Source organism: Rhodococcus triatomae, from assembly GCF_014217785.1.
Taxonomy (GTDB): Bacteria; Actinomycetota; Actinomycetes; order Mycobacteriales; family Mycobacteriaceae; genus Rhodococcus_F; species Rhodococcus_F triatomae.
The window spans coordinates 2050763-2166105 of the sequence record NZ_CP048814.1 but is presented as its reverse complement, the minus strand read 5'-3'; the positions used below and the strand labels follow the sequence as shown (position 1 = coordinate 2166105).

General features: G+C 68.4%; 104 protein-coding genes, 3 tRNA genes and 2 pseudogenes (1 of these 109 cut by a window edge). 47 read left to right on the top strand and 62 right to left on the bottom strand.

The window, feature by feature from the left end; genetic code table 11:
* The 6 genes from sigM to G4H71_RS10145 form a co-directional block, all read left to right on the top strand.
* Window positions 1–24: the final stretch of an RNA polymerase sigma factor SigM gene (gene sigM / locus G4H71_RS10170; protein ID WP_072739692.1), read on the top strand. The gene continues 579 nt to the left of window position 1, outside the view; only the last 24 of its 603 coding nucleotides appear in the window; its start codon lies beyond the left edge, outside the window; it ends in the stop codon at window positions 22–24.
* A 75-nt stretch (window positions 25–99) separates the two neighbouring features.
* Window positions 100–885: an RsmA family anti-sigma factor gene (locus G4H71_RS10165; protein ID WP_083343291.1), complete on the top strand. Its 786-nt coding sequence runs from the start codon at window positions 100–102 to the stop codon at window positions 883–885.
* A 33-nt stretch (window positions 886–918) separates the two neighbouring features.
* Window positions 919–1893: an NAD-dependent epimerase/dehydratase family protein gene (locus G4H71_RS10160; protein ID WP_072739693.1), complete on the top strand. Its 975-nt coding sequence runs from the start codon at window positions 919–921 to the stop codon at window positions 1891–1893.
* A 123-nt stretch (window positions 1894–2016) separates the two neighbouring features.
* Entirely contained in the window at window positions 2017–3012 is a 996-nt protein-coding gene (trxB, locus tag G4H71_RS10155) for a thioredoxin-disulfide reductase (protein ID WP_072739694.1), read from the top strand.
* A gap of 32 nt (window positions 3013–3044) precedes the next feature.
* Window positions 3045–3368 (top strand): thioredoxin, encoded by a 324-nt coding sequence (gene trxA / locus G4H71_RS10150; RefSeq protein WP_072739695.1) that lies wholly within the window; start codon window positions 3045–3047, stop codon window positions 3366–3368.
* A gap of 134 nt (window positions 3369–3502) precedes the next feature.
* Window positions 3503–4687 carry an N-acetylmuramoyl-L-alanine amidase gene (locus G4H71_RS10145; protein ID WP_072739696.1) on the top strand — a complete coding sequence of 395 codons (1185 nt, stop codon included), beginning with the start codon at window positions 3503–3505 and terminating at the stop codon, window positions 4685–4687.
* On the opposite strand, the gene G4H71_RS10140 is transcribed toward G4H71_RS10145, so the two are convergent.
* From G4H71_RS10140 to rpmH, 11 genes are all read right to left on the bottom strand, one after another.
* Window positions 4641–5423 (bottom strand): hypothetical protein, encoded by a 783-nt coding sequence (locus tag G4H71_RS10140; RefSeq protein ID WP_072739697.1) that lies wholly within the window; start codon window positions 5421–5423, stop codon window positions 4641–4643. The genes G4H71_RS10145 and G4H71_RS10140 overlap by 47 nt on opposite strands.
* Before the next feature lie 110 nt (window positions 5424–5533).
* Complete coding sequence (locus G4H71_RS10135; RefSeq protein WP_072739698.1) at window positions 5534–6652, bottom strand: ParB/RepB/Spo0J family partition protein; 1119 nt, start codon at window positions 6650–6652, stop codon at window positions 5534–5536.
* A gap of 2 nt (window positions 6653–6654) precedes the next feature.
* Window positions 6655–7659, bottom strand: a complete 1005-nt coding sequence (locus G4H71_RS10130; protein WP_072739699.1) for a ParA family protein — start codon at window positions 7657–7659, stop codon at window positions 6655–6657.
* A 50-nt stretch (window positions 7660–7709) separates the two neighbouring features.
* Window positions 7710–8396, bottom strand: a complete 687-nt coding sequence (rsmG, locus tag G4H71_RS10125) for a 16S rRNA (guanine(527)-N(7))-methyltransferase RsmG (protein WP_083343295.1) — start codon at window positions 8394–8396, stop codon at window positions 7710–7712.
* 879 nt (window positions 8397–9275) lie between these two features.
* A complete protein-coding gene (locus G4H71_RS22895) occupies window positions 9276–9410 on the bottom strand; it encodes a hypothetical protein (protein WP_371842850.1) in 135 nt (44 codons plus the stop codon).
* A gap of 44 nt (window positions 9411–9454) precedes the next feature.
* Window positions 9455–9691, bottom strand: a complete 237-nt coding sequence (locus G4H71_RS10115) for an ATP-binding protein (protein WP_281392604.1) — start codon at window positions 9689–9691, stop codon at window positions 9455–9457.
* Between the two features lie 468 nt (window positions 9692–10159).
* Complete coding sequence (locus G4H71_RS10110; RefSeq protein WP_072739703.1) at window positions 10160–10699, bottom strand: Jag family protein; 540 nt, start codon at window positions 10697–10699, stop codon at window positions 10160–10162.
* A 20-nt stretch (window positions 10700–10719) separates the two neighbouring features.
* Entirely contained in the window at window positions 10720–11856 is a 1137-nt protein-coding gene (yidC, locus tag G4H71_RS10105; RefSeq protein WP_072739704.1) for a membrane protein insertase YidC, read from the bottom strand.
* Window positions 11857–11860: 4 nt separating this feature from the next.
* The gene (yidD, locus tag G4H71_RS10100; RefSeq protein ID WP_072739705.1) at window positions 11861–12250 is read right to left on the bottom strand and encodes a membrane protein insertion efficiency factor YidD; all 390 of its coding nucleotides are present in this window, start codon (window positions 12248–12250) and stop codon (window positions 11861–11863) included.
* Entirely contained in the window at window positions 12247–12660 is a 414-nt protein-coding gene (gene rnpA / locus G4H71_RS10095; RefSeq protein WP_072739706.1) for a ribonuclease P protein component, read from the bottom strand. The genes yidD and rnpA overlap by 4 nt, the downstream gene beginning before the upstream one ends.
* Window positions 12661–12681: 21 nt before the next feature.
* Complete coding sequence (rpmH, locus tag G4H71_RS10090; RefSeq protein WP_072739754.1) at window positions 12682–12825, bottom strand: 50S ribosomal protein L34; 144 nt, start codon at window positions 12823–12825, stop codon at window positions 12682–12684.
* An 803-nt stretch (window positions 12826–13628) separates the two neighbouring features.
* Between rpmH and dnaA the strand changes: the two genes are divergently transcribed.
* The 22 genes and pseudogenes from dnaA (at window position 13629) to G4H71_RS09980 (ending at window position 38693) form a co-directional block, all read left to right on the top strand.
* Entirely contained in the window at window positions 13629–15299 is a 1671-nt protein-coding gene (gene dnaA / locus G4H71_RS10085; protein ID WP_072739707.1) for a chromosomal replication initiator protein DnaA, read from the top strand.
* Between the two features lie 873 nt (window positions 15300–16172).
* Window positions 16173–17357: a DNA polymerase III subunit beta gene (gene dnaN, locus G4H71_RS10080; protein WP_072739708.1), complete on the top strand. Its 1185-nt coding sequence runs from the start codon at window positions 16173–16175 to the stop codon at window positions 17355–17357.
* A 50-nt stretch (window positions 17358–17407) separates the two neighbouring features.
* Window positions 17408–18325, top strand: a complete 918-nt coding sequence (gene gnd / locus G4H71_RS10075) for a phosphogluconate dehydrogenase (NAD(+)-dependent, decarboxylating) (protein ID WP_072739709.1) — start codon at window positions 17408–17410, stop codon at window positions 18323–18325.
* Window positions 18326–19579, top strand: a complete 1254-nt coding sequence (gene recF, locus G4H71_RS10070) for a DNA replication/repair protein RecF (RefSeq protein ID WP_072739710.1) — start codon at window positions 18326–18328, stop codon at window positions 19577–19579.
* Window positions 19539–20120, top strand: a complete 582-nt coding sequence (locus G4H71_RS10065) for a DUF721 family protein (protein WP_072739711.1) — start codon at window positions 19539–19541, stop codon at window positions 20118–20120. Before recF ends, G4H71_RS10065 begins: the two co-directional genes overlap by 41 nt.
* A gap of 117 nt (window positions 20121–20237) precedes the next feature.
* The gene (locus tag G4H71_RS10060) at window positions 20238–21137 is read left to right on the top strand and encodes a metal-dependent hydrolase (RefSeq protein WP_072739712.1); all 900 of its coding nucleotides are present in this window, start codon (window positions 20238–20240) and stop codon (window positions 21135–21137) included.
* Window positions 21134–22255 carry a PDR/VanB family oxidoreductase gene (locus tag G4H71_RS10055; protein ID WP_072739713.1) on the top strand — a complete coding sequence of 374 codons (1122 nt, stop codon included), beginning with the start codon at window positions 21134–21136 and terminating at the stop codon, window positions 22253–22255. The genes G4H71_RS10060 and G4H71_RS10055 overlap by 4 nt, the downstream gene beginning before the upstream one ends.
* Window positions 22256–22312: 57 nt before the next feature.
* Complete coding sequence (locus G4H71_RS10050; protein WP_072739755.1) at window positions 22313–23275, top strand: alpha/beta fold hydrolase; 963 nt, start codon at window positions 22313–22315, stop codon at window positions 23273–23275.
* 149 nt (window positions 23276–23424) lie between these two features.
* Window positions 23425–25471, top strand: a pseudogene (gyrB, locus tag G4H71_RS10045) (DNA topoisomerase (ATP-hydrolyzing) subunit B).
* A gap of 448 nt (window positions 25472–25919) precedes the next feature.
* On the top strand, window positions 25920–28721 hold the full coding sequence (locus G4H71_RS10040; protein ID WP_072739715.1) for an ATP-binding protein: 2802 nt from the start codon (window positions 25920–25922) through the stop codon (window positions 28719–28721).
* Entirely contained in the window at window positions 28718–29131 is a 414-nt protein-coding gene (locus G4H71_RS10035) for a roadblock/LC7 domain-containing protein (RefSeq protein ID WP_072739716.1), read from the top strand. The genes G4H71_RS10040 and G4H71_RS10035 overlap by 4 nt, the downstream gene beginning before the upstream one ends.
* 8 nt (window positions 29132–29139) lie before the next feature.
* Complete coding sequence (locus G4H71_RS10030) at window positions 29140–29520, top strand: DUF742 domain-containing protein (RefSeq protein ID WP_072739717.1); 381 nt, start codon at window positions 29140–29142, stop codon at window positions 29518–29520.
* On the top strand, window positions 29501–30085 hold the full coding sequence (locus tag G4H71_RS10025) for a GTP-binding protein (RefSeq protein WP_072739718.1): 585 nt from the start codon (window positions 29501–29503) through the stop codon (window positions 30083–30085). The genes G4H71_RS10030 and G4H71_RS10025 overlap by 20 nt, the downstream gene beginning before the upstream one ends.
* Before the next feature lie 8 nt (window positions 30086–30093).
* Complete coding sequence (locus G4H71_RS10020; protein WP_072739719.1) at window positions 30094–30945, top strand: MHYT domain-containing protein; 852 nt, start codon at window positions 30094–30096, stop codon at window positions 30943–30945.
* A 154-nt stretch (window positions 30946–31099) separates the two neighbouring features.
* Window positions 31100–33613 (top strand): DNA gyrase subunit A, encoded by a 2514-nt coding sequence (gene gyrA, locus G4H71_RS10015; protein ID WP_072739720.1) that lies wholly within the window; start codon window positions 31100–31102, stop codon window positions 33611–33613.
* Window positions 33614–34909 carry a DUF3566 domain-containing protein gene (locus tag G4H71_RS10010; protein ID WP_072739721.1) on the top strand — a complete coding sequence of 432 codons (1296 nt, stop codon included), beginning with the start codon at window positions 33614–33616 and terminating at the stop codon, window positions 34907–34909.
* A gap of 109 nt (window positions 34910–35018) precedes the next feature.
* Window positions 35019–35092: transfer RNA gene (locus G4H71_RS10005), tRNA-Ile, on the top strand.
* Between the two features lie 117 nt (window positions 35093–35209).
* Window positions 35210–35282 (top strand) — tRNA-Ala (locus G4H71_RS10000).
* 201 nt (window positions 35283–35483) lie between these two features.
* Complete coding sequence (locus tag G4H71_RS09995; RefSeq protein WP_072739722.1) at window positions 35484–35897, top strand: PaaI family thioesterase; 414 nt, start codon at window positions 35484–35486, stop codon at window positions 35895–35897.
* 101 nt (window positions 35898–35998) lie between these two features.
* Window positions 35999–36265 carry a hypothetical protein gene (locus G4H71_RS09990; protein ID WP_246442299.1) on the top strand — a complete coding sequence of 89 codons (267 nt, stop codon included), beginning with the start codon at window positions 35999–36001 and terminating at the stop codon, window positions 36263–36265.
* A complete protein-coding gene (locus G4H71_RS09985) occupies window positions 36250–36615 on the top strand; it encodes a hypothetical protein (protein ID WP_072739723.1) in 366 nt (121 codons plus the stop codon). The genes G4H71_RS09990 and G4H71_RS09985 overlap by 16 nt, the downstream gene beginning before the upstream one ends.
* Before the next feature lie 179 nt (window positions 36616–36794).
* Complete coding sequence (locus G4H71_RS09980) at window positions 36795–38693, top strand: BCCT family transporter (RefSeq protein WP_246442313.1); 1899 nt, start codon at window positions 36795–36797, stop codon at window positions 38691–38693.
* A gap of 103 nt (window positions 38694–38796) precedes the next feature.
* Here G4H71_RS09980 and G4H71_RS09975 read toward each other — a convergent pair whose 3' ends face one another.
* The 18 genes from G4H71_RS09975 to G4H71_RS09890 all read right to left on the bottom strand — a co-directional run bounded on the left by G4H71_RS09975 (window position 38797) and on the right by G4H71_RS09890 (window position 59713).
* A complete protein-coding gene (locus G4H71_RS09975) occupies window positions 38797–39465 on the bottom strand; it encodes a class I SAM-dependent methyltransferase (RefSeq protein WP_072739724.1) in 669 nt (222 codons plus the stop codon).
* A 43-nt stretch (window positions 39466–39508) separates the two neighbouring features.
* Window positions 39509–40246, bottom strand: a complete 738-nt coding sequence (locus G4H71_RS09970; protein ID WP_072739725.1) for a MerR family transcriptional regulator — start codon at window positions 40244–40246, stop codon at window positions 39509–39511.
* Window positions 40247–40365: 119 nt separating this feature from the next.
* Window positions 40366–41859, bottom strand: coding sequence for an NADH-quinone oxidoreductase subunit NuoN (gene nuoN / locus G4H71_RS09965; RefSeq protein ID WP_246442980.1), 1494 nt, complete (start codon window positions 41857–41859; stop codon window positions 40366–40368).
* A 44-nt stretch (window positions 41860–41903) separates the two neighbouring features.
* Window positions 41904–43499, bottom strand: a complete 1596-nt coding sequence (locus G4H71_RS09960; protein ID WP_174561885.1) for an NADH-quinone oxidoreductase subunit M — start codon at window positions 43497–43499, stop codon at window positions 41904–41906.
* Window positions 43496–45385 (bottom strand): NADH-quinone oxidoreductase subunit L, encoded by a 1890-nt coding sequence (gene nuoL / locus G4H71_RS09955; RefSeq protein WP_072739728.1) that lies wholly within the window; start codon window positions 45383–45385, stop codon window positions 43496–43498. The genes G4H71_RS09960 and nuoL overlap by 4 nt, the downstream gene beginning before the upstream one ends.
* A 1-nt stretch (window position 45386) precedes the next feature.
* Complete coding sequence (gene nuoK, locus G4H71_RS09950) at window positions 45387–45686, bottom strand: NADH-quinone oxidoreductase subunit NuoK (protein WP_072739729.1); 300 nt, start codon at window positions 45684–45686, stop codon at window positions 45387–45389.
* Window positions 45683–46477 carry an NADH-quinone oxidoreductase subunit J gene (locus G4H71_RS09945; RefSeq protein WP_083343293.1) on the bottom strand — a complete coding sequence of 265 codons (795 nt, stop codon included), beginning with the start codon at window positions 46475–46477 and terminating at the stop codon, window positions 45683–45685. The genes nuoK and G4H71_RS09945 overlap by 4 nt, the downstream gene beginning before the upstream one ends.
* A gap of 50 nt (window positions 46478–46527) precedes the next feature.
* Entirely contained in the window at window positions 46528–47097 is a 570-nt protein-coding gene (gene nuoI, locus G4H71_RS09940) for an NADH-quinone oxidoreductase subunit NuoI (RefSeq protein ID WP_072739730.1), read from the bottom strand.
* A complete protein-coding gene (nuoH, locus tag G4H71_RS09935; protein WP_083343290.1) occupies window positions 47090–48379 on the bottom strand; it encodes an NADH-quinone oxidoreductase subunit NuoH in 1290 nt (429 codons plus the stop codon). The genes nuoI and nuoH overlap by 8 nt, the downstream gene beginning before the upstream one ends.
* Complete coding sequence (locus G4H71_RS09930; RefSeq protein ID WP_072739760.1) at window positions 48376–50832, bottom strand: NADH-quinone oxidoreductase subunit G; 2457 nt, start codon at window positions 50830–50832, stop codon at window positions 48376–48378. The genes nuoH and G4H71_RS09930 overlap by 4 nt, the downstream gene beginning before the upstream one ends.
* A 2-nt stretch (window positions 50833–50834) precedes the next feature.
* Window positions 50835–52877 (bottom strand): NADH-quinone oxidoreductase subunit NuoF, encoded by a 2043-nt coding sequence (nuoF, locus tag G4H71_RS09925; RefSeq protein ID WP_072739731.1) that lies wholly within the window; start codon window positions 52875–52877, stop codon window positions 50835–50837.
* A complete protein-coding gene (nuoD, locus tag G4H71_RS09920; protein ID WP_072739732.1) occupies window positions 52874–54184 on the bottom strand; it encodes an NADH dehydrogenase (quinone) subunit D in 1311 nt (436 codons plus the stop codon). The genes nuoF and nuoD overlap by 4 nt, the downstream gene beginning before the upstream one ends.
* The gene (locus tag G4H71_RS09915) at window positions 54184–54873 is read right to left on the bottom strand and encodes an NADH-quinone oxidoreductase subunit C (RefSeq protein ID WP_072739733.1); all 690 of its coding nucleotides are present in this window, start codon (window positions 54871–54873) and stop codon (window positions 54184–54186) included. Before G4H71_RS09915 ends, nuoD begins: the two co-directional genes overlap by 1 nt.
* Entirely contained in the window at window positions 54870–55439 is a 570-nt protein-coding gene (locus tag G4H71_RS09910) for a NuoB/complex I 20 kDa subunit family protein (RefSeq protein ID WP_072739734.1), read from the bottom strand. Before G4H71_RS09910 ends, G4H71_RS09915 begins: the two co-directional genes overlap by 4 nt.
* Window positions 55440–55513: 74 nt before the next feature.
* Window positions 55514–55870 carry an NADH-quinone oxidoreductase subunit A gene (locus tag G4H71_RS09905; protein ID WP_072739735.1) on the bottom strand — a complete coding sequence of 119 codons (357 nt, stop codon included), beginning with the start codon at window positions 55868–55870 and terminating at the stop codon, window positions 55514–55516.
* Between the two features lie 110 nt (window positions 55871–55980).
* Window positions 55981–56421, bottom strand: coding sequence for an Rv3143 family two-component system response regulator (locus tag G4H71_RS09900; protein WP_185280458.1), 441 nt, complete (start codon window positions 56419–56421; stop codon window positions 55981–55983).
* A 34-nt stretch (window positions 56422–56455) separates the two neighbouring features.
* Window positions 56456–57682 carry an enhanced intracellular survival protein Eis gene (locus G4H71_RS09895; protein WP_072739736.1) on the bottom strand — a complete coding sequence of 409 codons (1227 nt, stop codon included), beginning with the start codon at window positions 57680–57682 and terminating at the stop codon, window positions 56456–56458.
* A gap of 93 nt (window positions 57683–57775) precedes the next feature.
* A complete protein-coding gene (locus G4H71_RS09890; RefSeq protein ID WP_072739737.1) occupies window positions 57776–59713 on the bottom strand; it encodes an acyl-CoA dehydrogenase family protein in 1938 nt (645 codons plus the stop codon).
* A 130-nt stretch (window positions 59714–59843) separates the two neighbouring features.
* On the opposite strand from G4H71_RS09890, the gene G4H71_RS09885 reads away from it, so the two are divergent.
* Complete coding sequence (locus G4H71_RS09885; RefSeq protein ID WP_083343289.1) at window positions 59844–61544, top strand: alpha/beta hydrolase; 1701 nt, start codon at window positions 59844–59846, stop codon at window positions 61542–61544.
* A 51-nt stretch (window positions 61545–61595) separates the two neighbouring features.
* Here the strand turns inward: G4H71_RS09885 and G4H71_RS09880 are convergent, their stop codons facing one another.
* Window positions 61596–62459 carry a dihydrolipoyllysine-residue succinyltransferase component of 2-oxoglutarate dehydrogenase complex gene (locus G4H71_RS09880; RefSeq protein ID WP_139183337.1) on the bottom strand — a complete coding sequence of 288 codons (864 nt, stop codon included), beginning with the start codon at window positions 62457–62459 and terminating at the stop codon, window positions 61596–61598.
* Between the two features lie 148 nt (window positions 62460–62607).
* On the opposite strand from G4H71_RS09880, the gene G4H71_RS09875 reads away from it, so the two are divergent.
* Window positions 62608–63135, top strand: a complete 528-nt coding sequence (locus G4H71_RS09875; RefSeq protein WP_072739739.1) for a peptidylprolyl isomerase — start codon at window positions 62608–62610, stop codon at window positions 63133–63135.
* A gap of 44 nt (window positions 63136–63179) precedes the next feature.
* The gene (locus G4H71_RS09870) at window positions 63180–64100 is read left to right on the top strand and encodes a rhomboid family intramembrane serine protease (RefSeq protein ID WP_072739740.1); all 921 of its coding nucleotides are present in this window, start codon (window positions 63180–63182) and stop codon (window positions 64098–64100) included.
* 146 nt (window positions 64101–64246) lie between these two features.
* Here the strand turns inward: G4H71_RS09870 and G4H71_RS09865 are convergent, their stop codons facing one another.
* Complete coding sequence (locus tag G4H71_RS09865) at window positions 64247–64723, bottom strand: PH domain-containing protein (RefSeq protein WP_072739741.1); 477 nt, start codon at window positions 64721–64723, stop codon at window positions 64247–64249.
* Between the two features lie 86 nt (window positions 64724–64809).
* A complete protein-coding gene (gene crgA, locus G4H71_RS09860) occupies window positions 64810–65073 on the bottom strand; it encodes a cell division protein CrgA (RefSeq protein WP_072739742.1) in 264 nt (87 codons plus the stop codon).
* Window positions 65074–65259: 186 nt separating this feature from the next.
* On the opposite strand from crgA, the gene G4H71_RS09855 reads away from it, so the two are divergent.
* Together G4H71_RS09855 and G4H71_RS09850 are read left to right on the top strand one after the other, a co-directional pair.
* Window positions 65260–65988, top strand: coding sequence for a DUF881 domain-containing protein (locus tag G4H71_RS09855; protein WP_072739743.1), 729 nt, complete (start codon window positions 65260–65262; stop codon window positions 65986–65988).
* Window positions 65989–66008: 20 nt separating this feature from the next.
* Window positions 66009–66662 (top strand): aminodeoxychorismate/anthranilate synthase component II, encoded by a 654-nt coding sequence (locus G4H71_RS09850; protein WP_072739744.1) that lies wholly within the window; start codon window positions 66009–66011, stop codon window positions 66660–66662.
* A 66-nt stretch (window positions 66663–66728) separates the two neighbouring features.
* Here G4H71_RS09850 and pknB read toward each other — a convergent pair whose 3' ends face one another.
* From pknB to G4H71_RS09815, 7 genes and pseudogenes are all read right to left on the bottom strand, one after another.
* The gene (pknB, locus tag G4H71_RS09845; protein ID WP_072739745.1) at window positions 66729–68642 is read right to left on the bottom strand and encodes a Stk1 family PASTA domain-containing Ser/Thr kinase; all 1914 of its coding nucleotides are present in this window, start codon (window positions 68640–68642) and stop codon (window positions 66729–66731) included.
* A gap of 717 nt (window positions 68643–69359) precedes the next feature.
* Window positions 69360–69923: pseudogene (locus G4H71_RS22890) on the bottom strand (serine/threonine-protein kinase); the annotation flags it as partial.
* A 71-nt stretch (window positions 69924–69994) separates the two neighbouring features.
* Window positions 69995–71482, bottom strand: a complete 1488-nt coding sequence (locus tag G4H71_RS09835; RefSeq protein ID WP_072739747.1) for a peptidoglycan D,D-transpeptidase FtsI family protein — start codon at window positions 71480–71482, stop codon at window positions 69995–69997.
* Window positions 71479–72936, bottom strand: coding sequence for an FtsW/RodA/SpoVE family cell cycle protein (locus G4H71_RS09830; protein ID WP_072739748.1), 1458 nt, complete (start codon window positions 72934–72936; stop codon window positions 71479–71481). The genes G4H71_RS09835 and G4H71_RS09830 overlap by 4 nt, the downstream gene beginning before the upstream one ends.
* Window positions 72936–74402 carry a PP2C family serine/threonine-protein phosphatase gene (locus G4H71_RS09825; RefSeq protein ID WP_072739749.1) on the bottom strand — a complete coding sequence of 489 codons (1467 nt, stop codon included), beginning with the start codon at window positions 74400–74402 and terminating at the stop codon, window positions 72936–72938. The genes G4H71_RS09830 and G4H71_RS09825 overlap by 1 nt, the downstream gene beginning before the upstream one ends.
* Complete coding sequence (locus G4H71_RS09820) at window positions 74399–74872, bottom strand: FHA domain-containing protein FhaB/FipA (protein ID WP_072739750.1); 474 nt, start codon at window positions 74870–74872, stop codon at window positions 74399–74401. Before G4H71_RS09820 ends, G4H71_RS09825 begins: the two co-directional genes overlap by 4 nt.
* 224 nt (window positions 74873–75096) lie before the next feature.
* Window positions 75097–76455, bottom strand: coding sequence for an FHA domain-containing protein (locus G4H71_RS09815; protein ID WP_072739751.1), 1359 nt, complete (start codon window positions 76453–76455; stop codon window positions 75097–75099).
* A 210-nt stretch (window positions 76456–76665) separates the two neighbouring features.
* Here G4H71_RS09815 and G4H71_RS09810 point away from each other — a divergent pair.
* A tRNA-Leu gene (locus G4H71_RS09810) sits at window positions 76666–76751 on the top strand.
* A gap of 731 nt (window positions 76752–77482) precedes the next feature.
* Complete coding sequence (locus tag G4H71_RS09805) at window positions 77483–78712, top strand: IS256 family transposase (RefSeq protein WP_072740403.1); 1230 nt, start codon at window positions 77483–77485, stop codon at window positions 78710–78712.
* A 639-nt stretch (window positions 78713–79351) separates the two neighbouring features.
* Here G4H71_RS09805 and G4H71_RS09800 read toward each other — a convergent pair.
* Window positions 79352–82009: a DEAD/DEAH box helicase gene (locus G4H71_RS09800; RefSeq protein ID WP_246442983.1), complete on the bottom strand. Its 2658-nt coding sequence runs from the start codon at window positions 82007–82009 to the stop codon at window positions 79352–79354.
* Between the two features lie 64 nt (window positions 82010–82073).
* Window positions 82074–82904 (bottom strand): hypothetical protein, encoded by an 831-nt coding sequence (locus G4H71_RS09795; protein ID WP_139183366.1) that lies wholly within the window; start codon window positions 82902–82904, stop codon window positions 82074–82076.
* 418 nt (window positions 82905–83322) lie between these two features.
* Between G4H71_RS09795 and G4H71_RS09790 the strand changes: the two genes are divergently transcribed.
* Complete coding sequence (locus G4H71_RS09790; RefSeq protein WP_072740261.1) at window positions 83323–84516, top strand: macrolide family glycosyltransferase; 1194 nt, start codon at window positions 83323–83325, stop codon at window positions 84514–84516.
* A gap of 27 nt (window positions 84517–84543) precedes the next feature.
* On the opposite strand, the gene G4H71_RS09785 is transcribed toward G4H71_RS09790, so the two are convergent.
* Entirely contained in the window at window positions 84544–85737 is a 1194-nt protein-coding gene (locus G4H71_RS09785) for a DUF418 domain-containing protein (RefSeq protein WP_217631345.1), read from the bottom strand.
* Window positions 85738–85969: 232 nt separating this feature from the next.
* On the opposite strand from G4H71_RS09785, the gene G4H71_RS09780 reads away from it, so the two are divergent.
* Window positions 85970–86962, top strand: coding sequence for a GntR family transcriptional regulator (locus G4H71_RS09780; RefSeq protein ID WP_072740259.1), 993 nt, complete (start codon window positions 85970–85972; stop codon window positions 86960–86962).
* Window positions 86963–87050: 88 nt separating this feature from the next.
* Window positions 87051–87503, top strand: a complete 453-nt coding sequence (locus G4H71_RS09775) for a hypothetical protein (protein WP_072740258.1) — start codon at window positions 87051–87053, stop codon at window positions 87501–87503.
* A 1-nt stretch (window position 87504) separates the two neighbouring features.
* Here G4H71_RS09775 and G4H71_RS09770 read toward each other — a convergent pair whose 3' ends face one another.
* From G4H71_RS09770 to G4H71_RS09755, 4 genes are all read right to left on the bottom strand, one after another.
* Window positions 87505–89289: an ABC transporter ATP-binding protein gene (locus G4H71_RS09770; RefSeq protein WP_072740257.1), complete on the bottom strand. Its 1785-nt coding sequence runs from the start codon at window positions 89287–89289 to the stop codon at window positions 87505–87507.
* A complete protein-coding gene (locus G4H71_RS09765) occupies window positions 89286–91949 on the bottom strand; it encodes an ABC transporter ATP-binding protein/permease (protein ID WP_281392605.1) in 2664 nt (887 codons plus the stop codon). Before G4H71_RS09765 ends, G4H71_RS09770 begins: the two co-directional genes overlap by 4 nt.
* A complete protein-coding gene (locus G4H71_RS09760; RefSeq protein ID WP_072740255.1) occupies window positions 91946–92650 on the bottom strand; it encodes a TetR/AcrR family transcriptional regulator in 705 nt (234 codons plus the stop codon). Before G4H71_RS09760 ends, G4H71_RS09765 begins: the two co-directional genes overlap by 4 nt.
* Window positions 92651–92766: 116 nt before the next feature.
* Window positions 92767–93849: an LLM class flavin-dependent oxidoreductase gene (locus G4H71_RS09755; protein ID WP_072740254.1), complete on the bottom strand. Its 1083-nt coding sequence runs from the start codon at window positions 93847–93849 to the stop codon at window positions 92767–92769.
* Window positions 93850–94003: 154 nt separating this feature from the next.
* Here G4H71_RS09755 and G4H71_RS09750 point away from each other — a divergent pair, with 154 nt between their 5' ends.
* On the top strand, window positions 94004–94690 hold the full coding sequence (locus G4H71_RS09750; RefSeq protein ID WP_072740253.1) for a class I SAM-dependent methyltransferase: 687 nt from the start codon (window positions 94004–94006) through the stop codon (window positions 94688–94690).
* Between the two features lie 43 nt (window positions 94691–94733).
* Here the strand turns inward: G4H71_RS09750 and G4H71_RS09745 are convergent, their stop codons facing one another.
* From G4H71_RS09745 to G4H71_RS09735, 3 genes are all read right to left on the bottom strand, one after another.
* Entirely contained in the window at window positions 94734–95810 is a 1077-nt protein-coding gene (locus tag G4H71_RS09745; protein ID WP_139183368.1) for a PD-(D/E)XK nuclease family protein, read from the bottom strand.
* A gap of 117 nt (window positions 95811–95927) precedes the next feature.
* Window positions 95928–96224, bottom strand: coding sequence for a hypothetical protein (locus G4H71_RS09740; protein ID WP_246442317.1), 297 nt, complete (start codon window positions 96222–96224; stop codon window positions 95928–95930).
* Between the two features lie 53 nt (window positions 96225–96277).
* Window positions 96278–96619, bottom strand: coding sequence for a hypothetical protein (locus G4H71_RS09735; RefSeq protein WP_246442319.1), 342 nt, complete (start codon window positions 96617–96619; stop codon window positions 96278–96280).
* A gap of 301 nt (window positions 96620–96920) precedes the next feature.
* On the opposite strand from G4H71_RS09735, the gene glsA reads away from it, so the two are divergent.
* Window positions 96921–98195: a glutaminase A gene (glsA, locus tag G4H71_RS09730; RefSeq protein ID WP_072740249.1), complete on the top strand. Its 1275-nt coding sequence runs from the start codon at window positions 96921–96923 to the stop codon at window positions 98193–98195.
* A 127-nt stretch (window positions 98196–98322) separates the two neighbouring features.
* Window positions 98323–99336: a hypothetical protein gene (locus tag G4H71_RS09725; protein WP_072740248.1), complete on the top strand. Its 1014-nt coding sequence runs from the start codon at window positions 98323–98325 to the stop codon at window positions 99334–99336.
* A 1-nt stretch (window position 99337) separates the two neighbouring features.
* On the opposite strand, the gene G4H71_RS09720 is transcribed toward G4H71_RS09725, so the two are convergent.
* Window positions 99338–100000 (bottom strand): NAD(P)-dependent oxidoreductase, encoded by a 663-nt coding sequence (locus G4H71_RS09720; protein ID WP_072740247.1) that lies wholly within the window; start codon window positions 99998–100000, stop codon window positions 99338–99340.
* Between the two features lie 139 nt (window positions 100001–100139).
* Between G4H71_RS09720 and G4H71_RS09715 the strand changes: the two genes are divergently transcribed.
* Both G4H71_RS09715 and G4H71_RS09710 read left to right on the top strand, forming a co-directional pair.
* Window positions 100140–100931 (top strand): helix-turn-helix domain-containing protein, encoded by a 792-nt coding sequence (locus G4H71_RS09715; RefSeq protein WP_072740246.1) that lies wholly within the window; start codon window positions 100140–100142, stop codon window positions 100929–100931.
* Window positions 100932–101004: 73 nt separating this feature from the next.
* Window positions 101005–101472: a limonene-1,2-epoxide hydrolase family protein gene (locus tag G4H71_RS09710; RefSeq protein ID WP_072740245.1), complete on the top strand. Its 468-nt coding sequence runs from the start codon at window positions 101005–101007 to the stop codon at window positions 101470–101472.
* On the opposite strand, the gene G4H71_RS09705 is transcribed toward G4H71_RS09710, so the two are convergent.
* Window positions 101447–103609 (bottom strand): heavy metal translocating P-type ATPase, encoded by a 2163-nt coding sequence (locus G4H71_RS09705; protein ID WP_083343343.1) that lies wholly within the window; start codon window positions 103607–103609, stop codon window positions 101447–101449. The two genes, G4H71_RS09710 and G4H71_RS09705, sit on opposite strands and share 26 nt — an antisense overlap.
* A gap of 155 nt (window positions 103610–103764) precedes the next feature.
* Between G4H71_RS09705 and G4H71_RS09700 the strand changes: the two genes are divergently transcribed.
* Window positions 103765–104778 carry an LLM class flavin-dependent oxidoreductase gene (locus tag G4H71_RS09700; protein WP_072740244.1) on the top strand — a complete coding sequence of 338 codons (1014 nt, stop codon included), beginning with the start codon at window positions 103765–103767 and terminating at the stop codon, window positions 104776–104778.
* A 54-nt stretch (window positions 104779–104832) separates the two neighbouring features.
* Here G4H71_RS09700 and G4H71_RS09695 read toward each other — a convergent pair whose 3' ends face one another.
* The 7 genes from G4H71_RS09695 to G4H71_RS09665 form a co-directional block, all read right to left on the bottom strand.
* Complete coding sequence (locus G4H71_RS09695) at window positions 104833–105207, bottom strand: hypothetical protein (protein WP_139183369.1); 375 nt, start codon at window positions 105205–105207, stop codon at window positions 104833–104835.
* Between the two features lie 206 nt (window positions 105208–105413).
* Window positions 105414–106184 (bottom strand): ESX secretion-associated protein EspG, encoded by a 771-nt coding sequence (locus G4H71_RS09690; protein WP_072740242.1) that lies wholly within the window; start codon window positions 106182–106184, stop codon window positions 105414–105416.
* Window positions 106181–106774, bottom strand: coding sequence for a hypothetical protein (locus G4H71_RS09685; RefSeq protein WP_072740241.1), 594 nt, complete (start codon window positions 106772–106774; stop codon window positions 106181–106183). Before G4H71_RS09685 ends, G4H71_RS09690 begins: the two co-directional genes overlap by 4 nt.
* Before the next feature lie 27 nt (window positions 106775–106801).
* Window positions 106802–107146, bottom strand: coding sequence for a hypothetical protein (locus G4H71_RS09680; RefSeq protein ID WP_072740240.1), 345 nt, complete (start codon window positions 107144–107146; stop codon window positions 106802–106804).
* A 124-nt stretch (window positions 107147–107270) separates the two neighbouring features.
* Window positions 107271–108644, bottom strand: coding sequence for a hypothetical protein (locus G4H71_RS22790; protein WP_185280459.1), 1374 nt, complete (start codon window positions 108642–108644; stop codon window positions 107271–107273).
* Between the two features lie 169 nt (window positions 108645–108813).
* Entirely contained in the window at window positions 108814–109413 is a 600-nt protein-coding gene (locus G4H71_RS09670; RefSeq protein WP_169847139.1) for a DUF3558 domain-containing protein, read from the bottom strand.
* Window positions 109410–109799 (bottom strand): hypothetical protein, encoded by a 390-nt coding sequence (locus G4H71_RS09665; protein ID WP_072737531.1) that lies wholly within the window; start codon window positions 109797–109799, stop codon window positions 109410–109412. Before G4H71_RS09665 ends, G4H71_RS09670 begins: the two co-directional genes overlap by 4 nt.
* A 57-nt stretch (window positions 109800–109856) precedes the next feature.
* Here G4H71_RS09665 and G4H71_RS09660 point away from each other — a divergent pair, with 57 nt between their 5' ends.
* Entirely contained in the window at window positions 109857–110534 is a 678-nt protein-coding gene (locus G4H71_RS09660) for a helix-turn-helix domain-containing protein (RefSeq protein ID WP_072737530.1), read from the top strand.
* A gap of 7 nt (window positions 110535–110541) precedes the next feature.
* Here the strand turns inward: G4H71_RS09660 and G4H71_RS09655 are convergent, their stop codons facing one another.
* Complete coding sequence (locus G4H71_RS09655; RefSeq protein WP_072737529.1) at window positions 110542–110937, bottom strand: VOC family protein; 396 nt, start codon at window positions 110935–110937, stop codon at window positions 110542–110544.
* A 133-nt stretch (window positions 110938–111070) separates the two neighbouring features.
* Between G4H71_RS09655 and G4H71_RS09650 the strand changes: the two genes are divergently transcribed.
* Window positions 111071–111706, top strand: a complete 636-nt coding sequence (locus G4H71_RS09650) for a maleylpyruvate isomerase family mycothiol-dependent enzyme (RefSeq protein WP_072737592.1) — start codon at window positions 111071–111073, stop codon at window positions 111704–111706.
* Between the two features lie 25 nt (window positions 111707–111731).
* Here the strand turns inward: G4H71_RS09650 and G4H71_RS09645 are convergent, their stop codons facing one another.
* Entirely contained in the window at window positions 111732–112499 is a 768-nt protein-coding gene (locus G4H71_RS09645) for a CpaE-like family protein (protein WP_072737528.1), read from the bottom strand.
* Window positions 112500–113006, bottom strand: a complete 507-nt coding sequence (locus G4H71_RS09640) for a DUF8176 domain-containing protein (RefSeq protein WP_072737527.1) — start codon at window positions 113004–113006, stop codon at window positions 112500–112502.
* Window positions 113007–113122: 116 nt separating this feature from the next.
* Between G4H71_RS09640 and G4H71_RS09635 the strand changes: the two genes are divergently transcribed.
* Window positions 113123–113428, top strand: coding sequence for a hypothetical protein (locus G4H71_RS09635; protein ID WP_072737526.1), 306 nt, complete (start codon window positions 113123–113125; stop codon window positions 113426–113428).
* 468 nt (window positions 113429–113896) lie between these two features.
* Here the strand turns inward: G4H71_RS09635 and G4H71_RS09630 are convergent, their stop codons facing one another.
* Window positions 113897–114916, bottom strand: coding sequence for an FAD-dependent oxidoreductase (locus tag G4H71_RS09630; RefSeq protein ID WP_072737525.1), 1020 nt, complete (start codon window positions 114914–114916; stop codon window positions 113897–113899).
* Window positions 114917–115343: the final 427 nt, after the last annotated feature.

Genomic DNA, 115343 nt, shown 5'->3' with positions numbered 1-115343 from the left:
CGCGAGGAGGGGAACCGACAGTGACCCTACGACGTCCTATCCAGTTAGGGGTTCGTGTTCCACACGAGCCGGCAACGTGGGGGAGGAGGTGGTGGTGCCGTGCCGACCGAGCATCCTGAACCACCACGCGACGACAGCGGCGCCGCCGACACCCGCTACGAGCCTCCGTTCTCGCCCGACGTCCTGGCGGAGCTCCACGCCGGTGCTCTGCCGGACGATGTCGCGGCCCGCGTCCACGCTCGGCTCGACGAGGACCCGGCTGCCGCCGACATCCTCGCCGCACTGGACCGGGTGTCGGCAGACCTCGGTGCCGTGGGTGCCGACCTGTCCGCCGCGACGCCGATCCCACCGGAGATCGCCGACCGCATCGGGCGGGCACTGGCCCGGGAGACCGCCGGCATGCCGGCAGCGCCACCGGGCCGTACGTCCGAGGTGGTGCCGCTGGACCGCAACCGTCGCCGTCGACTCGTTCTCGGCGGGGGCGTGGTCGCCGCGGCGGCAGCCGCGCTGGTGGCGGTGGTGCTGGTGCTTCCCTTCGGGGAACAGTCGGACGCGCCTACCATGGCGGCGCCGACCGCCACCACACCGACGGGAACACCCGTCGATCTCGGGGCCGGCCTGCAACCGGGCCAGATCATGACCCTGATCGGATCGCGCGAACTCGGACCACTCGTGGCTCCGGACACCCTGGCCGGCTGCCTGGAGGCCAACGGCATCGAGCCGGGCCGTCCGCTGCTGGGCTCGAAGGAAGTTCGTATCGACGGCCGGACCGGCGTGCTGCTGATCCTCGCCGGACCGCAGCCGCCGCAACTCACCGCACTCGTCGTCGGCGAGGGATGTGCGGCAGGAAACGCCGACACGATCGCGACCCGCGACATCGGGTGAACGTGTTCTAGTTCGACCCGCTACGGTGTTCCGATGGACATCACTGTGACGGGCGCCACCGGCTATGTGGGAGCCCACTGCACCGCGGCACTCCTCGAAGCCGGGCACCGGGTCCGCCTGCTCGTCCTCCCCGGCGAATCCACGCACACGCTCGCCACGCACGTCGGCGCCCCGTGGTCGGACGTCGAGATCGTCGCGGGCGACATCCGAGACCCCGCCACCGTCGACGCACTGCTCGACGGCGCCGACGCACTGCTGCACGCGGCCGGCGTCGTGGGCACGGACGACACCCGCGAACAGTTGATGTGGGAGGTCAACACCGAGGCCACGACGACGCTCCTCACCCGCTCCGCGCTCGCCGGCCTCGATCCGATCGTCCACGTCGCCAGCTTCAGCGCCCTGTTCCCCTCCCCGGATCCGGTCATCGGCCCCGACAGTCCCACCGCCCGCGCCCGCAGCGCCTACGGACGCAGCAAGGCTGCCGCAGACCGGGTGGCGCGCGCACTCCAGCAGGCCGGCGCGCCGGTCGTCGTCACCTATCCGTCCAGTGTCGTCGGGCCGGGTGTCGGCGGCACACCCGGCATCACCGAACAGGGCTGGGGCCTCATGGTCGCGAATCGCGTCGCTCCGCGCCTGAACGGGGGGATGCAGATGATCGACGTCCTCGACGTCGCTGCCGTGCACGCCGCGGTGATGACGCCAGGACGTGGCCCGCGGCGCTACGTGTGCGGCGGCGAGCTCATTCCCTTCGACGAACTCGTCGACGTGCTCGAGGCGGCGTCCGGACGACCGATCCGCAGGATCCCGCTCCCGGGCGCGATCTTCCGTTCGATGGGACGTCTCGCCGACGTCGTCGGACGCTTCACTCCGATCAGTGCCGGGCTCAGCTACGAGGCGGCGTGGTTGCTGACCTCGGCGACCCCTACCGACGATTCCCGGACCCGCGACGAGCTGGGGCTGCAGTGGCGGTCACCTCGCGCAGCGATCGCCAGGAGCTTCGCCACCTGACCGCACCGCGACCGAGCGTGTGGCACGCGAGCCGGGGAACAACACCCTTTACCCTGGTGTTGACCATTTCGTATGTGCTCGACCCGCCGGGGTCACGACTGCCCCCACGACCGGAAGGCCCGCATGACCACTCCATCAACGATTCACGACGTCATCATCGTTGGTTCGGGACCTGCCGGGTACACGGCCGCCGTGTACGCGGCGCGCGCCGAACTCTCCCCGCTGCTGTTCGAGGGCACTCAGTTCGGTGGGGCACTGATGACCACCACCGAGGTCGAGAACTTCCCCGGATTCCGCGAGGGCATCATGGGACCGGATCTGATGGACGAGATGCGGGAGCAGGCGAAGCGTTTCGGGGCGGACATCCGCACCGAGGACGTCGAAGCCCTCGACCTCACCGGCCCGGTCAAGAAGGTCGTCGTGAACGGCGAGGAGCACCACGCCTACTCGGTCATCCTCGCGATGGGCGCAGCAGCCCGCTACCTCGACATCCCCGGGGAAGACACCCTCCTCGGCCGTGGGGTCAGCGCCTGCGCCACCTGTGACGGCTTCTTCTTCAAGGACCAGGACATCGCCGTCATCGGCGGAGGCGACTCCGCGATGGAGGAGGCCACCTTCCTCACGCGCTTCGCCCGCAGCGTCACCGTCGTGCACCGGCGTGACGAGTTCCGGGCGTCCCGGATCATGCTCGAGCGCGCCAAGGCCAACGAGAAGATCCGCTTCGTGACCAACGCCGTGCCCGTCCGGGTCCTCGGCGAGAACTCCGTGAGCGGGATCGTCGTCCAGGACACCCGGACGGGGGAGGAGAGCACCCTCGACGTCACCGGGATGTTCGTGGCCATCGGTCACGACCCGCGGAGCGAACTCGTCAAGGGCCAGGTCCAGATCGACGACGAAGGCTACGTCGTGGTCGCCACGCCCACCACGGCCACCTCGATCGACGGTGTCTTCGCCGCCGGCGATCTCGTCGACCATCGCTACCGGCAGGCGATCACCGCCGCCGGCACCGGCTGCTCCGCCGCGATCGATGCCGAGCGCTGGCTCGCCGAGCACGGCGAGATCACGCGGAACACGCTCGCCGCGGCCGGCCATTCGGTCGACGTCCCGGTCCAGGCCTGACCCCGATTCTCACTCCGCCGAGAGGAACACCCGTGACCAACACCGTCACCATCACCGACGACTCCTTCCAGAAGGACGTCCTCGACAGCGACAAGCCCGTCCTCGTCGACTTCTGGGCCACCTGGTGCGCTCCCTGCAAGCTGATCGCCCCGGTCCTCGAGGAGATCGCGGGCGAGTACGCGGACAAGCTGACGATCGCGAAGCTCGACGTCGACGAGAATCCGTCCGCTGCGCGCGACTTCCAGGTCATGTCGATTCCGACGTTGATCCTGTTCAAGGACGGCAAGCCGATCAACAAGGTGGTGGGCACGAAGGGCAAAGCGGCCCTCCTGAAGGAGCTGGCCGAAGTACTGTGATCTGACGCCCAGAATTCCCGAACGACATCGGTCTCTGACACAATCGATCGATGTGCTCGACGTGGTCGGGCACATCGATCGTTGTGGTTCGTGCCCCGAAACGACCCCGTCCGAACATCAGGAAGGTCCGAAGAATGCACCGACTCCGTCACGGTGACCGCGGTCCGGCGGTCGCGGAGATACGGAGCACTCTCACCGATCTCGGCTTCCTGCAGAACGGCAACGGCAGCAGTTCCCACGGTGCCCGGTGGCTGGCGTCGGATGCAGAGTTCGACCACCATCTCGACAGCGCGGTGCGCGCCTTCCAGCAGCAACGCGGCCTTCTCGTCGACGGCGTGGTAGGTCCGGCGACGTACCGCACGCTCAAGGAAGCGTCCTACCGGCTCGGTGCCCGCACGTTGATCTACCAGCTGTCCGCGCCGCTGTTCGGCGACGACGTGGCGACGCTGCAGACCCGGCTGCAGGATCTCGGCTTCTACTTCGGGCGGGTGGACGGCTTCTTCGGTCCTCAGACCCACGAGTCCCTGTCCGGCTTCCAACGCGAGATCGGACTGGCCGCGGACGGCATCTGCGGACCGGCCACACTGCGATCCCTCGAATTGCTCGGCACCCGGGTCACCGGCGGCTCGCCTCACGCGATCAGCGAGGAGGAAGTCGTCCGGCGTTCCGGCCCGCAGCTGAGCGGCAAGCGGATCGTGCTCGACCCCGGTCTCGGCGGCGCCGACCGTGGGCTCGCCGTCCGCAGCGCGCGGGGGGAGACCCTGTACGAGGCGGACATCCTGTGGGATCTGGCCCGGCGGCTCGAGGGCCGGATGGCCGCCACCGGGATGGAGACCTTCCTGTCTCGGCCGCATCACGACAACCCGAGCGATGCCGAGCGAGCGGCGCGGGCCAACACCTTCGACGCCGATCTGACCATCTCGTTGCGCTGCGACTCGAACGCGAGCGAGGCCGCCAACGGAATCGCGAGCTTCCACTTCGGTAACTCCCACGGGTCCACGTCGACCATCGGCCAGATTCTCAGCGGGTTCATCCAGCGGGAGATCGTCGCCCGGACCGCGCTGCTGGATTGCCGCACCCACGGCCGCACCTGGGATCTGCTCCGCCTCACCAACATGCCGACCGTGCAGGTCGATCTCGGCTACCTCACCAATGTCGGTGACGTCGCCGTCCTCACCGACCCGCGGGCGCGCGATGCGATCGCCGAGGGAATCCTCGTCTCGGTGAAGCGCCTGTATCTGCTCGGCCAGGACGATCAGCCGACCGGCACCTTCACCTTCGCCGGGCTGCTCGCGTCCGAGCTGTCGACCGCCGACTGACCGTCCGCCCGGCGGACGTCGCGCTCACCCCGACCGGCGTCCTCGGCTGACTCGTCTCGATCGTCAGCGCTGCCGCTTCCAACAGCTGGAACAGTGCCGCCTCGACATCTTCCTTCCACTCGTGGTCCCGGTGGAGCTCCAGGCGAAATCGGGGATACCGATGATGCGGCGCGATCTCCTCGAAACCGAACTCTTCGAGGAAGTTCGCGTCGATCATGCAGTCCCGGTCCGAGCAGGCCAGTGCCGCTGTTGCCGATGCGACCGGCCCACCCTCCTCGATCTCACCGACCTCGGGTTCCGATGCCGTGCGCCGGTACCCGAATGCCTCGAGTGCACGCACACCTCGTCGAATCAGATCTCCGACGACGGCGTGCACCAGCGCACTTCCGAGGTCCTGCGCGTCGCCGGCCGGATCCACGTGAAGACTCGTCAACAGCACAGCGTCCGCACTCACCGGTGAGGTCGGGAACAGCTGCGCCCGCGGAACCATTCGGGGCGGGGCATAGAGGGCGCTCCCGGCGGGCCGACCGTCCACACTCACGACCTGACCGCACGTGCCCCACTCCAGCATGACCATGGAGAGCCACGCTTCCTTCTCGAACTCGGGATCGTAGAACTCCCGGGAGGAAATCACCGCGGCGGGCTCCATCTCCCAGAACACGCAGCGCCGGACGTGGAGCGACAGTGCATCCAGCCCGTCGAGGACGAGCGGGACGACTCGAGACGATACGGACACCTACCGAATCCGTCCCGAGTGCCACATTCTGCCGCGCCCGCCTGCCGGCGTCGCTCGCGGGGGAGCGGGGGTCGGCGATGCAGAGATCGGCTGCCGTGTGCTCACCACACTCAGCCTTCGACCGTTGCGCCTGGGTTCTGGGTCTCCATCATCCCCACGATCCTCTGCAGGTCCTCGACCGAACCGAACTCGACCACGATCTTGCCCTTGCGCTTGCCCAGACTGACGGTGACCCGGGTATCGAAGGAGTCGGACAGCCGCTCGGCGACATCCTGGAGGCCCGGCATCTGGATGGGCTTGCGCCGGGCAGCAGGCGCCGCGGGGCCGTCGTCGTTCCGGTTCGCCAGAGTCACCGCTTCCTCGGTGGCACGCACCGACATACCCTCTGCCACGATCCGGGCCGCCATGACCTCCTGGGCGTCGGCACCGGCCTCCAGGGACAGCAGGGCTCTGGCGTGACCCGCGGAGAGCACTCCTGCCGCGACCCGCCGCTGCACCGGAATCGGCAGCTTCAGCAAGCGGATCATGTTGGTGATGACGGGGCGGGATCGGCCCAGACGGGTGGCGAGTTCCTCGTGGGTGACCTCGAACTCCTCGAGCAGCTGCTGGTACGCGGCAGCCTCTTCCAGCGGGTTCAGCTGCACCCGGTGGATGTTCTCGAGCAGAGCATCCCGCAGCAGGGCATCGTCCTGCGTCTCGCGGACAATCGCCGGGATGGCGTCGAGCTCGGCTTCCTGGCTGGCTCGCCAGCGGCGCTCACCCATGACGATCTGGTAGCGGTCGTCGCCGAGTGGCCGAACCACGATCGGCTGCATGAGCCCGAACTCACGGATCGAGTGGACGAGCTCCGCGAGCGCTTCCTCGTCGAAGACCTGCCGGGGCTGCTTCGGATTGCGCTCGATCCGATCCGGTGGGATCTCCCGGTAGACAGCGCCGGTGGGGGAGGGGAGGGGCTCCGCGGAATCGGCGGCAGGAGTCGCCGTCGACGTGGATTCGTCGGTCGGCGCCGCGGCGGAGGTCTCCGGCGCGTCCTCGGACGTCGAGAGTTCCGCGTCTTCCGGAGCAATGTTTCCCGTGAAACCACGCTCCTCGGTCTGTGTGCCGCCGGGGCGTTCCGCCCCGATGACCACGTCCGCCGCTGCCGACCCCAAACCCGGTCCGTTGGCCGGCCCCGTCGGAATCAGTGCGGCGAGCCCGCGTCCCAATCCACCCCTGCGTGTCTGGCTCATCTCTACTGCTCCTGCGTCTTCACGGCCCGCGCAGCCAACTCGCGCCCGGCATCCAGATAACTCATTGCCCCCCGGGATCCGGGGTCGTAGTCGAGCACGGTCATTCCGTATCCCGGTGCCTCCGAGACCTTGACGCTGCGGGGGATCACCGACCGGAGAACAGCGTCGCCGAAGTGTGCGCGAACCTCCTCCGCAACCTGATCGGCGAGCTTGGTACGCCCGTCGTACATGGTCAGCAGCACGGTGGACACGTGAAGCTCGGGGTTCAGATGCGCCTGTACGAGTTCGATATTGCGGAGCAGCTGGCCGACGCCTTCGAGCGCGTAGTACTCACATTGGATCGGAATGAGGACCTCTTTCGCGGCCACCAGCGCATTGACCGTGAGGAGCCCGAGTGACGGGGGGCAGTCGATCAGGATGAAGTCCGCATCGATGTCGCCGAGTGCCTGCGCCGTGAGCGCATTCTTCAGTCGGCCTTCCCGCGCGACCATCGACACCAGCTCGATCTCGGCACCCGCCAGATCGATGGTGGCCGGGATGCAGAACAGGCGATCACTGTGCGGGCTCTGCTGGACCGCCTCCCGGGCCTGAACCTCACCGATGAGGACCTCGTAGCTCGAGGGCACGCCGGAATGGTGCGCGACGCCGAGTGCGGTACTGGCGTTGCCCTGTGGGTCGAGGTCGACGACGAGGACTGTGAGCCCCTGGAGGGCAAGCGCGGACGCCATGTTCACGGCGGTCGTCGTCTTGCCGACACCGCCCTTCTGATTGGCGATGGTGAGCACTCGACGCTCGGTGGGCTTCGGGATGGTGAGCGACTTCGGGTGCAGCACCTGACTCGCTCGATGCGCGGCGACCCCGATGGGTGTGTCTTCCGATGGCGCCGAGTAGGGCGTGGCGAAATGATCTCGTTCGGTGAAGGAACCAGCCGACGGATCCGTGGTCGGTTCGGTTTCACGTGAAACGCTCGTTTCACGTGAAACGGCGGATTCAGGCCCACCCGTCATGAAACACTCCTTCGATTTGGAAATCGATCACTACTGCACATGGTTCCCCCTCAGCGCCCGTGCCGCTGGCGACGAGAGAGTCGCTCCGCGCGAACCACCACGGTCGGCACAGGAACCAACCCCTTGCCACATTCGACGATATCGATCTTCCCGGCGCCCAACTTCGCCAACGCCGGACGCGCCCGCTCGATCTCCTCCGCGGCACTCGATCCCTTCAGTGCGAGCATTCTCCCATGCTCGTGCACGAGGGGCATCGACCACTTGGTGAGCTTCTCGAGCGGCGCCACCGCGCGGGAGGTGACGACGTCGGCCCCGCCCGCTTCCTTGATCACGCCCGACTCCTCGGCCCGACCGCGGACCACGAGCACATCCAATCCGTGGGCCTCCACGAACTCAGCCAGATAGACCGACCGCCGGAGCAGCGGCTCGACGAGCGTCACCCTGAGATCGGGTCGCGCGATCGCGAGCGGGATTCCAGGGAGTCCGGCACCGCTACCCACATCCACCACCGACTCACCCTCACCGATGAGTTCGGCGACCACCGCACAGTTGAGGAGATGACGCTCCCACAGCCGGGGCACTTCGCGCGGCCCGATGAGTCCTCGTTCCACACCGTCGCCGGCGAGGGAGTCGTGGTAGTGCTGGGCAATGTGGAACCGATCCCCGAAGATCTGGTGAGCTACTTTCAGCTCGTCCCAGTCGTCGGGTCGAGCACCAACTTGTTCCACGTGAAACATCCTCCCGCGCGCGGCGCTGTGCAAAATGTAGGCCCTCACATTATCGACCCTTACGGCGACAGATGTCCGCTGACCCACGGCACAGCGAGTGGTCGTTCATCACTATTCGTCCGCAACCGCCGAGAAATGAATCATCACCGTGACGAAACTCCCGTGGGTGAATCATCGCAGAGAATTCGAGGGAAATCGGCCGGCGACACCGCTCCTCCGCGACCGCGCCACGCACCGGCCACCCGCCAGGGGAGGGGTCGTGGGCCGTGACCCGAACGAACCGCGTCCGGGCGGCCACCCGGCGATCACGCCAGCCGTAGCGAGAAGGATGCCGAAGACAGCGGTGTCGTTCCGACCGCTCTGCCATTCCACGGTGTCACCTTTCGGGAGAGTGCGACATCGGGGATGGATGATGGGGACCATTGACTCGAACTCCGCCCCGGCCTCTGCCGTAGTCGTCCACCCGACCGGACCAAGATCGCTATCACGGAGCCAGTCCGACGATGCGTTTGTTGCGGTCGGTGGTTCACTGATTCGTACATGCGTGTGTGGGCCCAGCCGTCGGACAGGGTGCGGTGGAAGCGCTCGATCTTCCCGTTTGTCTGGGGTCTGGGTCCGAGTGGATGATCGCTACAGCCGTGTGGCTCTCGCGCCGAGCGTGGGTCCGGTAGGCCGAGCCATTGTCGGACAGAAGTCGCTCGACGGTCACGCCTCGGCCAGCGAAGCAGACGACTGCTCGTTGCCGCACACCAATCGTGGTGGCCTCGTCGTCAGCACAGATCTCGGAGTAAGCGACGCGGGAGCGGTCGCCGATCACGGTGTGCACGAATGCGGTGCCGACCAGACCGTTGCGGTTGGCCGTGACCTCCTTGCTTCGAAGGCCTGCTGTCAATCGACAGGGCGCCAGCCTCCGCCGTCCGAGATGTTGTCGAACGTGGTGACATCGATGTGGATGACGATCCCAGGGTGCTTGATGCGATAGCTCGTACCCTTCAACGCGATCAGATCGGCGTGGTGGGACAATCCGATCGATCATCGCCGGGGCGATGATGGCCTCACCGAACACTTCACTCCACCTCGCGAACAGCAGATTTCGAGGTCGGGATGATCGAGGACTTCTCGTAGCGGCTCGACACCAACTGGAAGAACAGGTTCGCGGCTTCGGTGTCGCACGGGATGTAGCCGACCCCGACGATCGCGACCAGCCCGATCCGAGCGATCTTGCGTGGTTCGATGTCCAACCGCTCCAACCGATGTGCATGCGCCAGCCGGGTGATCCACCCAGTGACCGGCGCGAACGCCACCCGGTGACCGGCGCGCGCGCCCGCGCCCGCCGATACAGTCCCCAGATGTGCTCTCCCGGGTTGGACGCCGAAATCGAAAGTCGGTGACTGTCTTGATCGCCGGGAACCCGGCGCTTTTGATACCCAACCGCGCCCCGGATTCGGCGGCGATCCGCGGAGCCTCGAGCCCCTGACCGACAACAGAGCCCGCCGGCCTCATACCTGCGCTGCACTCGGCGTCACTCCGCGACGAACCACCCCTGCCGACTCCACTCCACCATCGGCTCGGCCGCGATTCCGTGACGGGGAGTCGCGGAGTACGCCGTTTCACGTGAAACACCCACATCGACGCGGGGGAGGGGAGCCGGTTTCACGTGAAACCGCCACGGAGTGCCTGCTTCCGTTTGGTGTCACAAACGACGACGGGCCCGCAGGAACACATCCTGCGGGCCCGTGCGCACCGACTCGACAACGGTCGGTCATCGTCGATCAATCCTTGAGGACGACCACTCGTCGCTGCGGCTCCACGCCTTCACTCTCGCTGGACACCCCGTCGACCGCAGCGACGGCATCGTGCACGATCTTGCGCTCGAACGGAGTCATCGGACGCAGAGACTCACGCTCACCGGTCTCGAGAACGCGGCGTGCGGTCTCGGTTCCGAGCTCGGTCAACTCGTTTCGCAGACCCGCACGCCACCCGGCGACATCCAGCATCAGCCGGCTGCGCTCGCCGGTCGACTGCTGCACCGCCAGACGCGTCAGTTCCTGCAGAGCATCGAGGACTTCGCCCTTGCGGCCCACCAGCTTCTCGAGATCGGATCCTCCATCGATGCTCACGACCGCCCGGTCGCCCTCGACGTCCAGATCGATGTCGCCATCGAAGTCGAGGATGTCGAGGAGCTGTTCGAGGTAGTCGCCGGCGATCTCGCCCTCTTCGACCAGAAGGTCGTCGGACTCGACGTCTTCGTTGGTCTCGACGGCCACGTCCGTTACCTCTTCTTCCACTGCGATATCCGACTCATTGGTCATCGTCGTTCTCTTCTCTCGAATCAGCGTCGCTTGCGCTTCTGGGACTTGCCCCGGTTCGTGTTCGGCCTGTTCTGCGGTTTGGGCTTGGGGCTCTTCTGCGCAGCGCCGCGTCCGGTCGCCTTCGTGGCGCCACCGGATGTGCTCTCGGTCCCGGTCTTCGACTCGGGTTCCTCCGCGGAGGGGGTTTCGGCCTCGTCCGGAACGTCGGCGTCGTCCGCCGCGGTCGACGTGGCAGCACTCTTCTTCTTCTTCGTTCCGGGCTTCGCGCCAGGCTTCGGAGCATTGGCGGCGCGCCGCTCGATGGCGGCCGCCTTCTTCTCTTCCTCTTCCTTGTCGATCCGGCGGAAGACGATGTGCTGCTGTGCGTAGGTCCAGATGTTGTTACTGACCCAGTAGATCAGGATCGCGATCATCAGGAACGGACCACCGACGAGCACGCCGAGGGGGAAGACGTACAGCGCCAGCTTGTTCATGATCGCCGACTGCGGGTTGGCAGCGGCCTCAGGGCTCTGGCGCGCCACGGAAGCGCGTGAGTTGAAGTGCGTCGCGACGCTGGCCACGAGCATCAGCGGAATGGCAACCGCGGCGATGTTGATCGCCGACGGGACTCCACCGAACGGGGCGAACGCTTCGAGAACGCTCTGTGGGCTGGTGATGGCCGCAGAGATGGGGGCGCCGAACAGGCGGGCACTGAGGAAGGACTGGACATCGTCAGGGCTGAACGCGTAGTTGCCGATCGACGCGTTCTCTTCCGGGGTGAGGCCCAGCTGGCCGAACCCGGTACCGGTGCGGTTGAAGGAGCGCAGCACGTGGAACAGGCCGATGAACACCGGAGCCTGCGCGAGGACAGGCAGACACCCCATGAGCGGATTGAAGCCGTGTTCCTTCTGCAGCTTCTGCATCTCCTGCGCCTGCCGCTGGCGATCGCCGGAGTACTTCTTCTGCAGCGCCTTGATCTGCGGCTGCAACTCCTGCATCTGGCGGGTAGTGCGCACCTGCTTGACGAACGGCTTGTAGAGAACCGCACGCAGAGTGAAGACGAGGAAGACCACGGACAGTGCCCAGGCCACGCCGTTGTCCGGGCCGAGGACGGCCCCGAATACCTTGTGCCAGACCCAGAGGATCCAGGACACGGGATAGTAAATGAAGTCGAGCACGGCTCTATGTACTCCTCTGTTCGTCCAAGTTCAGCGGACTGTGGTCGTTCACGTGCGCAGGACGGCGGCCCGACGGCGTGTGACGAGACGCTGTTCGCCGAGATGACGTTCGACGACGTTCGGGGACCGGATCCCACCCTCCGGAGTGCCAGGGACCGCACTTCGCCAGCCGAACCGCGGCAAGTGCCGATCCCTTCCACAAACCGTGGGTGCGCAATGACTCGACAGCGTATTCGCTGCACGTCGGAGTGAACCGGCAGGTCGGCATCCGCAGGGGCGACACATACGTCCGGTACAGCTCGATGCAGAAGATCGCCCCACGAGCGGGCAACTCACGGAGCCGCCGCGTCAGCGGAGCGTCGCGGACTGCGGGCTCTGTCGGGGTATCGATCATGATGGTGAACTCGAGGACGGGGACTCGGTGGCGAGCTCGGGAGAGCTCGTGGACGCGAGTATTCCGAGACGCCGTAGGCCGGCGCGCAACTGCTGTTCCAATTCGGGACTACTGGCCGTGGCCGCACCCGGGAGCGCACGGATCACGATGTCCGTCTGGGCCGGGACACGGGAGGTCAACGGCATACAGATATGACGAAGCCGGCGTGCGACTCGATGTCGAATCACCGCCGGCCCGACAGCTTTACTCACGACGAGCCCGAACCTCGGGCCGCCGAATCGAACCGCCTCGTTCGCTCCGGACACCGATCTGGCATGGACCACGAGATCCCGCCGCCCGATCCGGCGCCCTTGGCGCACGGTGAGCGAGAAGTCGGAGTGACGGCGCAAACGGTTCGGCTCAGGCAACACCCCGAGCTCCTGAACCGAAGATCAGGCGGTCAGCGCAGCGCGGCCCTTACGGCGACGCGACGACACGATTGCCCGACCTGCACGGGTACGCATACGAAGACGGAAGCCGTGAACCCGCGCGCGGCGTCGGTTGTTCGGCTGGAACGTCCGCTTGCCCTTGGCCACGGTCAACACTCCTCGAAGTTCGGTGGCGCCTCCCGGCGCCGCTGGTACGTACTGCTGGAAAATCTGGTGTCTCCACCCGGCCGGTGCGACGATGCGACCTGGCCTCCGGGGCCAGCACGAAATCGTCACCCACCACAGGGCGACTGTTTGAGGGTACTGATCCGCGCCTGCCAGGTCAAACTCGCTCACGCCACCTCGATCCGGTCGCAGCAGCGACCCGGTCACAGTGCGGCGCCCGTCCGATCCTTCGGCGCTTTCCAGCGCTTCGGGAACGGAGAGGACACGCCGAGTTCACCGTGATGGTTGCACCTCTCGACCGAATGTGCCAAACCGCTGTGAGGCTGCCGACACCGCTGCTAGCGTCGGATGCATGGACACGACGACGCCCATGGATGGAGTGCGGACTCCGCACGAGGGTCGTCCCGTCTCGATGTCGTCCCTTCTCCATCCGCTCGCGACCCCGTCTCGCGGCCCGCTGCCGGATTCCCGTCGGCCCCTGTCCGATTCATCCACAGGGCACCGCAGATCCCCACGTGGACGGCCGTGTACCGGGGCTCGCCGGCACCGGACCCGAATGACGACGTAGTCCGGCGAGCTGCCACAACACTGCATATCCGCAGGTCGGGGGGAATTCATCGACCTAGGTCACTGTCACGAACATGCCGGTTCGTGACATCAACGCACGTTGTCCACATCTGTGGATAATTGTGTGGAAACACTGATCAGATGGCATATTCGTAAGCCGGTAGTTGATTGGTACGGCAGCAGTGCCGCCCGACGCAGCACGATAGGGGAGGCACCACGTGGACGAAGATCCCAACGTTCTCGCACGCATCTGGGTGGACGTGGTCGCGGATCTCACGTCGCCGCAGCCGGCAGGCGACCTTCCGCCTCTCACCCGGGCGCAGAAGGCCTGGCTGGCCCTGGTCCGGCCCCTGACCCTCGCCCAGGGCTTCGCATTGTTGTCGGTGCCTTCACCGATTGCCCAGGAGGCGATCGAGCGAGACCTGCGCGAGCCCATCCTCAATGCCCTGGGCCGCCGGCTCGGTGAGCAGGTGGAGGGCTTGGGCGTGCGCATCGCCGCACCCGCCGACGACGTACCGGAATCCGCCGACGCAGTCGCCGAACCGGCCGAGGCAGCGGTCGGGACGGGCGGCAGCTATCGTCGTCGGCTGTTCACCGATCGCAGCGACCACGATCCCTCCGACTCCGAAACCTCGGACTCGTATTCGCGGGAGGACTATCCCCGCGAGAACTATCGCGACCGTGGGACCGGTTACTCGACGGACGGATACGGCCACAACGGGTATGCCGACGGCTCGGACCCGCACACCGACGCCGAGGAAGTCGACGACGACAGCGAGGCGATCGCCAGCGTCCACGCCTCCTGGCCGTCGTACTTCACGAAACCGCCGGCGGGACCGATTCCTGCGGCGACCGGCGGAAACAGCCTCAACGCCAAGTACACCTTCGACACCTTCGTGATCGGCTCGTCCAATCGTTTCGCCCACGCGGCAGCCGTCGCGATCGCCGAGGCCCCGGCACGCGCCTACAACCCGCTGTTCGTGTGGGGCGCCTCAGGTCTCGGAAAGACCCACCTGCTGCACGCGGTCGGCCACTACGCGCAGCGACTGTTCCCCGGTATGCGCGTGAAGTACGTGTCCACCGAGGAGTTCACCAACGACTTCATCAACAGCCTCCGCGACGACCGCAAGGTGGCGTTCAAGCGTCGCTACCGCGAGACCGACATCCTGCTCGTCGACGACATCCAGTTCATCGAGGGCAAGGAAGGTATCCAGGAAGAGTTCTTCCACACCTTCAACACGCTCCACAACGCGAACAAGCAGATCGTCGTCTCCTCCGATCGCCCACCGAAACAATTGGCCACACTCGAGGAACGGCTGCGGACCCGGTTCGAGTGGGGCCTCATCACCGATGTCCAGCCGCCCGAACTCGAGACCCGTATCGCCATCCTGAGCAAGAAGGCCCGGATGGATCGCCTCGAGGTGCCGTACGACGTCCTCGAGTTGATCGCCAGCCGCATCGAACGCAACATTCGCGAGCTCGAGGGTGCCCTGATCCGGGTCACGGCGTTCGCCTCCCTCAACCGGCAGCCACTGGACCTCACTCTCGCCGAGGTGGTTCTGCGGGATCTGATGCCGGATTCGACGGCACTCGAGATCAACGCGGCGACAATCATGGCGGTCACGGCCGAGTACTTCACGATGTCCATCGACGACCTGTGTGGCCCCGGCAAGGCCCGCGCGGTCGCTCAGGCCCGCCAGATCGCCATGTACCTGTGCCGGGAGCTGACCGACCTGTCCCTGCCGAAGATCGGGCAGACGTTCGGCAGGGACCACACCACCGTCATGTATGCCGACAAGAAGATCCGCAAGGAAATGACCGAGCGGCGCAAGGTGTACGACCAGGTCCAGGAGCTCACGGCGAGGATCAAGCAGCGGTCCAAGCGCTGACCTCCAGCTCTCCCTCCCACGCCCGATCTCCGTCTCCCGCGCCCCCGTCTCCTCGAGTCCGCTCTCCTCGGCCCCTCCTGGGTGAAGGGCACCTTCGACCGGTCTGACCTGCTGAAGGTGCCCTTCACCCCTATCCCTTCACCCACTGAGGAGCGGTCAGGAGCGGCTCCACCGGGGCTGCTCACGGGGCCTACGTCGGAGTCGAGGGGAATCAGCGGCTCGAGCGCACCTCGAGGTCCGCTCGAGCCGGGCTCGAGGTGCGCTCGAGGTGGCGTGCCGGAAGCGCTCGAGGTGCCCGCTCGAGGTCGGCTCGAGGCGAGCTCGAGGGGTGGCCTCGAGGGATTCGGGGTGGCGCCGCGGGAGGCCGGATCGCGACACGCCGCACCGACACGCCGTGACTTCTGCCTGCAGCGACGCACTCACACCTGTGGATAACTGTGGGGATGAGGTGGATAGACTGTGGACCGACGGTGGACGAAAGTGAACAACCTCGAGTAGTCCACACGCACCACGAATTTGTCCTCGAGTTGGTCCTCGAGTTCTCCCCATCCGGCAGTGGGCGGAGACCTGCGGTTACCGGCCTCGGTCCACAGATTCCACAGGGCCTAATAGTACTGCTGTTCTTCCCTTCCAAGAACTTCTTTCAAAACAGGGGTTGGGGATCACGCCGGTGCACAGCCGTCCTCGAGTCGATCGTGCCCCTCACGATTCGACTACCGAGCCGGGCCTCGAGGGCATACCGTTGTCGAGCGTCAGCTGTGCAAGACTGTGTGGTCCCGGCACCCGATCGTCGACGAGACGTCAGGTCCGGACCGTGCAGCGGACGGCCGCGCAGAGAATTTTTTGGTGCCTACCGAGAGGAACGACCGGGCGATGGAGCTTGGAAGCCTGAAGTTTCGAGTCTCCCGAGAAGAATTCGCTGATTCGGTTGCCTGGGTGGCCCGAAGTCTGCCCTCCCGGCCGCCCGTCCCGGTTCTCGGTGGAGTCCTCCTCGACGCGTCCGAGCAGGGCCTCACGGTGTCCGGTTTCGACTACGAGGTGTCCGCCCAGGTGCGGGTCGCGGCCGAGGTCGGTGGCGTCGGTCAGGTACTCGTGTCCGGCAAGCTCCTCGCCGACATCACTCGGTCACTACCGAACAAGCCCGTCGACGTCACGCTCGACGGCACCCGGGTTCTCATCGCCTGCGGTAGCGCCAAGTTCTCCCTGCCCACGATGCCGGTCGAGGACTACCCGCAGTTGCCGACGCTCCCGCAGCAGACCGGGACGATCCCGGCGGAGGTCTTCGCCCAGGCGATCAGCCAGGTCGCCGTGGCCGCGGGCAAGGACGACACCCTCCCCATGCTGACCGGTATCCGGCTCGAGATCGAGGGCGACACCATCGTCCTCGCCGCCACCGACCGGTTCCGTCTGGCCGTGCGGGAACTGCAGTGGATCCCCGCGTCCGCGGATACCGGTGCCGCAGTCCTGATCCCTGCCAAGACGTTGTCCGAGGCCGCGAAAACCCTTCCCGGAGACGCCACTTCCCCCGTGGAGCTGGCGCTCGGTGCCGGTGGTGCCGTCGGTGGTGACGGACTGCTCGGCATCGTCGCCGACGGCCGCCGCACCACGACGCGCCTGTTGGACGCGGAGTTCCCGAAGTTCCGTCAGCTCCTGCCCGCCGAGCACACCGCGATGGCGAGCGTCGAGATCGCGCCTCTGGTCGATGCGATCAAGCGCGTGGCCCTCGTCGCGGAACGCGGCGCACAGGTGCGTCTGCAGTTCTCGGACGAGGGGTTGCTGCTCGCGGCCGGTGGTGACGATGCCGGGCGCGCGGAGGAACGGCTCGAGGCCGAGTTCAACGGGGAGGCGTTGACCATTGCGTTCAACCCCGGATACCTCATCGACGGCCTGTCGTCGCTGCACAGCGAGAAGGTCCTGTTCGGATTCACCACGCCGAGCCGGCCCGCCGTGCTCCGGCCGGCCGGCGAGGAGACGATCGAGCCGGACGACTCCGGATCCTTCGCCGCACCGGCCAGCGAGTACACGTACCTGCTGATGCCGGTGCGCCTGCCCGGCTGACACCGGCAGGAACGCCAGCGGACACGAACGGTTCGGAAGAGGAGGTCGCGGTGCGGATCGGCTTGGTGGGGCTCGGGAAGATGGGCTTCAACATGCGGGACCGGCTGCGGTCACGAGGCCACGAGGTGGTCGGATACGATCCGCGGCCCGAGGTCAGCGACGTCGAAACCCTTGCCGGACTTGTCGATACCCTTCCGTCGCCCCGTATCGTCTGGCTCATGGTGCCCGCCGGCGAGGTCACCAGGGTGACCGTGCGCGAGTTGTCCGAGCTGTTGCAGCCGGGTGACCTCGTCATCGACGGCGGCAACTCGAGATTCTCCGACGATGCTCCGCACGCGGAGGTACTCGCCGAACGAGGTATCGGATTTCTCGATTGTGGTGTCTCCGGTGGCATCTGGGGCAGAGACAACGGGTACGGACTGATGGTCGGCGGTTCCGAGCGGGACGTCGAACGCGCCATGCCCGTCTTCGACGCGCTGCGCCCGGAAGGCGAGCGAGCCGACGGATTCGTTCACGCCGGTCCGGTCGGCGCGGGCCACTACGCGAAGATGGTGCACAACGGCATCGAGTACGGGTTGATGCAGGCCTACGCGGAGGGGTACGAACTCCTCGAGGCGCAGGACCTGATCGCCGACGTTCCGGGAGTGCTGCGGGCGTGGACGACGGGTACGGTCGTCCGTTCGTGGCTGCTGGAGCTTCTCGTGAAGGCGCTCGACGAGGATCCGGACCTGGCCGAGATATCCGGTTACACAGAGGATTCCGGTGAGGGTCGATGGACCGTGCAGGAGGCGATCGAGCAGTCGGTTCCGGCTCCGGTGATCTCTGCCGCGCTGTTCGCCAGGTTCGCGTCCCGGCAGCCCGACTCCCCGACGATGAAGGCGGTGTCCGCGTTGCGCGCCCAGTTCGGTGGGCATGCCACGAAAACCTCCGGCACCGAGGGTAACTCGGCGCCGCCGTCCGGTTCGTAGATGTTCGTCCGAGCGATCACGTTGCGGGACTTCCGTTCCTGGGACCGGATGGAGATCACCCTCGATCCGGGGTGCACCGTGTTCGTCGGCCCGAACGGGCACGGCAAGACGAACATTCTCGAGGCACTGGCGTACGTGTCCACGTTGTCCTCGCATCGTGTCGCAGGAGACGGCCCGCTCGTGCGTAGCGGCCTCGCGCAGGCCACGGTGTCCGCGACCGTGGTCAACGCGGGCCGGGAGCTGACCGTCGACGTGGAACTCAACGACGGCAAGGCGAACCGGGCTCGGATCAACACGTCCCCGACGCGTCGTCCCCGCGAGATCCTGGGAATCCTGCAGACGGTGATGTTCGCGCCCGAGGATCTGTCCCTGGTGCGGGGAGACCCGGGGGACCGGCGCCGCTACCTGGACGAACTCGTCACCACCCGGCTGCCGCGGATGGCCGCCGTGCGCTCGGACTACGACCGGGTGCTGCGGCAGCGGTCCGCACTGCTCAAGACCGCGGGAGCGGCGTTGCGCCGTGGTGGCAACTCCGCCGAGGGCGCGTCCGCCCTCACCACGCTGGACGTGTGGGACGGACATCTGGCCGCCCACGGCGCCGAGTTGCTCTGCGCCCGGCTGGCGCTCGTCCACGTACTGGCACCGCACATCGCCGACTCGTACCGCTCCATCGCACCCGAGTCCCGGCCGGCATCGGTGCGCTACCGCTCGAGCCTCGGTGAGATGTTGCCTCCGGAGTTCCTCGATCCCGCCCGAGTGCCGGAACCTGAGGACTCGGCGTTCGTCGAGGAGCAGTTCCTTCGCGCACTGGCGGAGGCCCGGAGCAAGGAGATCGACCGTGGGGTCTCGTTGGTCGGCCCACACCGCGACGATCTGGAACTGGTCCTCGGCGACACCCCGGCCAAGGGATTCGCCAGCCACGGAGAATCCTGGTCGTTCGCGCTGTCACTTCGTCTGGGTTCCTTCGCGCTGCTTCGGACGGACGGCACCGACCCGGTGCTCATGCTCGACGACGTGTTCGCCGAACTGGACCGACGTCGTCGGCGGGCCCTCGCCGACGTCGCTGCCGATGCCGAGCAGGTCCTCGTGACCGCCGCGGTGGCCGGCGACATACCGGCGGAGCTGCGTGCGAGAAGGATCGGGGTCCTGGCGCGCGATACTGACGGCGGCAGGGTCTCCGGGATCACGGACTCGCCGCACGAGGAGGTGGACGATGACGGAGTCGGAATCGACGTCGGAACCGGCGAAGCCTGAGATCACGGACGGCGTGGCCGCGGAGCCGGAGGTGCGGGGTGTCGATCTCGCCCGCCGTGCCCTCGAGGAGGCCCGGGCGGCGGCGAAGGCGCGGGGCAAGGCGGTCGGACAGGGGCGCCGTTCCGGTGGTGTGCGTGCTCTGCGTGCCCGTCGTCGTCGCGGCTGGTCCGGGCCGGGGCCGGACGACCGTGATCCGCAGCCACTCGGATCACTCACCGGTCAGATCGCGAAACAGCGTGGCTGGTCTCCCCACGTGTCCGAGGGCACGGTGCTGGGGCGTTGGGTGCAGGTGGTCGGCGAGGACATCGCCGCGCACGCCACCCCGACGACACTGCGCGAGGGGGTGCTGCACGTCTCGGCGGAATCGACCGCCTGGGCCACCCAGCTGCGGATGATGCAGTCCCAGATCCTGGCGCGGATCGCCACCGCCGTCGGTCATGACGTCGTCCGCACCCTGAAGATCACCGGTCCGTCCGCGCCGAGCTGGCGGAAGGGTGAGCGGCACGTGCGTGGCCGGGGGCCCCGGGACACCTACGGCTGACCGAGCCCTGGCGAGTACCTATAACCGAGTGTTACGGTAACTATTGCGCGAGTGAACTACATCACCGGTCCCGGTGGTGTTCGCCGCGAGGAAACCGCACGGTGAGGGAGTAGTCCGATGTCGTCAGCCGTCACAGAGCACACGGAGCCGGATCACATCGTGCTGCAGGCACGTGACGTCGAGTTCGACTGGTCGACGTTGCCGATGCACTGGATGCCCGGTGATCCGTTCGGTACCCATGTCTTCAACGTCCTGCACATGCTGCTTCCGGCCGGTGAAGAGTGGTTCGTCGAGACGTTCAAGGAAGCACTTCCCCTCATCGAGGACGAGAAGCTGCGCGAGGACGTCATCGGCTTCATCGGCCAGGAGGCCATGCACGCGAACGCGCATTCGGGCGTACTCGAGCACTTGAAGGCGAACGGACTCGACCCGACCCCGTTCACCGACCAGATGCACTGGGCGTTCGGCAAGCTCCTCGGACCCAGGCCACTGACCGGGATGCGGGCGCGCAACCACCTCGTCGAGCGGCTCGCCCTCATCGCCGCGATCGAGCACATCACGGCGTTCCTCGGGGACTGGGTCCTCAACGCGGACGGCCTCGACCGCGCCGAGATGCATCCGACGATGCTCGATCTGCTGCGCTGGCACGGCGCCGAGGAAGTCGAGCACCGGGCCGTCGCCTACGACGTGATGCGCTACTTCGACAAGCGGGAGTCGCGACGCATTCGCACCCAGCTCGTCGTCACCCCGGCCATTGTCTGGCTGTGGGTGCGTGGCACCCGGTTCCTCATGCGCAACGATCCGGAACTGGCGGCCTGGTCTCCCCACCGCCGCAAGCCGCACTGGTCCGACTTCTTCGCCGCGGGCAGGAGAGGCACGCTTCCCACGGCGCCGGACCTGGTCAAGCGGATGTCGGCCTACTTCACCCGTTCCTACGACCCGCGCAACGAGGGATCGACGGCGCAGGCGGTGGAATACCTGGCCTCGTCCCCTGCGGCCCGGGCGGCGGCCCGATGAGCAAGCTGCGCGACATCCGGGCCAGTCTCACCGGGGCGGAGATCGGCCGGTACGAGGCGCCGCGCGATCTGCGCGGCCGATCCCGCGCCGATCGCGCCATGCGGGTCACCCAGAGTGTGGCGCAGGCGTACTTCAAGGTGCTCGGAGCCTACGAGTACGACCCGGTGGTCGCCGGTCACAACCCGGACAGCGCACTGACCCTCACGCTCACCGGTCGCGAGGTCGTCGCGGCCGACGAGAACGTGGTGCGGTTGCGGTTCACCGCGGCGGGCGGCGGGGACCTGCCGGACTGGCAGGCGGGCGAACACCTGGACTTCCACCTCCCGTCGGGTCGCCGGCGCCAGTACTCGCTGTGCGGTGATCCGCGGGACACCACTGCCTACAGCGTCGCGGTGCGGGCGGTTCGAGGCGGTGGCGGTGGATCCCTGGAGATGCACGCGCTCGAGATCGGGACGACGGTGACGGTCCGGGGACCGCGCAACGGATTTCCGTTCGTCGGACGTGGGAGTGCACTCTTCGTCGCCGGGGGGATCGGCATCACGCCGATCCTCGCGATGGTGCGTGCGGCGCGGGCGCGCGGGATGGACTGGCAGTTCGTCTACTCGGGACGTTCCCGGGAATCCATGCCGTTTCTCGAGGAGATCGAGACCTTCGAAGCCGACAGGGTTTTCGTTCGTCCCGACGACGAGTACGGGTTGCCCACCGCAGCCGAGCTCCTCGACCGCGCCCCGGTCGGCGGTGCCATCTATTGTTGTGGTCCCACTCCCATGCTCGACGCGGTACGTGGCGGGTTCGCCGGAACCGGCTCCCGGTCATTGCATTTCGAACGATTCGGGGCGCCGCCGGTCGTCGACGGCTCCGAGTTCGAGGTGCAACTGGTCAGCACCGGAGAGGTGCTGACCGTTCCTGCCGACGAGTCCGCGCTGTCCGTCGTCCGCGAGCGCAAACCCGAGATCGCCTATTCCTGTCAGCAGGGTTTCTGCGGGACCTGCCGGGTCCGGGTACTCGCCGGGGAACCGGAGCACCGGGAGCGACGCCTCACCACCGAGGAACAGGAGAGCGAGATGCTCCTGTGCGTGTCGCGCAGCACCGGAGGGCGTCTCGTCCTCGACGTGTAGGTGCTCGGCGGGTAATCCACTGCAGGACAGATCTTTCTACAGAACGTGAGGATGACGATGGGCGCGACCAATATCGGTGCCGTACGCCGGGTGCAGCGGGGTCCGGTGGAACTCGCGGTGTTCGAGCACGGTCGAGCCGACGGCCCCCCGCTGCTGTTGGTGCACGGGTGGCCGGACACGCACGAACTCTGGCAGCACGTGATCCCGCACCTCGCCGATCGCTTCCGAGTGATCAGTTACGACAGTCGCGGCGCCGGGCAGAGCACGGTCCCCGCGGATGTGGCGAGCTACCGGCTGGCCGAGATGGCGGCGGACCTGTTCGCGGTGATCGACGGCGTCAGCCCGGACGAACCGGTGCACGTGCTCGCGCACGACTGGGGCTCGGTGGAGACGTGGGAGGCGGTGTGCGAGCCGGGGGCGCGGGATCGGATCGCCTCGTTCACCTCCGTGTCCGGGCCCAATCTGGACCATCTGGGGAGCTGGGTTCGCCGGCGACTGCGTGACCGCAGCCCCGGTGGTCCCCTGGCGCAGGCCGTGGCGTCCGCATACACCGTGGTCTTCCAGGTGCCCGGACTCGCGACGCTCCCGCTGCGGTTGTGGTTCTCGAAGCACTGGCCCGCGTTCCTGAAGTTCTTCGACGGGCTCGACCCCGGGACCGTGCACACTGCGCCCACCCTCGCGGACGACATGGTGCACGGGCTGAAGCTGTACCGCGCGAACATCCGCAGACACCTGTTCCGGCCGAGGGAGCGGTACACGCAGGTGCCGGTGCAGTTGCTGCTGAACCGGAGGGACAAGGCGGTGCGTCCGGTCGGGTACGAGGATTCCGAGCGGTGGGTCTCCGACCTGCGGCGAACCACGATCGACTCCGGACACTGGTCGCCGTTCTCCCACCCCGGAGAGGTGGCGCGGGCGACCGGCGCATTCGTCGACGAGGTGATCGCACGGCGCTCCACGAAGGGGTCTGCGGGCGAGGTCCCACCCGCAGACGTCCGAGAAAAGCCGTCTGCGGGCCAATGAGGGGTGTCGTAGACGCCTGCGAAGTTTGACCTACCAGTAAGATGGTCAGGTAACTAGCGGCAATACTCCCGATCCGGTGTGCGGGGCCTCTTCGTGGGTCCGGTCCCCGGTTGTGTCGGGGATGGACGGAGAAGGAGAGCTACCCACCCGTGGCTGCCCAGAAGTCAGACAAGAGCACCGAGAAGGGCTACGGCGCTTCGTCCATCACCGTGCTGGAGGGGCTCGAAGCCGTCCGCAAGCGACCGGGTATGTACATCGGCTCCACCGGCGAACGCGGTCTTCACCACCTGATCTGGGAGGTCGTCGACAACTCCGTCGACGAGGCCATGGCCGGGCACGCCTCCGAGGTGGGGGGTGACGCTGCTGTCCGACGGCGGTGTCGAGGTCGTCGACGACGGTCGCGGCATCCCGGTCGGGATGCATGCGTCGGGCGTTCCGACCGTCGAGGTCGTGCTCACCCAGCTGCACGCGGGCGGCAAGTTCGATTCGGATTCGTACGCGGTGTCCGGTGGTCTGCACGGCGTCGGCATCTCCGTGGTCAACGCGCTGTCGACGAAACTCCAGGTGGAGATCAAGCGCGACGGCTACCACTGGACCCAGACGTACCTGAACTCCGAGCCCGGTGAGCTGATCCAGGGCGAGCCGACCGAGGAGACGGGCACCATCGTCCGCTTCTGGGCGGATCCCGAGGTGTTCGAAACCACCCAGTACAGCTTCGAGACGGTGGCCCGCCGGCTGCAGGAGATGGCGTTCCTCAACAAGGGCCTCACCATTCGTCTCAGCGACGAGCGCGTCACCGACACCGAGGTCACCGAAGAGGTGGTCAGCCAGGTCGCGGACGCTCCCAAGTCCGCCGAGGAGGGTGGCGGCGAGCCGGAGTCCCCCGCGGCCACGCCGAAGATCAAGAACCGCGTCTACCACTACCCGGGTGGACTCGAGGACTACGTGCGCCACATCAACCGCACCAAGCAGCCGATCCACAACTCGGTGGTTGCATTCACCGCGAAGGGCACCGGGCACGAGCTCGAGGTCGCGATGCAGTGGAACTCCGGATACTCGGAGTCGGTGCACACGTTCGCGAACACCATCAACACCCACGAGGGTGGTACGCACGAGGAAGGCTTCCGTTCCGCGCTGACCAACGTCGTCAAGCGGTACGCGAAGGAGAAGAAGCTGGTCAAGGAGAAGGACGCCGAGCTCACCGGTGACGACATCCGTGAGGGTCTCGCCGCGATCATCTCGGTGAAGGTCGGCGAGCCGCAGTTCGAGGGCCAGACCAAGACCAAGCTGGGCAACACCGAGGTCAAGTCGTTCGTGCAGAAGGCGTCCGGCGAGCACCTGGCGCACTGGTTCGAGTCCAACCCGGCCGACGCGAAGACCATCGTGAACAAGGCGGTGTCGTCGGCTCAGGCACGCACCGCCGCCCGCAAGGCGCGCGAGCTGGTTCGCCGCAAGAGCGCGACAGACCTCGGCGGGCTGCCGGGCAAGCTCGCCGACTGCCGGTCCAACGACCCGAGCAAGTCCGAGATCTACATCGTGGAGGGCGATTCCGCAGGCGGTTCGGCCAAGTCCGGTCGCGATTCGATGTACCAGGCGATCCTGCCGCTGCGCGGCAAGATCATCAACGTCGAGAAGGCTCGCATCGACCGCGTCCTCAAGAACAACGAGGTCCAGTCGATCATCACGGCGTTCGGTACGGGCATCCACGACGAGTTCGACATCGCGAAGCTCCGGTACCACAAGATCGTCCTCATGGCCGACGCCGACGTCGACGGTCAGCACATCTCGACCCTGTTGATGACGCTGCTGTTCCGCTTCATGCGTCCGCTGATCGAACACGGGCACGTCTACCTCGCGCAGCCGCCGCTGTACAAGCTCAAGTGGCAGCGCGGATCCGAGCCGGATTTCGCCTACTCCGATCGGGAGCGGGACGGTCTGCTCGAGGCGGGCCTCGCCGCCGGTAAGAAGATCAACAAGGACGACGGCATCCAGCGCTACAAGGGTCTCGGCGAGATGAACGCGAAGGAACTGTGGGAAACCACCATGGATCCGAGTGTCCGCGTGCTGCGGCAGGTCACGCTCGACGATGCCGCGGCGGCGGACGAGCTGTTCAGCGTCCTGATGGGCGAGGACGTCGAGGCACGGCGCAGCTTCATCACCCGTAACGCGAAGGATGTCCGCTTCCTGGACGTGTAGTGCGGTTCGCCGACGAGAGTGCGGTGCACCCGGAACGGGTGCGCCGCACTCGTGCTCGCCGGGTACGGCGCATACACCGGTGACATCGGCGGAGGGATGTCGAGGGCGGATCGGTGAGTAGCCGCCGAGAACGTCCGGCGACAGGTTCGGAGGTTGTTTTCCGACTGCAGGGGAGTGCATTGTGTCGGCTGAACAGTTTTGCGGCTGGTGAGGCGGTAGTTACCCGTAAGTAACGGTTTGGTCTCGAGGTGTGCTACAACTCTCGTTTGACGAGGATGTGGACCGATCACAGTATTCGGCAGCGTCGTTGGTGCGGGTAGTTTCGTGGCGCACCATCGAGAACACCGGGATCGGCTCCGTCGGGGGGTGCAACTCCCGGTGTGGGTCGCGTAGCAGTACGCGGCGCGCATCGGCTGGTGGACAACGACGTGTGGAAGGGGAGCGTGGGATGGACGAGCATTCGCCACCCCGGGCGAAGTTCTGGGATATCGAAGGCTGGGGCCTGCGGTGGAAGGTCACCGCGGTGCTTGCCGTCCCGGTGACGGTCGCCATGATCCTCGGTGGACTGCGCGTCGAGGCCGAACTCAGCGGTGCGGTTCAGTACACCTCGGCGGCCAACCAGGTCAGCGGTATTCCCGACATGGTGGCGCTCGAAGCCGCGATGGGTACGCTCTCCGGTGGTGTCGCCTCCGGCACGGCCCTCGCCGAGGACCGCCAGACCGTCGAGGAACTTCTCGAGCAGGTGTCCGAGGGCGCCCGCAACCCGGAACTCGACCGGGACGTCGCCGCCTCGATCAACAAGTCCGTCGCCGACACCCGTTCGCTGCTCGACCTGATGGATTCCGGGGGAGTCCCGCCGAGCGTGATCGGCGACCGGCAGCGCGCTCTCGCCGAGGACTTCATCGATTCCGCCGAGCTGATCCTGGCCCCGGTCGAGGACCCCGAGGTCATCGACAAGAGCTTCCAGCTCATGACGTCCTGGCAGGCGCAGCGCCGCCTGTTCGACCAGGCGATGGCGATGGTCGACCTGATGAACCTCTACTCCACCGCCGAGGGTCGCGCACTGGCTCGCGCCGGAAACATCCCGATGAACGACATCGTGTTCTCCGCGGGTTCCGAGTCCGGCCTGCTCGATCTCCTCGGCCGCTTCTATCCCGAGGACGACACACAGCTCGCGTCACTACACGAGCAGATCACCACCCGTAACCGGCTCATCGACGACGGCGTCGCGGACGCGGCGCAGGGCGGACTGCTGCCGGTGCTGCAGATCCGCGGGTCGCTCATCTCGAGCAAGGACATCTACCAGGACCTCACCTCCGCGGCGGCGGCCGACATCGCCGACACCGTCACGACGAAGGCGGCGGACGCCCGCTCCGCCGCACTCCGTGACACCGCGGTCGTCATGGGAACCCTGCTCGCGGCGTTGATCCTGGCGCTGCTGGTGTCGCGGTCCCTCGTCGGGCCCATCCGCAAGCTCCGCTACGGGGCGCTCAAGGCGGCCCGCCGCGATCTGCCGCAGGCGATCGAGAAGATCAAGTCCAGTGACGATCCCCGCGACCTGTCGTTCGATCCGGTGCCCGTCGACTCCACCGAAGAGATCGGGCAGCTGGCCCGGGCGGTGGACGACATGCACGGACAGGCCCTCAAGCTCGCCGGCGAGCAGGCGCAGCTGCGCCTGCAGATCAGCGACATGTTCGAGACCCTGGCCCGGCGCAGCAAGTCGCTGGTGGACCAGCAGCTCGGTCTCATCGAGAAGCTCGAGTTCGAGGAGAAGGACCCGAAGCGGCTCGAGAGCCTCTTCCGCCTCGACCACCTGGCGGCGCGTATGCGCCGGAACGGCGAGAACCTCCTCGTCCTCGCCGGTACCCGGGTGCGCCGCAACCAGTCCGCCGCCGTTCCCCTCGGCGACGTCCTGCGCGCCGCGATCTCCGAGGTGGAGGACTACCAGCGTGTGCAGGTCGGTGCCACTCCGGAGGGCGCGCTCAGTGGCTCGGTCGCCACGGACGTGGTCCACCTGCTCGCCGAACTCGTCGACAACGCGCTGCGTGCCTCGCCGCCCGGCTCGCCGGTGACCTTCGGCTTCGCCCGCGCCGTCGACGGCGGCGTGCTGCTCGAGATCGCCGACCGCGGCATCGGTGTCCCGACCGACGAGCTCACCGAGATCAACGAGCGCCTGGCTTCCGGTGGTGAGGTCGGCCCCGAGACGGCACGTCACATGGGCCTGTTCGTGGTCAGCCGGCTGGCTCAGCGGCACGGTCTGACGGTGCGGATGCGCCCGACCTTCGACACCGCCCGCAACCCCGGCGTCACCGTGAGCATCCACCTGCCGACGTCCCTGATCGTCGCCCACAGCAACCGGTTCGACACCGGTCAGCAGGCCGTCGTGGCCGCCCCCGAGCGGCCGGCACTGCCGCCGCGGGACACCACCCGCAGCGAGGAGCGCCCCGCGCTGCCCTCGCGTCGGGAGAGCGCGACCGCACCGGCCGCGCAGCCTCCGCTGCCGGAACGCAACGGCCACGACTCGGCACCCACGGCCTCGCCGCCGGGTTCGGCGTTGCCACGCCGCACGCCGGGAGCGAGCGGGATCACCGGGGACACCGGTGTGCCGTCGGCACCCACACCGGCGCGGGAACCGGAAACTCCGCCCGCCCGTGGTGCGGTCACCCCGCCCCGTCCGCCGCGTGCCGGTGAGCCGCGTCCGGAGCCCGCCGGGCTGGATCCGGTCGTCGACGGCAGCAGCCTGTCCCTCGGTGACGAGGCCGGAGCGCTCGAGCAGGACCAGGTGCCGACCGTGCAACGGCACCGGTACCGGGATCCGGCCAAGACGGCGTCGTTCTTCCGGGCCCGCACCGAGCAACCGGCTCAGCAGCAGCCTCCGCGTCGGCCCGATCCCCTCGAGGACACGGGGACGCCGATCTTCGACCAGATGGTCTCCGAGTGGCTGCGCGATCCCACCAAGAACGACGGCCCGCCGCCGACCACCTGGGAATCGCCCGCCGACGCCGGCTGGTCCGCCGTCGAACGGGTGCGGTCCACGCCCGCAGAGATCGATCCCGATCTGGGCCTGCCGAAACGCCGGCCGGGAGAACGACTGCTCCCGGGGACCGTCGAAGGAGCACAGACCGGGACGCTGCGTCGGGTGCGCGACCCTGAAACAATCCGGGCGAAGCTGAGCAGCCACCAGCGGGGTGTCCGCAGCGGCCGCGCCCGCACGCACACCGACACCCCCAGTACCGAAGGAGAACGATGAATCCAGCGCCCGGTTCCGAGACGCGCCCGCTCGACTGGCTGGTCTCCAACTTCGTCACCGACGTGGCGGGGGTGTCCCATGCGGTCCTGGTGTCCGCGGACGGCCTGCTCATGGCCGCCAGCGCGCACCTGCCGCTGGACCGTGCCGAGCAGCTCGCGGCCGTGACCTCGGGTCTGGCGAGCCTGTCCGCCGGCGTCTCCCGGCTCTTCGAGGGCGGCGGGGTGCTGCAGTCGGTCGTCGAGATGCAGTACGGCTACCTGCTTCTGATGAGCGTCGGTGACGGCTCCTACCTCGCGACACTGACCGACGCCGAATGCGACATCGGCCAGGTCGGCTACGAGATGGCCATTCTCGTCGATCGTGTCGGTGCGTCCGTGCAGGCCACGGCCCGCGCTCCGCAAGGATCCTGACGACCGTCATGAGCGCAGACGACGACTACGCGGGTCCGGGGGACTCGGGCCCGAGCATCGTGCGGCCCTACTCCCTGACGTCGGGGCGTACCCGGCCTGCCGTCGAGCTCGCGCTCGAGGCACTGATCCAGGCGCTGCCCCAGTCCGAGGACCGGCAGTGGGAGCTCGACGACGTGAACGCCGCGATCGTCGCGCTGTGTCAGCACTCGCCCTCGGTGGCCGAGATCGCAGCCCGTATCTCGATGCCGCTCGGCGTCGCACGCGTGTTGGTCGCCGATCTCGTCGAGGCAGGTCACCTGCAGATTCTCGCGACGCTCAAGGAAGACTCCACGGATTCCGAGCGTCGTGAACTGATCGAAAGGGTCCTCAGTGGACTTCGTCAAATCTGATCCCGGGAAGCGCGTCACGTCGGCGAAGATCGTCATCGCCGGCGGATTCGGAGTGGGAAAGACCACGATGGTCGGCGCCGTGTCCGAAATCGTCCCGTTGCGCACCGAGGCACTGGTCACCAACGCCAGCGACGGCGTCGACAACCTGTCGGCGACGCCGGACAAGGAGACCACCACCGTCGCGATGGACTTCGGTCGCATCTCGCTGGCGGAGGACCTGGTCCTGTACCTCTTCGGCACCCCGGGGCAGCACCGGTTCTGGTTCATGTGGGACGACCTGATCCGCGGTGCCATCGGCGCCGTCGTGCTCATCGACACCCGGCGACTCGACGAGTGTTTCGCGGCCGTCGACTTCTTCGAGGCCCGCAGGTTGCCGTTCATCGTGGCGATCAACGAGTTCGACGGTGCGCCCCGCTACCCGTCCGAGGACATCCGGGCCGCGCTGGCCATCTCGCCGGATGTCCCGATCATCCCCATCGATGCCCGGGACCGTGAGTCGGCGAAGGGTGCGTTGGTCACCGTCACCGAGTACGCGTTGTCCAAGCTGCAGTCGACCGTCTACTGAGGATCAGCATGTTCTCCGACCAGTTCACGTTCTTCTCCGCGCACATCGACTACTTCACGATGGGCGTCTGGGTCGTCGCGCTCGCCGCGGGGACGTCTCTTCTCGGCGCCGCCGTGGCGGTCGCGGGCGTGAACAAGGCGGCGAACACGCTGTCCGGGCGGACCCGGGTCACGTGGCTGGCCTGGTCGGCGGTCTCGTTCGGTGGCGTCGCCGCCTGGCTGCCCTACTGTGTGGCGCTGGTCGGGCTGGAGGTGGACGGCAGCCGCATCCGCTTCGACCTGGTCTGGCTGCTGGCGGCCGCGGCGATCGCGGTGATCGGCTCCGGTCTGGCGTTCGTGGTGATCGCACCGACCCGTACCCGTCACCAGAAGCCGTCGACGTCTCCGCAGTGGGGCCGGTTGATTCCGTCGGCGTTGCTGTTGTTCGTGACGCTGGGCGCGATGCATGTCGCCGTGGTGAGCTCGATCCGGATCCAGGGCGAGATCGTCTTCCTCGTACCGATGACCGTGGTGGCGGCAGTGCTGGCCGCCGTGGTCGCGGTGGGCACGGTGACCGCGGCCAGCTTCCTCGACACCCGGGGCCGCCGCTTGTACGCCTCGGTGGGTATCGCGGTGGGCCTGGCCGGCGTGTACTACTTCGGGATCTTCGGTATAGACGCCGAGGTGGATCCGGCAGTGGCCGTGCCCGAAGGTGTCGAGATGTTCGGGATCGCGCTGCCGGTGTTCGTGCTGTCGGTGCTGGTCATGACCATCCCGATCACCGCTCTGCTGATGGCGCCGGACCGGGTGTCCGCCGAGCTCGAGTCCGAGGCGGACCAGCTCGCGGCCGAGTCGCGTCAGCTCGAGAAGGCCGGCGCGTAGGCCGGGTTCGTGGATCGTGGCGGGTCCGTGACGGGTATCCCCGCGTCCTTTGCGCTCTCTGCTGACCTGCACCTATAGACTCGGGTGGTTGCGCGATGTCCTCCCGGACGAGTAGTCCGCGCGAGGCCGTCAAGCCGAGGAGAAGAAGGAGCTCATGACTGACACCACGTTGCCGCCGGAGGGGCCGGGGCACGATCGCGTCGAGCCCGTGGACATTCAGCAGGAGATGCAGAGCAGCTACATCGATTACGCGATGAGCGTGATCGTGGGCCGCGCGCTCCCCGACGTGCGGGACGGCCTCAAGCCGGTGCACCGCCGGGTGCTGTACGCGATGTACGACAACGGGTTCCGGCCGGATCGCGGCTACGTCAAGTCCGCTCGCGCCGTCGCCGAGACGATGGGTAATTACCACCCGCACGGCGACTCCTCCATCTACGACACCCTGGTGCGTCTGGCCCAGCCGTGGTCGATGCGGTACCCACTCGTGGACGGGCAGGGCAACTTCGGGTCACGGGGCAACGACGGCGCGGCCGCGATGCGGTATACCGAGTGCCGCCTCACGCCGCTCGCGATGGAGATGCTGCGCGACATCGACCACGAGACAGTCGATTTCCAGCCGAACTACGACGGCCGTACCCTCGAGCCGACAGTTCTCCCCAGCCGTATCCCCAACCTGTTGATCAATGGTTCCGGCGGTATCGCGGTCGGTATGGCGACGAACATTCCGCCGCACAATCTCCGTGAGGTCGCCGAGGCCACCTACTGGGCGCTGGAGAACTATGAGGCCGACGAGGAGAGCACCCTCGCCGCCGTCATGGAGCGGGTGAAGGGCCCCGACTTCCCGACGCACGGGTTGATCGTCGGCGGCCAGGGCATCCAGGACGCGTACACCACCGGGCGCGGTTCCGTCCGGATGCGTGGCGTCGTGGAGATCGAGGAAGACGCCAAGGGGCGCACCACGATCGTCGTCACCGAGCTGCCGTACCAGGTGAACCCGGACAACCTCATCACCTCGATCGCGGAGCAGGTGCGCGACGGCAAGATCGGCGGCATCTCCGACATCCACGACGAGTCCTCGGACCGCGCGGGTATGCGGATCGTCGTCACCGTCAAGCGTGACGCGATCGCGAAGGTGGTGCTCAACAACCTCTACAAGCACACGCAGCTGCAGACCAGCTTCGGTGCCAACATGCTGTCGATCGTCGACGGCGTTCCGCGCACGCTGCGCCTCGACCAGATGATCCGGTTGTACGTCAACCATCAGATCGAGGTCATCCGCAGGCGCACCGAGTACCTGCTCCGCAAGGCGGAGGAGCGCGCCCACATCCTGCGCGGACTGGTCAAGGCGCTCGATGCGCTCGACGAGGTCATCGCCCTGATCCGGGCGTCGGCAACGGTGGACGTGGCCCGCACCGGCCTGATGGAGCTGCTCGAGGTCGACGAGATCCAGGCGCAGGCCATTCTCGACATGCAGCTGCGCCGGCTCGCGGCACTGGAGCGGCAGAAGATCGTCGACGACCTGGCCGAGATCGAACGTCAGATCGCGGACTACCAGGACATTCTCGCCAAGCCAGAGCGGCAGCGGCAGATCGTCCGGGACGAGCTCGCCGAAATCGTGGAGAAGTACGGCGACGACCGCCGCACCCGCATCATCGCCGCGGACGGCGACGTCAGCGACGAGGACCTCATCGCCCGCGAGGACGTGGTCGTCACGATCACCGAGACCGGGTACGCCAAGCGCACCAAGACCGATCTGTACCGGTCGCAGAAGCGTGGCGGCAAGGGCGTCAAGGGTGCCGACCTCAAGCAGGACGACATCGTCAAGCACTTCTTCGTCACCTCGACGCACGACTGGCTGCTGTTCTTCACCACCAAGGGCCGCGTCTACCGGGCCAAGGCCTACGAGCTGCCCGAGGCCAGCCGTACCGCGCGCGGCCAGCACGTGGCGAACCTGCTCGCCTTCCAGCCGGACGAGCGGATCCAGAGCGTCATCCGGATCAAGACGTACGAGGACGCGCCGTACCTGGTGCTCGCCACCCGCAACGGCCTGGTGAAGAAGTCCAAGCTCACCGACTTCGACTCGAACCGCTCCGGCGGCATCGTCGCGATCAACCTGCGCGGCGAGGACGAGCTGGTCGGCGCCGTCCTGTGCTCGTCGGACGACGATCTGCTGTTGGTCTCGGCGAAGGGCCAGTCGATCCGGTTCTCGGCCACCGACGACGTGCTGCGGCCGATGGGGCGCGCCACGTCCGGGGTGCAGGGCATGCGGTTCAACGAGGACGATCTGCTGCTGTCCCTCAACGTCGTCCGGGAAGGCACGTACCTGCTGGTCGCGACGTCGGGCGGGTATGCCAAGCGCACACCGATCGAGGATTACGCCGCCCAGGGACGTGGCGGAAAGGGCGTGCTCACCATCCAGTACGACCCGAAACGTGGCACCCTGGTCGGAGCTCTCATCGTCGACGACGACGACGAGTTGTACGCGATCACCTCGGGTGGTGGAGTGATCCGGACCGGTGCCAAGCAGGTGCGTCGGGCCGGGCGGCAGACGAAGGGCGTTCGCTTGATGAACCTGGGCGAGGGTGCAACGCTGCTTGCGATCGCGCGCAATGCCGACGAACCCGAAGAGCCCGCCGACGGCGCCGCACCAGGAGCTAAGGAGTCCTAAGTGAGCACTCCCCACCAGCCCGGCAGTGACAAGCAGACCAACGGTTCTGCGAGTTCGACGCCGCCCCAGAAGGCTCCGGCCCAGGGGAACGGGGCTCCGGCTCCCCAGCAGGGGAGCCGGCCCGGGCCGCCGCCGAAACCTCAGCAGGGGCCGGCGCAGCAGGGATCCGCCGGGAACGCGAACCCCAAGGGGCAACCTCCGCAGGGCGGGCGACCGGGTCCGGCGGGGCCGCCCAAGCCGCCCACGACGGCGCCCGACCGTGGTCGCCCGCCCGCCGCGCGGCCTCAGGGAGGCGCTCCGGAGAGTGCCGATCCGTCGGCGACGCGGCCCGCCCAGACCCCGGCTCCAGGGCAGAAGCCCGCCGCCCCGGGGGCCCCGGGTAAGCAGGCCCCGGCTCCGGGTCCCAAGCCCTCGGCTGCGGACAAGCCCGCGCAGCAGAGCCCGCCGCCGCGTCCCGCGGCGTCGGCCCCGGCCGAGGCGAGCACACCGAAGCCGGACGCTCCCACGGAGGCGGCACCCGCCGCGTCTGCCCGGGGAGTCCAGGGGGCACCGGGCAAGCCGGCGGCGGATCGTGGCACACCGCAGCCGCCGTGGCAGCGCGGGGTGCAGCGTGAGCCGCAGACCAACCTCAAGCGCCCGGGTCAGCCGGCCAACGGTCAGCAGGGGCAGCAGCCGAAGGGGCCCGCGGCGCCGCAGGGCGCCAAGGGTCAGGCTCCGCAGCAGGCGAAGCCTGTGGTGACCGGCACCGCCGCTCCCGGGGCGCGGGAGGCGGCCAAGGCGAAGACCGAAGCCATCGACGGGCCGACACGGCACATCAGCCGCAAGTCCCTGCCGACGGATATGCCGGATCTGTCCGAGGCCAAGCATCCCACTCCGGCGGCGGCTCCGGCCCCGGCGAAGGCGGCCGTCGCGGTGGCGCCGCAGCGGATCGCCGAGGGTGAGTCGCTGCGGGCAGCGGTGCAGCTGCGCCGGATCGATCCGTGGTCGATGCTCAAGATCTCGTCGGTCATCTCGGTGTCGCTGTTCTTCGTGTGGATGGTGGCGGTCGGGCTCCTGTACGTCGTCCTCGACGGCATGGGTGTGTGGGAACGCTTGAACAACGCGTTCACCGACATCGTCGCGGACGGCGGCACCGAGGGGTTGGTCACGGCCGGTCAGGTGTTCGGCTACTCGGCGGTGATCGGCCTGATCAACATGGTGCTGTTCACGGCCCTCGCGACCATCGGCTCGTTCATCTACAACCTGTGCGCAGACCTGGTCGGCGGTCTCGAGATCACTCTCGCCGATCGCGACTGACCTGCGAAGATCACGCTGCACCGGGCCCGTTTTGGTATCCGCGGGCCCGGTGCGGTAATCTTCCCACTCGGTTCGGGCAATCATTTTTCTGCCCGTTTCCAGTACTCAGGGGCCTATAGCTCAGGCGGTTAGAGCGCTTCGCTGATAACGAAGAGGTCGGAGGTTCAAGTCCTCCTAGGCCCACTCCTGGTGCCGGAGAGAGGTCACGATGAAGTTCCTGCTGATCACCGCGGTGGGAGTTCTGGTGGCCTTCGGTGTAGCGAGGGTGCTGCGCCGGGATCCGCAATGGCACGAGGTGACGGGGCCTTAGCTCAGTTGGTAGAGCGCTGCCTTTGCAAGGCAGATGTCAGGAGTTCGAATCTCCTAGGCTCCACAAGTTCAGATCCTCGACTGCCCCACCCGATGGTGGGGCAGTTCTGCGTCCGAGGCAGTTCTGTGTCCGGGGCAGTGAGGACGTCGGTGCACGCGCTGAAGCCAGGTGCTTGACCTGTGACGTCATCGACGTCGCGGAGGAAGGGGACAACGCTCGAGGGAGACGGCGACCGGCGCCGCCTTCCGAGCATCAGGAGTCTCCATGCACTCTCTCGCACAGCACTGGATCGAGAACGTGGTTCTGCAGGCCCCCGCCGCGCGGGCCCTCGGGATCACCGTGCGGTCGTCGGCCCTCGATCGGGTCACTCTCGGGATGCCCTTCTCGGACGAGCAGACGACCACTCCCGGTGTGCTCCACGGCGGTGTCGTCGCGACACTCGTCGACACCGCCGGTGCCGCGGCGTCGGCGTCCGGAGTGTCACCCGAGGACGGCGCGTCCGGCGGCGCCACCGTCAATCTCACGGTGAACTACCTGGCCCCCGCCGGCACCGACCTCGCCGCGGTGGGCACCGTCGTGCACCGGACCCGCTCGTCCACGCTCACCGAGGTGCGGGTCGAGGATGCCGCAGGGCGGCTCGTCGCCACCGGGCAGGTCACCAGCCGCATCTTCCGGTGACGCCGCATGGGCCCGTGCCTAGGGTAATAAGTCCCGCGAACGAGTGCTTCCTGTCACTTTTGACGAGATGCCGGATGCTGACAGTTAGCTGTCGTGTCAGGATGGCGCGCATGAAGGACGAATCGGTGGTCCGTGAGGACAGTGGGGTCGCGCCGGGCGACCGGGTCCTCGTGGCCGTGAAGAGTTCCGACAACACGGACGAGACGGCGACGGAGAAGGGAGAACTCGTCGCCGACTACCAGAACGACATGACCGAAGCCGATGCCGAGCTGGGGCGTAGCTGGGCCCGACCGAAGCGATTCGCCGTCGCCCTCGACGACGGGCGCCTGGTGTTCGCGGACACCGTCGAATCATGTCCACCCAGCTGACGTACGCGGTCGTCGCGGCGGTCGTCGCGGTACTGGCGACGGCCACCTCGTTCGTGTGGCCGGCCGCTCGCGAGGTGGCCGTGGAGGTGGCCGGCCTCGCTTCCGTTGCCGCGGCCGTCCTCCTCGGCGCCCACGTCTTCACCACCGACAAGCCGATCGGCGCCGTCGTCCCGATCGTGGCCGGCGCGGTCCTCCTCGTCGGGATCACGGCCATCGTGCAGGCGGTCCGCGAGTCCCGGCGAGCACGCCCACCGGTCGAGGACGCCGAGACGCCGGAGCCGGACGCCGCACCGGAAGCGCAGGCTGCCCCGGCAGTTCCGCCGCGTCTCGCCGCATGCGCCGACAGGTGACGGCCACCTCTCCACCTGACGAGATGGTCACGAAATCGGGTCAGTTGCCCCGATTCGTCGGCACTGCACTACGGTCGGAGATCGTGCCGGAGTGGTGACACGTCCCTGCACGCGAACGACTGGGACTGTTGATCACACCGCTCGGGCAAACGACCTGCCAACCGAGGAGTGACGACGACTTGATCCGCAACGCATGGCGCGAACTGCACAAACCGGTGTTCCTGTGGTCATCGGCCATCATCTTCGGGCTCATCGCGTTCTCGGTTGTGTACGCGGGCACCGCGGCCGACGCCTTCGACGAGCTGAACCAGCTCATCACCGACGGAGTCGGCTGGTGGTACATCTTCGCCGCCACCGGATTCGTGGTGTTCTCCCTGTACTGCGGGCTGAGCCGCGTCGGCACCATCCGGCTCGGCCGTGACGACGAGGAACCCGAGTTCGGCGTCCTCTCGTGGTTCGCGATGCTGTTCTCCGCCGGGATGGGCATCGGCCTGGTGTTCTACGGCGTCGCCGAACCGCTCTCGCACTACGTCACCCCGCCGGAGGCCGGCGGCGTCGCCGGATCGACCGACGCGGCCGCGAACCAGTCGATGGAGCTCACGCTCTACCACTGGGGCCTGCACGCCTGGGCGATCTACGTCGTGGTGGGCCTCGGCCTCGCGTACATGACGTTCCGTAAGGGTCGTCCGCTGTCCGTCCGGTGGCTGCTCGAGCCGCTGCTGGGTCGGCAGCGCATCGAGGGCTGGATCGGCAACGCGATCGACATCGTCGCCATCGTCGGCACCCTGTTCGGTGTCGCCACCTCCCTCGGCTTCGGGATCCAGCAGATCTCCGCGGGCCTGAGCTTCCTGGGCTGGGTCGAGACGAACAACTGGATCACCATCCTCCTCATCACCGGGATCACCGCGCTCGCGATCTACTCCGTGGTCTCCGGCGTCAGCCGTGGCCTCCGCTGGCTGTCGAACATCAACATGACCCTGGCCGCCATTCTCGCGGGATTCGTGCTGGTCCTCGGATCCACCCTGTTCCTGGTGCAGTCCTGGGTGCAGAACCTCGGCAACTACGTCCAGGCGCTTCCCGAGCTCATGCTCCGCACCTCGCCCTTCTCCGACGACGGCTGGGCCGGTGCGTGGACGATCTTCTACTGGGGCTGGTGGATGAGCTGGGCGCCCTTCGTGGGCATGTTCATCGCGCGAATCTCCCGCGGGCGCACCATCCGTCAGTTCGTGTTCGGCGTGCTCCTCGCCCCGACCATCGTGGGCACCGTCTGGTTCACGGTGTTCGGTGACTCGGCGATCCTGCGGCAGCGGGAGGAGGGGAACATGCTCGACGAGACCGGTGCCGTGGACACGAACACGTCGCTGTTCCAACTCCTCGACGGATTCCCCCTCGCGACGGCCACGAGCGTGCTGGCGATCATCGTGATCATCTTCTTCTTCGTCACCTCGTCGGACTCGGGCTCGCTGGTCATCGACATGCTCGCCACCGGCGGCAAGATCGAGACCGCGAAGGTGACCAGGGTGTACTGGTCGGTGCTCGAGGGTGTGGCCGCCGCGATCCTGCTGATCATCGGCGGCAGCGGATCGCTGACGGCGCTCCAGACGATGTCGATAGCCACGGCGGTGCCGTTCTCGGTAATCATGGTGCTGGCGTGTTTCTCGATGCTCAAGGCGTTCCACTACGACCTCGCGGTCACCCCGCGGTACGTGCGCGTCAGCACCGGCGGCGGGGAGACCGGACAGTCCGCCACCGTCGTCGCGGGTACGCAGCCACGCCGCAGGCCGGTGGGCCGCGGTATGTCCGCGACCCTGGCAGGTCTGCCGACGACGGTCCCCGAGGAACCGGTCACCGACAATGCCAACGCACCGGTCGTCCTCACCGTGCACGATCTACCGCAGCGTTCGGTCAGTGTCGATCCGGACACCGGGTCGGTCTCGGTCGACGATGCTGCCCACCCGAAGGACCCGCTGGGCGGGGAGGTCTTCGACACTCCCGAGTTCGAGCAGTCGGCCGAGGGCAGTGGCAACGGATCCACCCAGACGGAGACACCGAGCGAGGACGAGCGCCCGAGCAGCTGAGCGTCTGCTCGCAGCGTGATCACAGAGGTTTCGGCGTCGTCACAGAGGCTTCAGACAGCCGAAACCTCTGTGACGACGACAATTCCTGTGTGCGAGGCGTCGTTCACCGACGGGGTTCGCGCGCCACGAACAGGGCGACGTTGCCGACGACCCACACCTGCACCGAGTGGAACGACGCGGACAGCGCCGCCTCGAGGCCGGGGAGGTCGTCGGTCCGGTTGTGGAACGCACCGACGCGGTTGTAGGCCTCGGTGAGAGCCCAGGCGAAGGGATTACGCCGCGGACCCACGCCCAGCACGGTGGAACCGAACAGCGTTCCGTTCTCGTCCAGCGCCGCAGCGAGATTCGCCAAGGCCCCGGACTTCGTGGGCCAGGCGCCGGGGAGGCAGTGCAGGACGTAGTGGATCGCGACAGAGTCGAACGGGCCGGTGCCGTCCGGCAGTGCCGCGAAGACGTCGTGGCGAATCGTCGCCACGGCTGCCCGCTCGTCGATCCGGCGCCGGGTGTGCGCCAGGGAGTTCGGGTTGAGATCGAGCAACGTCACCTCGGTGCCGGCCGGGAGATCGGAGTGGGCGAGTGCCCACCCCGACCCCGGGCCGACCTCGAGGTGACGTGCGCCCAGGTGCGCCGCGTAGAGGTCGAGGAAGTTCCGGCGATGGCACCGCCATGCCCACGAGTTCGACAGGTGCACCACCCACAGGTCGTACACCTTCAGGAACCACTCCGAGTACGGTGCCGCAGCGGCTCGTACCCCGTCGTCGAACGTCGACATCGCCCCTCCTCGTTCTCGTCACGCGGTTCTCGCCGCGCGCCCCTCAGCTCTCGTCGCCGCGCGCTTCCTCCACGGCGGTGATGAACTGTAGCGCCGCGGCCGAGGGTCCGCCGCTCTGCTCCTCGATCTGCGCGGAGTTCTCCTCGTACATCCGGAACAGTGAGTCCCGCAGGCCCTCGTCCCCGCCGTGGAACCCTTCGAGCAGTCCGGCCCACTCGTCCGCCAGCTGTCGTGCCTGTGCGGACGCGGGATCGAGCCCTTCTGCCACCGCGGCGTCGACTCGCGCGATCAGGCCCGGCCAGGCCTGCTCGACCTTGCGGATCGCGTCGTCGCCGATCGCGGCCCGACGTCGGTCGAGTTGGGACATCTGGTTGTCGTCGAAGTACTTCGACATCATGGCGTCCATGGTCGTCACCTTTCTCACTACCTCGAGAAGGTCCGTCGATCGGGGTCCGTCGGACTCGGCGAGGAGACCGGCGACCCGTGTCTCGAGCCGGGTCAGTTCGCCGATCCGGTGGGTCAGGTAGGCCCGCTGCCGGTGCAGAACTTCCCGCAGCGTCAGCGAACCGGCGAGCAGATCCTTGACGACGGGGATCGACAGTCCCAACTGCCGCAGCACCACCACCCGATACAGCCGGTCCACATCCGCATCGACGTACAGCCGGTGGCCGGCCGACGTGCGTGCGGACGGGCTGACCAGACCCACCTGGTCGTAGTGGTGCAGGGTGCGCACGGTGAGACCGGACTGCTCCGCGAGCGCACCCACCTTTATGCCGTCCATGCCGTCCAAACCGTCCAAACCGTCCGAATCTCCCGATCACGTAACCTTCGCCGACCTCGGTCGAGACCGGCACGGCCGACGCTAAGACCTGACGCTACGTGAGGTTCAAGTGCGAAATCTCAGTGCAGGAAGACGGCCGCCTGGTTCGCCAGGTCCAGCAGCGGTTGCGGCACGATCCCGAACACCACGGTCACCGCGGCGCAGGTCGCGAGCACGGTCGTGGTGAACGGGCCGGGGGGGACGACGTCCGGCGGCGAGTCCGGCGGCGGCGAGAAGTACATGAGCACGATCACCCGCACGTAGAACACCGCCGCGATCGCGCTGGCGAGGACACCGACCACGACGAGCAGGCCCGCGCCCGCGCCCGCCGCTGCCTGGAACACTGCGAATTTCGCGACGAATCCGCTCGTGAGGGGGATCCCGGCCATCGACAGCAGGAACAGGGAGAACACGCCCGCGGCAAGGGGTGATTGCCGAGCCAGCCCGGCCCACCGGGCCAGGTGGTTCGATTCGCCGTCCCGCCCGCGCACGAGGCCGACGACGGCGAACGCGCCGAGTGCGGTGAAACCGTAGGTCGCGAGATAGAACAGCGTCGACGACAGGCCCGGGCCGTCCGCGGCCACCAGGCCGGTGAGGATGAATCCGGCGTGCGACACGGACGAGTACGCGAGCATGCGTTTGACGTCGGTCTGGGTGACGGCGAGGATCGCGCCGAGCAGCATGCTGGCGATCGCGACGGCCCACAGCACCGGCTGCCAGTCCCAATCCAGTTCGGGCAGGGCCACATAGAACAGGCGCAGGGTGGCGCCGAAGGCGGCGACCTTCGTCGTCGCCGCCATGAACGCGGTGATCGGGGTGGGCGCACCCTGGTAGACGTCCGGGACCCAGGAGTGGAACGGGACGGCGCCGACCTTGAACAGCAGCCCCACCGTGACCAGTGCGATGCCGATGAGCACCATCGTCTCGTCACCGGCGTCCGCCGCGATCGCGTCGGCGATCCCGGTGAGCGACACCGTCCCCGCGTAGCCGTACAGCAGGGCGACGCCGTAGAGGAACAGCGCCGACGAGAAGGCGCCGAGGAGGAAGTACTTGAGTGCGGCCTCCTGGGAGAGCAGTCGCCGTCGGCGGGCCAATCCGCACAGCAGGTACAGCGGCAGCGACAGCACCTCGAGGGCGACGAACATCGTGAGCAGATCACCCGAGGCCGGGAACAGCAGCATCCCGCCCACCGCGAACATGAGCAGGGGGAAGACCTCGGTCTGCACTACCCCGGCGCGGGTGGCCTCCTTCTCCGCGACCGTGCCGGGAATGGCGGCCGCCTGCGGCGTGAACGCTCCCGCGGTGCTGACCCGCCCGGAGGTGCGTCCCGCGACGAGCAGCACCGACAGCAGTGACAACAGCAGGATGGCGCCCTGGAGGAACAGGGTGGGCCCGTCGACGACGACGGACCCGGCGACAGCCGTGTCGCGGGTTCCGGACAGGGCCAGGACCGCGCCGAACGCGGCGACCAGCCCGCCGATCGTCAGGACGAGCTGGGTCGGGAACCGGCCGCCCCGGGGCACGAAGGCCTCCACGAGCACACCGGCCACGGCCACACCGAACACGATGAGCATCGGCGACAGCTGGCCGTATTCGATGGACGGGGCATCCAGGGTGTTCACCGGTGCGTGCCTCCGTCCTGCTCCGCCACGGCCGGGACCGGGTCGGGGCGATCGATCGTGGTGAGAGTGTGCGTCACCGCGGGGGTGATGGTGTCGAGCGCGGGCTTCGGATACACGCCGAGCACCACCAACAGCACCAGCAGCGGGGCGACGACCACCAGCTCCCGGCGCCCCAGATCGGGTATCCGCGCGTTCGCGTCACGGACCGGTCCGGTCATCATCCGCTGATACGTCCAGAGGATGTAGACGGCGGCGAGCACCAGCGCACTGCTCGCGAGCACGGCGGCCACCGGGTAGCGGGTGAACGTCCCGATCAACACCAGGAACTCGCTGACGAACGGGGCCAGGCCGGGCAGTGACAGCGTCGCGAGACCGGCGACGAGGAACGAGCCCGCGAGGACCGGGGCCACCCGCTGCACCCCGCCGTAGTCGGCGATGGCCCGGGTGCCGCGCCGGGAGACGAGGAATCCGGCAACGAGGAACAGTGCCGCCGTGGAGATCCCGTGGTTGACCATGTACAACGTGGCTCCGGCCTGGGCCTGCGACGTCATGGCGAAGATGCCGAGGACGATGAACCCGAAATGCGAGATCGAGGTGTACGCGATGAGCCGCATGACGTCCGTCTGCGCGATGGCGACGAGTGCGCCGTAGACGATGCTGATCACGGCGAGGGTGAGGATCAGCGGGGTGAAGTACGCGGCGGCGTCGGGGAACAGTTGCAGCGCGTACCGCAGCATCGCGAACGTGCCGACCTTGTCCACCACGGCCATCATCAGGACGGCACTCGCCGGTGTCGCCGACGTGGCCGCGCCCGGCAGCCACGTGTGCAGTGGCCACAGCGGTGCCTTCACCGCGAACGCGAACATGAAGCCGAGGAACAGGGCCTTGCCCACGGCCGGGTCGATCTCGAGGGCGCCGGACGAGACGGCGGCGACGATCTCGCGGAGATCGAAGGTGCCGGCCGTGAACGGGCCGTCTCCGGCCGCGGTCACCACGTACAGGCCGATCACGGCGGCGAGCATGACCAGCCCGCCGACGAGGTTGTACAGCAGGAACTTGGTGGCGGCCGCCGATCTACCCGGGCCGCCGAACCCGCCGATGAGGAAGTACATCGGGACGAGCATGGCCTCGAACAGGATGTAGAACAGCAGGATGTCGAGGGCGGTGAACGAGACGATGACCATCGCCTCGACGAGGAGGAACAGCGCGAGGTACGTGTGCACGCGCCGGGACGGTGCATCGGCGTCGGCAGAGCGCGAGCCGGTGGGGGCGACGTCGTTCCAGGCGGCGATGAGTAGCAACGGCACGAGCACCGTGGTCAACAGGATCAGGGCCAGCGCGATGCCGTCGAGTCCGAGGGCGTAGCGGGCACCGAACGCCGGTATCCACGAGTGGGATTCGACGTACTGGTATTGCGCACCGGCCGGGTCGAACCGGACGGCCAGGACGACGGACACTCCGAGGACCGCCAGCGAGGTGCCGAGCGCCACCGCGCGGGCGGCCCCGGGCGCCCGGCCCGGGATCAGCAGGACGACGACGGCGCCGACGAGCGGCAGCAGCCAGGCGACGGTCAGCCACGGAAAGTTCGTCACCACACCCTCCCGAGCATTGCCGCGGCGACCACGAGCACCGTGCCCGCCAGCATGTACATCGCGTAGGTCCGGACGTACCCGGTCTGCAACCGGCGCAGATGCGTCGATGCCCAGGCCACCGCGGCCCCGATGCCTCGGACGCCGCCGTCGATGCCCCGGTCGTCCACCGTGACCAGCGACTCGGTCAGCTGCCGGCCGGGACGCATGAACACCGTCTCGTTGACGGCGTCGCCGTAGAGGTCGGCGCGGGCGGCGACGGTGAGCGCGGACACGTCCTCCGGTGGGGTGCGGGGGATCTCGCGTCCGGCGTACTGCCGGTAGGCGATACCGACGCCGACCAGGACGACGGCGAGCGTGGACACCGTGATCACCCAGATCGGTACCGGCAGGTGGGGATGCTCGGCGCCGACCACGGGGGCGAGCCAGTGCTCGAGCGCACCACCGTAGGCCAGCAGTGCTCCCGATGCGACGGAGCCGAGGGCGAGCAGGATCATCGGCCACACCATGACGCCGGGAGACTCGTGTGGGTGCGGTGCCGGATCGGTGTGCCACCGGCGGGAACCGAAGAACGTCAGCAGCATCACCCGGGTCATGTAGAACGCGGTGACACCGGCACCGAGCAGCGCGGCACCGCCGAGGACGACGCCCTGGACGCCGCCGGCACCGAAGGCGACCTCGATGATCTTGTCCTTCGAGAAGAACCCGGCGAACGGCGGGATCCCGATGATCGCGAGATAGCCGAGCCCGAACGTGACGAAGGTGATCGGCATGAGGGCACGCAGCCCGCCGTACCGCCGCATGTCCGTCTCGTCGTCCATCGCGTGCATCACCGAACCGGCACCGAGGAACAGGCCGGCCTTGAAGAAGCCGTGCGTGAGCAGGTGCATGATGGCGAACGCGTACCCGGGCGGGCCGAGTCCCGCCGCCAGCACCATGTAGCCGATCTGGCTCATCGTCGAGGCGGCCAGCGCCTTCTTGATGTCGTCCTTGGCGCAACCGATGATCGCGCCGAACAGCAGGGTCACGGCACCCACGATCACGACGGCCGTGCGGGCGGCGGGCGCGGCGTCGAAGATCGCGTTCGCCCGGGTGATCAGGTAGACGCCCGCGGTGACCATCGTGGCGGCGTGGATGAGCGCCGACACCGGGGTGGGGCCCTCCATCGCGTCCCCGAGCCAGGACTGCAGCGGGACCTGCGCCGACTTGCCGCAGGCGGCGAGCAGCAGCAACAGGCCCAGTGCGGTGAGTACACCTTCCCCCGCGGCCCCGGTACCGGCGAACACGTCCACGTAGGACACCGACCCGAACGTCGCGAACATGATCATCATCGCGACGGCGAGACCGATGTCGCCGACCCGGTTGACCACGAACGCCTTCTTCGCCGCCGCGGCCGCCGACGGCTTGTACTGCCAGAACCCGATGAGCAGGTAGGACGCGAGTCCGACGCCCTCCCAGCCGACGTAGAGGCCGAGGAAGTTGTCGGCGAGGACGAGCAGCAGCATCGCCGCGAGGAACAGTTCGAGGTAGGCGAAGAACCGCCGCCGGTCGGGGTCCTCGCGCATGTACCCGATCGAGTAGATGTGGATGAGCGAGCCGACCCCGGTGATCAGCAGGACGAAACACATCGACAGCTGGTCCAGTTGCAGGCCGAAGTCCACCTGCAGGCTCTCGACCGGAACCCAACTGAACAGGCGCTCGTGCAGCGCCCGCTCGCCGGTGGGACGACCGAGCATGCCCACGAACAGCGCGATGCCGACGGCGAAGGACGCGAGGGCGGCACCGGAGGCGAACAGGTGACCCCAGCGGTCGGTGCGGCGGCCGCCGAGGAGCAGCACGGCGGCAGCGAGCAGTGGCAGCGCCGGCAGCAGCCAGATCCCCCCGCTCATGTCAGTACTCGAGCAGGTTCGCGTCGTCGACCGAGGCCGAACGTCGGGCGCGGAAGATGGTCATGATGATGGCCAGGCCGACGACGACCTCGGCGGCGGCGACCACCATCGTGAAGAACGCGAACACCTGTCCGTGCAGGTTGCCGTGCATCCGTGCGAACGTGACGAACGCCAGGTTCGTCGCGTTGAGCATCAACTCGATGCACATGAACACCACGATCGCGTTGCGGCGCACCAGGACCCCGACGGCCCCGATCGTGAAGAGCAGGGCGGACAGGAACAGGTAGTTCGCGGGGTTCACCGGGGGCCCTCCTCGTCCGGGGCCGTGTCGCCCGGTCGGGGGTCGACGGTGCGGTCCAGCGGTGGCTCACGGCGCGGCAGCACCCGGCTGACCGACTCGTGCGAGAAGGAGCCGTCCGGGAGCAGTGCGGGGCGGTCGACGGCATTGTGGCGGGCGTAGACACCGGGGCTGGGCAAGGGCGTGACACGATCCCCCTTACGGAAACGTTCCTGGGACAGCTCTTTCTGGGTCTGGCGGCGCTCGAACCGTTCCCGGTGCGCGAGTACCATCGCACCGATCGTCGCGGTGATGAGCAGTGCTCCGGTGAGCTCGAACGCCCACACGTAGCGGAGGAAGATGAGTTCGGCGAGACCCTGGACGTTCGCCGCGCGTTCGGCGTCGTCGAAGCCGGTGAACACCCGGGCCCCGGCGTGGCCCAGCCCGCCGATCAGCAGGGCACCGAAGCCGATTCCCGCGACCACTGCGGCCCACCGCTGCCCGCGCAGGGTCTCCACCAGCGAGTCGGACGAGTCGACGCCGACGAGCATGAGGACGAACAGGAACAGCATCATCACCGCGCCCGTGTAGACCACGATCTGGACGACACCGAGGAACAGTGCGTCCTGGGCGATGTAGAACACCGCGAGGATGATCATGGTCATCGCGAGGAACAGCGCCGAGTACACGGCCTTCGTCGCGCACACGACGCCGAGGGCGCCGAGGACGGCCAGGGTCGCGAGTACCCAGAACTGCACGGCCTCACCGCTGGTGGTGCGGGTGAACGGTTCGGCGAGCAGGGTCGGTTCGGTCAGCAGGGTCGTGGTGGAGGGAATTGGCGTGGCAGCGAGGTACGACGCAGGGGTCACGGCGCCCCGCCTTCGGGATGGTCCCGTTCGGGGTCGGTGCGGGCGGTCGTGGCGACCGTGAGGGGCAGCAGGGTGCCGCGGTAGTAGTCCTCGTCGGTGCTGCCGGGAACCCTCTCGTGCGGTGGCGGATCCATTCCGGGCTCGAGTGGCGCGAGCAGCCGCGACTTGTCGTAGATGAGGTCGCCGCGGTTGTCGTCGGCCATCTCGTACTCGTTGGTCATGGTCAGCGCACGGGTGGGGCAGGCCTCGATGCACAGTCCGCAGCCGATGCAGCGGAGGTAGTTGATCTGGTAGACGCTGCCGTAACGCTCACCGGGAGAGAAGCGTTCGGTCTCGGTGTTGTCGGCACCCTCGACGTAGATGGCGTCCGCCGGGCACGCCCAGGCGCACAGCTCGCAGCCGATGCACTTCTCGAGCCCGTCCGGGTACCGGTTGAGCTGGTGCCGGCCGTGGTAGCGCGGCGCGGTGGGGACCTTCTCCTCCGGGTACGACTCGGTGTTCGGTTTCTTGAACATCGTCCCGAAGGTCACGCCGAAACCCGCGATGGAGCGAAGGAATTCAGGCATCACTGCCCTCCCTGTCGTTGGGGTTGGTGGGGGCCGGGTCCGTGATCGGGGGCAGCGGGGGCACCGGGTACCCGCCGGCGGAGGCGTCGAAGGCGAGTGGGGACGACTCGGTGTCGGACCTGCCGTCGCCGAGATCCTGGGAGCCGGCGGTACGCACGGTGTTCCGGACCAGGACGAGGAAGCCGATGCCGACGACGACGCCGGCCACTGCGAGCGCCGCCGAACGCGCGTCGGACCCCTCGCCGAGGAAGGCCCGTGCCGTCCCGACCGTCATCACCCACAGCAGCGCGGCGGGGATGAGGATCTTCCAGCCCAGGTTCATGAACTGGTCGTAGCGCAGCCGGGGGAGCGTGGCGCGCAGCCAGATGAACAGGAACAGGAAGCCCCACACCTTGATCGTGAACCAGAGCACCGGCCACCAGCCGGAATTGGCGCCGTCCCACAGGCTCAACGGCCACGGTGCGTGCCAGCCGCCGAGGAAGAGCGTCGTGGCCAGCGCGGACACCGTCACCATGTTGATGTACTCGGCGAGGAAGAACATCGCGAAGCGCAGTGACGAGTACTCGGTGTGGAATCCGCCGACGAGTTCGCCCTCGGCCTCCGGCAGATCGAAGGGCGCCCGGTTGGTCTCGCCGACCATGGACACGGCGTAGATGAGGAACGACGGGAGCAGCAGGAAGAGGAACCAGGTGCCGGCCTGCTCGGCGACGATGCCCGACGTCGACATCGTCCCGGCGAGCAGGAACACCGTCGCGAAGGACAGGGCCATCGCGATCTCGTAGGAGATGACCTGGGCGGTCGAGCGTAGACCACCGAGCAGCGGGTAGGTGGAACCGGACGCCCAGCCCGCCAGGACGATGCCGTACACCCCGACGGAGGTGACGGCGAGGATGTAGAGCACGGCGACGGGCAGGTCGGTCAGTTGCAGCGGAGTGTGGTGCCCGAACACGGACACGACCGGCCCGAACGGGATGACGGCGAACGCCATGATGGCGGCGACGACGGCGATGATCGGTGCCAGCATGTAGACCGGCCGGTCCACTCCCTTCGGTGTGATGCCCTCCTTGAGAGCGAGTTTCACGCCGTCGGCGAGCGATTGCAGCAGCCCTCCCGGGCCGACGCGATTCGGTCCGATCCGCATCTGCATCCAGGCCAGGACCTTGCGTTCGCCGAGGATCATCACGAGCGTGGTGACGACGAGGAACGCGAAGATCGCCAGCGCCTTGGCGAGGACGAGCCACCACGGATCGATGCCGAAGGGGGAGAGGTCGCCGTAGGTCACTCGGCCTCCCCGGATCGTCGGGCGCCGGCCGCGACGCGCACGAGGTCGCCCGCGCCGACGCCGAGCCGGCGGTAGGGCGCGCTGCCGGGGGAATTGAGCGGCACCCACACCACTCGGTCGGGCAGGTCGGTGACGGCGGCGGGAAGGGTGATCGCACCGCGGTCGGTGGAGACGGTGACGGGGTCGCCGTCGCGGACGTCGAGTTCGGCCGCGAGGGCAGGGGCGATCCGCACCACCGGTGGCCGGGCCGTTCCGGCGAGATGCGGTTCGCCGTCCTGGAGGCGTCCGTCGTCGAGGAGCATCCGCCAGGTCGCGAGGACCGCCTCGCCCGGCCCCGCCGTCTGCGCTGGACCGGCATCGGCCACCGGTGGTGCGGCCACCGGTCCGTCCCAGGCGCCGAGCCGGGCCAGTTCGGCGCGGGCCGCGGTGGCGTCGCGGACGCCGAGGGCGACACCCATCTCGTCGGCGAGTGCCGCCAGCACGCGGAGGTCCGGCATGGCGCCGGTGTCCAGGGCGACGTCGAAGGTGCGGGCGCGGCCCTCCCAGTCGAGGAACGTGCCCGCCTTCTCGGCGACCGGGGCGACCGGGAACACGACGTCGGCGAGGTCGGTGACAGCGCTGCGGCGCAGCTCGAGGCTCACGACGAACCCGGCCGATTCGGCGGCAGCGCGGACGGGGTCCGGGTCGGGCAGGTCCGCTGCCTCCACGCCACCGACGAGCAGGGCGGCGAGTTCACCGCGGCGCGCGGCCTCGAGCGTGGTGTGGGTGTCCCGCCCGGGCGTCGAGGGAAGATCGGCCACCCGCCATCCGTCGGCCACCTCGCGCCGGGCCGCCGGATCGTCGACGGGCCGCCCGCCGGGAAGAAGCGACGGCAGTGCACCGGCCTCGAGGGCGCCGCGCTCGCCGGCCCGGCGCGGGATCCACGCGAGGTGTGCCCCGGTGTCCGCGGCCAGCCGGGTCGCCGCGGAGAGAGCGCCGGGCACCGACGCGAGGCGTTCACCGACGAGGAGGACGGAACCGGGACGGCGCAGCAGGTCGTGTCCGCGCAATGCCTCGAGTGCGGTGGCCTCGTCGCCGGGCACCGTGCGGATCAGGCTGCCGGACAGCTTCGCCGTGCCCGCCGAGACGAACGGCGCGATCGTGTGGACGCGGGTGGTCCCCCGCCGCACGGCCTTGCGCAGCCGGAGGAAGACGATCGGCGATTCCTCCTCCGGCTCGAAACCGGCGCACAGCACGACCGGGGCCCGGTCCAGGTCCGCGTACGTGACCTCGCCGCGCCGCCCGGCGACCCGGGAGGCGAGGAACTGCTCCTCCTCGGCGGAGTGGGCCCTGGCGCGGAAGTCGACGTCGTTGGTGCCCAGCGCGATACGCGCGAATTTCGCGTACCCGTAGGCGTCCTCCCAGGTGCAGCGCCCGCCGACCAGTACTCCGGTGGAACCGCGGGCGGCGGACAGTCCGCGAGCGGCGATCGCCAGCGCCTCCGACCAGGAGGCCGGTTCCAGTTCGCCGGACTCGCCCCGCACCAGCGGGGAGTCGAGCCGGTCACGTTCTCGCGCATAGGCGAACGCGAATCTCCCCTTGTCGCAGTTCCACTCCTCGTTGACCTCGGGATCGTCCCCGGCGAGGCGGCGCAGCACCTTCCCGCGTCGATGATCGGTGCGTTGCGCGCAGCCGGAGGCGCAGTGCTCGCAGGCGCTGGGGCTCGAGATCAGATCGAAGGGGCGGGCACGGAAGCGGTAGGTGGCGCTGGTGAGCGCCCCGACGGGACAGATCTGGACGGTGTTCCCGGAGAAGTACGAATCCAGCGGCTGCCCTTCCGCGGCGTCCGGTTCGCCGTCGGCCGTCCCGGTTCCGCCCCCGTAGATCCCCACCTGCTGGTTCGCGCCCCGCTCGAGCAGGTCGATGAACGGGTCACCCGCGATCTGGCCGGAGAACCGGGTGCACCGCGCGCAGAGCACGCAGCGCTCCCGGTCCAGCAGGATCTCGGTGGACAGTGGAATCGGTTTCGGGAACGTGCGTTTGGCGCCGTCGAACCGGGACTCGGGCCGCCCGGTGGACATGGCCTGGTTCTGCAGCGGGCATTCACCGCCCTTGTCGCACACCGGGCAGTCCAGGGGATGGTTGATGAGCAGCAGTTCCATCACGCCGCGCTGCGCCTTCTCCGCGGTCTCCGAGGTGAGCTGGGTGTGCACCACCATGCCGTCCGCGACCGGCGTCGTGCACGAGGCCACCGGTTTGCGGCCGCCCTCGAGCTCCACCAGACACTGCCGGCAGGCCCCGACCGGGTCGAGCAGGGGGTGATCACAGAATCGCGGGATCTGGATGCCGATCAGTTCCGCGGCCCGGATGACCAGAGTCCCTGCGGGCACCGACATCTCGTGACCGTCGATCGTCACGGTCACCGTCTCGGCGGGTGTCGTGCCGCTCTCGCTCGTGCCTTCGGCCACCGTCATCGTCACACCTCCCTGAGGGGTTGCGGGGCCAGGCGCGATGCGTCCGGGTCGAACGGGCATCCCCGACCCTCGAAGTGCGCGACGTACTCGTCGCGGAAGTACTGCAGCGACGACATGATCGGGCTGGCCGCGCCGTCGCCGAGGGCACAGAACGACTTGCCGAGGACGGCGTCGGAGATGTCGAGGAGCTTCGTGAGGTCCTCGGCGTCGCCCTCGCCCGCCTCGAGCCTCCGCAGAATCTGCACCAGCCAGTACGTGCCCTCCCGGCAGGGGGTGCACTTGCCGCACGACTCGTGGGCGTAGAACTCCGTCCAGCGCAACACCGCCCGCACCACGCAGGTGGTCTCGTCGAAGATCTGCAGGGCCTTGGTCCCCAGCATCGACCCGGCCGCCGCGACACCCTCGTAGTCGAGTGGCACGTCCAGATGCTCGTCCGTGAAGAGCGGAGTCGACGAGCCGCCCGGCGTCCAGAACTTGAGCCGGTGCCCGCCGCGCACGCCCCCGGCGTAGTCGAGCAGCTCGCGCAACGTGATCCCGAGCGGCGCCTCGTACTGGCCCGGCCGCGTGACGTGCCCGGACAGGGAGTACAGGGTGAAACCGGGGGACTTCTCGGTGCCCAGGGACCGGAACCATTCGCCGCCGCGAACGAGGATCGACGGCACGCTCGCGATGGACTCGACGTTGTTGACCACCGTCGGTGAGGCGTACAGGCCGGCGACGGCGGGAAACGGCGGCCGAAGCCGCGGCTGGCCGCGCCGCCCCTCGAGCGAGTCGAGCAGTGCCGTCTCCTCGCCGCAGATGTAGGCCCCGGCCCCGGCGTGCACCACCAGTTCCAGGTCGTATCCGGAGTCCAGGATGTTGCGGCCCAGGTACCCGGCGTCGTACGCCTGCGCGACCGCCTCGTGCAGGCGCCGCAGCACCGGCACCACCTCGCCGCGCAGATAGATGAAGGCGTGGTTCGCGCGGATGGCGTACGCGGCGATGATCGCGCCCTCCACCAGGGCGTGCGGGTTGGCGAGCATGAGCGGCATGTCCTTGCAGGTGCCCGGCTCCGACTCGTCCGCGTTGACCACCAGGTAGTGCGGGACACCGTCCCCCGGCCGCGTCGGGTCCGTGCCGGACTGGGGAATGAAGCCCCACTTCACCCCGGTCGGGAACCCGGCGCCACCGCGGCCGCGCAGCCCGGCGTCCTTGACCTGTGCGATGACCTGATCGGGATGCATGTCCAACGCGATCTGCAGGCCTCGATAGCCGTCGTGCCCGCGATACGCGTCCAGGGTCCAGGAGCGCTCCTCGTCCCAGTACTCGCTGAGCACCGGCGTGAGCGCCGTCTCCCGTTCGCGGGCGACCTCGAGCCCGGCGAGGGTGGCCGCGCCGGGCGGCGCCGCGTCGACGGCCCCGGGCCGCGGGTCCGGGAAGCCGGCCAGCACCCGGGACGTCTCGCGGAACGAGCACAGCGGTGCACCGCGGGACGGGGTGACGGGGGCACCCTCTCGGAGTTCGTCGACGAGAGCCAGCGCCGAGTCGACGGTCTGGTCGTCGAAGAACTCCCAGTTGACCATGACGACGGGTGCGTAGTCGCAGGCCGCGTTGCATTCGAGATGTTCGAGGGTGACGGCGCCGTCCGCGGTGGTCTCTCCGGGCTCGACCCCGAGATGGTGCGACAGCGAGTCCAGGATGGCGTCCCCACCCATCACCGCGCACAGCGTGTTCGTGCAGACCCCGACCAGGTACCGGCCGGTCTCCTCGCGCCGGTACATCGAGTAGAAGCTCGCCACCGCGAGGACCTCGGCTCCGGACAGTGCGAGCAGGTCGGCGCAGAACTCGATACCGGCGGGGGTGATGTAGCCGTCCTCGGACTGGACGAGGTGCAGCAGCGGCAGCAGCGCGGACCGCGGCTGCGGATACCGGCCCAGGATCTCCTTCGCGTCCACCCCGAGCCGGTCGCGGACCTCCGGCGGATAGCTGCGGCGGGCCCCGGGCCGGAACACCTGCGCCGGCTCCTCGGGACGCGGCCCGAGGGCGACGAACACCGGATCGCTCATCGGTCGACTCCTCCCATCACCGGGTCGATGCTGGCCACCGACGCGATGACGTCGGCGACCATGCCGCCCTCGCACATCGCGGCGACCGCCTGGAGGTTGGTGAAGGACGGGTCCCGGTAGTGCACCCGGTACGGGCGCGTCCCTCCGTCACTGACCACGTGCACGCCGAGTTCCCCGCGGGGCGACTCCACCGCGACGTACACCTGCCCGGGCGGTACCCGGAAACCCTCGGTGACGAGCTTGAAATGGTGGATGAGGCCTTCCATCGACGACCCCATGATGTGGGCGATGTGCTCGGGCGAGTTGCCGAGTCCGTCCGGCCCGAGCTTCAGGTCCGCCGGCCACGCGATCTTTCTGTCGTCCAGCATGATCGGGCCGGGACGCAACCTGTCGAGGCACTGTTCGACGATCTTCAGGGACTGCTTCATCTCGTCCACACGGACTCGGTAGCGGCCGTAGCAGTCGTTGCCCGGGTCCGTCACGACATCGAACTCGTACGTCTCGTACCCGCAGTACGGTTGGGCCCGGCGCAGATCGTGCGGCAGGCCGGTGGCGCGCAGGACGGGGCCGGTGACGCCCAGGGCCATGCACCCGGTGAGGTCGAGGTAGCCGATGCCTCGGGTGCGCGCCTTCCAGATGGGGTTGTCGTCGAGCATCAGTTCCAGGTCGCGGAAGCGGCCCGGCAGGATCCGCAGCAACTCGCGGATGCGGGGCACCGCGTCGTCGGGCAGATCCTGGGCGAGCCCCCCGGGCCGGATGTACGCGTGGTTCATCCGGAGACCGGTGATCGCCTCGAAGACGTCGAGGATGAGTTCGCGTTCACGGAAACCGAACAGCATCGCGGTGACCGCACCCAGTTCCATCCCTCCGGTGGCCAGAGCCACCAGATGCGAGGAGATCCGGTTGAGCTCCATGAGCAGCACCCGCACCACGGTGGCCCGCTCGGGCACCTCGTCGGTGACACCGAGCAGGCTCTCCACCGCCAGGCAGTACGCGGCCTCGTTGAAGAACGGTGCGAGATAGTCCATCCGGGTGACGAACGTGACGCCCTGAGTCCAGTTGCGGTACTCGAGGTTCTTCTCGATTCCGGTGTGCAGATAGCCTATTCCGCAGCGCGCCTCGGTGACGGTCTCGCCCTCGATCTCGAGGATCAGCCGCAGGACCCCGTGCGTCGACGGATGCTGCGGACCCATGTTCACGACGATGCGTTCGTTCCGTTCACGCGCAGCGGCGTCGACGATCTCGTCCCAGTCGTTGCCTCCGACGGTGTAGACGACACCGCCACCCTCGAACTGCCGGTCGCTCATCAGTGGTAGGCCCTCCGCTCGTCCGGTGGAGGGATCCGGGCACCGTGGTACTCGACGGGGACACCACCGAGCGGGTAGTCCTTGCGCTGCGGATGCCCCTCCCAGTCGTCGGGCATCTGGATGCGGGTCAGCGACGGGTGCCCGTCGAAGAGGATTCCGAAGAAGTCGTAGGTCTCGCGTTCGTGCCAGTCGTTGGCCGGGTACACCGCGCACACGGACGGGACGTGCGGGTCGTCGTCCGGCACCGACACCTCGAGCCGGATCCGCCGATTGTGGGTGACCGACATCAGCGGATAGATCGCGTGCAGTTCACGTCCCGTGTCCTGCGGATAGTGCACCCCGCTCACCCCGAGACACAGCTCGAACCGCAGGTCGGGATGGTCGCGCAACACCCGCACCACCACCGGCAGGTGCTCCCGCCGGATGTGGAAGGTGAGTTCGCCGCGGAAGATCACCACCGATTCGATCGCCGACGCGGCGCCGGCCTCGACGAGGACTGGCTCGAGGACGTCGGCGACCTCGTCGAAGTACCCGCCGTAGGGGCGGGGGGTGCTGCCGGGCAACGTGATCGGCCGGACCAGTCCGCCGTAGCCGGAGGTGTCACCCGTGCCGCGGACGCCGAACATGCCGTGCCGGACGTCGATCACTTCTCGGCCGCTGCGCGCATTCCGATCCTCCTGTTCGGTCATCGCACGCCTCCGCCCCGGGTGGTCAGCGGCAGGTCGATCGTCGGCGTCGAGGCGAGTGCGGCCGCCTCCGCCGCCCGGATCGCGTTCGTCCGATTGATGCCGAGCGGCATCTGCTGGATCTGCTCGTGCAACATCACGATGGCGTTCAGCAGCATCTCCGGCCGCGGCGGACAACCGGGCAGATAGATGTCCACCGGGACGACGTGATCGACGCCCTGCACGATCGCGTAGTTGTTGAACATCCCGCCGGAGGATGCGCAGACGCCCATCGCCAGAACCCACTTCGGTTCCGCCATCTGGTCGTACACCTGGCGCAGGACCGGGGCCATCTTCTGGCTCACCCGCCCGGCGACGATCATCAGGTCGGCCTGACGGGGCGAGGCGCGGAACGGCTCCATCCCGAACCGGGCGATGTCGAAGCGGCCCGACGTCGTCGCCATCATCTCGATCGCGCAGCAGGCGAGACCGAACGTCGCGGGCCACAGCGACCCCTTGCGTAGGTAGCCGGCGAGGGATTCCACGGTGCTCAGCAGGAACCCGCTCGGCAACTTCTCCTCGAGACCCATGACGTCTCAGCTCGCTTCCGGCTCTGTTCGGACAGTGCCTGTGTCAAGGACGGTGCCTGTGTCAAGGACGGTGCCTATTCCCAACTGAGGCCCCCTCGGCGCCACTCGTACGCGTAGGCGACGGCTACGTTGAAGACGAACAGGGCCATCGCCATCAGGCCGAAGACTCCGAGCGCGTCGAAGTGCACGGCCCACGGATAGAGGAAGACGATCTCGATGTCGAAGATGATGAACAACATCGCGGTCAGGTAGTACTTGACCGGGAATCGTCCGCCCGCGGGATGGGGCGCCGGCTCGATGCCGCACTCGTAGGCCTCGAGCTTGGCGCGGTTGTAGCGTTTCGGGCCGATCACCGACGCCGCGACCACCGAGACGACGGCGAAGACGGCGGCGATGGTGCCCAGGACGAGGATCGGCGCGTAGAGGTTCATCGGCCTCGCTCCTCTCCACTGGACCTGTGCCACCGGGTGCCGAATGTGAGCTACGCCCCGAGACTACAACCGATGTGATGCATGTCTCGCAAAACTGGAATACTTCCAGGTCATGGGTGGGGCTCGAGGAGTCCGATCACAGCGGAGGTGAGGTCCATCGGGTCGATCGGCTGCGACACGGCCGCGTCCGCGCGCGACCACTTGGCGAGCCAGGCATCGTCCGGGCGGCCGGTGAGCACCAGTAGCGGTGGGCGAGCGGGGATCTCGTCGTCGAGCTGTTTCGCGATCCCCATTCCGCCGGTGGGAGTGGCCTCGCCGTCGAGGATGGCCAGATCGATCCCGCCGGCGTCCATGTACTCGATCACCATCGGGCCGGTGGCGACCTCGACGTACGCGAACTCCGCGAGATCCGGGTGTGGGCGTCGCCCGAGCGCCTGCATCACCTGGCGGCGGGTGTGCGGGTTGTCGCTGTAAACCAGAACGCGCAGTGGTGTGTCGTGGGTCACGTCGCCCAGGGTATCGGGTCGCCGGGCGAACGCCCGGCCGCTCATGCGATGAACGTGCCGATCGTCGGAGTCGACGGCGTCAGAAACCCCAGCCGAGGACGGCCGGACGCTCGGCGCCGAACGCGATGTCGAGCGCCGCGACCTCGGCCGGATCGGCCGCGGACAGCCGGTTCGCCGCGGCGAACGTGCGTGCCCGGTGCCCGCCCAGGTAGAGGCTGCCGAGAACGTCGATATCCGTCGACACCCGGGCCGTGGCGTCGGTCCGTCGGCACTGCGCGCGGCCGTCCCGGACGGTGAGGGCGTACGTCCCGCCGGCATCCAGGAACGGGTCCCGGATCTCGATGACCGTCTCCAGGTCGGCCGCGTACGTGCGGGCCTCGAGGGCGGCGGGCACGTCCATGATGCGCAGCCACAGATCGTCCGCGCGTCCGGTGGTGCGCACCAGGCGGTAGTCGGTCAGCTGCAGACGCAACGGATCGTCGGCGTGTAGGTGTGCCTCGATCGTCACGGTGAGATCGAGCCCGCACAGCGCCCGCCACAGGGCGATGTGCGCGTCCGGGGTGACCGCCACCAGCTCGTCCACGACGGTGGCCGCCTCCTTTCCGCCGCTTCCCCCGGCCCGCCGGAAGGTGGCGTAGCCGTCCGGGTGGACGAGGAAGAACAGCGCCGAAGCGCCCTCGCGATGGGCCTCGGGGTCGGCGAAGGTGTGGTCCCAGTGCGCCTGGGGCCGCGATTGCGCACCGGGCACGAGCCGCCGCCACCGGTCGTAGATGCCGGGCAGACGTTCCGCGGCGGACTTCGCGTCGGCGATGAACACGCCGCCGGGATCGGGTGTGCTGTCCCGGAACCGGGCGAAGCGGCGATCGAAGCGGACGGTGTCGAGCACCGTCGCCGGGCCGTAGCCGAACCTGCCGTAGATCCCCGCCTCACTGGCCGTGAGTGCCGCGAGCGGTGCCCCCGTCGCGGCGATCTTCGTGTGCAGCTCGGTGAGGAGGGCGCGCAACGCGCCGCGCCGTCGATGCGTCGGCACCACCGACACCCACGTCACGCCGCGCGTCGGCAACTGCGCACCGCCGGGCACCGTGAGATCGAAGCCGAGGTCCATCGCGACACCCACGGGGACGTCCTCGGCGGTCGCGAGCACCACGTCCTCGGTGCGGGTCAACGTCCGGGCGAGCGTGAGATCCGCCTCGACCGGGTGATAGCCGAAGCCCACCGAATCGATGAGTTCGACGGCGGGCCAGTCGGAATCGGTGGCCGTGCGGACATCGACGGCGGTACGGACGGTCGGGGCGGGAGTGCTCATGTACACCGATCCTGGCAGGACGCCACCGCGAGCGCACCCGAATTACGAGCCGCCGACGAAGCTCTCGGTCACACCGAACGAACTCCGCCTCGGTCACACCGAATGAACGCCCAGGAACCGGCGGGCCAGGTTCTCCTCGGTGGACGGGCCCGGAGTCCACTCCGAGATCCACGGCCCCGTGCCCTCGCTGGCGTCGAAGATGCCCCGCTCCAGCCAGGTGAACCGGCCGTCGAGGATGCCGGACACGAGGTGCTTGTCGGCATCGTCGGTGTTGGTCCAGAGTTCGTCGAACAGGGCATCGACCCGCAGCCGTGCCTGACGGCAGAACACGTCGGCGAGCTCGAAGGCCGCGGGCGCGTCGGGATCGCCGTCGCTGCGCTGCATCTCGGCGCGCACGCAGGCCGCGGACATCGCGAACAGCTCGGCCCCGATGTCGACGACGCGGCCGAGGAAGCCCTGCTTCTTCTCGAGTCCGGCCTGCCAGCGAGCCATGCCGTAGAACGTGGACCGGGCGAGCTTGCGCGACGCGCGCTCGACGTACCGCAGATGCGTGGCGAGCGCACCGAACTCGGTGAAGGAGGTGGGCAGCTGGCCCTTGCCGGCAACGAGTTTCGGCAGCCACTTCGCATAGAAGCCGCTGGCCTTCGCGGCGGCCTTGGCCTTCGCCTCCATCGACGCCTTGGGGTCGGCCAGCTCGCCCGCCGCCTTCAGGTGCGCGTCGACGGCCTCGCGGGCGACGAGCAGCCGCATGATCTCGCTGGACCCCTCGAAGATCCGGTTGATCCGCAGGTCGCGCATCAGTTGCTCGGCGGGGACGGCGCGCTCGCCCCGCGCGGCGAGGGACGCGGCCGACTCGTAGCCCCGGCCGCCGCGGATCTGCACGAGTTCGTCCGCGATGCGGCAGCCCATCTCGCTGGCCCACAGTTTCGCGAGTGCCGCCTCGATCCGGATGTCGTTGCGTCCCTCGTCGCACATCTGCCCGGACAGTTCGACGACGGCCTCCAGCGCGTACGTGGTGGCCGCGACGAACGCGATCTTGGTCGCGACCGCGCCGTGCTCACCGACCGGCCGGCCCCACTGCACCCGGGCGCCGGACCATTCACGGGCGATCTTCAGCGACCACTTGCCGGCACCCGCGCACATCGCCGGGATCGCCAGCCGCCCCGCGTTGAGCGTGGTGAGGGCGATCTTCAGTCCGTCGCCCTCACGGCCGATCAGGTTGTCCTTCGGCACCCGGACCCGGCTCATCCGGGTCACCCCGTTCTCGATGCCGCGCAGGCCCATGAAGTGGTTGCGGCGTTCGACGGTGATTCCGGGTGAGTCCGCCTCCACGACGAACGCCGACACCCCGCCGCGGTGGCCGTCGCTCCGGGGAACCCGCGCCATCACCACCAGCAGTTCGGCGACGACGCCGTTCGTGGTCCACAGCTTGACCCCGTCGAGCTCGTAGGCGTCGCCGTCCTCGACGGGGACGGCCGTGGATGCCAGGCGGGCCGGGTCCGATCCGACGTCGGGCTCGGTGAGCAGGAAGGCGGAGATCGCGCCCCTCGCGCAGCGCGGCAGGAACCGCTCCTTCTGTTCCGGTGTCCCGGCGAGTTTGAGCGGTTCCGGTACGCCGATCGACTGGTGCGCCGACAGCAGCGCACCGAGGCTGGGGTGCACGCACCCCACCAGCATCAGGGCCCGGTTGTACGCGACCTGGGACAGGCCGAGGCCGCCGTACTCCCGGGGGATCTTCATGCCGAAGCAGCCGAGGTCGGCGAAACCCGCGACGAAGTCGTCGGGGATCTTCGCGTCGTTCTCGATGACCTGGCCGTCCAGGGACTCGCAGTAGCGGCGGAGTCCGGCGAGGAACTCCTCGGTGCGGGCCTCGTCGTCCGCCGACGGCCGCGGGAAGGGGTGGACCAGGTCGAGCGTCAGCCTGCCGAGGAACAATTCCTTCGCGAACGACGGCTTTTCCCAACCGGATTCGCGGGCCTCCTCGGCGACGGCGCGGGCCTGTTCCTCGGTGACGTGTACGGGGTCGGTCATGGTGGTGCCTCCGGGTCGGGGAATCCCTACCCGCCAGTATCCACGATTGATGTGACGTGCATCACGATATCCGGGACTCGGGCGCCGTCCTCGTCCGGTGCCGGGTTTGCCGGGCGCTTACTATCTGCGCATGTCCGACACCCTGACCGTGCCGAAGGCTGACGACACGCCGACGCCTCCGCCCGCCCGCGCCGCCCGCGGATGGTTCGTTCGTCAGGCACAACGGATGCATCCGGTGGGTCTGGCGCTCGGCCTGCTGTTCTTCGTCTGGTCGATGTCGCCGTCGTTGCTGCCTCGCCCGTGGTACCTGCAATCGGTCGCCACCGGCATCGGCGTCGTCACCGGATACGGGCTCGGCTGCCTGATCGCATGGATCCTGCGCCGCTGCGGTGTGCACCCGCAGTGGCCCGCGGCCTGGCGCCGCATCGGATGGTGGTCGCTCGCGGCCGCAGCCGTCGTGGTGATCCCGACGTTCGTGGTGCTCGGATCGTGGTGGCAGCAGATCGTCCGCGAACTCGTCGGCGCAGACCAGGACGCGCGTTCGCAGTACATCCTCGTCGTCGTCCTCGCCTTCGTCGTGTTCGTGGTGCTGTTGTCGGCGGGCCGTGGCCTGCGCGTGGCGACGAACCGCACCTCCGAGTTCGTGGGGCGGTTCGTTCCCGTCGTCGTCGCCCGGCTCGCCGCCGTCGTCGTCGTCGTGTCGGTGTCGGTGTTCCTAGTCAACGGCGTCCTCTACGACTTCCTGCTGGAGCGGGCCAACACGAGCTTCGCCGCGGCGGACCGGGGGACGGCCGAGGGCGTCGTGCCGCCCACGGCACCGGAGAAGTCCGGGTCGCCGGAATCGGCTCAGGCGTGGAGCTCGCTCGGCAAGGAGGGGCGGACGTTCGTCGCGAGCGGGCCGTCCGCTCAGGAGATCGGCGCGTTCACCGGGCGTCCCGCGCTCGAACCCGTCCGTGCGTACGCCGGACGTGAATCCGCGGGCACGGTCGAGGCGATCGCGGACAACGTCGTCGCCGAGCTCGACCGCACCGGCGGATTCGAACGGGACGTGCTCGCCGTCGTCACCACCACCGGTCGCGGCTGGGTCAACGAGGACGTGGCCACCGCGTTCGAGTACGTCAACGACGGCAACACCGCGATCGCGTCGATGCAGTACTCGTTCCTGCCGAGCCCGCTCGCCTTCATCGCCGACCGGCAGACCCCGATGGATGCCGGACGGGCTCTGTTCGAGGCGGTCTACGAGCGCTGGTCGGAACTGCCCGTCGAGTCACGCCCGCGCCTGGTCGCCTTCGGTGAGAGCCTCGGTTCCTACGGCGGGCAGTCCGCGTTCTCCGGGGGACAGGACATGCTGGCCCGGCTCGACGGCGCACTGTGGGTGGGCACCCCCGGCTTCACCGAGCAGTGGCGCTACATCACCGACCATCGCGACGCCGGCTCGTACCAGCGGCTCCCCGTCGTCGACGAGGGCCGCGACATCCGGTTCGCCGCGGATCCCGCGGACCTCGAACTACCCGGACCGTGGGACGACCGCCGTATCGTGTTCTGGCAGCACGCGAGCGACCCCATCACCTGGTGGGGCTTCGATCTGCTGCTCGAGCGCCCGGACTGGTTGCGGGAGCCGCTCGGCGCGGACGTCGATCCGGGAATGAGCTGGATTCCGTTCGTCACGTTCTGGCAGGTGACGTTGGACATGGTGTTCTCCGCGGACGTGCCGTCCGGTCACGGCCACAACTACGGTGCCGACGCCGTCGACCTGTGGGCGCAGATCCTGCAGCCCGAACAGTGGACGGCCGCCGACACCGAGCGGTTGCGGGTGGTTCTGGGCGGGTGAGCCCTCGGCGCTCCGTGCACCACCCGGTAGAGGTGCGAGGAGCCGCGGGAATCAGCTGTCGGACGGCTTCTCGGACGACTGCTGCTTGGGAGCAGGCTGCTGCTTGGGGGCAGGCTGCTGCTTGGGAGCAGGCTTCGGCTTGGGGGTGGGCTTCGGTGCCGTCTCGCCCTTCGGGGCCCCGGGCTCGGGGGTGTCCTTCTCCGAGGTGTCCTTCGCGGGAGCCGGGTTCTTCGGGGCTGCGTGCTTGGGTGCTTCGGTCTCGGGTGCTGGTTCCGGGGTCTTGGGTGCTTCGGCCTTGGGCGTCGCCGGCTTCGGGGCGTCCGCCTTGGGCTCTTCCGCCTTCTCCGCCTTCTCCGCTTTCGCGGGGGCCGGAGCGGCCGGCTTCGCGGCCCCGTTGTCGGCCGGACTCGGCTTCTCCGCGCCGACCTCGGCGTCGGCGGCGGGCTGCGCGTCGAGGAGGTCGTTGATCGACGGGGGAGCCGGCGCCACCGGGGGGTGCTCGTTGCGGCGGCTGCGCGCGAAGATCGCACCACCGATCGCGGCCAGGGCGAGCGCACCGAACACGACCAGCCGACGCGTGCGGCGGGACTTCTTCGTCTGTGCCTCCTCGACGGCCTGCTCCCGAGCGGCGCGTGCGGCGCGGGCAGCGGGAACCGCGCGCGCCTTGTCGACGCCCGCCTTCGCGAGGTGCGCGCCCTCGCGGCCGAGGAACAGCCCGGTGGCACCGAGGCCGCGGGCGGCGGCGAGTGCGGCGGCGGTCGCCAGCCCGCGTGCCTTCTCCACGGTCTCGGATTCCGAGGCTCGGACTGCGGCCTCCTTCGCTTTCGCGGTGACGTCCTCGACGCGGTCCACGGCGGTGTCCACCGCGGGCTGGAGGGATGACACGGTCTCGGGGAGTTGCGGCGCTCGAGTCATGAACCCACTCTATGCACAGTCCGGTCCGCGCGGTGGGCAGCGGCCGGATGCGTCACGGGTTCGATCCGGGCAGGAAGAGGCAGGCCGGGCGGGACGGCGAGCGGCACCGTCGCTCGTGCCGGAAACGGGTGAATGGCACGATGGGGGAGTGACTTCACCACATAAGACCGCAACCGCGACGCTGCACACCAACCGCGGCGACATCAAGATCGAGCTCTTCGGCAACCATGCACCGAAGACCGTGGAGAACTTCGTGGGCCTCGCCCAGGGCACCAAGGAGTACTCGACGGCGAATGCGTCCGGCGGCAACTCCGGCCCGTTCTACGACGGCGCGTCCTTCCACCGCGTCATCGACGGCTTCATGATCCAGGGCGGCGACCCGACCGGCACCGGTGCCGGCGGACCGGGCTACAAGTTCGGCGACGAGTTCCACCCCGAGCTCCAGTTCGACCGTCCCTACCTGCTCGCCATGGCGAACGCGGGCCCGGGCACCAACGGCTCGCAGTTCTTCGTCACCGTCACCCCGACGCCGCACCTCAACCGGCGCCACACCATCTTCGGTGAGGTCGTCGACGCGGAGTCGAAGAAGGTCGTCGACGCGATCGCCACCACCGCCACCGACCGCGGTGACCGCCCGGTCGAGCCGGTCGTGATCAACAGCGTCACGGTCGAGTGAGAATCCCGACCGACTGAAGAAACCGAAGTAGAGGACATCTCTCGATGACGAACCCCGGCTGGGGCGGCGCTGCGAACGAAGGTGCGCCGTTTCAGCCGCGGTGCGTCCGCCATCCCGATCGACCGACCGGGCTGGCGTGCACGCGCTGCGGCCGCCCCTCCTGCCCGGACTGCCTGCGCGAGGCGTCCGTCGGATACCAGTGCGTCGACTGCGTCGCGGCCGGGCGCAAGGACGTGCGGCAGGCGCGCACCGTCGCCGGTGCACCGTTGCAGTCGCAGCGCGCGCAACCGTATGCGACCTACACGCTCATGGGGCTCAACGTCCTGGCGTTCCTGGTCACCGTCGCGCAGTCGCGCAGCATCATGGACAACCATCGCGGCTCGTCGCTGTTCGAGGCGTGGGCGTTGTTCTCGCCGTACGTGGCGCTCGGCGAATGGGTGCGTGTCGTCGGCAGCGGGTTCCTGCACTTCGGCCTCATGCACCTCGCGGTGAACATGTTCGCCCTCTACATCTTCGGGCGGGACGTCGAGTTCGTTCTGGGCCGTGCCCGGTTCGCCGCCGTCTACGTGATCTCCATCCTCGGCGGTTCCGCCGCGGTGATGGCGTTCGACACGATCTCGGTGACGGCCGGTGCGTCCGGTGCGGTGTTCGGCCTGCTCGGCGCGGAGTTGCTGATCCTGCTCAAGATGCGCCGCAGCCCCACCCCGATCATCGCGATCATCGTCCTCAACGTCGTCATCAGCGTGACGATCCCGGGTATCTCGTTCTGGGGCCATCTCGGCGGCCTGCTCGCCGGCGCCGCAGCGACGGCCGGCCTGCTGTACGTGCCGGGCTGGCTCGGCGCCGGAAATCAGCGGGACAAGGTGGTGACGATCGGGTGGTCCTCCCTCGCGATCGTCGGCCTCGTGACGCTGGGGCTGATCGGCGTACGCATCGTGCAGTTGCGCGACCAGATGGGCCTCTGACCCCAACCCTGGCCCCCCACTCACCCCGCCCCTCACCCCGCGCCTCACCCCTTGGGTGAAGGGACCCTTTGACCTGTCAGATCAGTCGAAGGGCACTTTCACCCACCGGGGGGCGGGGCGTCGGTGGGGTGGTGCAGTGGGATTCCTCAGGCCGAGTCGGCGTGCGGATCGGGTGGGACGAGGCCGTGCACGGAGAGGGCGTCGAAGACGGTCAGCGGGCTGGTGCCCAGGTCCCAGCGGCCGAAGATCAGCAGCCGCTCGACGTCACCGTCGTCGCGCACGTCGATCTCGAGCATCGGCACCCGGCGGCCCAGCCGGGGGTACTTGACCACGCGGATCCGCTCGATCTGATCGCGTCGGAACACGCGCCGGCCGCTGAGCCGTTGGGATTCGATTCCGGCGGCACCGTCGAGGACCGCCAGCCGCGGCCGCTGCCGCACGGCGAGGCCGGCGATCACGAACAGGCCGAGTGCCGCGAGCATCACGAGCAGTCGTCCCGTCGGTTCGGTGGGTATCGCGAGCCCCGCGACGGCCAGGACGACGCCACCGACGCCGAGGGCCGCGATCGCCTGCTGTGGCGTCTCCCAGCGCAGCGTGGCCGGGGCGGTGGACTCGTCAGTCATCGCTTCGACCACCGGTTGTCCACAGGCTTACTCCACAATGGGGATGAATCACACGTGTGTAATTGGGGTGGCGCGGTGCCACGCGATCAGTGCCACTTCATGGTCATGACCAGGCCGACGATCATGAAACCGAAGCCGATCAGGAAGTTCCAGGCACCGAGATCGTTCATCCAGGCAAGCTGGTCTGCGGCGAGGTAGTAGACGATGAGCCAGGCGAGCCCGACCAGCATGAAGCCGAGCATCACCGACACGTACAGCGTGCTCGACGGCCCCGCCTTGACCTTCACGGGTGTGCGGTTGGCCGGGTGGGACGTGAAATCGTTCTTCTTGCGAACCTTCGACTTGGGCATGATGTCCTCGTTCGTGCGTGCTGGCGGGCATCGGGATTCTGCGCGACGGGCGGTGGCCCGTCCTGCATCGGGGCCGTTCCCGACTCGAATCCGTGTAGGTACACGCTAACGTAGAGCCGTCGGGCGGCCGGTACGTGTGACCGGTTTGCCGGAAGCTGGACCATCGCGAGCGGGAAGATCGAAGAGCTGGGGGAACGGGTGAGCGGAGCGCCGGTGAGCGGCAGCACCGGATGGCGAATCCTCGTTCTCGTCGTCTGTGTGGTGGCCGGGTTGCTCATCGCCACCACGCGCGAGGTGTCCGCGGGCGACGAGATCCGGGCCCGTGACTCCACTCGCGTCTCCGACCTGGTGCGCAACGCGCAGGCCAAGGCGGACGAGGTGGGCGAGGTGCGGGACCAGCTCGCCGCGCAGGTGGACTCCCTGCAACAGAGCGCCGCGACCTCGGACGACGAGTTGGCGGCCGTCCTCGACGACATCGACGCCCTGGCCGTGGACGCGGGCCGGACGGCTCTCACCGGCCCCGGGGTCACTGTCACCATGACCGACGCTCCCCGCGGAGCCGACGGCCGGTATCCCACCGACGCCTCGCCCAACGATCTGGTCGTGCACCAGCAGGACGTGCAGAGTGTGCTCAACGCGCTGTGGGCGGGTGGCGCCGAGGCGATGAGCATGCAGGACCAGCGCCTCGTCGCCACTTCCGCGCCACGGTGCATCGGCAACACCCTGCTTCTCCACGGCCGCACCTACAGCCCGCCGTACGTGGTCAGCGCGATCGGTGACCCGGCCCGGCTCGAGGCAGCCCTCGACGCCGAGCCGGGTATCCGGGTGTTCCGGCAGTACGCCACCCGCTTCGGTCTGGGTTACACGCAGAGCGCGTCGGACGAGCTGACCATCCCCGCATACACCGGCGATTGAGCTGCATCTACCCTGGTCACATGAGGATCCTCGTCGTCGACAACTACGACAGCTTCGTGTTCAACCTGGTCCAGTACCTGGGCCAGCTCGGAACGCGGGCCGTCGTGTGGCGCAACGACGACGAGAACCTCACCGGCCCGGACGCGATCACGCGGGCCGCGAAGGAGTTCGACGGCATCCTGCTCAGCCCGGGCCCGGGTACTCCGCAGCGGGCCGGTGCGACGATGGACCTGGTCACGGCGAGTGCGGAGTCCGGCACCCCGCTGCTCGGTGTCTGTCTCGGTCACCAGGCGATCGGCGCGGCCTTCGGCGCGACGGTGGACCGGGCGCCCGAGCTGCTGCACGGCAAGACCAGCTCCGTCCACCACGCGGGTGAGGGCGTGCTCGCCGGGCTGCCGGACCCTTTCACCGCGACCCGCTATCACTCTCTGACCGTGCTCCCCGAGACCATTCCGGAGGAGCTCGAGGTCACCGGGCGCACCGACAGCGGCATCGTCATGGCGATGCGTCACCGCGAGCTCCCCATTCACGGGGTGCAGTTCCATCCGGAGTCGGTGCTCACCCAGGGTGGGCACCGGATGCTGGCGAACTGGCTGGCCGTGGCCGGCGAGGCGCCGGACGAGGGATTGGTCGCCACCCTCGAGCACGAGGTCGCCACGGCGCTCGGCGCCTGACGGGCACCATCACCTCGGCGCCGCGGACCCCGCCGTCGAACCCCGGCCGTAGCTCCCGCCGTACCGTCAGCGCGGGATGCCCAGTGCGCCGACACCCACCGAGACGACCGCGTCTCGGGAGATCTCCGAGCCGGCCGGCTGCTGCTGCGTGAGCACCCTGCCGACCCGGTCCGGATCCAGCGTGGCCTCCTGCGTCTGGGTGAGCTGGGCCGACGACCCGGACCAGCCGGACTGGCGCAGCGCGGACAGTGCCTGCGACACCGTGAGCCCGGTCAGGTCCGGCATCGTGACGTTGCTGCCGTTCGACACCCGCATCTCGAGGACCTCGCCCCGGGGCGCGTTGGAGCCGCCCGCGGGACTGGTCGAGACCACCAGGCCCCGGTCCAGTCCGGAGTCGACCTGAACCACCTGCACGTCGAACCCGGCTGCCTCGAGGTTGGACCGCGCCACCTGCTCGCGCTGTCCGGTCACATCCGGCACTCGCACCTCCTCGGGACCGCTGCCGAGGGTGAGCGTCACTGCCGAGTCGACCGAGGCATCGGCGCCCGTCGCCGGTTCCTGGGCGATGACCTTGTCGAGGTCGTCCGGGTCGGACGGCGCCCGCGCGATCTGACCGTCCACCCGGAGGCCGACGGCGGCCAGCGCCTGCTGCGCCTCCTGCTGGGTGAGGCCGGTGAGACGGGGCACGCTGACCTGCTCCGGCCCGCTGGACACCTCGATGGTGACCGTGCTGCGTTCGTCGATCCGGACGCCGGCCACGGGTCGGGTGTTGATGACGTTGCCCTCGGCGACGTTGCGGTCCGGCTTGTTCTGGCGTTCCACCCGGAAGCCCGCGTTCTGCAGCGTCGTCTCCGCCTCGTCAGCGCTCTGGCCGGTGACGTCGGGGACGGCGACCTGCGTGGGTGACCCGGGGCCGAGGGCCCACAGGAAGCCGCCGACCACCGCGACGACGAGCAGCGCCGCCAGCGCCAGCAACGCGATCTTGAGTGGGCTGCGCTTCTTCTCGCTCTCCGCGGGCTCCCGGCGACGGTCGGTGGTGTCCGGGGGTGGCGGAACCGGGCCCCGGCCTCCTCCTCCGCCGACGGCGCCGAGGATCGTGGTGCGGTCCTCGTCGTTCATCACCATCGGAGCGCTGGGACGCTGCCCGCTCAGCACCCGAACCAGGTCGCTGCGCATGTCGGCCGCGGACTGGTACCGGTTGGCGGGGTTCTTGCTCATCGCCTTGAGGATCACCGAATCCAGCTCGCGCGGGATGTCGGGGTTGATCTCCGACGGCGTCTGCGGATCCTCACGCACGTGCTGGTAGGCGACCGCGACCGGGGAATCACCCTTGAACGGGGGCTCGCCGGTGAGGATCTCGAACAGCACGCAGCCGAGCGAGTACACGTCGGAGCGGGCGTCGACCTGCTCGCCGCGCGCCTGTTCCGGCGACAGGTACTGGGCGGTGCCGATCACCGCGGCGGTCTGTGTCATCGGGCTGGACGCGTCGGAGATCGCGCGAGCGATACCGAAGTCCATGACCTTCACGGCCCCGGCGCGATTGATCATCACGTTGGCCGGCTTCACGTCCCGGTGCACGATGCCGTTGCGGTGCGAGAAGTCCAACGCCGCACACACGTCGGAGATGACCTCCATCGCGCGGCGCGGAGCCATCGGGCCGGAGCCGCGGACGATGTCCCGCAGGGTGTCACCGTCCACGTACTCCATGACGATGTACGGCAGCGGCCCGGCGTCGGTCTCGGCCTCGCCGGTGTCGTAGACGGCGACGATCGCCGGATGGTTCAGTGCCGCCGCGTTCTGCGCCTCGCGACGGAACCGCAGGTAGAACGTGGGGTCCCGGGCGAGATCGGCGCGCAACACCTTGATCGCCACGTCGCGGCTCAACCGCACGTCACGTGCCAGGTGCACTTCGGACATGCCACCGAAGCCGAGTATCTCGCCCAGTTCGTACCGGGAGGAGAGGTTTCGCGGTGTCGTCATGGCAGTCCTTGCTCGGTCGTGGTAGGTGACTCCTCCGACGTGGTGGTGGTGGTCGTCGTCGGTTCGGTGGTGGTCGTCGTCGGCTCGGTCGTCGTGGTCGTCGGCTCGGTCGTGGTGGTGACCGGAGGCGGCGTCGTGGTGACCGGAGGTGGCGGCGGCAGTTGCGTCGTCGGTTCCGGGACGAACGTGGTCGTCGGCGGCGCCGTGGTGAGCGTGGGCAGCGAGGTGGTCACCGGTCGACGGGTCGGTTCCTGGGAGCCGCCGGAGTCGAGCAGGATCAGCCCGCCGGCGATGAGCGTGGCCAGCACCAGCAGACCGGCGGCCGCCCACGCGACGGCCTTCTGGCCGCTGGTGAGGCCGCGCCGGTCGTCGGGGTCGTCCTCGAGCGGAAGGCCGGTGTCCGGGCCCGTGTACGCCGCCTGTGAGGGCGGGAGCACCTGGGTCTGGCCGGTCATCGGCGGCGGGGGCAGCACGCGTGCGGTGGCCCCGCTGGTCGATCCGGGCATCGGGGGACGGCGTCCTGCGCGCACCGCGGAGACCGCATCGGCGAACTCGCCGCCGTCCGCGTAGCGGGCGGCCGGATCCTTCGCGATGGTGATGTCGACCAGTTCCCGGATGTGTGGGGGGCAGGTCGTCCGGCAGCGGTGCGGGGGCTTCCCGGACGTGCTTCATCGCCACGGTCAGAGCGCCGTCGCCGACGAACGGGCGGCGGCCGGACAGCGCCTCGTACCCGACGATCCCGAGCGAGTACACGTCGCTGGCGGCCGTCGCGTCCTGGCCCAGGGCCTGTTCCGGGGCGATGTACTGGGCGGTGCCCATCACCATTCCGGTGCGGGTCACCGGCGAGTTCTCCAGCGCCTTCGCGATGCCGAAGTCGGTGATCTTCACCTGCCCGGTCGGCGTGACGAGGATGTTGCCGGGCTTGACGTCCCGGTGCACCACACCCGCATCGTGCGCGACCTGCAACGCGCGCCCGGTCTGTTCGAGCATGTCCAGCGTGTAGGGCACGGCCAGGCGGCCGACGCGGGCGAGGACGGCGTTGAGTGGCTCGCCGTTGACCAGTTCCATCACCAGGTAGGCGGTGGAGTCGCCCGCCGAATCCCGGGTCTCGCCGTAGTCGTAGACCCCGGCGATGCCCGGGTGGTTGAGCTTGGCGGTGGTACGGGCCTCCATCCGGAAGCGTTCGAGGAACTCCGGGTCCGAGGAGAACTCGGACTTGAGGACCTTCACCGCGACCCGCCGGCCCAGCCGGTTGTCGTCGGCCTCCCACACCTGGCCCATGCCGCCGGTCGCGATGAGCCGGATCAGGCGGTACCGATCGGCGATGAGTGCTCCGTTGTTCAGTGCCATGATCAGCCCCCTTGCAATCCGGCTGCGATGACGGCGCGGCCGATCGGCGCCGCGACCGAGCCTCCGGTGGCGGCGAGCGCGCGGTCGCCACCGTCCTCGACGATGACGGCGATGGCCACGGTCGGGTTCTGGGCGGGCGCGAAACCGATGTACCACGCGTGCGGCGGTGTGTTGCGCGGGTCGGCGCCGTGCTCGGCCGTACCCGTCTTGGAGGCGATCTGCACGCCCGGGATCTGGCCCTCACCGCCGGTCTGGTTCTCGGAACCGATCATCAGGTCGGTCAGTGTCGCGGCAACCTCCGGGGTGAGCGACTGGCCTTCGGACACCGGCTGCGCGGTGTCCAGCGTGGACAGGTCAGGTGCCTGCAACTCCGACACCAGCTGCGGCTGCATCCGGACCCCGCCGTTGGCGACGGTCGCCGCGATCATCGCGTTCTGCAGCGGGGTGAGCGCCACGTCGCGCTGGCCGATGCTGCTCTGGCCCAGTGCGGCGTCGTCCGGGATGGAGCCGACGGTGCTGTCGGCGACCGGGAACGGCACGCCGCCGAACTCACTACCGACACCGAGTGCCTGCGACTGGTCCTTCAGCGCGTCCGCGCCCGTGCCCACGCCCATCTCCACGAACGCGGTGTTGCAGGAACGGGCGAACGCCTCCCGCAGCGAGGCCGTCGGGCCGTCACCGCAGGCGGAGCCGTTGTAGTTCTCCAGCGTCGTCGACGTGTTCGGCAGCGTGATCTGCGGGGACGCGGTGAACTGGTCGTCCGGGGTGGTGCCCGCGGCCAGCGCCGCCGCGGTGGTGACGACCTTGAACGTCGAGCCCGGCGGGTAGGTCTGGGAGACGGCGCGGTTGAGCAGCGGGTTGTCCGGGTCGGCGTTGAGGTCTTCCCACGCCTGGGTGGTGAAGCTGCCGTCGTGGCCGGACAGCGCGTTGGGGTCGTAGCTGGGCGTGCTCACCATGGTGAGGATGCGGCCGGTGCTGGGCTCGATGGCCACCACCGAGCCGGAGTATCCCCGGGAGGTCAGCTGGTCGTAGGCGACCTGCTGCATCGTCGGGTCGAGCGTGGTGATGACATTGCCACCGCGGGGGTCGCGGCCGGAGAACAGGTCGGAGAAGCGGCGGCCGAACAGCCGGTTGTCCGAGCCGTTGAGGATGGTGTCCTCGGCACGTTCGAGGCCGGTGCTGCCGTACTGCATCGAATAGAAGCCGGTGACCGGGGCGTACGCGTACGGGCTCGACGGCGCCGCCGGATTCTCCGGGTAGGTGCGCAGGTACTTGTAGCGGTCCTCGGTGGCGACCGAGGCGGCCAGCACCTGTCCGGCGGCGGAGATCTGGCCACGCTGACGCGAGTACTCGTCGAGCAGCACCCGGGAGTTGCGCGGATCGGCGCGCAGGCTGTCGGCCTTGATGACCTGGACGTAGGTCGCGTTGGCGAGCAGGGCGACGACCAGGAGCATCACGGCCATCGAGACCCGGCGGAGTGGTGTGTTCATGGGCGCTGCACCATCTCGGTCGGTGCGTCGGAGATCGGTGCCGGCGCCTTGCGTTTGGGTGTGGCCGGGCGCCGGGCGGCGTCGGAGATCTTGATGAGGATCGCGACGAGCAGGTAGTTCGCGAGCAGCGACGATCCGCCGTACGACATGAACGGCGTGGTCAGGCCGGTGAGCGGGATCAGTTTCGTGACCCCGCCGACGACGACGAAGATCTGGATCGCGATGGTGAACGACAGGCCGGCGGCGAGCAGTTTGCCGAAGCTGTCACGCACCGCGAGCGCCGTGCGCATGCCGCGGACGATCAGGATGAGGAACAGCATGAGGATCGCGGCCAGGCCGATGAGGCCGAGTTCCTCGCCGATGGTCGCGGTGATGAAGTCGGTCTTGGCGAACGGCACCTGCGACGGCCGTCCACTGCCCAACCCGGTGCCGGCGAGACCGCCGGTGGCGAGGCCGAACAGCGACTGCGAGATCTGGTAGCCGGTGTTGTTGTAGTCGCCGAACGGGTCGATCCAGGTGTGCACGCGCACCCGGACGTGGCCGAACATCTGGTAGGCGAAGAAGAAGCCGACGGCGAGCAGACCACCGCCGATGACGAGCCAGCCGACGCGTTCGGTGGCGATGTAGATCATCACCAGCACGGTCCCGAACAGCAGCAGCGACGTGCCCAGATCCTTCTCGAACACGAGCACGCCCACCGACACGATCCAGGCGGCGAGGATCGGGCCGAGGTCGCGGGCACGGGGCAGGTCCATGCCGAGGACGTGCTTGCCTGCGATGGTGAACAGGTCGCGCTTCTGCACCAGCACCGAGGCGAAGAAGATGATGAGCAGGATCTTCGCGAACTCGCCGGGCTGGATGCTGAAGCCGGGCAGGCGGATCCAGATCTTGGCGCCGTTGACCTCGGAGTACGCCGACGGCAGCAGGGCGGGGATGGCGAGGAACACGAGACCGGCCAGGCCGAGCGTGTAGCTGTAGCGGGCGAGCAGGCGGTAGTCCTGCAGCAGCACCAGGATCGCGACGAAGCCGCCGATCGCGAGGGTCGTCCACAACACCTGCTGGGTGGCGTCCGGGGACGGGACGGGCAGCCCGAACGCGAGGGCGGACTGCTCGTCCGCGAGGTCGAGGCGATGGATCAGGACCAGGCCGAGCCCGTTGAGCAGCGCCACGATCGGCAGGATCAGCGGGTCTGCGAACGGCGCGAACCGGCGCACGGCGAGGTGCGCGAGGAGGAACAGGCCGGTGTAGGCGAGTGCGTACTTCGCCAGATCCCAGGTGATCGACTGTTCCTGGCTGGCCTCGACCAGCAGCAGGGACAGGGTGGTGACCACGACGGCGAACCCGAGCAGGAGGAGCTCGGTGTTGCGTCGCGTGGACGGTATCGGCGCGGGAGCGAACCCGCCCGGCGGGCTGGGGAACTGCTGCGCGCCCGGCGCGGAGGGAGAGACGGACATCAGCCGGCCGTCCTGCAGTTCTGACCCGGAACCTGGGTCGGTGTCGTGGTCGGCGCCGGTTGCGTCTGCTCCTCGGCGGGTGCCTCGCCCGGTGCGGCCTCGCCGGGTGCCGGTTCGGCTGGTGGCTCGGCGGGCGGCGCCTCGGGCGCGGGTGCCGGCTCGGGGGCCGGGGTGGGCTCTGCCGTCGGTTCGGGTTCGGGCTCGCACACCGGCAGCAGGTCGTTGTCGGCCAGGCGGGACATCTGTTCCCGGGCGTCGTCGAGGTTGCCGGAGGGGAGCCCGGCCCGGACCTGGGCGCGTGCGGACGGCTGCAGGTCGTCCACCATGAGGACGGTGCACCCGGACGGCAGCTGGTCGGGGGAGACCAGGGTCAACGAGCCGGAATCGGAGACGCAGCCCACCAGGTCGGGTTCCTGCAGTGGATAGCCGAGCACCGAGCCCTGGACGCCCTGCAGGACGGTGACGCGATCTTGGTCGGCGCCGACGTAGTAGCTGCCCCGGATCACGGTGCGGCCGACCACCGCGCCGACGGCGAGCACCGCGATGAGGCCGAGGGCGAGCAGCACCCACCACAGCCGGCGGCGCTTCTTGGTGGGCGGTGCCTCCTCGGCCTGCGGAATGACCCGCTTGGGGGTGGCGCGCGGGGGCCGCATCGCGGCGGCCCGCCCGGCGGCGGTGTTGGGCGGGGGAGTGTCTTCCTCCTCGTCCGTGGAGGCGGCGCCCGCGACGATCGGGTGGCTCTGCCCGTAGTCCAGGTCGATGACGTCGGCGACGACGACGGTGACGTTGTCCGGGCCGCCACTGCGCAGCGCGAGTTCGATGAGCCGGTCCGCGCACTCGTCCTCGGAGCCCTCGCGCATCGTGTTCTCGATGGTCTCGTCGCTGACGACGTCGGAGAGCCCGTCCGAGCAGAGCAGGTAGCGGTCCCCGGCCCGCGCCTCGCGCATGGTGAGGGTGGGCTCGATCTCGTTGCCGGTGAGCGCCCGCATGATGAGCGAACGCTGCGGGTGGGTGTGCGCCTGCTCGGCGGTGATCCGCCCCTCGTCGACGAGGGACTGGACGAACGTGTCGTCCCGGGTGATCTGGGTGAGGGCGTCGTCGCGGAGCAGGTAGGCCCGGGAGTCGCCGATGTGGACCAGGCCGAGCTTGGTGCCGGCGAACAGGATCGCGGTGAGCGTGGTGCCCATCCCGTCCAGTTCGGGATCTTCCTCGACGTGCTCGGCGATGCTGTCGTTGCCGGCGCGGGTGGCCCGCTCGAGCTTGCCGAGCAGATCCTCGCCGGGCTCGTCGTCGTCCAGGTGGGCGAGCGCCGCGATCATCAGCTGCGAGGCGACCTCGCCCGCGGCATGGCCGCCCATCCCGTCGGCGAGGGCGAGGAGGCGGGCGCCGGCGTACACCGAGTCCTCGTTGTTGGAACGAACCAGGCCGCGGTCGCTGCGCGCCGCGTAGCGGAGGACGAGGGTCACGGGCGCAGCTCGATTACCGTCTTACCGACTCGTACCGGCGTACCGAGCGGCACCCGGACGGCGGTGGTGACCTTGGCGCGGTCCAGGTAGGTGCCGTTGGTGGAGCCGAGGTCCTCCACGTACCAGTCGCTGCCGCGTGGGGAGATGCGAGCGTGCCGGGTGGAGGCGTAGTCGTCGGTGAGCACCAGCGTGGAGTCGTCGGCCCGGCCGATGAGAACCGGCTGGGTGCTGAGCGGTATGCGGGTGCCGGCCAGTGCGCCCTGCGTGACCACCAGGTTCTTGGCGGTCTTGGCGCGGCCGAGCGAGGGCAGGACGGCTCCCACCGCGGCGCTGCGTGAGTAGCGCGGCGGAACGCGCAGGCCGGAGCCGGCGTAGATGTCGCTGCGCAGCGTGCGGAGCACCGTCCACACGAACAGCCACAGCAGGAGCAGGAAGCCTGCGCGGGTGAGTTGCAGTATCAACCCCTGCACGGACGTCCACCTCCTTGTCGTTGCCGGTCGACGGTCGTCGGCCGACCGTCGTACCGCCAGCATCGTGCTGGCAGCATCATAGGGGCAACCCGCCCCAGCGATCAGGATACGGACCGAGAGCGACACGGCGAACGATGCAGGTCGTGCGCGGTGTCACGTCGGACCGTAGAGGAGATCGGGGGCGGTCGCGATTTGCTACGGAAAGGTGCCGGGAATGTGACCGATCAGACGATGCGGACGAGGATCTCCGAGTGGCCGGCGCGGATGATGTCGCCGTCCGCGAGCTGCCAGTCCTGGACCGGTGCGCCGTTGACCGTCGTCCCGTTGGTGGAGCCGAGGTCCGAGAGCATCGCCACCTGACCGTCCCAGCGGATGTCGATGTGACGACGCGAGACGCCGGTGTCCGGAAGCCGGAACTGGGCGTCCTGGCCGCGGCCGATGATGTTGCTTCCCTCACGCAGCTGGAAGTGGCGGCCGCTGCCGTCCTCGAGCTGCAGGGTCGCGGTGAACGCGTGACCGGTGGCGTAACCCTGGTCGTACCCGCCCTGGTCGTAGCCGGGCTGCTGGTCGTACCCCTGCTGGTAGCCACCCTGGTCATAACCGCCGGCGTACCCCTGCTGCGGGTAGGCCTGCTGGTAGCCGCCCTGGTCGTAGCCCTGCTGGTACCCGGCCTCGGCGTACCGAGGCTGCCCGGCGGGCTGCTGCTCGTACCCCTGGTCGTAGCCCTGCGGCTGCTGGTAGCCACCTTGGTCCGGGTAGTCGTAGCCGGGCTGCTGGGGCTGGTCGTAGCCCTGCTGGTAGCCCTGGTCGTAGTTGCCACCCTGCTCGTACCCGGCGGGCTGGTTTCCGTACCCGGCCTGGTCGTAGTAGCCGCCCTGATCCTGGCCGGGCGGGTAGGCGCCGCCGCCACGCTGGTCGTAGCCGCCGCGGTAGTCGGCCGCGCCGCGGTCGTAGCCGTTCTGGTAGCCGCCCGGTGCGGCGTACCCCTGATCCTGACCCGCGTGGGCGTGACCGTTGCGCGCGTACTGCGGGTCCGGCGTGCGGTCGCCCGCGGGTTCGCGGCTGGGGTCGTAGCCTGAGTTCTGCGTCATGGGGCCAGCTCCTGGGTTCGACGGTCCTTGTTGAGAGGGGAATGGGGGGTTCGCCGGGGCGGCGGGGGGTTGTGGGGGTTGCGGCCGGGCGGGAGCCGGGGGCCGGGGCGGACGTCCCGCGTCGGGGTCGACCGCGCCGCGGGTCCGGAACTGCCCGGTGTGCAGAGACGGCGACGGCTCCAGCGAGACCTGCACCGGGCCGTACGTCTGCCATCCCTGATCACGGATGTAGTCCTCGAGGTGGCGGGCGAATGCCTTGACCGTGAGTTCCCGGTCGGCCGCGAGGGCGTCGTGATCGGAGTTGTTGATCGTGATGACGTAACTGTTGGCCGCGAGCAGATGACCGCCGTCGAGTTCGCGGACCTGGTCCGACGCCTCCTGCTGGAGCGCTGCCTCGACTTCCTGAGGGACGACACCCCCGCCGAACACGCGCGCGAAGGCGTCACCGACGGCGCCCTGGAGCTTGCGCTCGAAGCGCTGAACGATCCCCATCGGACCCTCCTCTCGGTGCCGCTAGTCGTGTCGTGCCGACCGGTTGCATTCGTCCCACGGTACTGTGCTCGTCTGAACTGTCGATACCGGTCCGCGTATCTGCATGATATCCGTCTTCCCGCCGACGGGCCCTTTCCTCGGGTATCCTTGCCCTGACCTGCACGAATCGCGAAGCGCGGAAGCGCTGTGTTAGTGTTTCCGGCGTTGCTCGGGCGAGTGGCGGAATGGCAGACGCGCTGGCTTCAGGTGCCAGTGTCCTTCGGGACGTGGGGGTTCAAGTCCCCCTTCGCCCACCACATGGTGGTTCTTCTCAGAACTGCAACAGACGAGGTCACGTGCTTTGGCGCGTGGCCTCGTTTTCGTTGTGGACGGCGTCGGCAGGGTCCTTGTGGCGCCGAAGGATCTCTCGCACCGCCCGGAGCTTCGTGCACCCCCTGTGGCTACCAAATCGGGGAGCGCGAAGCCGGGAGGGGTGCGAGGGCCGGCGGATGGGTCGAACAGCCTTCGAGGCCGGACCGAATCAACTGACGGCGTCATCCGCGCAGGTTCCGGGCGATCCGCGCAGTGTGCAGCGTTCGCATATGACTGCAACCTGCGCGAGCTCAGATCGAGACGTCTCCCAGCAACGGGTGAGACCCTGCCGCGGTGTGCGTCGGCGTCACGGATAGCGCGCGAGTTCGAGGTGATACGACCCTAAGCTTGTCACGACACAGACATGGCGCAGTCGCATGCCTGTCAGCCCGCGGCGACTCGGCCTGAGTCGGTAGCGCAGCCCGTACGTTGCAGAGCACTTCCATCAGACCGCAGCCTCCGCTTCGTCACCAGTATCCATTCTCACCCCCAACCAACTCGGTCGATGATGTCGCGGAGAAGTGGCAGGGCCTGTCACGTACCGAGGTGGTTGCGTCCATGACGATGGTGTAAGAGCCGGATCAGGACGTCACCGGCGTGTCGTAGCCGGAAAGTAGGCGGTCATCGCGTGATTCTTCGAGAGAGCTACCAACTCGACTCGACGAAAGAGCACGCGATGACCACTGCCCACGATATCGACCTGGACCAGTTCCTGACCGATCGCCTCACCGACGCCAGCCCCGACCTGCTGCGCAGCCTGCTGTCCACGTTCATCGACGCGCTGATGGGCGCCGAGGCCGACAGCCTGTGCGGCGCCGGTTTTGGTGAACGCTCCGAGGACCGCACCAACAGCCGGAACGGTTACCGCCACCGGGACTTCGACACCCGCGCCGGAACCCTCGACATCGCGATCCCCAAGCTGCGTCAGGGCTCGTACTTTCCTGATTGGTTACTGCAGCGCCGCAAGCGTGCCGAGCGGGCCCTGACGTCGGTGGTGGCCACCTGCTACCTGCTCGGGGTCTCGACCCGACGGATGGAGAAACTCGTCGACTCGCTCGGCATCACCAGCCTGTCGAAATCCCAGGTGTCGGTGATGGCGAAGGACCTCGACACCCAGGTGGAGGCGTTCCGCAGCCGCCCGCTCGACGCCGGCCCGTACACGTTCGTCGCCGCCGACGCCCTCGTCCTGAAGGTCCGCGAGAACGGCCGGGTGGTGAACGTGCACGCCCTGGTCGCGGTCGGAGTGAACGCCGAGGGTTACCGCGAGATCCTGGGAATCGAGGTGACCTCCGCCGAGGACGGGGCCGGTTGGTTGGCTTTCTTCCGGTCGCTGGTCGCCCGCGGCCTGTCCGGAGTGCGGTTGGTGACCTCCGACGCCCACGCCGGCCTCGTGTCGGCGATCGGCGCCACCCTGCCCGGGGCCGCTTGGCAGAGGTGCCGGACGCATTATTCGACCAATCTCATGTCCCAGACACCGAAGAACTCGTGGCCCTGGGTGCGTGCGCTCCTGCACTCCGTCTACGACCAGCCGGACGCCGATTCTGTTCATGCTCAATATGATCGGGTGATCGACGCCTTGTCGGAGAAGCTCCCAACGGTAGCCGATCATCTCGACTCCGCGCGGGCAGACCTCCTCGCCTTCACGGCCTTCCCGAAGCAGATCTGGCGGCAGATCTGGTCGAACAATCCTCAGGAACGGCTCAACAAGGAGATCCGGCGCAGAACCGACGTGGTCGGGATCTTCCCCGATCGCACCGCCCTGATTCGGCTCGTCGGCGCGGTACTCGCCGAGCAGCATGACGAGTGGATCGAAGGCCGCCGCTACCTCGGCCTCGACGTGCTGACTCGGTCCCGCGGCACCCACGAACCTACCGAGGAGGTGACGCCGGCGGCTCTGACCGCATAACCCCACGAGGAGTCACGCGACGACCGTCGTACACCACGCCCTGGGACTTGACCACCGAGGTTTCCTCGGTCACCGGCGTGCGCTCGAAAAGATGGGGCGCGGGCACTACCGAAATTTGAACGACACGCCCAGTCGAATACGGGACCTCGACGGAGCACACCTCGGGTCGACGCCAACGCGATCAACTTGACGACCGGGTGCGTGAGTCAAGGTCGCAGTGCCTCCATCGTTGGTTGAACCGAAAGGACTCAGCGTGAAGAGGATCGACATGACGTTCGAACCCCACTTGCACCCCAAACTTTCCCGCTTCGTTTCTAGCCCCACCTTGCCGCACCGGCGTCGTATCCAAGCCTCCACCGAAAGGCCCTACTTCATGTTCACTTGCTGAACTGCAAGGGTCCAATCCGTCGAATACTTCGGAAGGCACTGGTTCTGTCAGGGTCTCGCGCGACGCACCCGGATCTAGGCGATGCTCGTCCATGCTGCATCCGACTCGTCCGTCGCTTGTGAGCATCTGGCAACAACAATGGGCCCAAGGGTAGAGCTGCCAGCTTCCGATTCATTACGATCCTCTGCTCCGGTCAAGGTGGTACGGCTATTCTGAATGACGGAGAGCAACCTGGTCGGACGAGCCGGAAGCTACCCGAGCTTGACGAACTCCGTTGCGGCGATGCGTTGGAAGTGAGGGTGGCTTTCCAGATCGCGCACTGCGCGCATGCCGGGCGCCGGCGCCGCGCAGATGTAGTCCCAGTCTCCGATGAGGTACAGGGTGCGTTGCGCTCGGGTGATGCCGACATTGAGGAGCTTCGCAGCGGAGACGTTGCGCTGAGCGCCGGCAAGGTCGGCGCCGACGATCCACCGGTCGCGTGCGGAGTCTTGCATCAGGTCGAAGACGACCACCTGGAACTGGCGGCCTTGGAACTTGTGCGAGGTACCAGCATCGACGCCAAGTCGTTCGTCCCTGGCCAGTTTTTGAGCGGCCAAGGCGTGTTCGCGATATGGGCATACCAAGCCGATTGCGGCACCGTCACCTCCATGCTTGTCGTGGACAGCTCTGAGCAGCTCGAGTCCGAGCGGGTGCTTCCATGACGAGCCGACTCGTCGGAGTCCTTCACCGGGGTGTCCGGCAGTGTCGAGGAATATCACGTGTGGTGGGGACGGTGTTGCAGTCCAATGGGATTCGAGAAGGCCGTCGTAACAGAACTGGTTGACGATCCCTGCGATGACGGGAGGGTAACGGTACTGCGTACGGAGGGCGACACAGCGGGGGTGAGACTCTGCCGTCGATCGACTAGTGATTCCGTGGAGGCCGAAGATGTCACCGGTCTGCCAACGCCGTCGGCGCAGATCGTCGGCGGTGATCGCATCGTCGACGTTGGAGATCGGTTCGTTCTGGAGGAAGTCGCCGACGTAGACGAGGGTGGTGTCGGCTTTCGCGCCGGCATAGGTCAGGTGGGGGATACCGGCGGAGGCGGCCTCATCGATGATGACGACGTCGAATCGTCGCCGCACCAACTCTGATGCCGTGGTCAGACCGGCGAGAGTGCAGGCCAGGACTGGAGCCGTTTCGAGTAGCTGTCGACGAGTGTTGGCGAACTCGTCCCTCAGCCGCGCTCGCTCCGCATCCAGGTCGTCCGCGCGACGGTCGAGGTCGATGACCTCAGCGGCTAAGTGGTCGCGACGCATGACGAGCTCGAAGACCTCGTTCTCGGTAGCCTTGGACAGAAGGTCATCGTCGTGCTCGGTGGTGACCTCGCTGATTGCGTGATCGACCTCGGCGAGATCGGTGGTGATCGTTGCTGCGGCGACATCGCCACGCCTGATGGCGGTGTGGAGGCTCTGTGCGTGGTTGCGCAGGTCCGAGGCTCTCCTCGCGGCTTCGTGTGTTGCGAAGTGGGCTGCTTGCGCAGCGCGCAGCGCGCGCTGGGTCTCCTCCATAGCATGATGTGCGTGAGGGAGTCGCGCAGCGATTGTGTGCTTCTGGGATAGCAGTTCCGCCTCATTGGCCTGGGCATGTTCGACGGATTGTCGAGATGCTTTGCGCCGGGAAAAGATTCTGGTTCGGGGAGTGTTTGCCGCGGCAACTCGGACCGCCGTCGCCTGGGCCAGAGCAGCGTCGATGGTGAACGTGGCCTGCTGAAGCTGGTGGAAACTGTGGTACGCCTGCTCCGCTGTGTTACGTGCGGCGTGCGCTCTTGCTGCAGCATCTGCCAGGTTGCGATCGACGTCGCCGAGTTCGGCGAGTTCGGCAAGAATCTGTCCGTGCCGCGTGAGCAGGTCGGTGCGGTCCGTGGCGAGAGTCTCCGCCTCACCGCTGAGCTGCTGCCGATGTTGCTGAAGATCGCGGAGTTGAACTGCGGCATCGACATCGAAACCGAGATCGCCGATCTGATCCAGCACTGACTCGAGAGCCGATCGCGCCGGCGCGTCCCGCAATGCCGCGGCAGCATCATCGATTGCTTTCATCCGCTGGTCTCGGTTGGTCAGAGCTGCCGCCGCCTTGTCCAGGGTCAACCAATCGTGGGCGGCGACCTCGCTGCCGATCTTGTCGGCTGAGCCGACTCGCACTATCTGGCCGGGGCCCTTGACCGTTTTCGCGACGTCGGCGACCACATTGTCGACTGCGACGTGGGTGTGGGAAGCGATCAGCACGGAGCGGCCGTGGGCGAGAGCGTCGGACACTGCGGCGACGATGACCTTCGTCTTCCCTGTCCCCGGAGGCCCCCAGACCAGGGCGCCGCCAGGCTGTGTCATCGCGGAAAAAGCTTGCGCCTGCGGTGGGTTGAGGCCGACAGGTTCCGATCGCGGCGATAGCACCGGATCCGGCTTCCACATGTTCTCGAGCTGAGGGGCGCGGGTGCAGGCAATGAGGGCCTCGCGCAGCTGAAGCAGAAGCTGTAACTCCATGTCGTCGCTGTAGGCGGCGTGCACTGCAGTGACCGATCCCAGCGCCTCGGACGCGCCCATGATGTCGAACACAAGTTTCCATGGTTTTGGCTTCTCGATGATGGTGACATTCGCACGCTGCGGATCTGACGAGCCGGCGGTGTCTGCATCGACGAGGAACCACCGAGCCCGTTCCCACCCTCCAGCGGGCCGTTGCCCCGAGACGTCGACTGTCAGCTTCCGCCAGTGGGGCGAGAACCGCACTGGCTTGCGTGTCGCGGTGGTCAAGACCACCTTCGCGAGGCTCTGCTCGATCAGGTCGTCGACAGCGTCAAGTGTCTCGCCCTTGATCCACTGCCACGTTGCGGCCCCGGTTGCGGGAGCGACCCTTTGTGTTGATGTCCCCTCCATCACATTCGCCACCCTTTCAGACGCGGGTGTGCTTTGCCACCGCGCGCCTCGGTCCTGCGTAGAATCACGCCGAGAAGTATCCGGCACGGAGCCTTTGATCGGCTGCCCCGGTTGAGAGTTCACACCGCAGTTCTGAATGCTCCCAATAGAACTTCAGTATGGAAAGCAGCACCTCAGGTTCCAGACTGTACGCGTGCGCAGGAATATCGAGAACGCGCCGCTTTTCCCGTAGCCCAACGAGTTTTCGCAAGGGACTCGCCGGCTCGACGAACTTGGTCGATACCTTGATGACGGGTGACTCCGCCATCTCGAACGGGATGACCAGCCGGATGTCATCCCACTTCGCAGTCCTGCAAGCGCCGAGGCTCGCGTACTCGATCCCTTCTGGAACAACCGCCAGGTACATACCTCTCGCTGCGCCGCGAAACAAGACACCCAGTGAAACGCTCGAGAACAAGACCATCAGGGTGGCCCCGCCGACTGCCAGGAACTCCCGGAGCCCCCAGCCGAACTCGAGGACGTGGTTGATTCGCGCTGTCAAGAGCGCGATGAAACTTGTGGCGACGAAGGTCGCTGTAACTGTAATGCTCGCCCAGAGACCTCTGGGGAAGTCGAACCTCATCCCTCCGGTATCAATAGAATGATCCGGGCGGTTGCTCCGTGTGCGCACGAGCCCGTAGCGACAGGCGAGCATCGCGGAAAAGGCAGTCGCTGAGAAGGCTGCCATGCATACGAACATCGAGTAGTCGTCGTTCGCACGATAGTCGAAGGACATCCAGACGCCGCCGATAGCGGCTGCAACAAGGAAAGCCTCCAAGGCAATGCTCGGCTTGCGGCGCACCTTCTTCCATTCGGAAATCTGTGGTGCTCCCGCGCCGGTGCCGTTTCCGAGCACTTCAGTCCAATCTGTTCAAATGGCGTTTCCAGGACATAGCCGCCTGCCTGGCCGGCTATAGTCGGCCGAATCCATCCGCTAGGAGGGCCATTCGCTGGCGGGCACCCTCGCTGATGTCGCGGCCTCGATCGGCGACCGATCCGAACGCGGTGCCGGGGAATGCGGTCAGCAGACTGTCCACCGAACTACCCGGGGTCGAGTCCCCGATTTTGTCGGCCGCACTGTCCACGAATCCTGCAAACGCCCTGAGAACGTCCGGATCGACCTTCATCGTCACTGCTCAACCCCCTGGAGATCCCACCCCGAATCAGACACACCGTACCGCAGGACAGAACGATGGCCGAGGAAACTCACTGGCACCCCGCCGCCGCCGTCCGGTACACCTGGATTCGAGCCCAGCCCCTATGCCAGGAGCACGATGAGCCACATCCTCATGTCCACCGCCGCCGCGCACGGCCACATCCATCCGAACTTGCCGGTGATGGCCGAGCTGGTCGCTCGCGGACACCGCGTCACCTATCCCGTCCCGGATCGTTTCGCCGACGCAGTGGCCGCCACCGGAGCCACCGTGCTGCCGATCCACACGGATCTGCCCGACCCGGCGAAGGGTGAGCAGTGGCCGGAGGGCGGGATCGAGGCGATGCAGCTGTTCTCGGACGAAGCCCGCAGCGCCTACGCACAGATCACCGCCGCGCTCGGCGACGACCTGCCCGACGTCGTCTGCTACGACGGCAGCGGCTGGGCGGGGCACGCCCTGTCCCGCGTCCGCGGCATCCCGCGGGTCGAGCTGGCACCGCACATGGTCGCCTGGGACACCTTCGAAGAGGACTTCGCCGAGGCCTACGAGTGTCTCGAGGAACCCGAAGGGCTGATCTGGCAGGCCGAGATGGACGGCTGGCTCGCCGAAGCCGGCGTACCTCTGAACAGCAAGGAGTTCCTCGGGCCCCCGGACCGCTCGGTGGTGCTGATCCCGGAAGCCATGCAGCCCCATCGTGATCGGGTCGATTCCGACCGCTACACGTTCATCGGCCCTGTGATCGACGACCGCTCGCACCAGGGCACGTGGCCGAAGCCGGACCGCCCGCTGCTGCTCGTCTCACTCGGCTCGGCGTACAACGACCGCCCGGACTTCTGGCGGGATTGCATCGCCGCGATGCACGGCACCGGCTGGCTCACCGTGCTCGCGGTCGGCCCGCACGTGCAGCCCGCCGACCTCGGCGAGATTCCCGACGACATCGTCGTGCAGGAGTGGGTGCCGCAGCTCGCGATCCTCGAACACGCATCGGCATTCGTCACCCACGCCGGGATGGGCGGGTGCTCGGAGGGGCTCTGGCACGGCGTCCCGATGGTCGCCGTCCCGCAGGCGGCGGATCAGTTCGTCAACGGCCCGCGACTCGCCGAGATCGGCGTGGGAGAGCTCCTGCCGGCCGAGGACGTCACCCCGGAATCGCTGCGCGCGGCCGTGCTGCGGGTCGCGTCGTCGGAGGACGTCGCTCGACGCTGTGCCGAGGAGAAGGCCGTTGCCCGGTCCGCCGGAGGGGCCCAGGCCGCTGCCGACCTGATCGAAGCACTCGTCGACCGCGATCGTGAACACCGGTCGCCGGACGTGTGACGCCGGCGCGGTCCATGTGACGGATCCTCAGCTTCCCTCCCGATAACTGAGCCGACGCAACGCCACCTCGGCAGGCCCGCGCATCCCTCGTCGTCGCATGAGGTCGGCGAGAACCACCGTGGCCAGCCACACCGCGACCCCGAGCGGTACGGCGGCGGCTGGGGAGGTCAGTTGCAGGTGGAAGGTGTACGAGGCAAACAGCACCGCCCACACCACCGACTGCGCCAGATAGAAGGTCAGTGACCGTTGGCCGAGGGCCGCGAGGGCAGTCGTCACCGGGCCTTCCCGCCCTGCCAGGCGCACCGCGATCAGGGCGATGAGGGCCGCGTAGCCGAGCCCGGCAGCGTAGCCGGTCACCTGGTGGAGCCCCGCGGAAACGAGTGCATCCAACGCGGAATAGCTCTCCCACACACCGGTTTTCCCCAGCGCAAACGGGAGTCCGCCCAGCACGCCCACCGAGATCCCGGCGACGGCGGCGAAACGGAGCAGCCGCAGGTGCTGCGCCGGTTCCTCCAGCAGCCGGTGGCGGGCCGCCAGGATCCCGAGGAGGAACGGGGTGACGGTGCTGATGAACATCGCCACCCCCATGATGCCGAACATCGTGACACGGAAGAGAAGCTCGTCCAGGAAGCCCTCCGGCATCGGTGGACGACCGCTCTCACCGGTCATCACCTCATCCGCGGCGATCACCGCCTGGATGATCGCGCCGAACGGCAACCATGCCAGCGCCAGCAGCACCAGCGTCCGGTCGCGGAACCGCAGAACTCCCACGAACACCAGAGCCACCAGCCCGTACACCGCCAGAATGTCGCCGAGGAACAGCAGCAGCACGTGCAACAGGCCGAACACGATCAGCCAGCGCGCCCGGCGCCGCAGCAGTGAACGCACCCACGGCCACTCGTGACCCTGCTCGATCCGGCGCCGGTAGATCTGCGCCAGGCCGTAGCCGAACAGCGCCGCGAACATCGGATAGCCGCGGAAGTCGACGAACATCACGGTGCCCGCAGTCGCGACCCGGTCCGCGGCAGTGTGCGCCGCGTCGTCGCCACCGATGAATGTGGCGAACAGGTGTGCATGGGCGAGCGCGATGACGAGGAGCATGACCCCGCGAGCGAGGTCGGGGGCGAGGACGCGCTGGGCGACGGGGACGGGCCCGGCGGCCACGCGGGCCGGGTGGGCTTCGGCACCGCGGGGCGGGCCGTGGGCGTCGGTATGGGCCATGACGATCTCCAAACGGTGTGGACGTCAGCTGGGGGATGTGTACACCATAAACACGTGAGAGCGTCCTTGTGAACTGCAATTTCAGAGGAAAATTCGCACCCCAGCACTAGTGCACTCGAGGCAATCGCCTTGCTACGCCGCTTGTTTCGCGGGTATGCGAGGGCGAGGCCAGCACGCGGCCTCACCGCGCACGTGCACTAGTACACTCGGGGTTCGGACTGGATCGGAGAGCATGATGGCAACACCTTCGGGGTCGGAACTTCCGCCCTACGCGCGTGTCGTCGCCGACATCCGCGCGCGGATCACCGCGGGCGAACTCGAACCGGGCGCCCGCGCCCCGTCCACTCGCGAGATCACCAGAGAGTGGGGAGTGGCCATGGCCACCGCCACGAAGGCACTCGCCGCGCTACGCCAGGAGGGGCTGGTCGAGGCCGTGCGCGGGGTGGGAACGGTGGTCCGGGGCGTTCCCGGATCGGCTGCGCGGCATCCGCGTGAGCCGAAGAGGCGGACGACAGCCGTCGCCGACGGCGGCCACACCGGCGACACCGGGCTGAACCGCGACGTCATCGTCCAGGCCGCGATCGCCGTCGCCGACGCGGAGGGCATCGACGGACTGTCCATGCGCCGGGTGTCCACCGAACTCCGGGTCAGCGCCATGGCGCTGTACCGGCACGTCACCGGTAAGGAGGATCTGGTGACGGAGATGATCGACAAGATCTACCGGGACGCGGCTCTCCCCGAGCCCCGGCCCGAGGGGTGGCGAGAGGCCCTCGAGTTGGCGATGCGGTGGGAGTGGGCGATCTACCGGCGACATCCGTGGGCGATCCGGCTGACGCCGGTCTCCGGGCCGGTGCTCTCGCCCGGTCTCATGGCCAATGCCGAGTGGATGATGAGTGTGATTGCCGACCAAGGGCATTCGTCGGAAACGGCGCTCGAGGTGGTGACCATCCTGTCCGCGTACACGTCGGGCATGGCCGTGCAGGCCGGGCAGGCGGTGGTGGAGGAAGGCGAACTGGGTCTGGGCGCCGAGCAGTGGTGGAAATCCCGGGCAGACGAGTTCGCGCGCTTCGCCGCCGGCGGTGACTACCCCGTGATGTTCGCCGTGACATCCCCGCCCGACGTCGAGACGATCTTCACCCTCGGCATGACCCACCTGCTGGACGGGCTCACGCCGCTGATCGCCCCGGACTCAGGTCACGGTTTCGCCAACGCGTCACGAATCTGATTCGGGCGACTCCCGCATCTTCTCCTCGGTGTCTCGCGCCGATAGTGTCGAAAGTGTCGGGATCGTCGGGGACCTCGAGAGGAATGCCATGTCCAGATCACTATTTCCCCTTCGCCTGGCCGCCGTGTGCGCACTGGGCGGCGCGGCCGCGCTCGTGGGTTCGGCAACGGTGACGGCCGCCCCCATCGATTTCCAGCCGATTCCGTTGGAGTGCGAGGCAGGCCTCGCATCCGTGCTCTCGGTGACCCACGACGAGGAAGCCGCGGTCGGCGGCGACGAGGTGCTCTACGTCGTCAGCGAACCCGGCGGCGGAGGCGCCTGGGTGACGTGGCTGAACCTCGATACCGGGGTGTGGAGCAACGAGACCCTCGTGTCGACCCAGGAGCTGTGGGGTGCTCCCGCTGCGCTCTCCTCGCCGCAGGCGGGCACCGTGGTGGCCGCGGTATGGGGGCCGCACGAGAACGCCGCCGGCGAACAGTGCTTCCTCCTGCCGGGAGTCGACATCGCTCAGGTACCGGGAGTGGCCCCGGTCGAGAATTGAGTCACCGTGACACGCCTGTCGGATCGGCGGTGATCCGCCATCCGGCAGCGTCGTGCTGATGCCGCCAGAACTCGGCGAAACGTCCTTCCGCCGCGAGCAACTCGTCCACGGTGCCGTCCTCGACGATGCGTCCGCCGTCGAGGAACAGCACACGGTCGGCTCCCGCGATGGTCGACAGGCGATGGGTGACGACGATGCGTGTGCGACGTCGGGGGTCGTCGGTGATGGCGTCGACCACCGCGGCCTCGTTCTCGGCGTCGAGCGCGCTGGTGCCCTCGTCGACGAGCAGCACCGCCGACGGCTTCAACAGTGCCCGGGCGATCGAGACGCGTTGACGTTCCCCACCGGACAGTGCCCCGCCGGCTTCACCGACCACGGTGTCCAGCCCGGCGGGCAGACGGCCCGCGAAATCCTGCACCCGCGCGAGCCGAAGCACCGAATCGACCTGCTCGGCGTCGGCGCCGGGATTACCCGCGCGCACGTTCTCCCGGATGTTTCCGGCGAACAGGTACGGCTGCTGGAACACGACACTGGTGTCCGCGCTCCGCTCCGACGGATCGAGCGCGGCACGATCGACCCCACCCACGAGGACGCTGCCGGATGTCGGTTCCTCGAGCCCCGCGACCAGTGCGAGGAGGGTGCTCTTGCCGGATCCGGACGGGCCGACGACGGCGGTGGTGCGTCCGGATTCGAATACGAGGTCGAGACCTTCGAGAACCGTTGTTCCCCCGGAAGAATCGTCATCCGAAGAACTGTCGTCCTCGTACCGGAAGTGGACACCCCGGAACTCCACGGAGGAGTCTCTGCCGGCGGTGTCCGGGCGGTCGTCGAACCGCGCCCGACCCGGCGCGTCCAGCACGGCGCGGATGTCACGCAGGGCGGCGCGTGTCGTCGCGGTGGCCGGTGCCAGGTCCCCGAGCGCGGCGAACGGCTCGAGATAGCGGACGACGACGACGATCAACGCGATGGCCTCGGGGACACCGATCGTGCCGCGCACGGCGAGCCACGTGGTGGTCCCGGCGAGCGCGAGCAGGACCAACTGGCTGGCCAGGCTGAACAGCACCTGGCCGGGTACGTGTAGCGCCAGCAACCGCAATGTGGCGCCGTGCTGGGCCGCCACCGCGGCACCGGCCTGGCTGCGTGCCGGTTCGACCCGCCGGGCCGCCCGCAGCGCGGCCTGGGTGCGGGCGAACTCCAGAACCCGCTCCGTGAGTGCACTGTTGGACTCGGCGGCCACGGCACCCGCACGCCGGGTGAGCTTCTCGGTCGCCCACAGCGCCCCGAGGAGCAACGGCACCGCCACGAGAGCGACGACGCCGAGCTGCCACGCGATGGGGAGCAACGCCAGCCCGATCACGATCGGCAGCAACACGGCCTGGATCAGCGGGGTCACCAGATAGCCGACGAGCCCCACCAGATCCGGGCCGGTGGTGGCGATGGCGCGGCGCGCCGTAGCCGAATTGTCCGCAGTGAACCACCGGAGAGGAGTCCGCGCCACCTGTGCGGCGATGTCACGTTGGGCATGGTCGAGGATCGCGAATCCGAGATCGAATCCGATGCGCGAGGCGATCGAGTCCACGATCCATCCTGCTGCGACGACACCGGTGAGGACCGCCACCCACGGCCATGCCCCGGCCGGGTCTTCGCCGAAGAGTGCGGACACCAGCGGAACCACCAGCACGACGGCGACCGCACGCAGCAGTGTCGAGGCCACGGTCAGCGTGAGGTAGCCGGTCACCCGGCCACGGTGCTCGTCCGGGAGCAGGCTCAGCAGGGTGCGCGTCATCGGACGGACTCCTTCGTGTCGGCGAGGGTGACGGCGCCGGCCTCCCACAGCTGCCGGTAGCGCCCGTCTTCGGCGAGTAGCTGTTCGTGCGTGCCGGTCTGGCTCACCCGCCCGCCGTCGAGGACGACGATCTTGTCGGCACCGGTGACGGTGCGCAGCCGGTGGGCGATCACGAGGACGGTGCGCCCGGCCGCCAGCCGGTCGATCGCCTGCTGTACCAGGTATTCCGATTCCGGGTCGGCGAAAGCCGTGGCCTCGTCGAGGATCAGCACGGGGGTGTCGGCGAGCAGCGCCCGGGCGATGGTGAGACGCTGGCGTTCACCGCCGGACAGGGAGATCCCGGCACCGAGGACCGTGTCGTAACCCTGTGGAAGCCGCAGGATGCGCTCGTGGATCTGCGCGTCGCGCGCCGCCTGCTCCACCGCGGCTTCGGACGCGTCGGGCACGGCGAGCGCGATGTTCTCCCGGACCGTGCCGTGCACCAGCTGCGCGTCCTGGAACACGAAGCCGACCTGCGTGTACAGCTCGTCCGGGGTCAGTGCGGCGAGGTCCCGGCCACCGATGCGGATCGCTCCGGAATCGACGTCGTGGAAACGCGCCAGCAGCTCGGCCAACGTCGACTTCCCGGCTCCGGACGGCCCGACCAGTGCGGTGATCGTGCCGGGTTCGAGTGTGAGCGAGACACTTTCGATGACCGGCGCTCCCGGCCGGTACCCGAACGTCACGTCGTCGAACACGACTCGACCCGCGCCGTCCCTCGATGTCGGCTCCTGCGAGAGCGGACTCGCGGCCCCCTGCACCGCGAGTTCGGTCTCGTCGAGCGCGACCTGGATGTTGCGGGCGGCGAGACGGCCCTCGCGCAGACCGGACAGGCCGTACCCGATGCCGAGGAGCCGGGCCCCGAAGGTGGTGCCCAGGAACAGGAACGGCAGCAGATCCACCGGGTCGAGGCGGCCGGAGGCCACCAGCGCGGTGCCGACGACCGCGATCAGCCACAGGAACGTGACCGGCCGAGTGATGAGGTCCATCGCGGACTTCTTGCCCACGAACGGTCGCTGCCACTCGTCGAGGAAGCGGATGTAGTCGTCCAGGCTGCGCCGGAACGGCGACGCCGCGGAACCGCCGAAGACCCGGATCACCGGCTGGCCGTCCAGGTACGACGCAGCCTCCGAGTTCATCCGCTCGACCCAGCGCTGCGACTGCATGATCTTGGGACCGGACTGCGCCATCATCGTCGCCAGGGTGATCGCGTAGGCGAGGACCGGGACGAGCAGTACCAGGCCCAGCCGCCAATCCACCCAGAACAGGTAGCCGAGCACCGCGAGGGGAGCGACTGCGGCGGCCACCGCGTCGGTGACCGCGTGGGTGACCAGGTAGTGCAGCGACAGCGTGTCGCCGGAGACCAGCTTGTTGATCTGTCCCGAACTGCGGGCCGTGAACCAGCCCAACGGCAGCCGCGCGAGTTTGGTCAGCAGACGGCCGCGCAGATCGCGTCCGAAGCGGGCATCGACGGTGTGCAACCACCACTGCAACGCGGATTCCAGGACGGTGCCGAGCGCGAGCAATCCGAGGGCCCACCCTCCGAGCGTCCACAGCGTCGAGGTCTCGCTCCCGGACAGCAGGTTCCGGGCGAGCTCCACCAGCAGCACGTACGGGGCGAGTTGGACCAGGGTGACGAATACCTGGAGAATCCCGGCCACCCACAGCTTCGGTCGCAGCGGGGTGAGCAGGCGGCTGCCCGCCTGCGAGCGCCAGCTGCCTCGCCGGGGTGCCGCGGCCGGTACGGAGGCAGGCGCCGGATCGGCTGGTGTGTCGGCCGGCGCCCCTGCGGCAGGTTCCGTCGTTACCCGGGGGTCTTCCACCTCGGCTGCCGGAGCGGTGATCGTCGCGGTGTCCGCACGCTCCACCCCATCCCGCTGCTTGCCCATGGCGCGGCCGTGCACCCAGTACGCCTGCGCGTACACCTCGGGTTTGGGGAACCCGAACTCGTCCTTGAGGCGAGCGCGGATGTGCTTGAGCGACTTCGACTCCGGTCCCGCCCAGGCGTACCAGTTCGACCAGTCGCGCACCTCGAGAGCGTCGGCAAGTGCGGTCTCCGACGTGCGCGGTACCCAGTGCACCCGCACGCGAGGGTGCTCGGTGAGCGGGATGAGCATGTCGTCCTCGTGATGCTTCTCCAGGTACAACTCGACATCCACGGTGTGCGGCACGGCGACGAGGATGGAGTTGATTGCCGGGATCGAGGCGGTGTCACCGATAAGCAGGTATCCCGCAGGCAGTTCGTCGGTGATCGCGAAGCCCTTCGAGCCGAAGGACGTCACCTCGACCGTTTCGCCTCCGCGGACCTCCCGTGCCCATGTGGACGCCGGGCCGCTGGGTTCGTGCAGCACGAAATCCACGGCGAAGCGGCCGGTCTCGGGCTCCGCCTCGGCGATGGTGTAGCCGCGCTGAAACTCCGACTCGGTGCCGTCCGGATCCGGGAACCAGAACCGCAACCAGGCGGTGGGTTCGATCGTGATCTCGTCGAAGAGGGTGGGCGAGCTCAGCCACACTCGCTGCATCCGCGGTGTCGTCCGCTCGGTGCCGACCACCGTGGCGGTGTGGTACCGGGCACCGAACCCGCGGAGCACCGCGCCTTGGAAACCTCTGCGTGCCATCATCGTCCGTCCTCCGATCGGGGGAGTAGTTCGTCCAGCACCGCAGCGACCGGGCGATGGGGTGGGGCCGCGGCGACGAGACCGCCGATCGCTGCCCTCAGCGTTGCCTTGGTGTAGTCCTCCGGGGTGACCGTGGGTAGCTCGGCGTGTGCGGGGCCCAGAACGGGATCCTCGGCCAGCGCTCGGATCACCGCGTCGACCTCGCGCTGGTACCCCACGGGATCGGCGGCGGCCGCGGGGCGTTCCTCGGCCACGATGAAGCCGATGGTGAGGGAGGCGACTGCGCCGGACATCGTGACCGCACCGGCGGGGGAGTAGCCCCGCGCCGTCAGCGCCCGCATCTCGGCCGTGAGCAGGGCGCGCCCGGACGCCCCGCGGGGGAACAGCACCTGGAGGTAGGAGGCCAGCCCGGGCCGTTCCAGCGCGAAGGCACGCAGCTGCAGCGCGAACGACAGCAGGTGCCGTTCGACGTCGTCGGCCGGGTCGTCGTGGAGCTCGAGGTCCGCGAGCAGGCTCTCGCCCACCAGCCGCTCGAGCTCCCAGCGTCCGTCGATGTGCCGGTAGAGCGCAGGCGTGGAGACGCCCAACTCGGTGGCGACGGCGGTGAGGCTCAACCGAGCCATGCCCAGACCACGACCCACCCGGACGATGTCGTCGATACGCACGCCGGTGGACCGTCCGTCGGTCCGGGTACGTTTCGCCATTGATCTCTCCGAACTGAGGTTATCGCCGTCAAGCTTTGGGGAGCCTACACAAAGTTAAAGGGGTTAACCAGAGCGTCGATCAGCCACGGCGACGCGAACGGATCGGCCGGGAAGGTTCAGGCAGTGGGGGCCGGCTCGCGCAGGCGGCTGAGCAACTGGTCCCCGACGCGGGCGATCTCCTGCTTGTAGGGGGTATCGGAGAGCACGAAGTGGGTGATCCCCAGGTCCTGGTACTTGCGCAGCGAGTCCGCGACCTCGTCGGCCGAGCCGACCAGCCAGGTCGTCCCGGCGCCGCCGCCGACCCCTGCCTTGCCCGGTGCCTTGTAGAGATTGGTGTCCAGGACGTCGCCGCGATCGGCGAGATCGAGCAGCCGTCGCTGGCCCACGGCCTTACGGGTCCGTGCGTTGGCCACCTCGACCCCCGCGCGTTCGGTGAGAGCGGCCACCTTGGCTTCGGCGTCTCGCCAGGCCTCCTCGGAGGTGTCGCGGATCAGGGTCGTGGTTCGCAACCCGAACTCGAGGGGCGCGTGGGCACGTCCGAGCCTGCTGCTCAGCGACTTCAGGCGGTCGATCCTCTCCGCGATGTCGTCGAGCGGCTCGCCCCAGAACAACTGCACGTCGGCCTCGGTGGCGGCCACCTTCTCGGCGGCCTCGGAGGCGCCACCGAAATAGAGCGTCGGGTGCCTTCCCTCGGCGGCACCGAACGTGCGGGGCACGGCCGTGGAGTTCTCGACGCGGAAGTAGTCACCCTCGTAGGTGACGTTCTCCTCGGTCCAGAGTCGGCGCGTGATCTGCAGGAACTCCTTGGTCCGTGCATATCGTTGCGCCTGGTCGCCCTCCGCATCGCCGTACGCCGCGAGGTTGTCCTGCCCGCTGACGATGTTGACGAGAAGCCGTCCCCGGCTGAGCGAGTCGAGGGTGGCGGCCGCACTCGCGAAATGGGCCGGATGCCAGTAGCCGGGGCGGATCGCGGGCAGCGGTTTGAACGTGGTGGTCCGTGCCGCCAGTGCCGTGGCCACCGTGAAGGTGTCGGGCCGGCCCCACCCGGTGCCGATCAACGCGCCGCTCCAGCCGTGTTGCTCTGCGGTGCGGGCCAGATCGGTGGAGAAGTCGAGACTGCCCCACCCCTCCACCGTGTCGTCTCCACGGTGGCCCGGCCGGACCGTGTTGGGGATGTACCAGAGGAACTCGAGGCTCATCGCGGCTAAGCTCACTTTCGGGGTCGGGGACATGCCTTTTCAGATCTACCGGCGCCGCCGTCGGGGCGGAAGGATTAAATCCGGCCTGCTCCGATGTATCCGGGGAAGCACGAGGTCGGCTGTGAGTGACAAGTCGACGGGAGCGAGGCTGAACATGAGTGATGCGAACGTCGCGGCGCGGGAGCGTGAGGGTTACCGCCTCTACTCCTCCAAATTCGTGCTCGGCACGTACAACCTGCACACGGTGTGGTTCAACACCCGGTTCGTCTGGCGGTGCTCGTCCGAGCGGATGCTGGAGCGCTACCGCAGCTTCACCGGGGCACGGCACCTGGACATCGGCCCGGGCACCGGGTGGTACCTCGAGCGCACCCCGCTCCCGGAGCCCGGCGCCGAGGTGACGCTGTTCGACCTGAACCGCGACGTGCTCGCGACGTCGTCGCGGGTGTTGCGCGACCGCGGATGGACGGTGCACGAACACGTGGGAAGCGTGCTCGAGCCGTTCGACGGCCTCGGCCCGTTCGATTCCGTGGCGGCCAACTTCGTGTTCCACTGCGTTCCGGGTGGGTGGGACACCAAGTACGTGACGTTCGAGTCGGTGGCGCGGGCGCTGACCGACGACGGGGTGTTCTTCGGATCGACGATCCCGAGCATCGGCGTCACCCATTCGGTGGCCGGCCGCGTCAACCAGTGGCTGTACCAGAAGGTGACGAAGACGTTCCACAACGAGGCGGACGACGTCGAAGGTCTGCGGGAAGGGCTGGAGAAGTACTTCGCGGACGTGGACGTCCGAGTCGAGGGCGGGGTCGCCCTGTTCGAGGCGCGGAGGCCGCGTCGAGGGTGAGACTTCAGGCGCTGAGGGGTGACCGGCACCGAAGACATGAGACCTATGACGCCTCGAGGGTTTCTTGTGCCCATTCCGTCGCCGTGACGCCGAGGGCTACGAGATCGTCGAGGCTTGCCGAAGGGTCGACAAGCCGATACTGATACACGAAATGACGTCCGTACCCGAGCCACTTCAGTTTGGACTTGCAGGTAGAGGCGAGGTGCCCTTCGCCGAGGCGTGTGAAGTCGAAGTAGCCGGGAAACATGCCCCCGATTCGTTCACGGACGGGCGCATCCCGTGGCTCGCGTGGCACGTGACCGGCGATGACGACAAGCCTGAACTGTCCGCTCTGATACTGCCACCCCACCCGGCTTCCCGACTTGTGCGGAAGGAAGCACTCGACGATCCCGTGTGTGTTGGACAAGGTCGCTTTGACCGGATGCCTTTGCGATATTTCGGAGAGGATGCGCGCAGCCACCCGCGACATTCGGAGTTTCTCGACGAGGGACAGCAACCTCGCGTCGGTCAGTTCTTTGCGTAAGTCGGAGGGCAGTAGCACAGGGCTTTCGGACAGATCGGTGGGGGCATATTCGTCGCGCACTCGGACAAGCATCTGGACGAGAGCGGCGTACTGTGCCACGAGTTCACCGTCGAAGGCGTGTCCCTGTCGCCGCAGTTCGTCGGCGACGCGAATCAGGGGGGCTGGGAATGCGTCATAGGACACGAGTCGCCACGGAGAGGGGAGTCCTGCGTACGGCGGGATGAGGGCAAGCAGCACGTATTCGGTCGACTCGCTGCGAAGCTCCTGGGAAGAGATCGAGAGGTGATACCCGACGAGTTGCCGGGAATCGGGTACCGCGAGCAGCTTGTTCTCGAGCGCGAGGGCGTGATGGTTCGGGCCGCCATCCACGAACAGGTCCACATGCTTCCACTCACGCCGAACGTCAGGAGAATTCGGGCCCAGCTGTCGGACCCCTACCCCGAAACAGAATTCGGTGAGCTCGTGCGCTGTGCGCGGATGCGTGCGGATCAGCCAATAGAGCATGTTCGTGTGGAAGAGTTCCTGTCCGGCGGTGGACAGCTGGAACAGGGGACTTCGCACCAGTCTTAGTGCGTTGTCGCTCAACGACATTGCCATGAAGCAACTCCGGCTCGAGAGGATCGCTTCAGTCTAGCTGCGTCCGGACGGGTGGTGGAGCGAAACAGCCTGGTGATCGAGTAGGCATTGATCCCGAGCGAGGTCGCTCGTGTTCGGCTAGTCCGTGGCCTTCGGGTGCCCCGTGCCGGCGTAGCGGAGCCACAGTGTTCTCCCCTCCACATCCAGCAAGTACCAGACACGGCCGCTCCCGGTGACCTCGAACTGCCACTGTTCCAACTCCACGCCGTGACGGACGGCACTGGCCAGTGCACCTTTGAGGCGGTGGTGCCTCGGTGTCGGTGCCTGTTTCGGCTGACGCGCCCGCATCTCGTTGTAGGCGGCCAGTGTGTTCGCTGGGGCCTGCCGGCACAGTGTTTCCCAGCCCTTGGCTGCTTGGGTACTGTCGAACCTCAAGTCCCACAGTCCTTCACGTGCGGGTGGAGCAACGCGGTCGCCCTTCTTCGGGCTCACCGCTTCGGAATCGGCACGGTCCCCGAGTCTTCCTCGGACGGTGAGGACAGTGCCCGTGCCAAGTTCGGGTCTGCGTACACCTCTGCCGTGTGTCGCCACATCTCGATCGTGTGCGCGGGCGGTGCCGGGTTCCCCAACGACGTGCCTTGTCTGAGTGAACTGATCAACTCGTCGATGAACTCGGCCGTTTCCTCATCCGACAGTAGCTCTACCCACGGAAACCCGGCGAGCAGAACCTGACGAACGAGGGTGCGGTCCTGCGAACCGAGCAGGGTTTGCACCATGGACGTGGCCGCGGTGAGAACCTCGCGTTCCTGATCGGCGCGCACAGCAGTCATCAACACCAGATCCTCATCATCACGGCGGGTCACTCGGAGCGGCCGTCCGCCCTCACGCTGCCACTCCGCCAGCGTGGCCCTTCCGCGATTCTGAATCTCCGAGAATGGAACCTCACGTACGGACATACCTTCAAACTACCTTCAATTTGTGCCATCGGCAATGCTCGTGCGGGACGCGCGCTCACGGGGAGAGGAGAGATGCCGGCGCAACCAGCCAGGGCCTCGCAAACCCGGGTAACTTCGTGGTGCCGGATACGACCACTCGCGTGGGCCGCACCGATGCGGCCGAGGAAGGTGCCCGATGCGCTCGCCGATCCTGGACTATCTCGACAGCATCATCACTGACACCGCACACATCGATTCGGGCGCTACGGCGGACTACATCCCCGAGCTTGCCGCGGCCGACCCGACTCGCGCGGCCGTCGCGTTGTGTACCACCAACGGCACCGTCTATGCGAGCGGCGATGCCGACCATCAATTCAGCATCCAGTCGATGTCCAAGCCGTTCGCCTACGCGTTGGCGATCGAAGATCACGGCCTCGACTACGTACTCGACCGGATCGGTGTCGAGCCGAGTGGTGACGCATTCAACGAGCTGTCCCTCGACCCGGAGACGGGCAAGCCGCGGAACCCGATGATCAACGCGGGTGCGATCACCACGCACACGCTGATCAAGGCCGACGACGGGACGACGGCGGTCGACCGGGTGCTGGCCTTCTTCGCCGACCTCGCGGAGCGGCCCGTCGAGGTGGACGAGGCGGTCGCGGCCTCGGAACTGCGGACCGCCGATCGCAACCTCGGACTGGCGTACCTGTTGCACGGGTCGGGCTCGTTGTCGGGTGATCCCGCCAAGGCGGTCGCGGGATACATCCGCCAGTGTGCGGCGTCCGTGACGGTGAGCGATCTCGCGTTGATGGCCGCCACCCTCGCGAACGGCGGAGTGCAACCCAACACCGGCAAGCAGCTTCTCTGTCGGCCGACCAATCGGCACCTGCTCAGCGTCATGGCGTCGTGCGGAATGTACGACGCCGCGGGCAACTGGCTGACCACGGTGGGTATCCCGGCCAAGAGCGGGGTCGCCGGCGGAATCATCGGGGTGTTGCCGGGGCAGGTGGGGGTGGCCGTGTTCTCGCCACGCCTGGACGCGCACGGCAACAGCGCGAGGGGAGTCGCGATGATGGAGCTGCTGTCCGAGGACCTGGGCCTGCACCTGATGGAAGCGAGCCGGCCGTCCCGCTCGTCGCTGTGGGAGACCCAGATCGTCTCCCTCGACGGGACGGAGGCCACGATCTACGTGCTCCAGGGCGACCTCGTACTGAGCAGCATCGAATCGCTGGTGCACGAGATCCTCACCCATCCGCCTCGTACCGATCTGGTCGTTTTCGACATGAGCCGGGTGGACGAGGTGCTGCCCGTGGCGAAACGCACGTCGTCGGAAACAGCGACCAAACTCATCGACGAGGGCTACCGGATCGTCATCGTCGACCCCGAAGGCACCATCGAGGACTTCACGGACAGCCGTGGACGCGCCGTCGAGCGGTGGACGCCTGAGCAATTGAGCAAGGCGGTGGGGTAGCCGGGGTCGCTCGCCGCCGCGGATCGCGACGGCGTTTCCGGAGCAACATCGCATGCCGCACCACTCCTCCGGGTTACGTTGCAGGGTGGGTCGGTACGAAGAACATGCGTAACGGGAGGTGCATCGGATGCGTTCGAAGTGGCGAAGTCGGATCGGCACGGTGGCTGCGGCCGGACTGACGGCAGGGGGACTCGCCGCCTTCCCGGGGGCGGGCGTCGCATCGGCCCAATTGCCGCCTCAGTGTGAACAATCGGGCAAGACCGTCACGTGCACCTACACCGACAACTCCGGTGAGGTGAGGCCCCCGATGGGTGTGGGCGGTGTGCCACTGACGATTCCCGGCGGGGTGTGGCGCATCCACATGGAGGTCGTCGGCGGACGCGGCGGCGACAGCTGCTGTGGCACCGCCGCCCCGGGTGGCCGGGCGGCGACAGTGAGTGGAGACGCATGGCTGATTCCGGGATCCACCGTCTACATGCGGATCGGCGAGAACGGGCGCAGCGGAGCCCCAGAGGACAACGTGCAGGTGGGGGGCGGGGGAGGTAGCGGCGGAACCACCGACTGGCGCCGCAATGTCGACCCGCCCAATGTCAACGGCGGCGCCGGTGGCGGCCTGTCGTCGGTAGTCCTCGACACCGGAATCCGGAACCCGTTGGTGGGCAGGCAGATAGAGATCCCGCTCGCGATCGCGGCCGGTGGCGGTGGCGGGGCATCCACCTACGCTGGGACACTCTCGCCGGGCGGCGATGCCGGTGCGCCCGGAGCGGGTGCCCGCGGCGGTGGCACCCCCGCCGGGTACGGAGACTTCGGTGCGGGCGGGGGCTCCGACCTGTTCGGCGGTGACAACTCGAGCTCGGACGGCCTGCCCGGAGGGCCCGGGTACGGAGGCAGTGCCGGAAGCTCCGGTGCCGCCTACCCCGAGGCCGTCGGGCCCGGGATCGGCGGCGGTGGCGGCGGTGGAGCCGGCTGGTACGGAGGCGGCGGCGGAGCCGCGGGAGCCCAGATCGGCGGCATCGGGGACCCGAACGAGCCTCCCGGCGGAGGTGGAGGCGGGCTGTCGCTGTCACCGGCCGGCGGCGTCATCGGCCACGCCGAACCCGATTCGAGCCCCCGGATCGTGGTGACCTTCGAGCTGCCCTGACTCAATACGCGACGGTGAATCGCTGCCTGTGATGCGCCGGGGTGACGATTTCGTCGACGAAGGCCTTCGCGTAGTCGGCACCGGAGATCTCGGACTTGCCGTCGGCGTCGAACACCGCGACGTCGCCGCCCACTCGATAGGTCCCGGTGGCCTCGCCCGGTGCGTACGAACCGAAGTCGAGTGCGGGGCTGACGTAGAACCAGTCGAGATCGCCGCCGTGAGCCTGTAGCCAGGTGAGGACGTCCGCGTGGGCAAGGGCCTCGGGCTTGAACGCCTCGGGGAACTCCGGCGTGTCGACGACGCGCGGCCCGTCCTCGGACACGGTGAGGCTCCCGGCGCCACCGACCACACCCAGGCGGGCGAGGTCGCGGACGGCATCGGCGACGGTGGGCATCCGCTCCGCCAGGTCGGAGCCCTCGGGGTCGGTCCCGTGCACCGCGAGGACCACGACGTCGTGGTCGGCGGCGAGCTTCCCGAGGAACGCCGAGTCGCCCAGGTCGCCTCGGACGTACTCGACGTCCGGGAGCGTGGTCGTCGGTACCGAGCGGGACACTGCCGTGACCCGGAGGCCGCGTGCGGCGGCGTCGGCCGCGATGTGTCCGCCCGCGTAGCCGGTACCGCCGATGATCGCGAGGGAGGGGGTTGCTGGCTTCTGTTCGCTCATGTAGGTAAGTTTGGGTCAGTATCTTGAGGATTTCGAGGTTGGACTCGGCCACGAACTGGTGAATATGAGACACGACGCTATTCGGAGGGTTCCCTACCGTCCTCGGCCCGAACGGTCCGGCGAGGTCGAGGTGTCGCGGGTGGCCGAGCTGCTCGAGCGGGCCGGAGCCCGCGAATTCGTAGGGACGCAGCGACTCGACTTCCATCTGTTGCTGTTCGTCACCGAGGGCTCGGCCGAGCATGTCGTCGACTTCACCGTCCATTCGCTGCGCGAGGGCACGGTGCTCTGGATTCGGCCCGGGATGACGCATGCCTGGGGCGATCTCAGCGCGTTCGACGGGTATGTGCTCGCCTTCCCCGACGGCATGTTCGACGCCCGGGTGGAGACGCTCGGCCAGATCAGCTGCCCGTACGGGCCGAGGCACTGGACGTTCGACACGGCGCTGTGGGAGCGGATGAGTGGCCAGGTCCGGGTGTTGTCGGAGCTGGTGGCCGACTCCGTGATGGACGACGAGCTGCGCAGATCCGTCACCCGCAGTGCGCTCGAGAGTGTGCTCCTGCAATTGCGTTCGCTCGCCGACCCGGCCGAGCCCGTGGCGGCGAGCACCCCGGTGTTCCTCGAGTTCTGGGACGCCGTCGAGGCGCACTTCGCCCGCAGGCACAGCGTTGCCGAATACGCGAAACTGCTCGGGTACTCCACCCGTACACTCGCTCGCGCCTCCGCGGAGTCGGTGGGGAAGTCGCCGAAACAGGTGATCGACGACCGGATCCTGCTCGAGGCGCGGCGGCTGCTGGCGCACAGCGAACTCTCGATCGGCCGGATCGGCGCCGCACTCGGATTCGCGGACCAGTCGAACTTCGGTTCCTGGTTCACCGCTCGGGCCGGCGTCCGACCGGCGGATTTCCGACGTGCACTCCGCGCCGCCGCATGACCCCGCGTCGCTGCGCGATCCTGCGCCGCGGTGAATGGTTGCCCCATCCGGCCGCGGAGAGCATCATCGGCCCATGCCGGATACCGACGCCGTCACCCCGATACCGACCGCCGACACCGACGATCCCCGCGCCGTCGTGCTCGAATTCCTGGATGCGCTGGCCCGCTCCGATGTCGAGACCGCGGCGAGCCTCGTCTCCGAGGATCTCGTCTATATCAACGTCTCGCTGCCCACGGTCCGCGGCAGATCCCGCTTCGCCCGCCTGTTCCGCGCCGGACTACGCCCGGGCCGGATCGGTTTCGACGTGCGCACCCACCACATCGCCGCCGACGGAGACATCGTGCTCACCGACCGCACCGACGAGATCTCGATCGGCCGGCTCGTGATCCGATTCTGGGTGTACGGACGCTTCCAGGTCCAGGGTGGTCGGATCACGCTGTGGCGGGACAGCTTCGACTGGCGCGACATCCTGGTCGGATCCGCCCGCGGCTGGCTCGGTGTCCTCGTGCCGGCGCTCAATCGGCAGATGCCCGCGCGGTAGCGCGCGCCCGCCCTCCGGAACGAGCGAGCACTTCCCTCGTGCTCACCTCCGGCCGCAGGTCGAGGCGCCGCAACAGTTGCGCGTTGAGGGCGACCACGACGGTGGACAACGACATCAGGATCGCGCCGACGGACATCGGCAGGACGAAGCCGATCGGTGCGAGGACGCCGGCTGCCAGCGGTACCGAGACGAGGTTGTATCCCGCCGCCCACCACAGGTTCTGCTTCATCTTGCGGTAGGTCGCCCGGGACAGTTCGATGACCGACAGCACCGAGCGGGGATCGTCGCCGGCCAGGATCACACCGGCGGAGGCGATCGCCACGTCGGTGCCCGCGCCGATGGCGATCCCGACGTCCGCCTGCGCGAGGGCCGGAGCGTCGTTCACGCCGTCGCCCACCATCGCGACGCCCTTGCCCTCGTGCTGGAGTCGGGCGACCTTGGCGGCCTTGTCCTCCGGGCGGACCCCGGCGAAGACCCGGTCGATACCGAGTTCGGTGGCGACGGACCGAGCGACCGCCTCGGCGTCCCCGGTGATCATCACGACCTCGATGCCCAGCGCGTGCAGGGCGTCGACGGCCTCGCGGGACTCCTCCCGCACCTCGTCGGCGAGAGCGAGTGCACCGATGATGTTCCCGTCCGCGAGCACGTGCAGGATGATGGCCCCGTCCCGTCTCCACTGCTCCGCGACCGGGAGTTCCTCCCGATGATGCCGTGCGAGCAGGTGCGGGCCGCCGACGCCGATCCGTCGCCCGTCCACGGTGCCGGCAACACCCTCCGCGGGAGAGGACTCGAAATCGGTGGCCGCCGGTACGGTCAGGTCCCGTCGGCGTGCCGCGCCCACGATCGCCCGCGCGAGCGGATGCTCGCTGTCGCCTTCCGCCGCCGCGGCGAGCGCGAGGACGTCGCTCTCGTCCCAGCCCTCGACGGGGTGGACGGCGGTGACGGTCGGTTCGCCCTTGGTGAGGGTGCCGGTCTTGTCGAAGAGCACGGCGCCGACGGTGCGCATGCTCTCGAGTGCGAGGCGATCCTTGATCAGCACGCCGCCCTTCGCGGCCCGTTCGGTCGCGATGGACACCACGAGTGGAATTGCCAGGCCCAGTGCGTGCGGGCAGGCGATCACCAGCACCGTGATGGTGCGGACGACGGCCGCGTCCGGCTCGCCGAGCAGGCTCCACACGACGGCGGTGATCGCGGCCGCACCGAGTGCGAACCAGAACAGCCATCCGGCCGCCCGGTCGGCGAGACGTTGGGCCCGGGACGTGGAATTCTGTGCTTCGCTGACGAGACGCTGGATGCCGGCGAGGGCGGTGTCGTCCCCCACGGCGGTGATCCGCACGCGCACACCGGAATCGGTGGCGACGGTGCCCGCGACCACCACGTCTCCGACGGTCCGCCGCACCGGGCGGGATTCGCCGGTGACCATGGATTCGTCCACGTCGGCCGTGCCGTCCGCGATCTGCCCGTCGGCGGGAACCCGGCCGCCGGGGCGGACGAGGACGACGTCACCGACCGCGAGGTCGGCGGGCGAGACGGTGACGACCCGGTCTCCCTCCACCCGCTCGGCCTCGTCGGGGAGCAGGGCTGCCAGGGAGTCCAGAGCGGACGACGTCTGGGCGAGCGAACGCATCTCGATCCAGTGACCGAGCAGCATGATGACGACGAGGAGCGCCAGTTCCCACCAGAAGTCGAGCTCGTGGTGCAGGATGCCCAGGCTCGCGCCCCACGAGGACACGAACGCCACCGTGATGGCCAGCCCGATCAGAAGCATCATTCCCGGTGTGCGGGCGCGTATTTCGCCGACGGCGCCGGTGAGGAAGGGTCGGCCTCCCCAGAGGTACATGACTGTACCCAGTAGCGGGGACACCCACTTCAGCCAGCCGACGTCGGGCAGGTCGTATCCGACGATCATCGCGAACATGTCGCTGAGCCCCACCACGGGCACCGCCAGGAGCAGCATGATCCAGAACAGCCGGCGGAACTGTGCCACGTGGTCCCCGTGCCCGGCATGCCCGGCATGACTGTCGTGCCGATCGTGACTGCCGTGACTGTCGTGCCCGTCGGCGTGATGTTCGTGGTGTTCGTGCGCGGCCGACATCGCCGAACCGCCGGATGCAGAGGGGGCGTCGTGTGGGTCCATGCCTTCGACCATATACCCCCTATGGGTATATGTCAGGCCCTCGCGACGAGGCGCCCACGGGAATGTCGCGCGACCGCCCGAGGTTGAGGGATATGATTGACTGATCAACTACATGGCCGGGATCGAAGACTTCCCCGACACGACCGGAGTGAACGATGGAACTGGGACTGACGACCTTCGCCGAAATCGCACCCGGCACCGCACGAGACGGCGTATCGCCCGCTCGTCGCCTGCGGGACCTGCTCGAGGAAGTGGAGTTGGCGGAGCAGGTGGGTCTCGACGTCTACGGCGTCGGCGAGCACCACCGCGCGGACTACGTGGCCTCGGCGCCCGCCGTGGTGCTGTCCGCCGCCGCGGCGCGCACCTCGCGGATCGCGTTGACCAGCGCGGTGACCGTGCTCAGCTCCGACGATCCGGTCCGCGTGTTCGAGGAGTTCGCCACCGTGGATCTGATCTCCGGCGGCCGCGCCGAGGTGATGGCCGGACGTGGATCGTTCACCGAGTCGTTCCCGTTGTTCGGGTACGACCTCGCCGACTACGACGAGCTGTTCGCCGAAAAGCTGGACCTGCTGCTGGCGCTGCGCGATTCCGAGGTCGTCACCTGGGAGGGCAGGCACCGTCCGGCCCTCGCCGGCCAGAGCGTCTATCCGGACCCGGGCCGGAAGTTGCCCGTGTGGGTGGCTGTCGGGGGCAACCCGCATTCGGTGGTCCGGGCCGGTGCGCTGGGCCTGCCGATGGCTCTGGCCATCATCGGCGGCCAGCCGGCGCGGTTCGCCCCGCTCGCCGACCTGCATCGCCGTGCGATTGCGGAGGCAGGGCACGAGCCGCAGCCTCTCGCCGTCCACGCGCACGGTTTCGTCGGTGCCACCGAGGAAGAGGCTGTCGAGCAGTTCTATCCCTCGTACGCCCAGGCGATGACGGCGCTCGGGCGCGAACGAGGCTGGACGCCGATGAGCCGCGGCGCGTTCGACCAGTTGCGTGGACCGGAGGGCTCACTCGTCCTCGGGAATCCCGAACAGGTCGCGGAGAAGATCGTGGGTATGCGCGATGGCCTGGGACTCGATCGCTTCATGCTGCATCCGAGTGTCGGCCCGCTCCCGCACGCCGACGTGATGCGCGCGATCGAGCTGTTCGGCACCGAGGTGGCACCGCTCGTCCACGGCAACTGACCGCCCCGTCGGTCCGCCGCGCGGGAGGAACCCCGTGCGGCGGACCGAGGTGGATCACCAGAGGGACTGGACGTACAGGGGGGCGCGGTAGCGCGCCGGGTCGGTGACCCAGACGCCGACGACCCCGTTGTTCGCGGCCGCTTCGTCGAAGAGTTGGTCACCGGTGACCGGAGTCCAGCCGCCGGTGTTCCAGATCGAGTCGTCGGGAAGGTTGACGATCCAGTTGTCCCCCACCGCGAGATTGATGAGAACGCCGGCATCGATCTGCGAGGCGATGGCCGTCTCGTTGCGGTCGAGGAGGACGCCCGCATATCCCTTGTCGAGGTCGACCGACGGCGTGGCCGCGGCAGCGGTACCTCCGGAGAGCAGTACGGCCGCACCCGCACCGGTGGCGACGGTCGCGGCGGCGGCCAGACGTGAGAACTTCATGTATCCATCCATCCTCTCGGGCACCCGGCCCGTGTCGCGGGTGGGTGCTGAAAAGTAACTGACCCGACGGGGTGACCGTAACCACGACGGGCACCGACGAGGATGCAGAGGAGATCGAACTCACAAAATGCGACGTATAAGCGGGGTATCCGGTAGGGAAACCCGTCGATAGCTGACCGGGTCGGCGGGCGGGACCGGGTGCGTGTTCAGCGCACGCCGACGCGCGCCTCGACGCGTGCGATCAGTTGCCGGATTCCCGCGGCCATCCGGGCGGGGTCGGCCGCGACGGCCCGGATCTCCTCCTCACGCCGCACCATGTACCGGCCGTCACCGACGTAGTCCATCCAGGAGATGTGCAGCCCGTCGTCGGTCGGCCGCCAGTCGTACGCGGGGCCGTAGAAGGCTTCGATCCGTCCCAGTCCGTCGCGTTCGCGTTCGAAGAACGCGCGGTACTGCTCGCGCGGTGACGAGATGCCGGCTGCCTGCAGGAAGGAGCGATCGGGGTCGTAGGCGATCTCGGAGGAATGCAGCCGGACGCCCTTGAGCCGACCCGGGTTCCTGGCCGGGAGGCAGCCTGCCAGCAGCGCGGGTGTCGCCGAAGGCGGGACCGCGTGGACCCGGACGTCGCCGCCGATGCGGTCGGTGGGGCCCGGGTCCTGCGACACCACCACGCCGATCTTGTCGCCGATACCCGCGTGGGCGCGGACCCGCACCCCCTGCTCGCCTGCCACATCACGGAAGCCGGAGACCTCGATCCGGATCCGCGGCTGCGCCAGGACGCCGAGGGTCCGCAGCAACGGCTCGTCGACCTTCTCGCGCACGCTCTCACGCGCTTCGTCGCGTTCGATCCGGTAGGCGTCCAGGGTCGGTGCCGTGTTGCGGTACATCACCGGGTACGGCAGCCGGTCACGGCGAATCTCGTCCTCCCACAGGAGGGCGAATTCGTGCGCCGTGAAGGACCATTGCCTGCCGGTCATCGTGCCGGCCCCGGTGCGGTCGGGTCGAAGGGCGGCGGCAGGTCCGGGACGTCGGTGTCGGCCTGTACGACGGCAGCGCCGTAGATGGTCCGCATGATGTCCGCCGCCTGCATGTCCGCCTCGTCGCGTTCGTAGTCGGCGAGTTTGACGTCCGCGAAGGAGCCCCGGTGGAGCCGGGTCGGGGACGACGGTTCCGGGATCAGCTCGACCAGGCGTTTGGCCTGGTCGAATCCCGACCAGGCCTCGTCGACCTTGTCGCCGATCATCGTGGCGACGGTGCCGAGTTCGCCCGTGCGGCGCGCGCAGGCGAGCAACCCGGACCCGGTCCCGGCCGCGGCAGCGCCCTCCCACCCGCGCAGGGCCTCGGTGACGGTCTGCACGAAGTCGTCGACAGCCGCGGTGATGTCCGCGCCCACCTCGTGCCAGGCCTGTGCGGACGCCTCGATGAGCTCCGGGGACATCGCGGACACCGCATCTCGGGCGCGGTCGAGATCCATCGCCGCGAAATTCTCCTGCGACGTGACCGCAGCCGGCACGAACGCAGCGCCCATCGCCCCACCGTCACCACGGGGTCCGTGCGGAGTGGTCATGGCGTCCCTCTCACGACTTCGCTCTGCCTACTCATCGGGGTGACGACTCCCGACCGAGGACAACTGTTCCATCAATTCGAGATCCGCGTCGTCGTACTGGTCGAAGGACTTCTTCAGGGTTTCCTCGATCCGCGCCACGACGGCGATGTGTTCGCGCAGGGTCGCCTGGATTCCTTCGGGACCGCCGAGCCTGCCGAACTTCGCGGCGAGCTCGCGCGCGGACGGCAGGTCTCCGTAGCCGTCGGACACCGCGAGCCGGGAGGCCTTCGACTCGATTCCGGTCAGCGCATCGATCAGCGCTCGGCACGCGCGTGCCAGCCTGCCCCGCGACTCGTCGTCGAGGTGCAGCGCGGTTCCCGCGCGGTCGGCCATCACGTATCCCCCGTCGGATTTGATCGGTATCTCCCGGGATCAGCTTAGCGGTGCAGGTCACAGCCGGGTATTCGGTACCGCGCTCTCTCGGGACGGGTCCGGGCTCGCGGGGGCGCCGGTTGCCTCAGGCGCCGATGACCGGGGGAGCCACCGGATCGAGGTCCCCGATCAACTCGTTCCCGTTCTCCATGTTGACCAGGTAGCTCGGAGTCTTGTGTTCCTTGTCGTCGTCGCGGGCACCGCCTCCCATGGCGCCCATGCCCATCGGCATACCCATGCCCATCCCCGGACGGCCCATCGACGGCTTCGCCGCCGCCGCACCCGCCGCGGCTGCCGCCCCGGCACCTGCGCCCGCTCCGGCACCGGGCGGGATGGCCCCGGGCACCATCGCGCCGCCCTGGTTCTCGCCCCGCTGGTCGTCCCGACGACGGGCCGCGCCGCCTCCGGCGCCACCACCGATTCCGCCGCCGCCACTCGAACCGCGTCCACCGGCACCGGCGCCGTAGACGCCGCTGGCCCCGGTGCCCGTGCCCGAACCGGCTCCCGCGCCTGCCCCGAGACCGTTCTGCGCGGATGCCGCCGACGTGGAAGCCGCCGAGCCCATACCGCTTCCAGCGCCACCTTGCTGGCCACCGGCTCCCTGCCCCGCCAGGGCGTCGACGCCCGCAGCCTGTGTGCCTGCCGCATCGTCCACACCGGGACCGCCACCGGACCCACCTGCTGCGGACCCGCCAGCGGTGCCACCGGCACCGGGGCCACTTCCTCCACCGAACCCACCGCCATATCCGGCTCCGCCACCGCCCATGCCACCGTTCGGGCCGTCCGGCTTGGGCAGACCCGGCACGTTCGTGCCCGCCGAGGTATAGCTCGGCGCATAGAGGCCGGTGAGTTTGTCGGCAGCTTGCCGTTCGGCTTCGCGGCGCCGCTGTTCGATCTCCATCATCGCCGGTCCGCTCACGGGAAAGGGCCCCATGAAGTACGGCGGAGGCGGAACGGACACCTTGACACTGCTGGCCGCATCGGACAGTTCGTCGATCTTGGTGGAGATGACCTGGACCGTCGCCTTCAGCGCGGCGCTCGGGGCGGCCAATTGCTGAGCGGCGCCCGTGGCCGCTGTTGCCGCATCGCCCTCCCATTGGGACTCGACCACGCGAGAGATCCGGGCGAGGTCCTGGTGGAGGTCGAGTTCGGAGGCCAGACTCTTGTACGCGCCGGCCAGGGTTCCGATCGAACCGGCGTCGATCGCGGATGCCTTCTGATACATCTCGACGTGCGTCATCCCGTGGAAGTTCTCCATCGCAGTGATGTACGGGGGGTCGGGTTCGAGGCCGTCCAGGGCCTGGGCGGTCTGTGCAGCCTCGGCGGCGCGGGCAGCCGTCGCCACGGGCAGAACACCGAGCGCCGCCAAAACCGTGTCGGCAGGCGAGACCGGAACCACCGGAGAGGAAGCGCCGGAAGGTGTTTCCGACGACCACGTCGCACTCTCGCCGTCGATCACGCCATCACGGTGAAGCTGCTGGACGAGCACCGACGACTCGAGTGGCGTCGGCTGGCCCACCCCATTTCCGTCCCCGAACACTGGCATCGTCGTTTCACGATCCGACATCTCTCGAGCCCCCCTCAACCATCCCGATATGACCTGACTGCACGTTGTACTGCCGCAGAACTTATGCCCCCTCGGGCAGGTAGTGCAGGAACACTCGCATCATCTCGTCCATCCCGGAGCACCGCTGTCCGGGGGGAGTGTCGGTACCGAAGCGGTCCCGCGTGATGCCGAGGGCCCCGTACGAGGTTTCGACGGTGAGCACGCAGTTGTCGATGTAACGGTCCGCCTTGAACATGGCGCGTCGGCCGTCGAGGTCGGCGTAGCTGATGTCGGTGAACCCGGCGCGTTCGTCCCGCTCGACGTACTCATCGAATGTGGTGTTCGTGGAGATGACGTTGACGCCCTTCACCCGAGGGTCCATGTAAGAGCAGGTGAGGAAAGTGCGTTCCTCACCGCCCGTCAGGTCGCTGACGGTCTTGGTGGAGGGGTCCAGCCCGGCTTGCCGGATCGCGTCGTCGGGGAGGTCGAGGCAGGGGTCGAAGATCACGTCGGGGCGGTTCGATTCGTCGGTGAATCGTGGTTCCCGGACGGTCGAGGTCGCGGCTGTCGTGGAACTGTCGCCGGATGCTTCGGTGCCGTCGGTGTTCGTGCCGCACGAGATCAAGGACAGCGCGAGAATGACTGTGATCCCGGCCGCCCCGGCCCAGCGTCGTGGTGTCACGAGGTGAATCCTCGGGAAATGGTGGCGATCTGCTGCATTACGGCACTCTCCTGATCCCCATACGCCTCGCCACCTGCCGCAAAGGCCGTCCGCATTTCCTCAACGGCGTCTCGGAACTGCACCAGCCTGTGACGAACGGAATCCGGCCCGTCGACGCCTTTGCGGCGATATCCTTCGGCGAGTTGCTGTGCCGACTCGAATCCCCCGAACCCGGACACGTCACCGAGTTCGGACGCTTCCATGATGCGTCGATCCAGCTTCGCCAGCATCCCGTCGCAGATCCCGACGAGCTCTTCGATCGTCCCCTCTTCGAGGCGCAACGGCTTCTGCCCACTCACGGTTGATCCCCCCCCACGGCTCGTCTCGCACGCGATCTCTGCGGACATGCTAGTCGACTCGAGAGACAGTTCCTCACCAGGGCAGATGCACCTAGAATCGGGCAGGTGTACCGCGAACGTGCATCCGTGTTTCCCGGCGCCGTGGTGTGGGAGAACGCCGCGGCGGTGGACGGCGACGTGCTGCCGGACGGATGCATGGACCTGATCTGGATGAACGACGAGGTCGTCGTCGCCGGGCCGGACACCCGGCCGTTCCGTGCCACCGGGGTGGTGGGCCGCCCGATCGTCGGTATGCGGTTCGCTCCCGGCGCGTTGCCGGTGCTCCTCGGTGTGCACGCGGAGGAGATCGCGAACCATCGGGTCGCGCTCGCCGACGTGCTGTCCGGCCGGGCCGGCCGCGAGTTGCGCGGGCGCATTCTCGACTCGGGCGCGCCGGCGAGAACGCTGGAGGCCTTCGCGGCGGAACTCCGCGCGGGGATCGAGCCGGACCCGCGCGTCGCCGTGATGGCGGCCGCCGCCGCCCGCGGTGCCGCCGTCGGCGACGTCGCCGACGCGGTCGGTGTCGGGGAGCGTCAGCTGCGACGGCTGGCGCGCCGGAACTTCGGATACGGCCCGAGGATGCTCGCACGGATACTCAGATTGCAGGCCGCGCTACGAATATCGGCCGGGGGAGTCCCGGCAGCCGAGGTCGCGGCGGCCGCCGGGTACGCGGACCAGGCGCACCTGATCCGCGAGTCCCGCGAGCTGGCCGGACGCACGTTCGGTGCGCTCGTGTCGGGCTGACACCGATTCAGGAATCGAGTCCCGCGAACAGATCGATGGACCGCCCGTCCGGATCCTCCACGATCGCGTACCGCTGACCCCACGGCGCATCCCACGGCGCGGTGCTGCCGAGGTGCCCGAGGTCGGTGAGCCGGCTGTACGTCTCGTCGACACCGGCTGGGCTGTGGCAGTCGAAGGCGAGGGAGAGACGGTCCTCGCCGATGGGTTCCGTCCAGCCCGGCATCAGCGAGCGGATCATTTCGGCGGTGTCCCACATCAGCCGGATCCCGCCGGGCAGGGTGTACTCGACGTGTGGCGCGGTGTCGGCGTCCGCCGGAATCTCCAACCCCAGCTCGCGGTAGAAGTCGAGGGTCTTGGCCATGTCCGTCGCGACGAGTTCGACGGCAGCGAAAGTCGGTGTCATGTCGATGACGGTAGTGCCCCGTCGCGACGCGGAATTGAAGGTTTCGGACCTGCCGCCGATGAGTTTCCCCGGCCCGTGAGGTCGGTATCAGGAGACGGCGCCGGAACCGGCGTCGGCGAGGGCAGGAGTGGTGATGGCACGAGCAGCGGCACCGGAATGGGTGATCGACGAACGCAGGGATCTCGCCGAAGTCCTGGACGCTCTCGGGCCCGAGCAGTGGGACGCGCCCACGCTGTGCGCGGGCTGGCGGGTGCGAGAAGTGGTCGCGCACATCACGATGGCCTTCCGATACCCGCTGCCGCGGTTCGTGTGGGGAATGGTCAAGGCGGGAGGGCGCTTCGACGTGATGGCCGACCGGAGCGCGCGTGCGGACACCGAGGCGCTGTCGGACGAGGAGCTGCTCGCCTGCCTGACCGCGAACCTCGCGCATCCGTGGAAGCCGCCGGGCGGAGGATTCGAAGGTGCCCTCTCGCACGACATGATCCACGGCCTCGACATCACGACGGCTCTCGGCGTGGACCGGACGGTGCCCGCCGATCGGCTCTCCCGGGTGCTCGACGGTATGTCGCCCCGCAACGTCGGGTACTTCCACGCGGACATCGCCGACGTCCGACTCGAGGCGACGGACCGCGACTGGACGTTCGGTGCGGGGACGCCGGTACGCGGCCGCGCCCAGCATCTACTGCTCGTCATCTGTGGCCGCACGCTGCCGGAAGGGCTGCTCACCGGCGACGCCGCCGACCGGTTCCTCGCCCCGGTCGGCAGCTGATCCGCTCCCGAATCAGCCTTCGGGATCAGCCTTCGGAGGCAGCGACTGCCGCGGCGGCCAGCTTCTCGTAGGCGGTCACGGTCTCCGGGGCCAGCTGATCGTAGGAGATCACCACTCCGGAACCGAGGTGCTGGTCGTACGGGATCTGCTCGATGCTCCAGATCTTGTCGCCGAGGTACTTGCGCAGCAGGGCGATGTCCACCGGCCAGCCGTTCGCGTCCTGGTTGGAGATGGTGACGACGGTGCGCTTGAGCCCGGCGTCGCCGAGCAGGCCGCCGATCGTGTCCAGCGACGACCTCATCCGGTTGAACGCATCGACGCGGCAGGGCACGGTGAGGACGATCGGTGCCTGCGAATGCTTCAGCAGGGGAGCGAGATACGGAGGCTGCAGCCGGTGGCCGACGTCGTAGACCGCGGACGCGCGCCGTGAGCGCAGGTAGTCGTCGACCGCCACGTAGTCCGCCTCGGTGGCCAGCTTGTTCCCGGAGCGGTGCAGGATCCGCGCGCTGGTCCCGGTGTGGGAGGACGCCTGGGCGAAGGCCTCGTCCGAGATGATCCCGCCGCGTGCCGATCTGAGCAACTGCTCGATACCGTTCTCCGACAACACCGAATCGGCGCCACGCTCGGCGAGGTCGCCGCCGGCCGGGGTCGCCTCCACCGCGGCAACCGAAATGCCCTTCACCGCAGCGGTGTTGGCGAGCCCGAGGGCGGTGGTGGTGCAGCCGGACCCGCCGCACACGCCGACCACCAACACGGGGACCGCCGGCTTGACCCAGATCTGCCTGCTTGTCATCTACGCGTCTCCGATGGTTGTGATGTAGTGGCGGCCGTCGATCTCGGTGGTGGTGATGATCTGGCGCGCCGTCCGCACGGGCCTGTCGCCCTCACGCGTGGACAGTTTCACCGCGAACTCGCCCGGAGCGGTCTCGGTGACCTCCAGGCAGTGCTGAGTGCCCTCCGGGATGTGATTGTCGATGCCGTCCTGGATGGCGGCGGCGTCGAGCCCCGACTCCGGTGCACCGAATGAGGCGGCCTTCACCCCGTCCCGTTCGACGTAGTAGGCGTAGTCGAAGCCGAAGATGGCATCCGCCCCGGAGGTGTGCCCGCCCGGTCCCTGACCGCTGCGGGTCGCGCCCTCCTCCGACGTCTCGCACCACTCCTCCGCGACGGCCGGCGCCGGGGCCACCTCGCTGGTCGGGCTGCCCGCCACCGGATCCGAACCGCCCGAGTTCACCAGGGCGACGGCGATACCGCCGATGAGCAGTGCGGACAGGGCGAGCCCGCCGCCGATGATCGCCACGTTGCGTCCGCGATGGCTCGGCGGCGCGGGCGCCGGGGGAGGCGCCGGGTCGGTTCCGCTCTCGGCCAGCCAGTTCGGGGGCGCCGCACTGTCGCCGAACGGGTCGTGAGCCGGGCGTGGTTCGGGCCGAGGCGTCGCTGCCGGTGTCGGCGGCGCAGGTGGTGACGCGGGCGCCGGCGAGGGCGCGGGCTTCGGTGCCGCCTTCGGTACGGGGGGCGGTGCGGGAGTCGGCGGCGTGGGTGCCGGAGGCGCGGGCTCGGCTGGTGGGCTCGGCGGTGCGGGCTCGGCATCCGGCCGTGCCGTCGCCGGGGGCGCAGGATTCGGTTCCTGCTGACGGGCGGGCCCGGGAGGAGCCGTCGGTGGGGGCGGAGTCGCCCCGCGGGAGGGCCCGGGCGGCGGTGTGGGGGCAGGGGGCGGTGTAGGGCCGGGGGGCGGCGTCGGTGGCGCGGGACGTCGCCCGGCAGGCGGGGGTGTCGCCGGTGCGGGCCGGGAAGCGGGGGGCCGGGAAGCGGGGGGCCGGGAAGCGGGCGGCGGAGTGGGCGTGGTGAACGGATCGCGCGCAGAGGGTGCCGCCGGTGCCGTCGTGCTGCCACTGTCGTCGTCCGTGGCCGTTCGGCGCGTCGGCGCAGCCTCGAAGGGTGGGTACCAGTGACCGAACCGGTCCCGTGGTCCGCCGCTGTCGTTCATGGTCGGTGATTCTTTCATCCCCGGCATTGCCTCCCCTCAATACCTCACCCGGCGACGGTCTCCTGACCCACCTGGGTGATCCGCTGTCCACCGGGCGGGCTCGCCTCCGGTCGCATCGGTGGGCTCTCCTCCGGTCGCCCGGGCGAGTTCGCCCAGGACAGGGTAGCGGACCCGGACAAATGTCGTCGTGCCCTCCGAGGGCGTCAGGTCAGTGCCGTGAGGGTGCGCAACACCCGATCGCGGGACCGTCGACCGCGGCCCGCCATCGCCACGTCGGCGGCCAGCCGTGACGCGCGTACCAGGAGTCGGGTGGGCATCCGGCGGCGGCGGTCGTACCGGCGCAGCGCGGTCCGTACGTCGGGACCGGCGACCAGGAGTCGGCCCAGGGTGACTCCGTCGACGATCGCCTCGCAGGCGCCGTGTCCGAGATTGGGCGCCATCGCGTGCGCGGCGTCGCCGACGAGGGCGACGTTGTCCCGGACGTAGGAGGGGAGCGGAGGCGACTCGTACAGATCGTGCTGCAGTGTCGTCTCCGCGGTGGCGGCGGCGAGCACCTCCCGGATCTCGGGGTGCCACGAGCCGAACCGGGAACGCACCCCGGCCAGGCCCTCGTCGTTGCCCGGTGCGGTGCGGACGCTCGCGAACCAGTTGATCAGCCCGCCGTCGCGAGGAGTGAGACCGAACAGGGCGTCGGTGTCCCACGTCTCGACGACGCCGTCGCGGTGGCCCGGGACCCACCCGCGCCAGGCGGTTCTCCCGACGTACCGGGGTTCGTGTCCGGCACCGAACAGCTGTCTGCGGGTGGGGCTGCGCAGACCGTCCGCGCCGATGATCACGTCGGCGGCGGAGAGATCCGCGATCGCGGGTGCGGGCGTCCCGAACACCGTCGCGTCTCCGGGCACGACCTCCGCCAGTGCCGCGAGCAGCGCGGGCCGGGAGAGGAGGTAGGCCGCTCCTCGGGTGTCGCCGCCGGCGACGACGCGTCCGTCCGGCCGCCGGATCTCGGCGTGGTGCTGCTCGACACCGAGACTCCGCACCCGACCCCCGACACCGATCTCGTCCAGTGCCCGGACGGCCGACGGCCACATTCCCAGGGCGGTACCGGTGGCCGGGAGCCGGTCGGCCCGCTCGAAGACGGTCACGTCCCAGCCGCGGGCTCTCAGGTACGCCGCGGCGCACAGGCCCGCGATACCGCCGCCGGCGACGGCCGCCGATCCCTTCATACCGCCCACCGTAGAGAGCCGGCCCGGGCGATATGTCGCTTCCGTGCGACTTGCCGCGTGGTTCCGACTCCGTATTTCGGTACCCGACCGAAATCCCTGCTCAGCCGACGGCACTCCGGACGTTCTCCTAGAATGGAGGATCCGGGATGTCTCGTCTTCCCGGAGCCGGACCGTCTCAGGAGGCGAGGACCCGGCCCCGCGCACCGGGGTGAGGACGCTGTCGTCCGCATCCGTTTACATGTCCGATTCGTCGCATCGACGGCGGCAATTCGAGTAATGCCTGATCAAAGGGCGATAAGTCTACCCTAAGTTGTGCCGATCTGGGGGTGCTGAATTATCGTTTTGTTTACACGGCGGACTCACAACCGTCCGCCAGGGCCGAGAACCCACGTCGTCGGGCACGAGGAGCACACCATCGGTGCCGCCG

Coding starts and splice junctions, on each gene's coding strand:
- G4H71_RS10160 (WP_072739693.1), top strand. CDS start 919: ATGGACATCACTGTGACGGGCGCCACCGGCTATGTGGGAGCCCACTGC.
- trxB (WP_072739694.1), top strand. CDS start 2,017: ATGACCACTCCATCAACGATTCACGACGTCATCATCGTTGGTTCGGGA.
- G4H71_RS10145 (WP_072739696.1), top strand. CDS start 3,503: ATGCACCGACTCCGTCACGGTGACCGCGGTCCGGCGGTCGCGGAGATA.
- G4H71_RS10135 (WP_072739698.1), bottom strand. CDS start 6,652: ATGAGCCAGACACGCAGGGGTGGATTGGGACGCGGGCTCGCCGCACTG.
- G4H71_RS10130 (WP_072739699.1), bottom strand. CDS start 7,659: ATGACGGGTGGGCCTGAATCCGCCGTTTCACGTGAAACGAGCGTTTCA.
- rsmG (WP_083343295.1), bottom strand. CDS start 8,396: ATGTTTCACGTGGAACAAGTTGGTGCTCGACCCGACGACTGGGACGAG.
- G4H71_RS10110 (WP_072739703.1), bottom strand. CDS start 10,699: ATGACCAATGAGTCGGATATCGCAGTGGAAGAAGAGGTAACGGACGTG.
- yidD (WP_072739705.1), bottom strand. CDS start 12,250: ATGATCGATACCCCGACAGAGCCCGCAGTCCGCGACGCTCCGCTGACG.
- dnaN (WP_072739708.1), top strand. CDS start 16,173: ATGGAGCTTGGAAGCCTGAAGTTTCGAGTCTCCCGAGAAGAATTCGCT.
- recF (WP_072739710.1), top strand. CDS start 18,326: ATGTTCGTCCGAGCGATCACGTTGCGGGACTTCCGTTCCTGGGACCGG.
- G4H71_RS10065 (WP_072739711.1), top strand. CDS start 19,539: ATGACGGAGTCGGAATCGACGTCGGAACCGGCGAAGCCTGAGATCACG.
- G4H71_RS10060 (WP_072739712.1), top strand. CDS start 20,238: ATGTCGTCAGCCGTCACAGAGCACACGGAGCCGGATCACATCGTGCTG.
- G4H71_RS10055 (WP_072739713.1), top strand. CDS start 21,134: ATGAGCAAGCTGCGCGACATCCGGGCCAGTCTCACCGGGGCGGAGATC.
- G4H71_RS10050 (WP_072739755.1), top strand. CDS start 22,313: ATGGGCGCGACCAATATCGGTGCCGTACGCCGGGTGCAGCGGGGTCCG.
- G4H71_RS10040 (WP_072739715.1), top strand. CDS start 25,920: ATGGACGAGCATTCGCCACCCCGGGCGAAGTTCTGGGATATCGAAGGC.
- G4H71_RS10035 (WP_072739716.1), top strand. CDS start 28,718: ATGAATCCAGCGCCCGGTTCCGAGACGCGCCCGCTCGACTGGCTGGTC.
- G4H71_RS10030 (WP_072739717.1), top strand. CDS start 29,140: ATGAGCGCAGACGACGACTACGCGGGTCCGGGGGACTCGGGCCCGAGC.
- G4H71_RS10020 (WP_072739719.1), top strand. CDS start 30,094: ATGTTCTCCGACCAGTTCACGTTCTTCTCCGCGCACATCGACTACTTC.
- gyrA (WP_072739720.1), top strand. CDS start 31,100: ATGACTGACACCACGTTGCCGCCGGAGGGGCCGGGGCACGATCGCGTC.
- G4H71_RS09995 (WP_072739722.1), top strand. CDS start 35,484: ATGCACTCTCTCGCACAGCACTGGATCGAGAACGTGGTTCTGCAGGCC.
- G4H71_RS09990 (WP_246442299.1), top strand. CDS start 35,999: ATGGCGCGCATGAAGGACGAATCGGTGGTCCGTGAGGACAGTGGGGTC.
- G4H71_RS09985 (WP_072739723.1), top strand. CDS start 36,250: ATGTCCACCCAGCTGACGTACGCGGTCGTCGCGGCGGTCGTCGCGGTA.
- G4H71_RS09975 (WP_072739724.1), bottom strand. CDS start 39,465: ATGTCGACGTTCGACGACGGGGTACGAGCCGCTGCGGCACCGTACTCG.
- G4H71_RS09970 (WP_072739725.1), bottom strand. CDS start 40,246: ATGGACGGCATAAAGGTGGGTGCGCTCGCGGAGCAGTCCGGTCTCACC.
- nuoN (WP_246442980.1), bottom strand. CDS start 41,859: ATGCTCATCGTGTTCGGTGTGGCCGTGGCCGGTGTGCTCGTGGAGGCC.
- nuoL (WP_072739728.1), bottom strand. CDS start 45,385: ATGAGCGGGGGGATCTGGCTGCTGCCGGCGCTGCCACTGCTCGCTGCC.
- nuoI (WP_072739730.1), bottom strand. CDS start 47,097: ATGCCTGAATTCCTTCGCTCCATCGCGGGTTTCGGCGTGACCTTCGGG.
- G4H71_RS09930 (WP_072739760.1), bottom strand. CDS start 50,832: ATGACGGTGGCCGAAGGCACGAGCGAGAGCGGCACGACACCCGCCGAG.
- nuoF (WP_072739731.1), bottom strand. CDS start 52,877: ATGAGCGATCCGGTGTTCGTCGCCCTCGGGCCGCGTCCCGAGGAGCCG.
- nuoD (WP_072739732.1), bottom strand. CDS start 54,184: ATGAGCGACCGGCAGTTCGAGGGTGGCGGTGTCGTCTACACCGTCGGA.
- G4H71_RS09915 (WP_072739733.1), bottom strand. CDS start 54,873: ATGACCGAACAGGAGGATCGGAATGCGCGCAGCGGCCGAGAAGTGATC.
- G4H71_RS09910 (WP_072739734.1), bottom strand. CDS start 55,439: ATGGGTCTCGAGGAGAAGTTGCCGAGCGGGTTCCTGCTGAGCACCGTG.
- G4H71_RS09905 (WP_072739735.1), bottom strand. CDS start 55,870: ATGAACCTCTACGCGCCGATCCTCGTCCTGGGCACCATCGCCGCCGTC.
- G4H71_RS09900 (WP_185280458.1), bottom strand. CDS start 56,421: ATGAGCGGCCGGGCGTTCGCCCGGCGACCCGATACCCTGGGCGACGTG.
- G4H71_RS09895 (WP_072739736.1), bottom strand. CDS start 57,682: ATGAGCACTCCCGCCCCGACCGTCCGTACCGCCGTCGATGTCCGCACG.
- G4H71_RS09890 (WP_072739737.1), bottom strand. CDS start 59,713: ATGACCGACCCCGTACACGTCACCGAGGAACAGGCCCGCGCCGTCGCC.
- G4H71_RS09885 (WP_083343289.1), top strand. CDS start 59,844: ATGTCCGACACCCTGACCGTGCCGAAGGCTGACGACACGCCGACGCCT.
- G4H71_RS09880 (WP_139183337.1), bottom strand. CDS start 62,459: ATGACTCGAGCGCCGCAACTCCCCGAGACCGTGTCATCCCTCCAGCCC.
- G4H71_RS09870 (WP_072739740.1), top strand. CDS start 63,180: ATGACGAACCCCGGCTGGGGCGGCGCTGCGAACGAAGGTGCGCCGTTT.
- G4H71_RS09865 (WP_072739741.1), bottom strand. CDS start 64,723: ATGACTGACGAGTCCACCGCCCCGGCCACGCTGCGCTGGGAGACGCCA.
- crgA (WP_072739742.1), bottom strand. CDS start 65,073: ATGCCCAAGTCGAAGGTTCGCAAGAAGAACGATTTCACGTCCCACCCG.
- G4H71_RS09850 (WP_072739744.1), top strand. CDS start 66,009: ATGAGGATCCTCGTCGTCGACAACTACGACAGCTTCGTGTTCAACCTG.
- pknB (WP_072739745.1), bottom strand. CDS start 68,642: ATGACGACACCGCGAAACCTCTCCTCCCGGTACGAACTGGGCGAGATA.
- G4H71_RS09835 (WP_072739747.1), bottom strand. CDS start 71,482: ATGAACACACCACTCCGCCGGGTCTCGATGGCCGTGATGCTCCTGGTC.
- G4H71_RS09830 (WP_072739748.1), bottom strand. CDS start 72,936: ATGTCCGTCTCTCCCTCCGCGCCGGGCGCGCAGCAGTTCCCCAGCCCG.
- G4H71_RS09815 (WP_072739751.1), bottom strand. CDS start 76,455: ATGGGGATCGTTCAGCGCTTCGAGCGCAAGCTCCAGGGCGCCGTCGGT.
- G4H71_RS09805 (WP_072740403.1), top strand. CDS start 77,483: ATGACCACTGCCCACGATATCGACCTGGACCAGTTCCTGACCGATCGC.
- G4H71_RS09800 (WP_246442983.1), bottom strand. CDS start 82,009: ATGGAGGGGACATCAACACAAAGGGTCGCTCCCGCAACCGGGGCCGCA.
- G4H71_RS09790 (WP_072740261.1), top strand. CDS start 83,323: ATGAGCCACATCCTCATGTCCACCGCCGCCGCGCACGGCCACATCCAT.
- G4H71_RS09785 (WP_217631345.1), bottom strand. CDS start 85,737: ATGGCCCATACCGACGCCCACGGCCCGCCCCGCGGTGCCGAAGCCCAC.
- G4H71_RS09780 (WP_072740259.1), top strand. CDS start 85,970: ATGATGGCAACACCTTCGGGGTCGGAACTTCCGCCCTACGCGCGTGTC.
- G4H71_RS09775 (WP_072740258.1), top strand. CDS start 87,051: ATGTCCAGATCACTATTTCCCCTTCGCCTGGCCGCCGTGTGCGCACTG.
- G4H71_RS09770 (WP_072740257.1), bottom strand. CDS start 89,289: ATGACGCGCACCCTGCTGAGCCTGCTCCCGGACGAGCACCGTGGCCGG.
- G4H71_RS09765 (WP_281392605.1), bottom strand. CDS start 91,949: ATGATGGCACGCAGAGGTTTCCAAGGCGCGGTGCTCCGCGGGTTCGGT.
- G4H71_RS09760 (WP_072740255.1), bottom strand. CDS start 92,650: ATGGCGAAACGTACCCGGACCGACGGACGGTCCACCGGCGTGCGTATC.
- G4H71_RS09755 (WP_072740254.1), bottom strand. CDS start 93,849: ATGAGCCTCGAGTTCCTCTGGTACATCCCCAACACGGTCCGGCCGGGC.
- G4H71_RS09750 (WP_072740253.1), top strand. CDS start 94,004: ATGAGTGATGCGAACGTCGCGGCGCGGGAGCGTGAGGGTTACCGCCTC.
- G4H71_RS09745 (WP_139183368.1), bottom strand. CDS start 95,810: ATGGCAATGTCGTTGAGCGACAACGCACTAAGACTGGTGCGAAGTCCC.
- G4H71_RS09735 (WP_246442319.1), bottom strand. CDS start 96,619: ATGACTGCTGTGCGCGCCGATCAGGAACGCGAGGTTCTCACCGCGGCC.
- glsA (WP_072740249.1), top strand. CDS start 96,921: ATGCGCTCGCCGATCCTGGACTATCTCGACAGCATCATCACTGACACC.
- G4H71_RS09725 (WP_072740248.1), top strand. CDS start 98,323: ATGCGTTCGAAGTGGCGAAGTCGGATCGGCACGGTGGCTGCGGCCGGA.
- G4H71_RS09720 (WP_072740247.1), bottom strand. CDS start 100,000: ATGAGCGAACAGAAGCCAGCAACCCCCTCCCTCGCGATCATCGGCGGT.
- G4H71_RS09710 (WP_072740245.1), top strand. CDS start 101,005: ATGCCGGATACCGACGCCGTCACCCCGATACCGACCGCCGACACCGAC.
- G4H71_RS09705 (WP_083343343.1), bottom strand. CDS start 103,609: ATGGACCCACACGACGCCCCCTCTGCATCCGGCGGTTCGGCGATGTCG.
- G4H71_RS09700 (WP_072740244.1), top strand. CDS start 103,765: ATGGAACTGGGACTGACGACCTTCGCCGAAATCGCACCCGGCACCGCA.
- G4H71_RS09695 (WP_139183369.1), bottom strand. CDS start 105,207: ATGAAGTTCTCACGTCTGGCCGCCGCCGCGACCGTCGCCACCGGTGCG.
- G4H71_RS09690 (WP_072740242.1), bottom strand. CDS start 106,184: ATGACCGGCAGGCAATGGTCCTTCACGGCGCACGAATTCGCCCTCCTG.
- G4H71_RS09685 (WP_072740241.1), bottom strand. CDS start 106,774: ATGACCACTCCGCACGGACCCCGTGGTGACGGTGGGGCGATGGGCGCT.
- G4H71_RS09680 (WP_072740240.1), bottom strand. CDS start 107,146: ATGGCCGACCGCGCGGGAACCGCGCTGCACCTCGACGACGAGTCGCGG.
- G4H71_RS09665 (WP_072737531.1), bottom strand. CDS start 109,799: ATGTCCGCAGAGATCGCGTGCGAGACGAGCCGTGGGGGGGGATCAACC.
- G4H71_RS09655 (WP_072737529.1), bottom strand. CDS start 110,937: ATGACACCGACTTTCGCTGCCGTCGAACTCGTCGCGACGGACATGGCC.
- G4H71_RS09650 (WP_072737592.1), top strand. CDS start 111,071: ATGGCACGAGCAGCGGCACCGGAATGGGTGATCGACGAACGCAGGGAT.
- G4H71_RS09645 (WP_072737528.1), bottom strand. CDS start 112,499: ATGACAAGCAGGCAGATCTGGGTCAAGCCGGCGGTCCCCGTGTTGGTG.
- G4H71_RS09630 (WP_072737525.1), bottom strand. CDS start 114,916: ATGAAGGGATCGGCGGCCGTCGCCGGCGGCGGTATCGCGGGCCTGTGC.